We start from the raw sequence: 115343 nt of genomic DNA on the forward strand, positions 1-115343 counted from the left end.
TGCAAACCTGCGGTTGGTTGTTAACATTGCTAGAGCCTACACAGGGAAAGGACTGCCTCTGCAAGATTTGATCGAAGAAGGCAACTTGGGCCTATTGCGGGCCGTCGAGGGTTTCGACCCGACGATGAATACCCGCTTCAGTACGTACGCCAGTTACTGGATCAAGCAGTCAATTAAGCGAGCCTTGGTGAACTCCGCCAAGACGATTCGCATTCCGGCTTACATGGTCGAACTGCTGACAAAGTGGCGACGGGCGACGGCTCAATTGCAAGATAAGACCGGCCGGACCCCGACTCCCGAGGAAGTCGCCAAGGTGCTCGGTCTGCCGAAGAAGAAGCTGAAGATCGTCAAGAAAGCGATTCAGCTTTACAACTCCACACCTCAGTCGGATCATTCCGAAAGTGGGTGGTCGTTGGGTGAGATGTTGGCGGACGATCGGGCGAAGGGTCCGGAGTCGGAACTGATCGAAAGCGATAACATTAAACACGTCTTTCAGATGTTGGAAGACATGGACGAACGGGAAGCCACCATCTTGCGGATGCGGTTCGGACTTGACGATTCCGAACCACGAACGCTGAAAGAGATTGGCGAAACGTTGGGACTCACTCGTGAACGCGTTCGGCAAATCGAAAACGAAGCGCTCGGAAAACTCGCAAAAGGGTTGGACGGCGAGTAAGCGTTTTGGCTAGAATTGTTTACAGAACAAAGGGAACGTAGTGACAACTCGTTCCCGTGTTCTGTTTCTGGTCGTTTGACACAGTTCTCAAAAGGTAGGACGCGTGATCGAGAAACCTGCCGATACTTCGCAACCAGTTCACGAACTCATCCGGGACCGCTGGAGTCCGCGAGTGTTCTCAGACCGGAAGGTTGAAGTTGCTCAATTGGGCAGCTTGCTGGAAGCGGCTCGCTGGGCGGCTTCTTCATATAACGAACAACCTTGGCATTTCTTTGTCGCCACCAAAGATCAACCGGAGGAGTATCAAAAACTGCTCGAGTGTCTGGTCGAGTTCAACCAAGGTTGGGCCAAGACAGCCCCAGTGCTGATGCTCTCTGTGGCCTCGACGCGGTTCGCCCGCAATGGGAAGCCCAATCAACATGCCTGGCATGATGTCGGTTTGGCGACTGCGTCGTTGTGTCTTCAAGCTACTGCAATGGGGCTTTTCTGTCATGGAATGGCCGGGTTCAACGCTTCCCAAGCTCGCACTGTTTTGCAAATTCCGGAAGGTTACGAACCGGTCGCCGCTTGGGCGATTGGCTATCAAAGTGACGACCTGAGCGGGGTCTCCGAAGACGTGCAGAAACAGGAGCAACAGCCACGGGAGCGAAAACCGCTTGCGGAATGGGTGCACTCCGGTGCCTGGAAAACGACCCCAAAATTCCTCGAACAAACGGAGCAATAGCCAGATTTTCGCGTTGAGATGTCCGCGTTTATCATCGAATCACGATCTGTTTATTGAGTCTCCTCGAAATCGGTAACTGGAAACCTAACTAGCTTTTTTCGTCGAAACCGAAATGAAAGCCAATAGAAAACGTTCTGCCCGATGCCGCTGAGTACTCGCGAGTCGTTGCTACTCAAGTTAAAGCAAACGAGTGAACACACAAGCTGTAATCAGGATGCCTGGTTCGAATTTGTCGAACTGTATGGCCCTGTTGTTTACGGACGGTGTTTGCGTGCGGGCCTACAGTCGGCCGATGCCCAGAGTGTCACGCAGGATGTTTTTGTTCGGGTATATCGAGCGATCGGTCGGTTCGAATATGACCGCGCTCGGGGGCAGTTTCGTAGTTGGTTGTATCGAATTACTCGCAACGAAATCCGTCGGATGATCACGCGGGGGCAGAAGCGAGCCAATGCGGTCGGCGGGGGACTGGCCGATCATCTTCTCGACTTATCGAGCGAAAATGCCGGCAGCGAGTGGGACGACGAAATCAACCGGCGAATCTACGAGTTAGCTTCGGAGCGGATCAAAGAAGACTTTCCCGATGAGTTTGCCGTCTTTCAGAAAATCTGGGAAGATTCACGCCCGCCCGCGGACATCGCAATGGAATACGGTAAGACACGTGCCTGGGTCTATCAGGTGAAATATCGGGTCTTGAGACGGTTGGAAGCCGAAGTTCAACGGCTGTCTGAAGATCAATTTCCGTTTCCGAATACGCCGCCGAAGGACGAGTCGTGATGGATGCCTGTCTCACGAAAGACGAATGGAAGGAATTTTTAGAAAAGTCTCCGTTCGACTCGATCGATTCGCATCTCAGTAGTCATCTCGAAACTTGTCCGACTTGCAATCAGACTTTGGAACGTCTGTGTGAAAGCGACGATCTGCGGGTACTTTCTGAATGTCAGCAGAGTCCAGAAGTGAAGGCAAACGGTCGCGATTGGGAATTCGTACGCACCCGGTTAATCGAGGCCGGTAAGTTGCGAGAGGATGATTACGAATTCCAAGAACCCGAGTTTCTCGAAGAGCCTGTTCGCGAGTCGTTAGGCCGGTTTCGATTGATAAAAAAGCTTGGCGAAGGTGCACATGGCGTTGTGTATCTAGCCACGGACACAGTCATTGGGCGGACGGTGGCACTCAAATTGCCCCGACATCATGCGCTCACCAACGAGAATCGTCGAGACTCGTTTCTTGGAGAAGCCCAGGCCGCCGGGGCATTGCAGCATCCGAATATCGTCTCGGTATATGAAGCTGGCGAAATTGACGGCGTCTGCTTCATGGCGGCGGCGTACACGTCGGGGGTCACGCTGGAGGAGTGGTTTAACGACCAAAGCCACCCCGTGCCATTCGAGACCATCGCACGCATCATCGCGGTTTTGGCGGACGCGGTGCAGCATGCGCATCTCTCGAACATTATTCACCGTGATCTGAAACCAACCAATATCCTCATCGACTTCGACACACCCTCAGGCAATTTGCCGTTTCGACCGCAAATTACGGATTTCGGTTTGGCAAAGATCATCAACTTGGAGGAACAGCAACAGACAGCGACCGGCGTCATCAAGGGAACCGTGGCGTATATGTCTCCCGAACAGGTGCAACAGCAAGCTGTCGGTGCCCACACGGATTTGTTCGCGTTGGGTGTCATGCTCTATCAGATGCTCACCGGCCAGCTTCCGTTCCAAGGGGAAAACTTGTCGGACACGTTGCGAAAGATCGTCGACGAGTCACCCGTTTCTCCCCGCCGAATCGTTCCGTCGATTCCACGCGATTTGCAAGCCATCTGTCTGAAGTGTCTTGAGAAACGTCCGCAAGATCGGTACGCGAAAGCGTCGGAACTGCACGACGATCTGATTCGATTTTGTAACGGCGAAGCCATTGCTGCACGTCCGACGAGTTCGATCGTGCTCGCTTGGCGGTGGGCGAAACGACGTCCTTCCGCCGCTGCAATGTTGCTAACGATCGTACTCGCTTTGTGGTTCGGTGTACTCGGATTGGGTTTCCACGTTCGGCAATTAGGGAAAGTCAATGCGAGTCTGTTGACCGTGACGGAGGATTTGGAGAACGCACTCGATGATGCGTCGAAGGCTCAGGATCGTGCGGAGGAAAGCGAGAAGGCCGCTAAGGAGTTTGCCTTACAGGCTCGGCGAATGTCGTATGCATCGGACATGCAACTCGCGGCTCGTTCATGGCGAGACGGCGAGATTCGGCAAGCACGAACCCTCCTCGATCGGCATATCGGTTCCGAGAAACTCACCGATCTACGCGGGCTAGAATGGTACTATCTTGATCGTATGATTAGTGTTCCGTCACGGACCGCTATGACCTTGGATTCCGCAATCTACTGGATTGCCCAGTCGCCCACGAAGAATGAGATCGCCGTCTCGACGGCTGACGGATCAATTCGGTTTGTCAATTGCGAAACCATGGCCGTGGAGGGCGTGATTGATTCCGGTCAGGTGGAAGTCAACTGCGTGGTGTATTCGCCTGACGGGAAACAACTCGTTTCCGCGGGAGACGACGGAACGATCAAAGTCTTTGATCTCAGCACTCGGAAGCCGATTAAAGTCCTTGAAGCCCATGAAAGGCAAGTTTTCGGGCTGGCCTTCACTCCTGATGGAAAGTCCATGGTGAGTTGCGGGGCAGACTCGCAAGTCATTCGATGGAATACAGAGACATGGCAACAAGAGGCCACCTTTGAAAAACATGTGGGGCGGGTCGAAGCGATTGCGATTTCGCCGAATGGGAAATGGCTCGCCACCGCTGGTGCCGATCACTACGTCCGGCTTTGGGATCTCGAAACGAATCAGTACATGTTTCAAATCCGTCCCGGCCCTCCCGAACAAATTCTATCGGTTTCGTTCTCGCATGATAATCGCATGTTGGCCATTGGTTCGAGATCGGGACGGATCATCGTACGCGGTACGACGGATTGGGACTTACAGACAGTCCTCCTTACGCCGGATCCTGTGCAGCGCCTGGAATTCGCGCCGGATAGCTCTCACTTGATCTCTGCCGATCCGGTCGGTGTTGTGAGACTTTGGAAAATCAAACTCAATCCAGAGAGTGACGAATTTAAGCCGGCATCCCTCAAATCGTGGGCGGGTCATCGAGACCGTATTTTTGCTTCCTCGATTGAAAAAGGACAATCACGTCTTTGGACTGGAGGCGAAGACGGGGAGCTTAAGGTCTCCGAACTAGTGGCAGTGCAGTCCCATCGATTGATTTCCGCCGACGGGCGTGACATTAACCACATGCGGCCGATCGGCGCGAATCAGGGCATTGTGGCGTGCATCGACGGCGTATATCGGGTCAACCTGAATGAACCCGATGTGTGGGAGCCGATCGAGACCAAGAAAGGAGACTGGCTGCGTGTTGCCGTCTCACGAGACGGGAACCAGTTCGCCGCTAGTAGCGATCAGGGAGAATTGCGCGTGTGGAATACGGCTGACGAATCCGTACGCGTCATCCCATACAAAGAATGGAACTTTGGTTTCGTCCGCACGTTTTCACCCGATGGCCGATTTTTGGTTTACACAGAGTGTCCGGATTCCAAAAGTCCTGGTCGCCTTCATTTGTTAGACGTTTCATCAGGCGAGTCGTTGTGGAGTCATGAGGACTCCGGTCCTGGCAACGAGGCGTGTTTCACGCCGGATGGTCGGTTCCTTATCTATGCATCAGGGGCGCGTGTTTATGCGCGTGATCTCGTGGAGGGAGTCAATATCGGGTTCGATGACGTCCATAGCCAGGTCGTTCGTTGGCTTGACGTGACCCCTGACGGCCAGCACCTCGTCACGACCAGCGAGGACGGGACGATTGTGTTGTGGACGACCAGCGATTTTCGTCAGGTTCATACCTTCAATACCCATGCTCTCGCCATCCGCGGCGGTTTGTTCAGTCCGAACGGACGCACACTGGCGACCATCGATGCTAAAGGCGTCTTAAAAATGTTCCAAATCGAAGCGACTCAGGAATTGCTTGAGCTCGATTTGCGTAAAGACGACGTTGGCGGACTCGGTATCAGCGGCGACGGCGACGCTCTGGTTACCTTTTGTCGTGGACGCGACCGTATCTTTGTGCTACCCGTCCGGTGGCCCTGAATTCAACCACGAGCACCAAGATCGGTTCCTCATTCGCGGATCGGGGACACCTTCGGGATCGGTCTTGTTGGAAATCTCGGGCTGCGTTAGGATTCGCCGCCATTTCACGTCGCGTATCTCGCATTCGCCCATGAACTATCGCGTAAAATCGATTGGAAAGACTTGTGCCGGGACGGGCAAGCCACTGGCACCCGGGGCGGTATGCCATTCAATCTTAATCGATGAGAACGGCGAAACGGTTCGTCGCGACTATTCTGCCGATGGTTGGAATGGTCCGCCGGAAGACGCAATTGGGTATTGGCAATGCACGGTTCCCGTATCACAAGTGAAACGGAGGCCGTTGGATACAGAGTCGTTATTCGAGTTCTTCGAGACCTTGAGTGAAGACTGTAACCAGGCCCAGGAGAAGTTTCGGTATGTGGTTGCATTAATGCTGCTACAGAAGCGTCGACTGCGGTTGGAAGGCTCCACGGATGAAGATGGGCCCATCATGTTGGAATTGTATGGAAGTCAGGGCGAAGGGCCGTTTTTGATGAAGGATCTTCAATTACGACCCGAAGAAATTCAGGCGCTCGAAGATGAATTGACGACTCAGATCGAGGCGGAAGACGATTGATTGGCGTTTCGTGCCGATCGAGCGGTTCGCGAACGAATCCGAACATTGTTGACTCTGGAGAGGCACGGATGCACTCACCAATCATGACAGCCGAACACGGCGGCGTGAAAAGCCGTTCGGAAGAACGCGCAACTCGACGCGTTGCGATGGTGTGGTGCCTATGGATGTGCGTGTGCGTCTGTGGTTGCAACCGATTTCCCACCCGTCAACAGGTTCTTACACCGATCCAGCCCGATCTTTCGCAAGGCGACTTGATCGAACACCTGAATGCCAATATTCGCCAGCTCCATTCATGGAGTTGTCTAGATGCACAAGTCTCTACCAAAGCACCCATGTTGCCGGTGAAGTTGTCTCTCTCGGCCATCATCGCGGTCGAACGGACACGAAACTTCCGCATGCGGGCATCGGTTCTTGGCAGTGAAGAAGCCGATTTTGGATCGAACTCCGAACAGTTCTGGTTTTGGATTCGGCGTGGCGATCCGTACCTGTTCACAGCCCGACATGAACACCTGCCCGCGGTTTCCGAACGTCTACCAATTCCGTTTCAACCGGATTGGATTATGGAAGCTCTGGGGGTGAGGGAAATCGATCCTGCGAAGATCAAACTGCAGCAACCCGGGCCTTCGCCGAACATCGTGAATTTTGTCATGGAAGAGGCGTTGCCGTCGGGGCAAACGGTTCGTCGCGAATTGTTGGTCGATCGCAATTTGGGCATTATCCTCGGACACAGTTTGTATGACGGTGCCGCCCATTTGGTCGCGAAAGCGTCCCTCAGCGATCACCGTCGCGAACCCTCCGGCGTGATCATGCCACACCGTGTGGAACTCGAATTCCCGTTGACGAAGATGGAACTGACGATCGAACTGAACGAAATCAACGTCAACCCATCGCACTTGCCATCCTCGATGTGGGAATTGCCCAACATCCCGAATGTGCCCCAATACGATATGGGCGAACATTTGGCTCGCACGAATCCGCAGCGGATGGGAAGTGGTGTTCGGCAGATTCAAGGCGAGCAATACGCCGAAGCTCCGCCGTTTGCAGTTTCCGAGGCCCCGTTAGAGTGTCCCCCGTTTGCCGAAGCTCCGGGCATGTCATCACCAAGTGGTTCTGCCACTTCGGGTGAGCTTGGCTGGCAACCGTCAGGCAGGACGACACAAGCCCGACCATCGGTCGATAGCTTGCAACTACACGTTCCGGCACAGTGATCGTCATTTGCCGGACTGTAATCGACTCTATTGCGGTGCGACCTTCAATTCGTTCTTAATCGAACGAATCCCAGGTTCCAGTCGAGCCAATGCTGCGGCGAGTTTACGCGAGTTTTCGTCGGGGACGGTGCCCGTAAGGACGGCAGCATGACCTTCGCCGATTTCGATGGTCACGCCTTCTAAGCCAGGTCGTCGGGTTTGCAACTGACGATACTGTTGCGTGACTGCGGTGCGAATGACTGTCGGGGCGGGGGGATCGTAATCGAAGGCGATTTTCTGTCGCGGGCGAATAACTCGTTCATTTCCTGCACCAGCGTTGTTTCGTGGTGTGAACCGATTCGCATTGCCACCACCGGGAAAGCTGAAGACCGGCGTTTGCGCGTTCATGCTTTGCCCGGCCATTCGGTTTCCGACAAACCCACCGGTCGTATTGCCACCGCCAGTGAAGGTCGAACCCACATCGCTTCCGAACTGGCTCAGTCCGCCCTGTAACCCGATGTTGTTCACACCGGGCACATTTCCGTTCCCGGCCAACGAACCAGCTTGAAGTCCTGCCTGGCCCCCTGCACCACCCGCGCCGGCAGCACCACCCGCAGTCGTGCCACCGAAGCTCGATGTCGTTCCACCGAACCCGCTGGCACTTCCTGTGTTGGTCGTTCGAGTACTCGAAGACCCGAACAGCGACTGCGCGGAACATTCGCCTGAAACGAAACTAATTCCGAAACAGCTTGCAATTGCTACGGACAACAACCGACCGGCACGTCGCATCTGCATCCCTCCACGTGGATTATTCTACGGACACACCATTGTAACCACGATTGGTGTGCTTCGGAGGGGAAAATCTGCGGTGGCGGCAAGTTTCGCGGTGACTCGCTCCCGCTTGCGATTCGAATGCCGGTCTGGTGATTGACGGAAAACAAAAAAGGCTTCCGGGTTGGCCGGAAGCCTCATGAAGTTCCGATTTTGTCTCGTCAGACGGTCAGTTAAACAAATTCGCCGCCTGTCCGGAGCCTGTTTTGGTGGGAATCGGTCGGAAGTCTTGTTCGAAGCGGTGATGCAACGGTTCGGGTGTTGCGTTTTGATCGGTCGTGGCACCGGGAGCGGGGCCAAGACGGAACCGCTTCGATGACGGTGCTTCTGGTGACATCACTGTCTCCGGACGATCCGCAAACATGTTGGCTGCTGAGTTTTGTTGCGGAACTTGTCGACTCTCGACACGAGCCTTGCGAATCTCTTGGAGCTTCTCCTGAATGGCGGCCATCTCTTCGTCAGAGAAATGGTCGTCGCTCAAGTCGGCCGTCGTGAGTTGTTTCGCTTGGTGACTTGCTTGCTGAACAGCGGCTTCGTAGTCTTCGCGACTTGGATTGATCGGCACGGTCGATTTTTTCATCGTGAACGACTGAGGCGTAGCCTCGCGTTGAATTTCTTCCTTCGGCAACGGTCCCGGCAGCGTGACAGCGATGGACTCTGAAAACACTGGCGGTTTGTTCGGCTGCTGAATCCGTACTCGCAACGTGCAACGGGTCTGGTAGGGGTTGTCTTTCGTGTACGGAATGAAGACGTTGTAGCTCGCTCCGAGTGTGCCATCGGTGATGTGCGTGTTCCAGGCTTCGGGCGTGAAATCGAATTGGTGAATTGGCTTCTTGCGTTCTTCGACCGATCCCGTGTCATCGAAGACATAAATGCGGATGTCGCCCTCGACTTGGACCGGTTCGGCGGAGGTTCGGGTGAAGAACATCACCTGCCCGGCAAAGCCGCGTGTCGGCAAGCCATTGATACCGGTTCCCTCAGCTGGTTGCCAGACGGAAACGACTTCCACCGCCGGGTTTTCGGCCGTGGCTTTTGGAAATTCCCGAGGTCCGCCAAACCACTGGCGAATCGAACTTCCCCCGCCGCAACCGGAGACGCTCAGCAAGCCAACAACCATCAAACAGGCAAGCCGTGAACTCATGGCTTTTCTCGCTCGAAGTGGACTAAAGAAATCAGAGGGTACAAGATTCAAAGTTTGGGACGGCATGCCCAGGATTCGTTATGGGCATGCCATCATTCTTTCCGCGGGAAGCATCGTGATGAACGATTACTTGCCCCTCTTGACACTAAACCCGGCCGGTTCGACCTTCGACGTTTGCTGGTACCCTTCGGTCGGGACCCGCGTCGTCGGTACGCTGGCTTCTTCCGGATACATCGGCTCTGGAGCCGGGGCTCCGGGCAGAGCCGGCTGTGGAGGATTAATCGGCGTGACCGGCGTCACTCCTTCGGACATGCCTGGTCGGTAGTTACCGGATTCCGGTTCGTAGATGTCATTCAGATAGGTATCGACACCGGCTTCCGGAGCAGCGACTTCCCCGGGGATCGCATAGAGCGGTCCATGGACTTTCTCTGCTTCACTTTCGATGAAGTGCAATCGCTCGGATTCGACTTGTTTGATCAGCTCGCTGTCGGCATCGTTATGAATGACGCGTGGGGTGAGGAAGATCAACAGTTCTGTTCGGCGTGTGCGTGTTGAATCGTAGCGGAAGGCTTGGCCAAGAATTGGGATGTCACCCAACCATGGGACTTTCCGTTCGATCGTATCATCGTTCTTGGTAATCATCCCACCGAGCACCACCGTTTGGCCGTTCGGCACACCGACGGTTGCCCGTGCGGTTGTGATGTCGATGATCGGCGATTCAATCACAGCACCGGTTGTCGGGTCTGCGATCAACGGCACGCCCTGAGCGGTCAAGGTACTTTTGACAGCGGAGATATCCATCACGATGTTGCCTTCGACGTTGATTCGAGGCGTCACCGTCAGAATGATCCCGGTATCGACGAATTCAGTGGTCGGCACTGGTGTTCCCAAGGCCCCGAAGGTCGTGAACCCGTTGATCCGAGGCACTTGCTGACCGACTTGGATTTCCGCGATTTGGTTGTCGAGAGTCCGAATTTGCGGACGGCTAAGAATGTGAACTTGACGACGAGCCGCCAATGCTCGGATCAGCACGCTGACTTCCGACGAACTCGCCGAAAGGACTAGACCACCGAAACCGAGGTCTCCGTTGACGCGGCCCAGCGAGAAGTTCGACAAACCCTGTTCGCCGACGCTCGACGGATTGGTGAGGCCAGTTGCCCCGGTCATCGTGTCGAAGTTCCCGGCGACGTTATTGCCAAGTGCTTGGTTGTTATTGAAGTTGTAACCCGGAGAAATCGGCTGCGACAGAATTCGTTGGTTCGTGGTCTGCACACCGTTTGGTGAAGTCACAGTCTGACTAATGGTGCTAAGCTGATCCAACACAGCTGCTGACCGGCTAAACAACACGTCGTCTTGAAAACCCAGTTCCACGCCGAATTCGTCGGTGTTGTCCAATTGGACCTCGACCAACATGGCCTGAATCACAACCTGCGGCGGTGTTTGGTCCAACTCGGCAACGAGGCGTTGAATCTCTTCGAAGTATCGTGGAGTCGCCGAGATCAGCAGACTGTTGCTGATGGCTTCTGGAACCACGATGATTTCGCGTTCGAGCAATTCTGTGGTACTGATCAACTCAGGATCGATTTGCAACAAGTCCCGTTGACCTTGCAGGAACTGATTGATCGCGTTGGCGACATCAATCGCAGGTGCGTTCCGCAGTTTGACGACGATGGTTTCCCGTTGACGGACATCGGTTTCGTCAAGTCGCAGCAAAATCGCTTCCACGATCTGCAACGCATCAGCTCCACCGACGGCAATCACGCTGTTTGTTCGCGGATCGATCGAGAACCGTAGCGGCACCAAGCCACTACTGGCGTCTTCCGCACCGGCAACTTGAATACCGCCCTGATCGGCATCGTCGGAAGGCTCGAACAGCGTTTCCAACAACGTCGCCATGGTCGCGGCATCACTATTTGCGAGCGTGAACACCTTGATTTCCGCAACAGTCGGCGAAGGTTTATCCAGTGCGCCGATGAGTTCTTTCATCAGGATCATGGTTTGCTCTGGGGCCGACACCAACAGCGAGTTCGAACGCAAGTCCGCTGTCACCGTAATGCTGGCGAGGAGTCCGCTGCGTGTCGTTTTCATCTCGCCGTTGGAATCCGTCAAGAATTCCAGCACGACCGACTTCACGTCTCGAAGTTCTTGCGGCACATTCTGTTGACCGCCACCGATGTTTCCAGTTTGCCCGGTGTTAGCCAAGGCCGGATTCAAGACGCTGGAGATGGCCAAGTTAATGGTTTCCGCCAACTCATCCGCAATCGCATGTTTGAGCGGGAAGATTTGCATCTTGTTGATCGCCGCCGAAAAGTCACGGTCGATCTTGCGAATCACGAGAGCGATTTCTGCAAGGTCATTCGGGCGAGCTTGCACGATCACCGAGTTCGTCCGCACGTCCGGTAGCACCCGAATTCGCTGACTGAGTTGCGGTGTGGTCGCTTCCGCATTGTTGTTATTGCCACCTTGTGTGGCTTGCTGTTCATAGAAGGTCTGAAGTTGCGTTGCCACCTGAGCGGCAATCGCGTGTTCCAAGCGGAAGACTTCAATTTCGGTGTTTGGATCGACAGGTTTGTCGAGTTCGTCGGCCAGAGTCAGAATCGATTCCATGTCGACTTCCGGGGCGATAATCAAGACGGCATTCGGTCGCATGATTGGAATGAAACCGACGCGTTGTCGAACGTCACCCGTGCGATCACGCAAGGTGGCCAAGCGTTCGTAAACGGTGGACAACAATTGCGACAATGCCGTCGAGTTGACATGTTGCAGCAGAAGCAAACGGACATCCGGCGTGGTTCCGCGGCTACGGAGTTCGATGTCGCGGATGATCTTCATGACTGCATCGACGTCAGCCTGATTCCCACGGAGAATCATCACGCCCAGGTCAGGGACGGACTCAATCGTGACATCGCCACGTAACCGTCCGACCATATCGCTGATGTCTTCGGCATTCATTTGATCCGTCCGTACGATACCCTGAGCGGGAGGACGGTGAATTTCAGCAGGCGGATTTTCTCGTTGGCTTGGTTCGTTGCCCGGTTGTTGCCAAAGTGCAGCGACTTGGTCGACTTGCTGTGTCCGCGATTGGAGTTGGCTCATTCGCCCCAATTGCGGTGCCAATTGTCGACCGATGCGGCTGGCAGCCGGGTCCGCGACAATACGGAATGTCTTGCCGAATTCTGGATTATCCAGAACGTTCAACATGCGTTGCAGTGGTTCGATCGCGGTGTCGGCTGCCTTCACCACAAGTTCGTTGCGATCGACATCGATACCGACCGCGAATTGAAGTTGTTGATTCTCAGCGGACTCGAAGACTTCGAAGGACGGCAGTCCGTTCGGGCCGTTATCGCTGAGTTTCGCACGCGATTTCAACGCATCGTACAATGGCTTCGCAACGTCCCGAGCGGTATTCTGCACTCGGATTGTTTGCGTTCGGAATTGCCGAGGTAGCGGTTTCGGTTGCTCGACAACCGGGTTTTCGATCGGCGTGTCGACCGCCGATGCCGTTTGAATCCGTCGTGGCTCGGGAACTTTGGTTTCTTCCCGACGAGGACGGATCGTCGAGACGCTGCGTCCGCGATGTTTTGGGGGAACAATTTCGCGTGGCGGCACTTCCTTCGCCGTCAACGAGTCAGTCTTGACTCGTGGGCGGTAGCGAGTCCGAGCCGACTCATGATGGACGACCATCAAGAATTGGTCTTTTTGCAGAATACGGAAGTTCTGCTCTTGGAGTTCGACGTTCAGAATCTTAATGGCTTCATCACGCGTATACTTCTCGTGGTCTGTCCGCGTGAGTCGACCACGTGGCGTCTCGTGCATGACGAGCGTCGAGCCGGTTTGCTCGGCCAATTTGCCAAGAATGTGCGTCCAATCGGCATTGAAGAATCGCAGGGTGGCGTTCTTCTCATCCCATGATTGGGTTGCCGGTGTCTCCGCGGCGACCCGCGTGGCATTGACAGCGAGCATACTGGATGCGACCAAAACAATCGTCATCCACCGCATTGCGGAACTGCGATAGTGCGGCACGAGCCAGCCTCCTAGAGCATTTTCGTTCAACCGTTACGGGTTCTGTGCCGGCATGATGTCAATCGAGACCATCGTCCCGTAAAATAAGAGCACAGAAGTCCATAAACCGGACCTAATCTCATCTCTCGTATCGGTTGTTTTTCGATGTGAATTGAGGCAAAGTTTGCCGGTTATTCCGATCAAACGATCTGAACGCAGCAAAATCGAACTTTCTCGGTTTTTTTATCGTTTCGCCTCAAGTTTCCCGATCTTTAAAGGTTTGCCGTGCTCCGTCTGCCTGCGGATTTTCTCTACCTTGGCCATCTCCCCGAACTTCCGCCATTTGAGGATGTGAAGATTGGTTGCATCGGTGCGGGGTTTATCATGGCTGACTGTCACCTTGTCGCGTACCGACAACACGGGCTGCAACCTGTTGCGATCTGCTCGCGAAACGCCCACAAAGCCCAAGATGTTGCTGATCGACATGGGATTCCACTTGTCTATGACTCATACGAGCAGTTGCTCGATGACTCCGCGATCGAAGTGCTCGATATCGCGGTTCCACCGGACATCCAGCCAAAGATCATTCGGGCGGCGGCCAAACGTGGACGCCATCTCAAAGGAATCTTGGCACAGAAGCCGCTCGGGCGAAATTATGCAGAGGCGTCGGAATTGGTCACGCGTTGTGAGGACGCGGGCATTCGGTTGGCGGTCAATCAGAATATGCGGTTCGACCATTCTGTTCGTGCGATGAAACACCTGCTTGAACGCGGGGACATCGGGGAACCGGTTGTCGCAACTTTCGACATGCGTGCGATCCCCCACTGGATGCCCTGGCAAAAACGACAAGGCTGGGTGACGCTAAGAATTATGAGCATCCACCATCTCGATACGTTCCGGTATTGGTTCGGCGAGCCGGAACGTGTTTTTGCCAGCGTGCGACCGGACCCGCGTACCCAGCAGCGTTTCGAACATTCGGACGGAATCGCGATGTATATTTTGGAATATGCGAACGGACTCCGTGTTTCGAGTTGGGACAATGTCTGGTCCGGCCCCAACTTCGATTCTGCAACCGACGCCGACTTGAACGACATCGGCATTCACTGGCGAATCGATGGAACCGAAGGACTGGCCCGGGGCACGATCGGTTGGCCCGCCTACCCCGATCGACAACCTAGCACGCTCGATTTCGTCACGAACCGACAACCAGGCCAATGGTGGAAACCACGATGGAACGAAGTCTGGTTTCCGGATGCGTTCATCGGACCGATGGCGGACTTGCTCACTGCGATAGCCAGCGATCAAAAGCCAATGTTGAACGGTCGTGACAACCTCCGCACGATGGCCTTAGTCGATGCGTGTTACCGATCCGCCAATGAACATCGGGCGGTCGATCCGCGAGAGATTTCCGATGAGTAGTGCGGATGCGTTACAAACGACGGTGATCGAAATGCCGACTGAGGATTCGCACGCGGTAGACCTGAAACGCGACCATGCACCCCTGCAACAATGTCGCGAACACAAAGATCACCGTGTAGTGCAAATGGACCGGAGCGGCATCCGGGCGGACCATTAGCAAAGCGATGACGCCCAGCACAGCCATGATCGTCGTGAACAGGACCAAACGAACTCGAAAGAACAACCCCGAACACGTCACAAGCGCCGGATACGCGACTAACAACGGACCGTACGGTCCTTGCGTCGCCGAAAGAATCAACGTCAGTAACACCACCTCCGTGCCCGACCACAGAAAACGTGTGACGTCGGCAAGGTGATCCCGATGCATCATCTTCTGGAAAACAAGCGAGGACACTCCCCAGAATCCCAGCACGCCCATAATCCAGGCGTGTCGTGAGACGGGAATATCGTCGGCGAACCAATAATTGATCTGTAACACAATCAATGCCAACACGACGCCAACCCACCGAGCCGCCAACGCAGGTTCACGTCGGACCCAACGTTTCACACGTGATACGAAGCCCGAACTTTTCGAGTGTATCGGCTCGCGTCGCAAGTAGCGTTCAAGCTCCTCGGCCAACTGCCCAGCGGACTCGAACCGTGCTGTCGGGTCCTTTTCGAGACACCGGTGACAGATCACTTGAAGTTCGTCGGGCACATCTCGGCAAAGTTGACACAATAATGTCGGTTCGCCTTCGAGCACATCGACGAGTGTGTCCAAGACATTCTCTTGTTTGAATGGCGGGCGACCGCAGAGCAGTTCGTAAAGAATTGCACCGAGACTATAAACATCGCTTCGGGATGAAATTAGCGACATCCGACCGGCAGCTTGCTCGGGAGCCATGTAACTCGGCGTGCCAATAATCGTACCACTTTGAGTTTGGCCGCTATCACTGGAATCGGACAGCATCTTCGCCAGTCCGAAGTCGGTAACGAACGGCGTACCGTTTTGATCGAGAAGAATATTCGAGGGTTTCAGATCGCGATGGAGAATGTCGTTGTCGTGCAGAAATTGCACAGCCTTGGCAACGTCGGCGACAATGGCAGCGGCCTCGTCGAAGGGGAGCGGTTTGTCCTCGATCAGTTGCGTGAGGCTTCTCCCCTCGATGTAGTCCATTGCGAAAAACGGTTGGCCCGCGACTTCGCCGACTTCGTGAATTCCGACGATATTCGGATGCCGAAGTCGTCCCGCCGACCGCGCTTCGGCATAGAAACGTCGGATTTGGTCAGCCGATGCTAGATGGCTATGCAGAATCATTTTGATGGCGACGAACCGATCCAAATCACTCTGCCACGCCTTGTGGACAACACCCATCCCGCCACGTCCCAGTTCTTCGATCAGCCAATATCGGCCGAACTGTTGGGACTCGGGGAGGTCGTCTGGACGCTGCTCCGTCACATTCTGAAATTCCATCGAATCGCTGGAATTCCACAAAATTGTGGAAGCCGATGTCTCACCACTGGGCTCGGATCGGGGATGATCGTCCCCTGCGAAATTTTCCAACTGTTGCAAACAGTCGAAGAGTTCCCGCGCGTCCGGATGATCGGTGACGACCGCCTGCATACTGTCGCCGTCACGGGTATGCAAGGCGTTCACGTAAGCATCGAGCGCGTCAAACAGTTGCTTCTCGACAGCTTCGGATTCCAGTTCCGTAGGGGCGTCTTCATTCGGGTTGGGATTGGTCATTGTCTCGCAAGTGATCTCGGAGTTTCTGCACTGCTCGGGTCCACAACATCTGCGTGGCGGATCGGGATCGACCTAAGTGGTTGGCGATTTGATCGAACGGCAGACGTTGAAGATTCCGCAAGATGATGACTTCCCGATAATCGTTCGGCAACCGCGAGACGGCATCGGCTAATTGCAATTCCATTTCATTTCGGATTGCAGCCTGAGACGGGCTTCGATCCGAGACGGCAGGATCCGGTCCGGACTGATGAGAATTATTTGGCTGCCTACGGTTCCAACTCACCTCGCGATGCTGTTGGCGTTTTAGGGTGCCGCGATAGTGGCGAACAATGTCTTGCGTATTGTGCTTGAGAATCTGTTTCAGCCAAGCTAACCATTCGCCTTCCGATTGACCTTGGAATTGGTCGAAATCCCGATGGGCGTCCAGCATCGTCTGCTGCACAATATCTGAGGAGTCGACCCGTCTTTGTAGCCAACTCTCGACCTGAGCTTCCGCGATCACGCCGACATAACCCCGGCACCGCGCGAACAGTTGGTCACGTGCGTCGGCATCCCCGTTTCTGGCACGAACGATCAATTCCGCGAGCGATGAATCGGAGGCATTCGACATCGGAAGACCCGGTCTGTTGTTCCACCCAGCGACACAGTTCGGTCGCTTACCGATTTACTTCGCAGAGACACTCGTCGGCTGCGAGGCCAATTTTCCGGGAGACCGTTGCAGGAGGTCCGTCAATTGAAAGTAGTAATACGGTTGGTCAGCCGCCGGTTGGCGATCGGGGGCGGCATTGGCGACCCACAGTTTCGTCGACTTCGGTGCAAAAAGGACGTTGTGCAAGTTGGACTTCATCGCAACTCCGCGATCCATCAGGGACAACGCTTTGGGCACGTCGATCTGACCGTGCCCCGCTTGCGTGCGACGTACAAGTTCTTCGTACCGCTCACCGGCGGAGAGCAACGCACAATCTTTGACGGCAGTCGGCAGCAACTCGTGCGAAGTTCCCGGTTTGACAACTTCCAACACATCCCAAGACGCTTCCATTCCGACCGCTTCGTTCGACTTCCCGTCAGCGATGACATAGTAGTATTCGCAGGTCCGCTTGTTGTTGCGGAACACGTTGATGGCATCTTCTAGGGACCCTGCGTTTTCCAGAACTTCCCGCACAAGGAAGGACATCGGCACGCCCGCCCAACGCCCGAATCCGCCGCCACCCATTTCGCCGATCGAAACGTGCTTGGCGTTCATTCCGGTCACCGAACCGATGAAACCGGCGTACGACACGTTCACGAAGGGAATACCACCGTCTGGTTCCGCGACGATAAGCACCGCATGTTCCTGCAGCTTCCAATCGGTTGCATAGTCTAGAACACGACCGTGAAGGAGCGTGCCATCGGTCGTTGCCGAATTCATCAGGGCAAAACCGCTGCAGTGAAACAGCTCAGGAATGAAGTTGCCCAATTCGACCGACCCCAGGGGCATATCCGCGCCGTCTGCGAGTCCCTTGAGCTCTTCGAAGTATTTCTCTGGCACGTAAGAGCGTTGAATCTCAACGATAATGCGAATCATCATTGCCGGCGTAATTTTGACGCCCTTCCATTCGACGAGCGACGTTTTGCCTTTCTGATTGATCAGATAATCGAAGTTCGCCCGCACCGACTCTCGCAAGAGTGTGCCATGCTGAAACCCCATCTCGTACGGCGTCCCCTTGAGGTGTAGCACGCGATAGCCGTTGATCTCTTCCAGCCAGCCTTTGCCACATGTCGCGATTGTTTTGGACTCCGTACCGTCGATGACAGTCGGTTCTGCAAACGTACTCTCTGAGAACAGCAGCACCAACAATGCGGCAACGATAAACCGGGGCATCAGCGAACTCCTCCAAGGGGCGACAAATTCGAATGCCCCAATTATGCCAAAGTCCGCAAGTCGGAACCATCTTGAATCCAGAAATGTCTCGCGACGAGGTTGAATTCCCCACGCAGTTTCCACGAAAGTTTCAACAGTCAGACGACATTTGGGCGACGACCAAGCCTGTGTCATCCAGAATTCCTCAATTCTAAAACCTCAACTCCATTTTTCATGCGTATTACAACTTGGAATGTAAACGGTCTCCGGGCGGCCTTGCGGAAAGGTTTCGCGGAATACTTGTCTGTACTGCAGACCGACGTGCTGATGCTCCAAGAGATTCGTTGTCGACCGGAGCAACTTCCGAACGAATGGGCCGAGCCCGAAGGGTGGCATGTGCATTGGCATCCCGCGGAGCGAGGCGGTTATGCCGGCGTGGCGGTATGGTCGCGTGAACCGTTCGAAGTCATCGGCACTGGTCTCGACGACGAAGACCCTGAAGGCCGCGTACTACGAGTTCGCATCGCAGATACCGATTTTGTCAGTGTTTATTTGCCGTCCGGTTCGTCCGGTGAACATCGACAGGCGGCCAAAGAAGTGTGGATGGAACGCTTTGGCCCGTGGATGGCATCGCGTTATCAGGACGGTCGTTCCGTGATCGTCGGTGGCGATCTCAACATCGCGCACACGGAGCAGGATATCTTTTACGCGAAGGGCAATCAGAAGAACTCGGGCTTCTTGCCACACGAGCGGGCCTGGTTTGGCGAGTTGCTCGCAAGCGGTTGGCGAGATTTTGTTCGTGAGCACTTCGGAGACATCCAAGGCCCGTATTCGTGGTGGTCGAATCGTGGCCGAGCTCGTGAACTCGATCGGGGGTGGCGAATCGATTACCTTTTGGGAAATGCGGAAGCCGCGAGGAATTTCCGCTCCGCTGAAGTTCATCGCGAAGCCGGTCTGACGATTTCCGATCACGCCCCCGTAGTCATCGAGATCGATTGAACCTGGTGCATGACCAGGTCTCCATCTCCGTTTCAGAGGTCCTGTCCAGCTTGAGACTCTCGTGTTGAACGCTTAGGCTGGGAAATGCTCTGGTAATTCTCGACACATCCATGCTGGGACGAGTTCCAGCCGACGTTACTTTTCAGATTGTCAATTGGAATGGCTCACCAACCGTCATCGAACACAAACCGCCTGGCGAACGAAACCAGCCCGTATTTGCTTCAGCATGCGGACAATCCTGTCGACTGGTTTCCCTGGGGGCCGGAAGCACTCGAACTTGCCCGCGAGCAAAACAAACCGATTTTCCTTTCGATCGGTTACTCCGCGTGTCATTGGTGTCATGTCATGGCTCATGAGAGCTTCGAGAATGACGACATCGCGAAACTGATGAACGAGTACTTCGTCAATATCAAAGTCGATCGCGAAGAACGCCCCGACCTCGATCAGATTTACATGAACGCCGTTGTTGCGATGACCGGCAGCGGCGGATGGCCCATGAGTGTGTTTCTTACTCCCAGTGGCGAACCGTTCTACGGCGGCACTTATTGGCCACCGGCACCGAAATTCCAGCGTCCCGGTTTCCCGCAGATATTGAAGGCGGTCCATGAGGCCTGGACGACTCGTAACGAACACGTTCACGAACAAGCCGGCAAATTGACGGCTGCTGTCCGGGAAATGGATTCGTTTGATTCTTCCGCCAGTGAACTTAACGCAGAGTTGCTACCAACCGCAGAGAAAAAACTTCTGAGTTCAGTCGACCAACGTCACGGCGGGTTTGGGTCGGCACCGAAGTTTCCACATCCGTTTGATCTACGTGTGCTTCTTCGCTGCTACAAACGAAGCAACAACGCGGACACACTCGCCGCGGTTACACTGACGCTCGATAAAATGGCGGCAGGCGGAATTTACGATCATCTCGGCGGCGGATTCCACCGCTACTCCACCGATGCCATGTGGCTGGCCCCGCATTTCGAGAAGATGCTCTACGATAATGCCCTGCTCGTGCCGGCGTATCTCGAAGCCTATCAAACCACTGGAAACGATGAATACGCCCGCATTGCTCGGGAAACGCTGGATTACACCCTGCGTGAAATGACGGCCCCTGACGGCGGCTTTTACAGCACACAAGATGCAGACAGCGAAGGTGAAGAAGGCAAGTTCTTTGTCTGGACGCTCGATGAAATTCGCGAGCATCTCGGATCGGAACGTGCCGAGATCTTTGCAAAAGCCTACGACGTCACCGCGAACGGGAATTGGGAAGGAAAGACGATCCTCAATCGGACCACGCACGGCTTGGGCTTCTCGGATTCCGAAAACGACCTGCTAGCCGATTGCCGACAGATTCTTTACGACGTCCGCGAACAACGTATCAAACCGGGACGCGACGAGAAGATTCTCACATCGTGGAACGGTTTAATGATCGCAGCAATGGCGTTGGGAGCACGTGTGCTGGGCGATACTCGTTACGCGAACGCTGCAGAGAACAGTGCCGCATTCCTATTAGATTCTCTCTGTAACCACGATCACCACTTGCTCCATAGCTATAAAGACGGTCGAGCCCGGTTCAATGCGTATCTCGATGACTATGCCTGTTTGATTGACGGTCTTGTCGAACTGTACCAGACGACGTTCAATAATCGTTGGATCGAAGCAGCAGTCGCGTTGGCGGACCGCATGCTGGAGCAATTTGCCGATACCGAGCACGCCGGATTTTTCTATACGAGCGTTGATCACGAACAGTTGATTGTGCGGCAGAAAGACAGTCAAGACAATGCAACGCCATCCGGGAACGCAATGGCTGCGACCGCCTTACTGAAGTTGTCGCGACTCACCGGACGTTCCGAATGGGAAGACGTAGCGGTCCGCACTCTGGAAATGTTCGCGGGACAAATGATGTATGCGCCGTCGGCATCGGGACAGTCCATCATCGCCTTCGATTTCCTGACCGGTCCCACGCACGAATGCGTGCTGTTCGCTGATTCTACAGACATCTATCTTCGAGAACTCCACAAACGATTCGTTCCGAACAAAGTCGCGGTCGCCGCGAGTTCTGCGGATTCCCTGAGCACGGTTGTTGAACCATTGATCGACGGAAAAACGATCGTCGATGGCCAACCCACGCTCTATGTTTGCGAACTCGGAGTTTGCAGCCAACCCGTTGTCGGCGACGATGCCGTGCGGGATACTCTACAAACGCTCTAAACTGTAATAATCGAAAACGTCGCCTGCTAACATTGCCCAGACGAAGACCGCGAACGTTCCACCATGAACCACTTTTTCAATCCGGCGATGCTATTGGGATTGCTCGGCTTATCCTTGCCGATTCTCGTGCATCTCATCAGTAAACGCCGGTATGACATCGTGCAATGGGGGGCGATGCAGTTTCTCGAACTCGGTCGCAATCAGCGTCGAAAACTGCGTCTGGAACAGCTTCTGTTGATGCTGCTACGGATGGCGTTGATCGCGTTGATTGTCTTTGCGTTGGCTCGACCGTGGGTGAGCAGTCGTTGGTTTTCTTCGCTGGCGGAACGGAAATCACGAGACATTGTGCTGGTGATCGACAGCTCCTACAGCATGGGTTTTGAAGGGGGAGGACTCACGCCACATCAAGCGGCGATCCGTTGGGCGCACCGGTTCCTCGATGAACTTCGCGGTGGCGACACAATCACTTTGATCGATTGTCGTGATCAGGTACGCACAATCATTCCGACACCGACCCACGATATCGAACTCGTTCGCGAAGAACTCGACGCGATCCCCTCACCGTCGGGGTCTTCCGATTTATCAGCAGCCGTTGCGACTGCGGTCAACATGCTGAGCCAAGGCACAAACACTTCGCGAGAGGTGGTGGTTCTCACCGATGGTCAGGCACTTGGATGGCGGGCCCAAGAAAACTCGACATGGGCACGTGTGGACGATGCGGTCGCACAAGCGAAGTTTCCACCGCGAATTTGGGTGGCCGACGTCACCAAGATCGATGACGCCCATGCCGACCCGACCGCCATGTCCGAACGGGCCAACTACATGGTCGACCGCATTGAACTTTCCCGGGAATTGACAGTTCCCAGTTTTCCGATCCGTCTGCAAACGAAGATCAGCCGATACGGATCGGGAGCGGGGCAATCGGTGCGTCAAGTGGACTTGGAAGTCGACGGTCAACGCCTCGCCGACCAACGTCGTACGATCTCTTTAGCCCCTGGCGAGGAAGAGACGCTCGAGTTCGAATATCGGTTTCCGACCGTCGGTTCGCACCTTGTGAGTGTCATTGTCGAGAACGACGCGTTGCCCGGCGATAACCGAACGGATGCGGTTGTGGTCGTCGAGAAAGCGTTGCCGGTCTTGCTGATCGATGGCGATTCATCACTCGAACCGACTCAAAGTGAAACGTTCTTCCTTCGGGCAGCATTAACGCCATCCGTCGCGGAAACCCCGTTGATTCAGGCCACAACGATTCCCGTTTCCACATACATCGCACAACCTCCGAATCTCGAAGATTACCGTGCCGTTGTGCTTGCAGATGTCCGGCAACTACCAGCGAATGAATGGAAACGGCTCGAGAATTACGTGCAACGCGGTGGGGGAATGTTTGTCACCTTGGGAGACCAGGTCGATTCAGCCCACTATAACTCGAACGGCTTCGCAGGCGGGAACGGTTTGGTGCCTTATCGTTTGACGAACATTCAAACCGATGACGCCGGCGTGAACGTACTCAACGGGAGTTTGGACTCGACTTGGCTGACAATGCATCGTCAAGATAAAGGCGGAGAATTGCACACGGTGCGGTTTCAAAAATGGTGGGGCACAGAACTTCCGCCCCCTGCTCAACCGCTAAACGAAGACGAAATTGAAGCTCTTCCGACTGTGGCAGCTCAGATTGCATCCGGTGAACCTTGGCTGATCGAAAAACGCTTCGGCTCTGGACGCGTGGTAATGGCGACGTCCCCCTGCGACTTACGATCCGGCTGGAATACATTGGCCGCCAGGCGGGACGTTTTTGTGCCATTGATGCATGAATTGCTCTTTTATCTTGCGGGACAACGCTCCGGACGCAACACGGAATCCGGCTATCCAATCGGAATGCCGGTCGATTCCAATGTGGATTCTTCCCAGTACGTGTTCCGCGACCCTGCCGGTAACGATCGTCCACCGACGCCGATTGAAGATGAATACGGTCGGCTCTCGCTCCGTTTGAACGATACGGACTTGCCCGGCGTCTATCGCTTACTCGACAATCCGCAGGCGATTAGAAACCCGCCCGAGTACTTCGTCGTCAATTTCGACCGAAGCGAATCGGATTTGACGCCGCTCACCGAAGCGGATCGTCTATCGCTTGAACGGGATGGTCGGTTGAGTTTTCTGTCCGGACGTGATGAACTCATCGATCGACTTTACGATGACGCCCCGAATGTCGAGTTGTTTCGATTTCTGATGTTGGCATTCCTCGCGATTTTGGTCGGCGAGGTGTTTATGACCCGCCGCCTCGTCCAAGGCGGTCATGCCGAGTTAGATGAACATCTTGTCGCGGCAACCGTTACGCCCGAAAATTTCGCCAATCAAAACGGCTCTACGGAAGACGCCAGCCAGCAAAATTGGGATGCAACCCGAGACGAAGAAGACGAATTCACTCGAAATTGGTAAACTCGACGTAAGTTACCTCTGCTCGTTAGATCGAACAACACTCCTCTGACGCAATTGAAGTCGGAACATTTCGGAATTGATCGGATAGTGATTCGATATTCTTGGACGTTTCCGTTCCTGCAGATTATGATCTGTGGTGTCGTTTTGGAAGGGTTTGTTCAGGTGGTTTAGCTTGCTTCTTTTAGAAGGCGAATGAATGGCGGCTGTTCTCGTCGTTGACGACGATCGTACGATTCTCCATCAAATCCGCAAATCGTTGTCGGATTACGAAGTGCTTACGGCGAACAACGCGGCCACGGCTCTGTCGGTCATCCGCGACGAGCGGCCGGATTGCGTGCTGCTCGACATTATGTTGCCAGGGACTTCGGGACTCGAAATCTTCCGCGAGATTCATTCGATCGATAGCAAGCTCCCCGTGATCTTCATCACTGCCGGGAGTAGTAGTGAAACCGTCATCGAAGCCATGCAACTCGGTGCGTTCGATTACCTCGTCAAACCACTCGACTTGCCGAGTGTCACTCAGCTCGTCAAAAAAGCGTTGGACACGCGTCGACTGATGAATACGCCGGTCGCGATCGGCAAAGGCGAAGATTCAGCACACAACTCCGATTTGCTCGTCGGTCGCAGCGACAAAATGGTCGCCGTCTACGCTCAGATCGGGCGAGTCGCCGCTCAGAATGTTACGGTCCTCATTCGCGGCGAAAGTGGAACAGGGAAAGAGTTAGTCGCGCGAGCAATCTATCAGCACAGTCCGCGGGTCAATAAGAGCTTTATGGCCGTCAACTGTGCGGCCCTGCCCGATGCATTGCTGGAAAGCGAACTGTTCGGTCACGAAAAAGGCGCGTTCACTTCGGCTGATTCCCGACGAATCGGGAAGTTCGAACAATGCGACGGCGGAACGATTTTCCTCGACGAAGTCGGTGATATGGCACCGCTTGTTCAAAGCAAAGTTCTGCGGCTGCTCCAAGAGCAGAAATTCGAACGGGTCGGTGGCAATCAAACGCTGCAAACCGATGTTCGCATCATTGCCGCCACGAACCGAAACCTCGAGGAAATGGTCGAAGACGGCAGTTTCCGAGAAGACCTATTCTACCGTCTCAACGGATTTACGATCAACCTTCCTCCGCTCAGCGAACGTGGTGGCGATCTCGAAATCTTGATCAAGTATTTCCTCACGCGACTCAGTCCCGAATTGGGCAAAGACCTAATCGAAGGCATTTCACCTGAAGCGGGTGATCTGCTGAAAAAATACTCCTGGCCGGGTAACGTTCGAGAGTTGCAAAGCGTCATTCGTCAGTCATTGCTCAACGCAACGGGAACAGTCATCGTCCCGGACTTTCTGCCTGCGAAAGTCAGAAGTTCGCAAGATAAGCCCAGCTCGACTGCATCGGGCGAAAGCCCACAACCGATGGGTAGCCCGGAAAGCGACCTTGCCGGTTTTGTGCGTCAGCATCTCTCTCGTGATACGCAGAATCTGCACGAACAAACGATCGATTTCGTCGAGCGTTACCTATTGGGACGCGTGCTCGATTTCACGTCTGGGAACCAATCGCAGGCATCGCGAATCTTGGGAATCACGCGGGGAAGCTTGCGAAACAAAATTCGCTCTTTGGGGATTTCCATCGAACAAGTGATCAATGTCGATGACGATTTAGAGTAACGCACCGTTCCCCTGTATTGGCTGCTAGCGGTGCTCTTCACGAGTCGAATAATTCGGCTCGATTCTCCAATGCGAGTTCGGCTGCCTCGACCATTCGTCGACTGCGACGTTCCAGCTTAGGAACCAACGCGATCGCAGCGTCGATATGCCCGGTATGTGCGAGCTCTTGAATTCTGGCAGCTAATTCAGACACCGTTTGCGACGAATCGAAATTCGATAGCAAGCCCTTTAAGCTATGGGCATCGCGCTCTAGCGTTTCTAAATTGCGTTCCAAGGAACTTTGGCGAATTTGTTCGAGCAATGGTGGAATGTCTTCGATAAAGAATTCCAGCATGTCGGCCAGTAGAGACTTATCGCCACCTAGCCGGGTCAAGGCACCGTCGAGGTCAAGTAATTCGTCGGATGGTCTGGCGTCCCAGGAATAGGTGTCCATTCCGGTGCGTTCCTCAGTTTGATGGTCTCGAAAGCCGTGGCCCTCGATGAGTGTAATCAGCTTACGGGCGTCGACGGGTTTCGAAAGATATCCATCCATCCCAGCAGCCAAACATTTTTCTCGATCACCTCGCATCGCGTGAGCAGTCATGGCGATGATCGGAATGTTGCGGAGTTGCTCGTCCGACAATTCACGAATGCGGGCCGTTGCTTGCAGACCGTCCATGATTGGCATCTGGACATCCATTAGCACCAAGTCAAACCCCCGAGCATCCTCGGTGATGTGTTCTAGAGCACTGCGTCCATTTGTCGCCACCTTAACAGAATGCCCGCGCTTTTCCAAAAGCTTAACGACAACCTTCTGATTTGCGGGCGTATCCTCAGCTAGGAGAATTCGCAACTTTCGATGAGCAGGTTGCTGCAGCTCTTTCTGAAATTGCGGTGTTTTCCTTAATGGACTTTCCCCCAAAAATGACGCAATTGTGTCCCACAGGTCCGATTGGGTAACCGGCTTCTCCAAGAATGCATCGATTGAAAGGTCTTTAATGCGATCGCGGAATGTCTGCCGATCTGCTGACGACAGCATGAGCACTGTCGATTCCGCGAACTCAGGATGCTTCTGAATTCGCTCCGCCAGGGTGAAGCCGTCGACCTCTGGCATTAAAGCGTCAAGAATGACTAACGGAAATGGTTCGCCATTCTCCTGTTGGGTGTTGAGCAGTTTGAGTGCTTCTTTCCCACTGGAAACGGTGACCGGTTTCATCGACCAACCTTCCAACGTCCGTTCGAGCATCTTACGACTGGTCTGATTGTCATCGACAATCAGCACCGGCATGTTCTCGATGGAGGAAAGTTGGACGTCGTCGGGGCCACTCATATCGGCTAATTGTTGGGACACGCGAAACTTCGCATCGAACGTAAACGTGCTACCGCGACCCAAGTCACTTTTGAGAGTCAGTTTGCCGTCCATCAATTCGACAAGCTGCGTTACGATGGCTAATCCCAGACCGGTGCCGCCATAGGTTCTCGTCGACGAAGCATCGGCCTGGGTGAACGGCGCGAATATCTTTGCTTGATGTTCCGCCGCGATTCCGATCCCCGTATCCCGAACTTGGAACCGCAAACGAACCACATCATTACGCCGTTCCGCGAGCGATACACTCAATTCGACCTCGCCGGAATCCGTGAATTTCACTGCGTTCGATAGCAAATTGGAAATTGCCTGTCGCAATCGCAGCGAGTCTCCAACCAACGACAAAGGCACGCCGCGATCGATGTTACAGATTAATTCCAATCCCTTTTCGTAGGCCGGCAAGCTCACCGCCTTCATGGTAGTGTCAACGATATCTTGAAGCTCAAACGGAGCGTTCTCGATTTCAAAATTGCCGGAATCGAGTTTGGAGAAGTCTAAGACATCGTTGAGTAGATCCATCAGCACGCCAGCTGACGTCCGGATCGTTTGAAGATAATCGCGGAGTTCATCGGAAAGATCGAAATCCAACGACAGGTCGGCCATCCCGATGATGGCATTCATCGGAGTTCGCAACTCGTGACTGACGTTGGCCAAAAACTCGCCATGTGCGCGGCTGGCTCTTTCCGCCTCGTCTTTGGCGATCTTCAATTCCTGCTCGCGTTGTACCCGGCGGCTGATGTCGCGTTCGATCGTAGAAACCAGCACCATGTTCCCGTTGATATCGAGAATCGGCGACATGGTCAGACTGACGTGAATCCGTTGGCCATCCTTGCGAACACGGATCGTTTCCCGGTTGCGAACCAATTTTCCGCGGAGCAAAGTTTGACGAAACCTCGCGGCCTCTGCCAAACGGTCGGAGGGTACGACCAGTGAAATATGTTGGCCGACGGCTTCTTCGGACGTATAGCCGTAGATTTTTTCCGCACCGGCATTCCAGTCGACAATCCGATCATCAAATGTCTTCGCAATGATGGCATCGTCGGACGATTCGACTAGGGCTGCTAAACGTGCTTGCTGGGCATTGACGCGGCGTTGTTCGGTCACGTCGAAGAACACCAACAGCACCTTGTCGGGTTTGGTGTTCGGCTTCGCCACGAGCGGCTGAGAGTTAACGACGAAACTCCGCCGACTGCCACTGGCCAGACGCATCTCAAGTTCGCAATTTTGAGCAGGTCGTGACCGTTGGAATGTCTCGGCAATCAACTTCTGCAGCGGTTTGGAGTCCGCAGGAGAATTCGGGAGTGCCAGAATCGAACGTCCACGCGAGTCGTCCCAATCCCACTGAAACAGGTCGAGCAGAGTCGAATTACACCAAAGCAACCGTTGCCGGTCATCAATGATCAACAACGGTGTCTGGATGGTTTCTAAGATCTGCGGGGTGTGGTGTTGCCACCATTCCGCTGTCAGTGGATCCGGCATTGAATTCTCACATTGCTCATCTCATCCTCGCAAACTGCGGCGACGATGTCGTCAGGGCCTCCATCGTATCTCATGACGAGCCAATTGATCTACCGTACCTTACACGACAATTCTGTCTGGCACGTTGACACACGATTCAGGCACATCGGACGACCTCGCTGCAATCGTGTGCGACGTCCGTCAAGGTGGTGCGATCAGTCTTACGCCGGGCAAAGCCACGCAAAACTCACCCATCTTTAGGCACACAGCCCCGACATACACTACGCATGGGAGGAAAGCTGACGATCGACGCGGTACTCCTCGTAGGTAGACCCGGTTTCGGGCCGCGCGACTGGCCGATCACGATTTTGCTTCCGTTCGTGCTCGGACAGTTCCTTCGCCTCATCAATTTCGGCGCGATCGGCCTCCCGGTTGAGCTTAATGTACTGATAACCTGCAAAGGTCATGACAAGCCCAGTACAAACGATGGCAACTGCGACATACGCCCAACCGCTCATCAGTTCAGGGGCGAGCAAATACAGTAACCATGTCGCACTCCAAATGACGAGCGCCGCACCGATTGCGATGTAACGGATTGCGACTCCGTTATTTTCTTTTTCATGGTCGTGTTTAGCAAGTGATCGATTCATGGGAAATCTCACTGTTAAGAACTACGTTGGTTGATGAAGAATGGAATTGCAAATAGCGTTCCTTTTTCCGTATGCAACCGCGAATTCATGGCACCCTGAGACAGGGGGAGATTTAATGCGATATATAACGCATTATACATCATGGGTTTACGATCGGTTTTCATGAAAAAGCTCAACAGCAGGTGTCGAAGACGACGGAGGAATTGGTCCAAAACCGCATATCGAAAAAATCATGCCAGTTCACCGACCATGATGATTGATTCACAACCAATATTGACACGGAACAATGAATTGGCGGAGTACGATTCTCATCTCTCATTTTTCATCTTTAACCTTTTTTCGGAACGTATAAGTAGTAGGGGTTTGGCTTATTAGGCTACTCATCAGACAAATTCACGGTTCATTCTAAAATTGGTACGGACTTTGCAACTCCCGTTAACAATGTGAAATACGGCTGACCTGACAATGTCAATGGTTTGGCAGAGTCTTGGTTGATGCCATTCAACAGAATACGGAGTGCAACAATGAGTTTGGAAACGAAATCCGATTTGCGAGAAGAAACGATCAACGGCCTTCAGAAGCTAATTCGCTACAACATCGATTCCTATGATGGATTCCGCGAAGCCGCTGACGAAGTCGAAGATGCCCGGCTGAAAACGCTATTCCAAGCCATCGCTCAGGAACGATCTGAGATGGCCACCGAACTGCAAAACTACGTCGAGTGGAACGGCAAAGACGCGGAAGACGATGGCTCGGTCATGGCTGCAATGCACCGGATTTGGCTCGACGTTCGTGCCTTGTTCAGCGACGGCGATTCCTACTCAATTCTCGCAGAAGCCGAACGTGGTGAAGACGAGATTAAAGAGGCTTACGAAGAAGTGTTGAAAGACACCGCTGGTAGCGCGATGAACGATGTCATCCAAGCCCAGTACGTTCGCGTCAAGAAACAACACGACCAGATTCGCGACCTTCGCGATGCCTTCAAAGCTGCAAAATAAATCGCTTCCATTCGAAGTGAACAGTAACAGCCGCCGGGTTTGAATAACCGGTGGCTGTTTTTTTGTCTCACTTACGTGTTCCGGGAATCAGCTCGGATCGATCGGCGGCATACTGAATACTTTCGAACCCAGCGGCTCGGCATGCGTCATCGACACGCACCCAATCCCCGGCGACAACATCCCCATCGACATCGAGAATCACCGGGCTGTCAGCCGCGATTTCACCAAGACTCTTGAGCGCAGATTCAAGGTCGTCCAAACTCTGAAACTCGCGTTGATTCAACTCCACAAATGTCGCATTCCCCGTCGGACTCGGATACAGCTTGAGCCATAGTTCCGTGACCGTCGGATCCGGTTCGGTGGGTGGATTGAGATCGATCGTCTCCGTCGTACCTTGCGAAAGATCGATGCCCAATAGCGACTCGGGTTTGCTTCCCAGCGACGCGCAGACAAAGAAAATCAGCAGCAAAAAAACGACGTCGATCATCGGCGTCATGGCTTGGTCTGACCGAAGGCTGCGATCGCGACGAGAGTTAGGCACACGCATGGACGTCGGTTCCTCGTGCGAGATATTTCTACCTCACACACGCTATTTCAATGTGACTGCATACTTGAAGGTCACGCCAAACTTGGCACATGCAATCATGATTGGTTCGACAAACCGGAACGGAACTGTTTTGTCAACTCGCAAATGAACCTCCAACCGGTTGCCTTGCTCTCGTTTCGCGACCTGAACCAGATGGTCGAACTCGGCCGCATCGACCGTGCGACCACGCACTCGCCACTCACGATCCGCCGTGACCGTGACCACCATAGGCAAGGCCTGCGGATCGTCGATCTCTTCTTGAGTTGCTTCCGGCAGATCGACGGGGTCGGCGTTGTCACTACGGACGAAGTGGCTGGCAACCAGGAAGAAGATAATCAGCAGGAAGACAATATCGATCAACGGCGTCACGTTGAATCGTAAACTTGTTCGTGATTGGCGGGTTGGAATCCGCATTGTCGAACCACTTCGTCAAGGCAAATTGCAGAGTAGGAAACGATCGAGACCGTCGATTTATGGTGTTTCACTGCTGCGACGTCGTTGAGCATTGGCGCGACGACGTTGAATGAGTTGGCGTCGATAATCTGCAAAGACCTGTTCGGCAGTTAGCGAACTTTCCGCGACTAACTCGTCGATCCGGTTGCGGAAGAATGCGAACGCAGCGAACGCCGGCACAGCGACGCTCAGCCCAAGTAACGTGGTGACGAGTGCCTTATAAATCCCCGGTGCCAGCTCCGAAACTTGGGGGTTCGATTTGGCTTCGAATTCCAAGAACGCGTTGATCATGCCCCACACGGTTCCGAGAAGCCCGAGCATCGGGGCCAGTGTGCCGATGACGTTCAGATACTCGATCTTGCGGAACAACCGAGCCGACTGTTCCGTCGCAGAGTCTTCCATCGCTTTTTCGATCGACGAATAATCGATTTCCGCTTCGGAAACACCTGCCGCAATCACACTCCCCAGAAAACTCGGATGATCCAGACAAACCTGTTTGACTTCGTTGAATTGTCCCTGAAGAATCAGATTATGGGCGTTCTCCGCGAGTCCCTTTGGCATCAATGCCGTTCGTCGAATGCTTAGCAGGTGCTCGACGACCAACGCCACCGTCGCAACGCTCAGCCCAACAATGATCACACCAATCAGTCCGCCCGCTCGGAATAATTCGCGAAGATCGAGTTCTCCGTCAGTCGCAGGATTTTCGGGCGGTGCTGTCGCTCCTGCTTCCTGGGCCAATGCGACACCACCCAGCCAACACAAGGCTAACCCGCTCGCAATTAGCAGCCGTTTCCAAGGCAATCGACAGTCAACAATAGGTCGCATTCCATGCTCTTTCTGAAACCATCTTCGTGGGGACAAGACGGTATTCCACTCCAGCCAAGCTCGTCAATTCTCACGGACGCGTGTGATGAATTGTGCAAACGATAACTGTTGACGCATTGGAATCAAAGCCGAGTTTTCACAGCGTGGACTATACATCGGGTTTGACGAAACGGTAGCCGGTGCCTCGGACCGAAAGGATGTAACACGGTTCCGCAGGATTTGGTTCTAACATTTTTCGCAACCGTAGCACGAAATTGTCGATCGTTCGCGTTGCCAACTCTTCGGATTCGCCCCAAACATCTTTGAGAATTCGCGAGCGACTCAGGACGCGGCCCTCATGTTCGATGAAATAATTGAGTAACTCGGCTTCACGACCTGTGAGTTCATGCACCGTCTCCCCGACAGTCAATTCAAATCGGCCGAGATCGAAGCGGACATTGCCAAACTCGTAAATTTGGTCTTGGACTTGCTCCCCTTTCGCAGGACCTTCCGACGGTGCATGATGCGAGCGTTGATTGACCAGATTGCGAACACGACTGAGTAGTTCCCGCAGATCGAAGGGTTTTGTCAGGTATTGATTGGTTCCCGCATCGAAGGCGGCCGAGCGGTCTTCACTCAATGAGCGAGCACTCAGCACCAAGATCGGAAGGTCCGGTCGCAACGCGCGAATTCGACGACACGCTTCGTAGCCACTCATGCCGGGTAACATCAGGTCGAGCACAATGACATCGAAATCGGACGGCAGCTCTTGTTGTTCGAAGAGGTCGACCGCCGATCGTCCGTCCGCCACGTGGGTCACTTCGTAGCCTTCTTGCTCGAAGTTGAATTTTAGGCCGGTCGCCATTGCGTCTTCGTCTTCGACGATCAAAATTCTCATTCCACGGTCCTCCCGGGCAGATCGACTTCAAAGATTGTGCCAATCTGGTCTGGACCTTCGCGAACTTGAATGCGTCCTTTCAGAAATCCGACCAGGGTTTTGACAATGTATAGCCCTAGGCCGGTACCTTTTTGCTTGCGTTCCAATTCGTTGCCGGCGCGAAAAAAGATTTGAAAGATCTTCTTCCGCAACTTGGCCGGCACACCGGTTCCGTTGTCGATAATGCGGACAATCACACGGTCACGACCGCGTCCGACGGCTTCGACCACCACTTTCGGGGGAGTGCCGGCGTATTTGATCGCGTTGTCGAGCAGATTCGAGAAGATCGTTTCCAAAAGCAATCGCCGCCCATGAACAACGCACTGCTGCATGTTGTAGACCATCACATTTTCACTATCGATCTTATGACGCACACAGGCGGTCTCGGCAGTCTTCTTCAGAAGTTCCGGCACATCGATGTCTTCCGGTTCGGTCTCGCGTCCTAATTCATCCAAACGACCGACCTCGAGCAAATGGCTGATCAACTGATCCAGCCGTCGCAGTTCTCCTTCCATCACGTTGTAAAAGGAATTGCGTTGCGAGTCGTCGAGATTCCGGATCTGAAGCGTTTCGAGGTACAACCGCAACGATGCGATCGGCGTTTTCAATTCGTGGGTGACGCTATCGACAAAGTTGGACTGCTGCTGGCTGACGCGAACTTCTTTGATCGTCAGCACCATGTAGAACGTCAAACCGACCAAGACCACCGCGAATGCGACCGTGCCAATGGTTAAAACCGGCCATTCCTGAAAACTGGCCGCCAACACGATCCATCCGATCATCAGCGCAATGTTCAACATCATCAGCGAAATGCTGATTGTGATCGGCCAATGGAGTGTGCGGCGTTTTCGTCTCAACGGGGGCATTTGCGACAACCGGACGCAAACAATTCTAGAATCTTGGAAAAAATGAGATGGCCAGTCAGCCTCTGTCAGTTTAACAGGCCAAAATGAATGGAAAAACGATCGGCGAGCAAAAAATTGACGCTGCGTTTCATAGATCATCTGACATGGTCGTCTGAAAGTGGCCTCCTTCACTGATATCGATGCGCCTAACGATTGCCGGGAACTGGCGAGAACATGATGCCTGATGACAGCAAGTGTGCTAAACTTACTGGATCAGCACGCCCTTTGAGAAATAGGACGAGCGTTCGATGATTCATGTCCAAAACTTGACCAAACGGTTCAACGACCCGTCGGCGAAGGTGAATGCCGTCGACGGTGTCAGCTTCGACGTCCGTCCTGGCGAGATCTTCGGTTTGCTGGGACCGAACGGTGCCGGGAAAACCACCTGCTTACGGATTCTGAGTACCGTATTGCGACCGAGCGGCGGACTTGCGGAAGTCGCCGGTTACAATGTGGCGACGAACCCCGCAGACGTTCGCGCCAACATTGGGTTCCTTTCTGGGAACACGGGAATCTACGATCGCATGACAGCATTCGAAATGGTGGAGTACTTTGGCCGACTCTACGGCTTGGATGAAGAAACGCTGAAAGAACGCATTAACACCATCTTCGATACGCTACAGATTCACGATTTCTCCGACGTGCTTGGTTCCAAAATGTCGACCGGGATGAAACAAAAAGTCTCGATTGCCCGAACGATTATCCACGACCCACCCGTGCTCATTTTTGACGAGCCGACCTTGGGGTTAGATATTCTCGTGGCTCGGAACGTTTTGAACCAAATCGCAATGCTTCGTGAGCAAGGGAAATGCATCATCTTCTCCACGCATATCATGCGGGAAGTCGAGAAGCTCTGTGATCGAATCGCGATTATTCACCGGGGTCGCATTTTGGCGATGGGAACGAAAGAGGAACTCGAGGAACAACATCATGAGCAGGATGTCGAAGAGTTGTTTTTCGATCTCATCACCGAGCACGATCGCGCAAAGGCGTTGACCGAATAACCACACGCACACACTTGATGGATGCGACATTGGTAAGAAAAGGGTGGATCGACTGATGCGTTGGAAGAACATACGTTTGATCTTCACCCGCGAGGTCCGCGATCAATTGCGCGACCGGCGGACGTTGTTCATGGTTGCGGTGCTGCCGATCTTGCTGTACCCCGCGCTCGGGTTAGGCATGGTGCAAATGATGCTCCTGTTTAACGTCCAAGCACGCACGGTGGTCGTCCTCGGGGCTGACGATTTGCCGACTGCACCGCAGCTTCGTCTTATTCAGAAGGGCAATTTCAACGCCCGCTATTTCGAATCACCAAGCGAGGTGTCGACCCTCCAAGTGATCGCTGACGAGGAATCGACCAAGTCGTTGAAGCAAAAAGATCAGCTGAAACGCATTTTGGCGAATGAGGCCGACATCCGAGGACTCGTGAGTCAGATCCGCGAACTTGGCGAACTGAAAGATACCTGGCTGGAAGAGAATCCCGAGAGCGGCGACCATTTCCCGCAGCAGTCGCAGATTCAGAAACTCAAGAACGACTTGGCGGACCTGACCGTCGGGGCCGATGTCGTGCTGTTGATTCCGGAAGGGTTTGGCGACCGTATCCACGAGTTGAACCAGAAGATTGCCGCTCGGGAGTCGACCGAACTGGATTCCAACGACCGGCCTTATGTGATCAAGAACAGTGCCGACGAAAAGTCCATGGTGGCGGCTCGACGTGTCCGGGGGATTCTGGATCGTTGGGAGGAAGCCGTCCTCGAACAACGCTTGGTCGAAGCATCGTTGCCGAAGTCGCTGCCGCAACCCGTCAATCCGATTCAGGTCGATTTAGCTGAGGACAAACAACGGTCCGCGTTTGTCTGGAGTCAGTTTTTTCCTGCGATTCTCGTCATTATGGCGGTTACCGGAGCATTCTATCCGGCCGTTGACTTAGCCGCCGGTGAAAAAGAACGCGGCACAATGGAAACACTGCTCATCAGTCCCGCCGCACGCGGGGAGATTGTGATCGGTAAGTTTCTCACGGTGTTGCTCTTTAGCATGTCGACGGCCTTATTGAACCTGGCCAGTATGGGGTTCACGAGCCGTTATATGGCCTCGGTGGCTCAGAACGGTATGCTGGAGAAAGTCGGGAATTTGGCTCCCCCGTCCGCCGCGGCGATCGTGTGGATGATTGTTCTTTTGATTCCGTTGGCAAGCCTGTTTAGTGCACTCTGTCTATCGCTCGCGACCTTCGCCCGCAGTACAAAGGAAGGGCAATACTATCTAACGCCACTTTTGCTCGTGACGATGGGACTAACGGTCTTCTGCCTGTCTCCCGGAATCGAAATTTCGCCACTGCATGTGTTCTTGCCGATCGTGGGGGTCGCGTTGCTACTCAAAGAAGTGCTCGCTGACCCGACGAGCACACTGGCAATCACGTATGCACTGCCAGTGTTGTTAGGGAGCGTCGGTTATAGTTTGCTGGCGTTGTGGTGGGCCATCGAACAGTTTTCGAAAGAAACCGTCCTCTTCCGAGAAGCCGAGCGGTTCGATTTGCGTCTTTGGCTGCGTCACTTATTCCGGGATAAGGAAGCGACGCCATCGTTCGTGGAAGCGTTTTGCTGCTTTGGGCTAATCATGATGCTGCAGTTCTTCTCGATGCAGTTCATGCAGCAAGCCGCCCTGGCGAGTGCCCAAGACCCAACCGGAATCAGGGGGCTGCAGTTATTGCTGATTCAGCAAGTTGCCCTCGTTGCGACACCTGCCTTGCTCATGGGTGTCATGTTTACGACGGACTTCCGACGGACGTTTCGACTGCGGATGCCGTCCTGGTCGGTGCTGGGCGTTGCCGCGATTCTGCCCTTCTTCCTACATCCGCTCGTCAAAGAAATAATGACACTGCTCGATCCGTTTTTCCCGCCGCTTCCGCCGGGGGTAATTCGAGCAATGCAGACGATGTCGAGTGATCAACAACCTTTGTGGCTGTTACTGTTGGCATTCGCCGTTGCTCCCGCGATCTGTGAAGAAATTGCATTTCGCGGATTCATTCTGAGCGGTTTGAGCCGGTCACGCCGAGTCGGGTTGGCGATGGCATTATCCGCGATTGCCTTCGGCATGATGCACATGATTCCCCAGCAAGTCTTTTACGCCTCGCTGATGGGATTGGTCCTGGGGCTCATCGCTTTCCGTGGCGGGAGCCTGTTGCCGCCAATCGTTTTCCACTTTCTATTCAACGCACTAAATGTGGTCATTACTCGATACGCGACGTCAGAGCCGGTCGTCGCGACACTCGAGTCGCCGGTGATGAAGTGGTTTTTCCAGACTGGCGAAGACGGCATTACCTATCGTTGGCCATTGTTGATGCTCGCTGCTGTTGGAGCGACGATCGGGATCGGCTGGCTGATTTCGAAACGGTCGGATCCCCGTGCGATGCCGGTCGTGACCGACCCGTATGCTGCGGATTCCACGACGAAACCGATGGAACGATCGGCCCTTGGCGTCTCTTGAAGTCTGGAAGAAGAATTCGCGATGGACCGATTTCGTGTGCGGTTTCGCTGGGTATTCCCTCCCGGTCAGTCGCCGATCGAGGACGCGATCGTCACTTTCGAAGATGGACACGTTTCGGATGTGACCACGAGTCACACTGCCGACATCGATTGCAGCGTGAACGCTGCGTTGATTGCAGGCGTCGTGAATGCCCACACGCACCTGGAATTCAGCGATCTGGAAATTCCCTTAACTCCTGCTGAACCGTTCACCGGCTGGATTCGGGCACTTCTGCAACACCGTCGAACGCGGACGATGCCCACAGCGGAGATCATCGCTGCAGGGCTGAAGGAAGTTAGTAGAAGTGGTACCACGCTCGTCGGAGAGATCAACACGACGGGAGATCTCCCGGTTTATCGCGATGCACCTTCTCGTTCGGTCGTCTTTCGAGAGTTGCTCGGTTTGACTGCCAGTTCGATCGCGGATCAACTCGAAATCGCCCGTGCACATGTGGCCCATCCGACTGACAATTCGACTTGTATCAACGCACTGAGTCCGCATGCTCCGTACAGTGTCCATCCCGATTTGCTCCGCGATATCGTGCAAGTTGCAAGGGACGTATCCCGACCGGTGGCCATGCATGTGGCCGAAACGCTCGCGGAGCGAGAACTGCTGAGCGATGGAACCGGCGAATTTCGAGTGATGCTTGAAGAGTTCGGGCTGTTCTCGGCCGAATTGTTTGGCGGACGACGTCCACTCGATGAATTACGGCAGTTGTCCCACGCAGATCGCGGGTTGATCATCCATGGCAATTATCTCGACGCTGACGAAATCAATTTTTTGTCAGACTGCGAACACATGACGGTGGTGTACTGCCCGCGAACACATTCATTCTTTGGGCATGAATCACACCCTTGGCAAACTTTTATTGCGAATGGCGTGCGAGTAGCCTTGGGGACTGACAGCCGAGCATCCAATCCCGACTTGAATGTTTGGGAGGAAGCCAAGTTCCTCTATCGTCAACATCCCGAAGCATCACCTGCCAGCATTTTGGAGATGGTCACGGTCGCGGGGGAAGCGGGGTTGGTCGGCTCAAACCAGACGACACCAGAGATTACGAACCGACGGACGGACCAGTTGAGTCTCGTCCATTTGCCTGAGAGAGTTGGTCGTGATCCCTATGCGTCGCTTTTTCATTCGGAAGGCCGATGCGGTTCCTTAGACGAGGTCATGCAGTCAAGAACGCAAGATAGAACTTAATAGCTCGGTGGACCGGTCGGGACCGGAGTTTCCACCATCCGCCAGACGCCGTCGGCTTGTCGACGAGTACGGATTTGATAGGACGGGAGATAGAACTCGACGACTTGCCATTTCCCATCCACGCGAGTCGCTGTGTAGCGACAACGTCCTTCAAAGACCCCGACCGCCCGAAACGAGACCACGCCAGTCGCTTCATCCCCATCCGATCGGCACGTGCAATCCGTGATATAAGTCGGACGAATGACCGAAGCATACGACGGGGTTCCATCGCCGTACACGGCTTCGACGATGTCATCTTTTTTCGCGCCAAACGGACTTGTATAGCGAAATTCATCAAGGGCAGCGGGGTCCGACTGTGCAACCAAATTGGGATCGTAGGCAAGTAGCAATACGGTCAGATTTTGATTTTCGATATCCGAAAGCAAAGTCGGCGGCTGTTCGAGAACCTGCTGAAATTGTTCTCGTGGACATGACGCCGCCTGCGGAATGAGCCAGGAAGCTTCGGCAACGCTCAAGGTCGTGGACGTCGTCCATCCGGGATGTTTTGTTGCGACATCTTTTGCGACGGCAGTGGACGACGGTGCCGAATTCTTTGGCGAACCGGCGGCTTCAAATCGATCGCATCCGGTGAAGCCGAACGCAATTGTGATGATCCCAAGAGTCAACCGTTGCATGAATTGACAACCCGTAGTTGAATGCCGATCGGCATTGTGGCTGTAAAAGAGAAAATAGCCACATGAAAATGAAAACGACAGCCGTGCTGCGTACCAGACTGCGCATAGACCGCGCGTGATACGAATCATACGGGAGAGAGGAGACAAATGAAAAGTCGAAACTCAGAAATGTGGTTCGAATCAGTCGTTCAACCGGCGAGATGATGGTTCGGCAACCGCAGGTATTTGATCTGCCGGAGCGAATGCCTCTTCGTCGATCGGAAAAACTTGAATCTCCCATTCCGGGATATCAGAAGAAGGAGCAATCTGCGGACCGGTCAAGCGTGCAGGTACCGTTCGTCTCAACGTTTCTGCAGGAGCGGTTTTCTGTTCACCTGTCGCAGTGGGCTGCTCGTTTGTGTCAGAGGTTTGACGACCGGAATCTTTAAACGGCCACCACAGCCAAGTCGAGACGCTTGCGAGAACAAGCAGTGCAGCCACAACGTGCAGCATCGGCCGGCGTTTTCGTGGCGGCGATGTTTGGGCCGTAGGAGACTTGCTGACTTCGCTCTGACTTGAAATCTGGTAACGGAGACATGCTGGAGTTTCCTGTTCGTAGAACCTCGTCAGCAGATCGTCCAACTGATCATCATTCCAACCATGCGAATCTGAAGAGGACGTCATTCCGAATCCACCCCTGCTTGCTCCAATAGACGACGCAGTCGTTTTCGTGCTCGCGACAATCGCATGTCGACGGCTGAAGCGGACGTATTCAACTCATCTGCAATTTTTTGCGAAGACCATCCCATCGCATATCGGTAAACGAGCACTGTTCGATCTTCCGTCGACATCGTCTCTAAAGATTGCCTGACGATTGCGTGTTGTTCTTGACTAAGCAGGTTTTCACTGGCCGTTTGCGTGCCTGCTGGCGTTCCGTCTAAAAAATCGACCGATTTGGCAGCGATCTTTCGGTGACGAGCGAAATCACGTAACCAGTTTCGACCGACTCTCACCAACCAGGATTTCACATCTCGAATTGAGGACCGATCCTGCTGTTGCAATCGCGCAAAGACTTCCTGAACCGCGTCGTAGGCCAACTCCGACTCATTACAGTGCGCGTAGAAGATCGCCCAAAGTTCTTTCGACAAACTGAGATAGATGGATTCAACCGAAGCTGATCCGAAATCAGTGTGTTCGTGTGTCATGCCTGATCCGGTCGCCAGATCGGACTGAAACCGCCGACCGTCTACAACGCGGACCTAATCGTAAATCTCAACATCCGACCTTCAAGACGGTCGTATGCCGAGAACCTAACCACAAAACCGAGACGAAACTGCGAAATCAACCAAAACGTCCGGTAATGTAGTTCTCGGTCTCTTCACATTCAGGGTTGGTGAAGATTTTTTGCGTCGGGCCGAACTCGACAAGGACGCCTTCATACAGAAACGCGGTGTAGTCACTCGTACGAGCGGCCTGTTGCATGCTGTGGGTCACGATGACGATCGTGTATTCCTGGCGAAGCTCGGAGATCAGTTCTTCAATCGCGGCCGCGCTTTTAGGGTCCAACGAGGACGCTGGTTCGTCCATCAACAGAACTTCAGGACCAATCGCGATGGCACGAGCAATACATAATCGCTGTTGCTGTCCGCCCGACAATCCCAAGGCCGAGGTGTGTAGGCGATTCTTCACCTCTGTCCACAAAGCTGCCTTCTTGAGAGACCATTCCACAAGCTCATCCATTTCGGACTTGCTGACTTTCATGTGCAAACGCGGTCCGAAGGCGATGTTATCGTAAATCGTTTTCGGGAAAGGGTTCGGCTTCTGAAAGACCATGCCGACTCGACGACGCAAGTCCACCACATCCGTCCGCCGATCGAGCAAGTCTAACTCATGGAGTTTGAGGTGACCTTTTGCGTGGGCACCTTCGACGGTGTCGTTCATGCGATTGATCCACCGCAAGAACGTGCTCTTTCCACAGCCACTCGGCCCAATAAACGCCGTCACACGACGTTCCGGTATGCTCATATTGATGTTGTGGAGCACGTGGAAGTCACCGTACCACGCATTGAAGCGACGCACCTCGACAGCCTGTGCAGCTTCGATCTCGGCACTCCTGGGCGCTTGCAAGTTGGTCTGAAGCGCTTGGGACATATTGTGCAATCCGCTAGCCGATCGTGAGTCCGGATCGGAGCCATTGGACGGTTTGACGGATTCCCGGGTCGCGAGATTCGGGGCCGGTTCGTTCGGCTGCGGAGTCGTCATCGAAATCAACTCTTTCGGAGATCAAGACCGTTAAGACAAAGGCTTCTGCAATTTTTGACGCAGGATGACCGCTGCCGCATTGAACAGCAACAACACTCCCAACAGTACGATAATACCCGAAGCAGCGACATCATGAAATTCTTTTACGGCTTGTCCCGACCAGTAAAAGACTTGTAACGGGAGGACAGGCGTATCGCTCATCAAACTATGGGGCATTGAAGTCATGAAGGCGACGCCGGAAATGATCACGATCGGAGCTGCCTCGCCGATGGCCCGGCTCATGGCGATAATCGAGCCGGTCATGATACCTGGAATAGCCGCTGGCAAGGTGACATTTCGAACGGTCTGCCAGCGAGTCGCTCCCAAACCGAACGCTCCCTCACGTAGTGAGAATGGCACGGCTCTAAGTGCTTCCTGGGATGCAGTGATCAGAATGGGCAACACGACGAGCATCAACGTCAGGCCCATTGCCAACACACTGCGTCCGAAGGGTAACCGAAAGTGATACCACTCGGTGTCGGTTTGGAGGCCGCCTGTTTCGTTGACTCGTAGCGTGCGAACAGCCAGTTTCGGATCGTCCGGCCAGTCTGCGTCGCTGGAAATGACATTCAGTTTCACCGCCCGGCCGTTTCCGGTGTACGCTAACATCCCCGACTGCAATTCCGGTGGCGGTTGCTCAGAGTTCTCGACCGGAATTCGCACGATTTGGGGTTCATCCGACTCGAGATTCAAATACTGATAGAAATGAGTTGCTCCAAACTCGAAAGCCGGCTGCGACGGACTCCCAGCAAGACCGAATAGGTTTACGAAAACCGTTAGGCCCAGAATTCCGTAAACCACAGATGGAACACCAGCCAAGTTGGTGATATTCAATTGAATAAAGCCGCGAATTTTCTGGAAGAAATGTGATCGAGGTTGATACTCCTCAAGGAAGATCGCCGTCGCAACTCCCAATGGCAACGTGAAAATCGCACACACGCTGCACACCATCAGCGTGCCGACAAGACCGGTAGAAACGCCGGTTTTAGCGGGTTCGGTACTTGCGGGTCGCTGGAGGAAATCCAAGTTCAGGAAGTGAAGTCCCTGCGCGAAAATCGCCGCCAGTAGAATGAACAGAATCAGAACCGAACAGCCCGCGACAACCGTACAAAAATAGACAAACAGACGGTTTTTCCACTGTCTTGCTGTCGTCGAGCGGAGAGCGGACTGACGTTTTTCGGGATCGGAGAGAATCGCTGGGGTCATCGGTACTCCTCCCGGTAGCGTCGTCGGATCAATTGACCAATGACGGTCAGAGCAAATGTAATAATGAACAAAGTGCCGGCCACGGCGTACAGCGAGTAGTATGCAGCCCCTGTGTGAGTGATATCGCCTTTGGCAGCTCGCACCATGAAACCCGTCATGGTTTCGATTTGGTCTCGCGGATCGAGCGTGACTTGCGGTAGCTGGCCGGCGGCCAATGCGACAATCATCGTCTCGCCCATCGCCCGAGCGAATGCGAGTAACGTCGCTGAGATCAAACCGGAAAACGCAGCGGGAACAACCACGCGGACGGAGACATCCAGCTTGGTTCCCCCTAAACCGTAAGCACCTTCGCGGAGACTTCGGGGAACTGATTGCAAGGCGTCTTCGGTCAGCGAGGTGACGATCGGTAAACAAAGAATCCCGACTGCAATGCCTGCACTGGTCGCATTGAATCCGTTAAACGCCGGATCGATCTTTTGCAGAATCATCGGCGTGATAAATGTGAGAGCGAAGAATCCGTAGACCACCGTTGGAATGCCCGCAAGCACTTCCAATGTCGGTTTGAGCACGGCTCGCAATCCACGCGGTGCGTATTCACTGAGGTAGATCGCAGTGACCAAACCGAGTGGCAGAGCTACCACCATCGCGATAATCGTCACCAGCAACGAACCGCAGATGAGTGGCCAAATCCCGTAGTTATCGTCGCTGCCGATGAGAACCGGCCATTTTGACGTGAAGAGAAATTCGCTCAGAGTGACTTCCGGCATGCCGAAGAAGTGGACACTTTGGACGAATAGAATTCCGATGATGGCAACCGTAGTGAAAATCGAGAACCCAGCCGCTCCCACCAGTCCGGTCAAAATACCGGTCTCACGCCATTGGCGAAGTTGCCTTGCCTTGTTGATTGCCGGTTGGTTCGCTGCTTTTCGCAGCGGCACTTCGTAAGCCATAAGGCCAATCACAGGTTGATAACAAGTAAACCAGATAAAACACTTTTGAGAGTCGCATGCCCCATAGCACGCCACTCTCAAAAGTGGAACCGCAATATGCCAATCATTTAGTCCAGCTCGGAGACGAGGTTTTCATCCACGAAGAGGGTTTTCAAGGACCCTTTCCGTTTTTCGCCTTCCTCGGTCAGATAATGGGTTCCAGTTTTCTTGCCGTTTACGTTTTTCTTGGCGGCTTCGTAGAGGTCTTTCGGCAACGGAACGTAGTAGACGTCGGAAGCCATTTCGGCTGCGTGTTCGAGGTAGAATTTCACGAACAGTCCGACTTCTGGCCGGTCCAAAGCCTTCTTTTTGACATAGATAAACAGCGGACGGCTGAATGGTGCATAGGTGCCGTTTTCGATGGTCTCGGCTGATGGTTTCACAGCTTCGTCCGTCTCTGGGTTGACGACGGCCAATGCCTTGAGGTCGCCTTCGTTGTTGAAGTAGTAAGACGCGCCAAAGAATCCGATTGCAGCCTTGTTGCCTTTGACGCCGTTGACGATCACGTTGTCGTCGGCGTTCGGGGCGATGTCGCTCCGCATTTTGGCATCTTCGAGCACGACTTCGTTGAAGTAGTCGAATGTTCCGGACTCGGTGCCAGGAGCGAAGATTTTGATTTGTTCGGCTGGCCAGTTCGGGTCGACATCTTTCCAAGTCTTAGGGGCGGTGTCCGCACCGAAAATCGTTCTCAGTTGCTCAACGGTGATCTGGTCGACCCAATCGTTATCGTTATTGACGACGATCGTCAGACCATCGTAGGCGACGGGAATTTCGATGAATTCAATCTTGTTTTCTTGGCAGAGCTTGAATTCGGAAGGTTTGATTGGGCGGGAAGCGTCCGAGATATCGGTTTCGCCAGCGCCAAACCGTTTGAATCCGTCGCCCGTGCCGGTGATGCTCACCAAGACGTTGACATTATCGTATGCTTCCGCAAACTTCTCTTGCGCTTTGCTGCTGATCGGAGCGACGGTGCTGGAGCCGTCGATGGTGATCTCACCTTTCAGGTTCTCCTTGAGGCTGCCGTCTCCGCCATTTTCTCCTTCGGGAGTCGAGCTACCACTACAGCCAAAAGCGGGAAGAATCAGGGCGGCAGCAAGCAACGCGCTGGCCCAACGGGGAGTCATAGGGGATTTCATGGAACGTCTTTCGGGAGAATGTGGGTTGCCGACCGAATCCATCGGTGTGAAAGTTCATCGTGCGTCTCGTCCAGACGACCGACAGACTATCGGGTGACCGAGATTATTCAATAGCCCCAATGTTAAGATTTGATGAGCTTTCAAGTTTCAATGGCTTCGAGATTGCCTGCCGCATCGAACGCCAATGGTGTTGGTCCGTCAATGACTTCGAGATCGGTGCGACTTGAAAGCTCGTGAGAATATGCCTCGCTGACCCACACTTCGTCCAGATGTAGGGTGTCACGAATCCGTATAATCTGACTTTCGTGCGGTTCGACCAATCCAACGGTTTGTAACGCATGTTCAAGGGTTTCTCGTTCGGAATCCCACGCCAACGGTGTCATGGCTGCGGTCGGATGACCGCCGGTGATGGCGTTAATGCGAGTGATATTCCAATCCACCTGGTCCAATGCACGACGACTGGCAAATTCAGCGATTCCAATCCCTGTTCCATTGCCATGAGTGGCTTCCGTCAACGCACGTACGAAAATCCGTTTGATCTTGGTATTGTCACCATCCATTGCGACATGATCGTTGAACTTGCGTCCAACGATGTTCGTATCCATCCCCGTGCCCGAGATGTCTTTGCCGATTCGCTCGACAATTAGCAGATCGGCTTCTCGAAACGGCAGCTGAGGCAACCATTGCTGGGATAACTTCAGCAACTCCGGTTCGCGGGTTTGGAAATTCTGTGGAGCAACCGCTTCCAGTAAGCCTGTCTGATCGTAAGCATTCTCGACAATTGCCAGCCCACCGATCACACCACACTTCTGCAGCACGATTTCCGCGACAGACTGAATGATCTCCATAAAACTGTAGCTTTGAATAGCCCGGTGGTAAATCTTTGCACCCTCATGTTTGCCGAGGCCGATGAGCATCATTTTATGCAGGCCGGACTCGATCTCGCCGACAAACCCGGTGTGCGGTTTGATTCGTCCGCAGATGAAAACATGATCTGCCTGGTACGCATGCCGGTCAAAATGGACAGGAATGCCCTGCGGTGTTTGGTCGACAATCATAGTCTCCATGGACGCCCGAATATCCACGCCCAGGAATTCCTCTGTGATCCCATAACCGGAAAGAATCGACGTTTGCCCTTCCACCGTTCCACCGCCATGACTGCCCATGGCCGGTACAATAAAGGGTTCTGCTCCCAAACTTTGGAAGAAACGCACGATCGTTCGCAGAATCACATCGATATTTGCAATCCCACGGCTACCCGCCGGTATCGCCACACTCTCGCCAGGCGAAACGATTCGCTCGAGTCCGAGTGATTTCATCTGCCGAGTGGTTTCGGTTTCGACGTCGTCCACCCGAACGGCAGTGAATTTTTGGCGGACGTGGAACATAGAAGGAAGTAACATGAGTCACCGCGTGTGGGATTCCGTTCCCGTTAGTGTAGAACGGAACATAGGTAATCGCCACTCCGACCGACTTTCGCCGTAACGAACCGATCAACTGGAAAGATCGACGTCATGCCTCGACATAATCATACCCGTGATGATCCAACAGTGATTGTCCGTCCCGGATTCGAGATTCCGACAACGGAATTTGAACTGACTTTTGTGCGAAGTTCCGGACCGGGTGGTCAGAATGTCAACAAAGTCGCCACGAAGGTTCAACTTCGCTGGCCGGTCGGCGAATCGGAAAGCCTGCCGGAGCGTATTCGGGATCGGTTTGTGCAACAGTGGCGATCACGCATGACCAACGAAGGTGAGCTACTTATCACCAGCGAGCGGTATCGTGATCAAGCCCGGAATGTGGGTGATTGTTACGATAAACTCAGCGAGATGATCGACAGCGTGGTCGATCCGCCGAAACGACGTAAGCGAACACGACCCTCCCGAGCCTCGAAGGAACGTCGCATCAAAGCCAAAAAGCAGCGTTCTCAACGAAAGTCATTACGGAAGAAACCGAAACTCTCGGAGTAACAGATTTTCGATCCATGAGTTTCGACGAACGTCCCGTTCACGTGTCCTGAGAATTTGTAGGAACTCGGTGAGCTCATCTTGGCCATCAGTGAATAATTGACTGATCTTGCCCAAATCGCCCGATTCCCGCTATCTTCTGCCCCATGCGGAATACGGAGATTCTCACGCGGGGGTTTATGATGGCGATGTCACGGATGTTGCACCGGGTTGGATACCCATTGAGCATGCTGGCCGGTTTCGCGTTGGCGGTTTTGATTAGTAGCCGCCCGCATCCGACACAGCCCACGACTCATGAAGTCTATGCGACCGAACTGGCCGTTCCCGCAACGGACCCTGTGGAGATTGTCGCGGAAGATGCGTGTGAACTGGCACTGTTTGATGTCGAGGATGCGAGTTCTGCGAATGCCCAAGACGTCATCGTTGCGCAAGCTCCACCTCAGTTGTCTCCGTCAGCCATTCCACCCAACCACTTGGTTCCACCACCGACAGACGACCTGCAATTTATCGAAGACCCCTCCCCGGTTGACGATTTGATCCGACAAGAGATCGCCGATCCTACACCTGCAGAAATGGATGTCTGGCGTTCGGAATTGAAAGACCTTCCTATCGACGCGGCTCGTGAGATCCTGAAACTTCGACGGGCTATCGACTTCTCCCCTCCAAGTTCCCTCGGCGAATTCGACCTGCCGGACCCGGCGATTCTTCCGCCAGATCCGCTGTTCCTTCCCGAGCCGGCAAAGAGTTTGTCGCCGATGCCATCGTCGACTGTCAGCGAATCGACCCAGGTGATTGCAACCAGTCTCCGGGACCTGCGTTTGGCCCATCGGGTGTTGGCGAACAATCTCGTCAATTCGATGACGCCCGGCTTCAAACGGCTGGAACTTGTCTGGCAAGATACCGCTTACCAATCGCCCTCGGCAAAGGTTTATCTTGGATCCGGTGGTGCTCTCGCAGAAACGCGAGTCGACGTGTCACTGGGGCAACTCGAGAAGTCTGCTTCGATGTGGGACTTGGCAGTCGACGGGCCGGAGTGGTTTGAGTTGCGATCCGGTGACGACGTGAGTTTGACACGCAATGTGCGGATGACCCAAGAAGATGGCGTGTTGGGAATGCGAATCGGAAACACATTCTGGCAGTTCGAACCGCCCATTGTGATTCCGGCAGACTGTCACAAGTTGACAGTTCACACCGATGGCACCGTTGACGTTGCAGAAACGCCGCAAAGCGAAGCGTCGATCAGCTGCGGACGAATCCAACTGGTCAACGTCTCCGCAGAGTCGTTGACGCCGCTTGGTCAGTCGTTGTACGCGGCTAGCCAGAACACGGTGCCCCTTTCTGCGTCCAACACTCGCGGAGTTATTCGTCAGGGTTATCGAGAGCGGTCGAATGTCGACTTCGACCGGGAACTCGAAGAACTACAACGTCTGGAATCCTATATTCAGGAACTGCAACAACTCGTTGATGAGATGGGGGATTTTGGGGACTTGACCCAGAAGCCTGCTGTCTCGCCTCGACACGCCCCGCAGCCGGCAGCCCATGTGGAGTCGTTTCCACCGGCTGTCGCCGAATAAGCTAGTAAGCCGACTTTGCGGAACGGTGCTGGCGTTATACGTCTTCCTCGTTTACCACGCGCGGAGTGAGAATAATATCGAGGCCGATGAAAGTCGTGCCGATTTCCCACTCGTCGCGATTCCAATCAGTGATGACACGTTTCGCTTCCAGTCGGTCGAGCATCTGCTCGGTATACATCGGGACCTTGTCTTCAAACTCCTGCAAGAAGTTGAGCTTCCGACCCAGCAAGTTCAGGACGCCGCTAATCGCCCCGCCGCCATTTTCTTCAATCAGTTCTTTACCTTCCGGTGAACCGGCGTCTGGACCTTTGAACGTCAGGGAAAACGACCGGGCGGTCTTGCCGACATTTGCGAAAATTCCGTCGCCAAGTCCGATGTAGTCCACGTGCATGATCCGCACAGCACCGTCGTAGATCCGGGCACCCTTGTAGATCTCGTCGAGGTCCGTTTCGATGAAGTCCGACTTGAGTGCCAAATTGACGGCTTTATTAAGGTTCTGCATCGCTTTCTTTTCGCCCAAAACCGTGGGCGAAATGGAGAGTTCCAAGTCGGCAATGCCACCGGCTTTTCGAGCGGTTACTGTTCCGTCACTGCCGGCAGGTACGGAAATCGCGAAATCGACATCGTCTACGGACTCCGAACTATCTTGCGACTTTCGCTTGGGCATAGCTACTCCTTGAACTCCATAAGACGGTCATACGATCGCGGTGCTGTGGAAACAAAGTTTCATCGGATTGTACCACCCGACGAAAAATTCGCTATCATCGGCGTCGATAGGCAACTGTCCCGGAACGGGCCAATTCGCGAGTTAACAGGGAGCAGACATCATGACAGGTTCACAGTCTCGAATCGCCTGGACATGTTTGGCGGTTGCTTTGATTGGGCTGGTGTGGAGTAGTACCACACCGTTCGCCCAGCAATCGAACGCCACGAGACAGACCGCGGCTGGCGAAAAAGTTTCACCCCAGTCGCTGATCCCCGCCAGAGCGATTTTCTTCACCCAATGTGACGGGGCGGCAGCTCATCGCCAAGCGTATCAGCAAACCGCCGCGTACGAAGCCTTCGAAAAATCCGGATTGATGCCCACAATTCGCAAGGCATTTGTGGAAACGTTGAGCAAGATCGGACCTGCCGCTAATCCGATCTTGCGATCGTTACGTCATATTGAGCAGCACGGGTTATCGGTTGCTCTTTCGTTACCCGGACCGCCCGGTCCACCGATCCCCAATTTGACGGTAGTGCTTCACGAAGCCGCCGAGTTGGAACGTGTGATCGGACCGGCAATTCAGGCCCTCGCAGCAGAGGAAGGGATCGAATTCACCACGAAAGAGGTCTCCGGACAGGAAGTCACCTCGGGAATCATCCCGGTCCCCAACACTCCTGGGATTGAAGTGGGCTGGTGGACGAAGGGCTCCCACTTGGTGATCACAACGGGAATCAACGCCGTCGGACAAGTCGCAGCTGTCTCTTCTGGGGCGGCCGAGAACTTGGAGACACACCCGCTTTGGAAGAAGTACGGCCAACGTCCCGAGTCGTTCACGCGGACTAATTTGGCTTGGTTCGAATTCGACGAGGTCTTGCAATTGGTCTCGCGGATCGCGATTCCCGGTTCCGCTCCCGATGCCAATGGTCAACCACGTCGAGTGGGTGATTTGTTGTCGGTGTTAGGTTTTGACGGGCTCGGTGCCACCATCGTGCAATGCGGTATCGACGGCGAAGCGATCTGGTCCGACACATTTGTGGAATACACCGGCGAACCCCGCGGGCTGTTTGCGATGAACGCTCCCAGCGGCAAACTGACGCTGGCCGACCTTCCGAAGTTGCCGGCCAATGTCAGCCGATTTCAAGCGGCATCCGTCGATCTTTCTGCTATGTCAACTGCAACGGTCAAGTTGACTCGCGAACTGATCGAGTTCCTTCCCGACGAACCTCGACAACAAGTCGAGCAATTCCTGAATGAAGCGGTCGATGGTGTCGGCTTCGATTTGCAACGCGACTTCCTGGCTGGATTGGGCGACAAGAGTTGTTTCTATCTTGATGGCAATCAATCCACTTTCAGCCAAGCCTACGCGTCCGCCATTTCTGTGAAAGATCCTCAGAAAGCCCGCTCGGGACTGCGGAGCATGCTCCGTTCGCTAGTAACGAAAATTCCCAATGGAATCGTGCGACTCCATGAGTCAAACGTGCGTGGGCGTGAAATCGCGTCGTTATCAATGGGTTTGGTACCCGGACAGGATTCGCCGATCGTTTCGTTCTCAGTGAGCGATGATTGGCTGGTCGTGGGCAATATTCCTCAGACTGTCGAAGCGTTCTTCCTGCGACAAGAAGGGAAGCTGCCGCACTGGTCCGCTTCGGACCTACCCGAAGCGACGACGAAGAATCTCCCCAAAAATTTCCAAGGCATGTCGGGATTAGATATCCGACCGGCGTATGAAGTCGTCAGCGGTTTGTTGCCCCCAATTGCCGGTCTCGCAAAATTCGGACTGCGGGAGTCGGGACTCTTCGGAGATGACGTGGACGTTCCACTCGACATCGCCGATTTTCCCCCAGCGGAACTGGTGGTTCAGGCGTTGTTTCCGACGATGACAACGGTCGAGAAGGTTGATGGTGGCTATCATTATCTTTCACGCGGAGCTGCTGCGGACCCGTCGGGAGTGTTGATTGTGGGCGGCATTGGGGTGGGCGTCGCATTGTTATTGCCAGCGGTGCAGGCCGCGCGAACCGCCGCTCGTAGGACGCAGTCGCAAAACAACATGCGGAATATTTCCCTTGCCGTCATGAACTTTGCATCGAGCCATGCCGGTGAACTCCCAACCGGCACAATTCCCAATGACGATCTGAAACCGGAAAAACGCCTGAGTTGGCTTGTTCAAATCTTGGCGAACATCGAACAACAAGCCATCTTCCGAGAACTCAAACAGGCGGAAGCGTGGGACTCCGACGCCAATAAACCGTTTTCCGAAGTGCAGATTCCCACGTTTATCAATCCCGCTGCGGTGACCACTGAAACATTCGGTGCGACAAACTATGTGGGCATTGCCGGTTACGGCAAAGACTGCGAAACACTGCCGGCGAAGCATCCACGTGCCGGTGTATTCGGATACAACCGAAAAGTCTCGCTCGACGACATTTCAGCCGGTGATGGCACGGCCGCGACACTCATGATTACCGAAGCCGTCGAGCCTTACGGGTCATGGTTGGCCGGTGGATCGGCGACAGTCCGCGGCTTCAAACAGCAACCATATATCGACGGCCCAGACGGGATCGGTTCGCCGTTCCCAAGCATCATGAACGCTGGCTTTGTCGACGGGAGTGTGCGTGCCATTTCCAAAGACATCGACCCCACAGTGTTGGAAGCGATCAGCACTTACAACGGGGGCGAAGAATTTGATCTGAATCGGGTCCGATGAGTTCGAGCATGGAGGAAACACCGGACGACAACTCACCGCAACGGTCGGTCTGGCTTAAGTGGGGTTTAATCACTTACTGGATTGGTGTGTTCTTGCTGACACACCTTCCCTTTCCCGACACGGGTGCATCTTTCCCGCATGCGGACAAAGTCGTGCATATGGGAATTTACACCGGACTTGCGTTTTTGTTATCCGCTTTGATGACGATCGACAGTTGGCAAGCCAGCTGGAAGATCTTTCTGGTTTGTATCTGCTACGCGATGCTCGACGAGTTGCTGCAGATTCCAATCCCGACCCGCACTGGAGATTGGCGGGATTGGATCGCAGATGTGATCGGTACCACGGTTGGACTAGCCGCTTGGCTGGTCTTCAAGCGGCGTTGGCAGAACGATTCTCATTAGCGTTTGATGCCAACTCAAATCATCGCTTGACCGCGTTTCACAAGTTGAATGGGCACGCCCCAAGGATCGCGGAGCATCGAAACTTCATCGCCGCCGCCCACGTCTTGCGGGTCCCGGTAAACCGTGGCGCCGGCGTCCGCCAAGCGTTTGGTGTCGGCGGATACGTCGTTCGATACAAACGCCAGGTGAAACGCAAACGGATCGAGAGCCTGATAATCCGGCATGTCCGCGTCGGGGTTGCGGTAAATTTCGATCATGACCGTGCCACTGTCATCTGCCAAGAAATGACCATACGGCGGCTCGACTTGTTTACGCTTGACGGTCAACCCGAGGTGCGAAACGTACCAACGTCCCATTTCGTTCGGTTCGGGAACATTCAGTGCTAAGTGTTCAAGCTTCATTTTCGGATGTTCCGGTTAAGTCGTTTCGCTTTTGAGTTGCCACTGGGCACGATAAATCGGCAAACCCGCCTTGCGTTTCTTACGTTCGTAACTAGTGCGGTAATCCATGTCGTGTTCGGGTGTTTTCTCGACGGGAGTCGGAAGACTCTGGAACCGCGAATCGTGGTTGACGAGTGATGTAATTACGCCGAAGTACTCCTCGACATCGGTCCAAGAGTGCAGAAAACCCTCAGGTTTCAAGACCCGCACGGCGAGATCGAGAAATTTGTCGTTGAACACGCGTCGGGAGCGGTGCTTGCGTTTCCACCAAGGATCGGGGAAGTAGACGTGTACTGCATCGACCGACTGCGGACGCACGTACTTGCGGAACAACGTTTCCACATCTCCGCCGATAATACGCGCATTTGGTTGTTCGCGTTTCTTAAGGCGTTTCGCTCCGCGACGAGCCTCTCGGTAGTCGACTTCGACTCCCAGGTAATTGACGTCGGCATTGGCTTCACTCGCCGTCACCACGAACAAGCCCCGACCGCAGCCGACATCGATCTCCACGGGATGATCGTTGCCGAAGACCGTGGACCAATCAAGTGGGTACTCGTAATCGTAGAGTGTGTGAAACCAAGGACTGAGATCCTCGGTGGGGGGCTGTTGTTGAGCAATCGCAACACCTTCGTCAGACATATCTTGTTGAACCAGTTTCTTCATCATCCAATTATTTGATTTTCCAGAGGTGCTCGTCACTGCGGACGAACACTGCGTCCTGACTGATAGCGGGGGTGGCGAGGAAAGTCGCCTCGAATTTGCGTTCGGAAACAACTTCGCCACGTTTCTCACCCGGTTCCACGATCTGGGCATCCCCACGCTCTCCGAAGAAGTACAACTTTCCAGCGGCAGCGATCGGACTGGAACTGAATGGTCCTCGCAGGCGGAGTTGCCATTCGCGTTTGCCGGTTTCGATGTTTGCACACGTCAGAGCACCACTGCGGTTGACCGTATAAATACGTCCCTCATAGACCAATGGACTCGGTGTCGATGGTGACAACCCACCTTCTTGCCATGTGATCTCCGGTGCTGAACTCTCCGCGATCGGTTTCAACGCTGTGATCCCGTTGGAAGGGACGTAAATGATATTGGCCGCCACCACGGACGACGGAATTGTGGAGGCGCCGTCGCTGTAGTTCCACACAACTTCGCCGGTTTTCGGCTCCACAGCCGTCAGACCGTCCGAAGATTGCAACAACGCGAGTGGATGATCAGAGTCAGCCGCGTACACGCACGGTGAAGTCCAGTTGGCTTTCCGGGGGCGTTCGATTTTCCATCGTTCTTCGCCAGTCGTCGCGTTGATACCAACTGCAAACGCTTCCGCATCGCTTTCGACCTGACAGATGACAGTTTCGTCGATTACGATGGGCGACGAAGACATCCCGAGACTGTTGCTCGCGTTGGGATAATCGTACGTCAAACCGCGGTACCACATGAGATTGCCGTCCAGGTCCAACGCGATCAAATCGTTCGACGAAAAGAACGCGAACACGTGCTTGCCGTCGCTGCAAGGGGTCGGTGTGGCGTTGCACATTTTGTCGTGCGTGCCGGTTCGACCGGTTGCCCAGAACTTGCGTTCCCAAAGTTGGTCGCCGGACTCTTCATCGAAACACAAGACGTGTATCTTGTCTTGCTGCGGTCCGCTACTGGCGGTCACGAACACCTTGTTCCCGACGACAATCGGACCGGACAAACCCCGTCCTGGGAGATCAATTTGCCAAGCCGTGTCATCGAGTGAAGCCGGTGCGTTCGAATCTTCCGCGACACCATCGACCGCGTTGCCGCGGAATTGTCGCCAATCAGCATGGGCGACGGTTGCCACGGACAGGATCATCAATGTCAAGCAAATGCGGTTTCGCATGAGGTTGTTCCTTTGAGAGGGAATCTGCAATTGGGAGGACCAGGAAACACGCAAATTACTTCGGACTTGCTGAAGGGAGGATCGCACTGCCGGCACCGTCACTCACGCGGATTTGGAACTGGTAGTTTTGAGCCCAGTCTTGGGTTTGCTCGTTCTGGCAAACCTTGAGAAGAATCACATTCCGACCGGCTTTGAAATTGGCAGGGACTCGGTACTGATCCATTCGGGTGCTTCGATGGTATTCCTCGCGAGCGAAAAGTTCCTCTCCATTGACCCACAATTTCCAAGCGTTCGGCGTGCCCAAGCGGAGTTGCACGGTCTGTGGTGCGTCGCTAAAGAACTCCGTCGTCGCGTAAACACAGGACCCTTTCCAGTTCGTCAGGTCTTTGCGGATATCGACGATGCCATAGTCATTGTCGGTTGAGACGGGTTGCCATTTCACTGTTGGCTGATCGTATTCAAGGTCGTACTCGGTCGGATATTCCGCATCGACGTCTAATTCTTTCTCTGGTGGGTAGACCGTCGCAAAGCCATCTCCGCCCCGGTTTTCAAATGGGCCGACGATCTTCCATTCCGTCAAGAATCCGAAATGTTGCTGCAGGTCGACATCGACACCGAATTCTTTGAGTGGTCCGACAATTTCCTCCACTTGGTCCCGATCGACCGCACCCGAAAGGGCTTCCTGATAAACGGTCTTCGCTTTGTCTGCCGCTGCTTTCGGGTCGATCTTCTTGGCGTCGGCAATCCGAGCTGCCACGGAAATTCGCCGTAGCTCTGCACTCGGGTCTTGCAGGAATTCTGGTACCAACCGGTCGGCGGTTTCTTCGTCGGCGCGTTGTAGTAGGTCGTAGGCCAGGCTGCGAGCTTGTGGGTTGTTCGTCTTGTCTTCGACGAAGGCCACCAGTTTTTCCGTCGGCAATGGTTCGTCATTGATCACCGCCCGGTCGGCGATGGTTTCGACTGCACTGCGGAGATAATTTGTTGCCAACGGGTTGGCGTCTTCGAAGGCTGCCAAAATCTCTGGAATGACCGCCGGGGCTTGTCCGGCTAGTTCCCGAAGTGCCTCCGATGCGGCGACGTTACCCGTGCCTTGTTTTTGAACGCCACGAATTCGCTCGAGCAGTGTTGAGGTCTCCGCCGCCGAGGCGATAGCACTCACTGCCAGCACGAGAATTCCCGCCAAACTGAATCTTCGCATGGTGTTTCCATTCCTACCAGTATGTACGAGCATTCCGAGGAGGCTCCGAATCGATCTAGAGGCGTCACGCTTGAATCCGGCGTATTCTATCAACGCTTGCGTTCGGTTTGAACTCTACGCGCTTCGCTTGCGATCAGATTGCGTCTATGCGATGCTCGCAAGCCCTTCCGCATAGTCGGAGGCAATTCACACCGACACATCATTGACGAATCATCTTGGAGCGTTTCCCATGTCTATTCCTCCGCTCGTCATCCTGGCGATCGGCATTGCCGTCGTTTTAGGGATGATTATTTGGCTGCGGATCAATGCGTTTCTCGCCTTGTTGACTTCGGCGGTCGTGGTGAGTTTACTCGCCTGCGTCAACAAGCCGGAAGACTTCCCCGATTCCATCGACCGGATTGCCCGAGCCTTTGGAGGAGCAACCGCCGATATCGGAATTGTCATCGGGTTAGCTGCGGTGATCGGGCAGTGCATGATGGAAAGTGGAGCGGCTGACCGGATCGTACGGGCCTTCCTGCGTTTACTCGGTGAAAAGCGATCGCCGTGGGCATTGATGGGGAGTGGATATGTGCTCGCCGTGCCTGTGTTCTTCGATACGGTGTTCTATCTGCTCGTGCCGTTGGCTCGGTCATTCTACAAACGGACGGGCAAGAATTATCTTTTGTGTATATTGGCAATCGCTGCCGGCGGTGCGATCACACATACATTGGTTCCGCCAACTCCCGGACCGCTAGTAATGGCCAGTTCGTTGGGCGTCGATCTAGGGTTAATGATGGGGATCGGGGCGTTAGTGGCGTTGCCGGCAGCCGTGATGGGAATCGCATTTTCCCGCTGGTTAGACAAGCGAATGGAGATCCCGCTGCGGACACTCAGCGATGTCGAAGAGCAGGAACCGTTGTCCGATGAACAACTGCCGGGACTGTTCGTTTCTTTACTCCCTGTGTTGTTGCCAGTGGTGCTGATTGCTTGTAATACGATCGCGACCACAATGGCGAAACCGGCCCTGACGGCAGCGGAAGCCAACGGAACCGACCCGACGGGATTCTGGGTAGACGCAACGTTTTACACATCCGTCGTTGGAAATCCGAACTTTGCATTGATGATCTCGACGGCAATCGCGATGTTGCTCGTCTTGAAAACTCGTGGCCCAAGTCGGGAAGAGTTCGCGAAGATCGTGGAAGTTGCGTTGATGAGTGCCGGCGTGATCATCTTGATCACCGCTGCGGGAAAAGCGTTTGGGGAGATGCTGAAAGCAGCAGAAATCGGTCCCGCGATTCAGGGAATGTTTGGGGGTTCGGGATCAGGCGGCTATGGACTGTTATTTCTCGGGTTCGGATTGGCGGCCTTGTTGAAAGTCGCTCAGGGATCGAGCACGGCCGCGATGATTGTCGGTTCGAGTATGCTTGCTGCGATCGTTAGTGATGCGCAATTGCCGTTTAACACGGTTTATATTGCAACTTCGATTGGTGCGGGTTCGCTGATTGGCTCCTGGATGAACGACAGCGGATTCTGGATCTTTGCCAAAATGGGCGGGTTGACGGAAACGGAAGCCTTGAAAAGTTGGACGCCGTTATTGCTCGTCCTCGGCTTCACCAGTATGGCGATGACGCTACTGCTCGCTTCCGTCATTCCCCTGACCAACCTGTAATGGCACTACTCGACTAACGGGATTCTGAGGTCCTGCTTCTTGCCATTCCGGAGAACGGTAACAGGCAGGACGTCCCCGGGTTTCCGGTTGAGTTTCAGCCACACTTGAAACTCTAGCGTGGAAAGTTTGTTCGGCTCACCGTCGATCTCGGTAATGACGTCGCCAACTCGCAAGCCGGCGTCAAACGCTTTCTTACCACCACTCTCACCGCGATTGATCCAACGGGCTTCCAACGGTTTGGAATCTTCGGGCAACTTGAGTTGGCGTTTCTTGCCTTCGGTGACTTCAGGTAGCCAAACATTGAGTCGGGGTGGCAGCGAATACAACGAACCACGCCAGGAAATGTCGTTCTTTTTCCATCCGGCTTCGAGCGCAACAGTATGTTGACGACCGTTGTCCGTTTGAATCGTCACCTCGACGTCTTTATTCGGTTTGTTGTGTAGAACCCATTGCATATCGGCGATCGAGGTGATTGCTTGACCGTCCATGTGCGTGATGCTGGAACCGGCTTTCAATCCAGCATCAGCAGCGGGAGAATCGGGGCGTACTTTGGCAATTTTGCGACCGTCTTTCGGATCGATAACGATTCCCGCTTGATCCGGCAAAGGCCACCGCCACAACATTTCGTGCGAATAGTTGCCGGTGGAAATGGCGTGGAAATGTTCGGCGTCGTGGATGTTGTGGCAATGGATGCAATTGTTGCGAGCGGTCTCGCCACGATACCGATCTTTCCGCGGCAAACCGGGCATTTGCAAGGCGGTTTTGTACGGCTTTTTCTCACCGAGTTTGCCCGCAAGTTCGTCGCGGTTCGCCGGGTAGTTCTTGTGCAATTCCAGCACCCGTCGCATGGTGGTCTTCAGTCCCGCAAGTGAGTTGTACGCATCCGCACCGGCGGCACTCTGCGTTCCATAGCGAGCGTAAACCGTGCCATCCGCATTGATGAACATGGCCGCCCAGTTCAAATCGTAATCGAACTGAAACTGCGAAAGATCAACGCCTTTCATTTCGACCTGTCGCACGGGGATGAACTCTTTCCGTGCCAGTTCTTCGACTTGTTCATTGCCAGCGGCCACTTCTGCATCGAATGCTTTGCAGTCTTTACAGGGCACGCAGCGAAATGTGACGAACAGCGGCTTGTTCTCTCGTCGCGCGATTTCACGGGCTGTCTCGAGATCGTTGTAAACCCACCAGTCTTCACCGTCGGCATGGGTGTCTTGAATCGCATCTTTGAGGCGGGCAGGATTATCGGCCGCCAGTAACCAATCCGCACTGGAAAGTGCTGCCAAAAGAGCAAAGGTGAGTAGCAAGCGTTGCATGAGCGTCAACCTTGTATGAGTGTTTACAGGCATCGGAAGCCCAACCGAGGGCTTTTCCCCTGTCATTCAATGTTATACATTGCAGATTTCCGATTCAGAATTCAATCAGTTCGCGATCGAAAGGTCTCCGCATGATGCGTAGTTCACTGGGCACACTGATCGCAATCTCCCTCTACTGGCCCGGTTGGTTGTGTTCGGACGTTGTGTTCTCGGCCGAGTTTTCGTCGCAGCATTTGGCATTCTTCGAAAAGCAAATCCGTCCGTTATTGGCCGAGCACTGTTACGAATGTCATAGCCATCGTGCAAAACGTCTCGAAGGTGGTTTGTACCTCGATAGTCGCGATGGGGCATTGACGGGCGGCGACTCCGGTCCGTCGATCGAACTCGGTCAACCTGATGAAAGCCAACTGATTCAGGCTATCCGATATGAATCGTTCGAGATGCCGCCGCGTGGGAAGTTGAAGGCGTCGGAAATTGAGGCTCTTGCGAAGTGGGTGAAACTTGGCGCTCCCTGGCCGGATGAACCTGCCCCAACCGCGACGAAACAGGTGGAAAAATTTGATTGGAAAGCTCGCAAAGCCGCTCACTGGGCCTGGCAACCGATTCAGAAGCCCGTCGTCCCCGAGATCACACAACACAATTTGCCAGCCGGTTGGCCGCAGAACGAGATCGATCACTTCGTGCTGCAGAAACTTGCGAACCGTAAACTCAATCCGTCGCGAATGGCCGACCGCCGAACGCTGGCTCGGCGATTGTATTTTGATTTGATCGGGTTGCCACCGACGCCCAGGCAGTTGCAAGAGTTTCTCGATGACGAGTCGTCCAACTCTTATGAAAACTTGGTCGACGAATTGTTGGCTTCTCCGCACTTTGGCGAGAAGTGGGCACGGCATTGGATGGACCTTGTGCGGTACGCCGAGACACACGGCCACGAGTTCGATTACCCGATTCACAACGCCTGGAAGTATCGGGACTATCTCATTCGGGCGTTCAACGCAGATGTGCCTTACGATCAGTTTGTTCGTGAGCATATCGCAGGCGATTTGTTAGCCAAGCCGCGTCTGCATCCGACCGAGAAGTTCAACGAATCCGTGATTGGCACCGGCTTTTGGTTTCTACACGAAGCAACGCACGCGCCGACCGATGTACGCGGGGATGAAACGCTGCGGGTGGAAAATCAAATCGACGTGTTCTCGAAGACGTTCCTCGGTTTGACCGTCGCGTGTGCCCGCTGTCACGATCACAAGTTTGACCCGATCCCCACCACCGATTACTACGCCCTCGCCGGTTTTCTCCAGGGAACTCGCAAAGCGGACGCCGCGTTAGATCATCACGGCCAAACCGCAAACGTCGTTGAAAAACTCAAGCAGTTGGCGACTGCCGGCGAGAAGTGGTTGACCGAGAACGATCAGTGGTTAGGCGGTATCAACAAACCCGACGAAGTCGCTCGTTATCTCACCGCAGCCCGTGACGCCTGGAAACAGAGCGATGACAAATCCGGTGAAATGCCCGCCGACGCTGCGATCACAACAGCGGCGGATGATGCCAACGTTCCTGCGGAAACACTCAAAGCATGGCTCCGGTTTTTGAACCCGGAACTTGCAAAGGACATCGCGCACCCGTTCTCGGCATTGGCCAATATCGTCCGTAGCAACGATGAACAATTCAAACAGCACGCCGAAAGGTGGAAACGGAACTCCATCGAAATAACCGGTCGAAGACCGACAAGAGCGGATACGGACCTGGCTTCGGCATATTGGTTTTTACCCAATGGCTGGCTGAGTCGGCAGACTGCCTTTTGGGACTTGTCAGGAGATCGGCTCCGGTTTGTCGAGCCTTACGTGTACCACAGCGGATCGTTGAGCAACCGGCTTCGAAAGCAACTTCGCACACACACGTTTGAGCTGACGCACGACAAAGTCCAGGTTCGATTGAACGGTCGTCGAGTGACCGTGCGGCTGATCATTGATGGCTACCAAATGGAGCCGTTCAGCAGCCTGCTATTCGGTGGCACACGCGTTAGCAACATCGACACTAAGGGCAAGTGGCAGTGGATCACGCTAAACAGCAGCGCCTATCGTGGACACAAAGCCTATCTGGAAATTCTCGATGACGGTGATGGAGAATTCAGTGCGGGAAGTCAGGTCTGGCTTTCGAACGACGGCATGTTGGAGAACTACAACTCACATTTTGGCGGTGCCAGCTACCACTTGGGACCAACCAAGATGGCCGAAGAACTCGCAGAGAAATGGGCAAAAGGTGTCAATAACTGGCGAAGCACACCGCAACCTAGTGATCACGTCATTGTGCAAACCATCAACGAAATGATCGAAGCCGGGATTTTGAATGACTCGCCGCTGCCGCTGAAACCGTTTTGGGAGAACCGGCGAAAACTTGAATCTGCGCTACCCGCTCCCGATTTAGTCCTCGCTGCCGCCGATGGCACCGCGGAAGACGAACACGTTTTCATCCGAGGCAGCCACACGAACCTGGGCGACGTCGTCCCTCGTCGATTCTTGATCGCAATCGCCGGTGAGGATCAAAATGCAGTGCAAGGACATACGTTTCGTGGCCCTGATGGAAGTGGACGGCTCACGTTGATGAGACGTTTGCTGGACGAGTCGAACCCCTTCCCCGCACGAGTGCTCGTCAATCGGTTGTGGCATCATCTGTTCGGTCGTGGGATCGTAGCGACTGTAGACGACTTCGGTGTGATGGGCCAACCACCGTCGCATCCGGAGTTACTCGATTGGCTCGCGAATGACTTTCGTGAAAACGGTTCGTCGATCAAACATACCATTCGAAAAATCGTGCTGTCCGCCACGTATCGACAGGCAAGTCACCCGCAGTCGGGTGCGGATGCAGTCGATCCGGACAACCGATGGTTATCGCGGCAGAACATTCGGCGATTGCCGGCCGAGTCGATTCGGGATGCGATTCTCACCGTCTCCGGACAGCTTGATTCTAAGCAGTTTGGCCCGAGTGTGCCGGTGCATCTCACACCATTCATGCAAGGACGTGGTCGACCGGGAAAAAGCGGTCCGGTCAACGGTCACAATCGTCGCAGTATATATCTGGAAGTGCGACGAAACTTTCTGACGCCGATGCTCACGACTTATGATTTTCCGTCACCATTTAGCACTATGGGGCACCGCACGGTCTCGAACGTGCCGGCTCAAGCACTGATGCTGATGAACGACGAATTTGTGATCGAACAGTCGCGTCATTGGGCGAAACGATTGCTCAACGAGAACTCGACAAGGGAAGAACGCATTCAAGCGGCCTTCCAGGAAGCATTTTCTCGAGAGGCAACACCCACCGATCTGGCGAACATCTCGCAATTCTTGGAAGTCCAGGCGAAAACCCACGACCCGGACGCCGACAAGTTGCAAGTTTGGACAGACCTTTGCCATGTGCTGCTGAACATGAAGCGTTTTGTCTACATTCACTAATCGCGTGGCTCCGCCGCATCGAATTGGAACACTCGCCATGCATTGTCGAAATTTCATGTCGCAGCCGTTTTCACGTCGTGAGATGCTCTCACGCTGCGCGAATGGCTTCGGCACGGTCGCACTCGCCGGTCTATTGGCCGACGATGCCCAAGCCGACTCGCGTTTCCAACCGGTTTCGCCACTGGCGCCCAAGGAACCGCATTTCACCCCGAAAGCGAAGAGCGTCATTTATTTGTACATGGACGGCGGGCCGAGCCAGGTCGACACGTTCGATTACAAACCGGCGCTGGCGAAATACAACGGTCAAGACCCCCGGCAAGCCATTGGGAAACTGCAACCCACGCAGTTTGACAACATTGGCAAGATCCTGCAGTCGCCGTGGAAGTTTCGACAATACGGCGAAAGTGGGACTTGGGTCAGCGATTTGTTCCCGCACGTCGCCAAACATGTCGACAAGTTATGCGTTGTCAAAAGCATGGTGTCGAATTTCCCCGAACACACCTTTGCGAATTACTTCCTCCACACTGGTAGTGGACTCCAAGGTCGACCGAGCATGGGGGCGTGGGTTGGGTATGCCCTGGGGAGCGAAAACCAGAATCTCCCGGGCTTTGTTGTCCTCAATGGGGGACTCATTCCGCCCGGCGGCCTGGACAACTTCGGCAACGGATTTCTACCGGCGGCGTATCAGGGATCGGTGTTCAACTCAGGTTCATCGCCAATCCCCAACATCAGTCGTCGTGAGAAAACCGACATTCAGCAACGCAATAAGTTGAATTTGCTTCGTTCGCTCGATGAATCCAGCGTGCGGGAAATCGGCCGGACCAGTGAATTGGAATCGGCGATCGCGAATTACGAAACCGCGTATCGAATGCAGGCGGCTGTCCCGGAACTAACTGACCTCTCCGGTGAAACCAAGCAAACCCTACAAGATTACGGCTTCGAGGCCCCCAAGACTCAGACGCAAACGTTCGCCCGGCAGTGTTTGCTCGCTCGGCGGTTAGTCGAGCGCGGGGTGCGTTTTATCGAATTGACCTGTCCTGGTGGCAACGGCGATCGCTGGGATCAACACAATAACCTGCTCGATGGCCACACCAAAAACGCAGAAACCGTGGACCAACCCATCGCCGCCTTGCTGAACGACCTCGATGCTCGTGGATTGCTGGAATCCACTCTAGTGATTTGGTCAGGAGAATTCGGTCGAACACCATTCGCTCAGGGGAGTAACGGGCGTGACCACAATCCCTCGGCGTTCACGCTTTGGATGGCTGGCGGTGGCGTTCGTCCTGGTATCAGCTACGGGCAGTCTGACGAGTTCGGTTACAAGGTGATCGAAAACCGCATTGAAATCCATGATTTGCACGCCACGATGTTGCATCTGCTCGGCTTAGAACATACCAAAACCACCTTTCGATTTAGTTCACGCGATATGCGTTTGACCGACGTTCATGGTCATGTGCTACACGACTTGATCGCGTAAATCCGATCCGGGACGTGCAGAATCGGTAAAATCGGATGAGTTGTTCGGAATTCTCCGACGTTTGCCGATGTCATTGGCATGACGCTTCGAATTTCTCTTATTTGGCTTCTATTCGTGTGTGGTTGCAGTGAGGAATCACTGGATTACACCGAAGTCAAACGTATCGACGAGCCAGTCTCGGCCGAAGAGTTGAAGTCGATCCTGCGAATTGCTCGACAACTCCCGGAAGAACGCCTTCCCAAACTTCCGCCCATCTTTACGCCGCCCTCTGCCTGGCCTCCGGAACGAACGCTCTCCGTGAAGGAACTCGTCGCCGAAGACTTAGATACGATCCGCCGACGGAACGATGTGGAAAAAGTCGCGGAATCGCTGGGGAACAACCGACGACTTGATGAACTCCTGCGAAAAGAACGGATGACGCGAGAGCAATTCGTGGGACTGTATCTAACGATCGGGGTCGCGATCAGTCGCACGGCCATTGCCGAACCACCAGACTTCGACGAACTCTTACGGAAAGGCCGCACAGTTTTGCGGTCGTTGCAAAAGGATCAAACCTCGTTTGCGGCGTATTCCGAGGAGCAGCAATTCTTCGTTTTGCAGCAGGCCAAATGGTTGACTCGGATGGATCGGGCTGAAAAGTTGAGTCTGGTGCCCTTGGAGAACCTGCAACTAGTGGAAGACCACAGCGATTTACTCCTCAAAATCTTTCCGATGGAACTACAGCAAGATCCATTGCTTGCGGTCATCAATCCGAGCGCGGAACTTGGAACGCCATTCGAGGATACAGCCGAGTCGGGGTTTGACGAAAAGATTCGCTGGTCACGCGAGAATGCCATTCTAGGTTCGGACGCTCCACTAGTGAGGGAATGACGCCCCCCTTTGGGATGATCTGTCGTTCGACTGCGTGCTGAGTTGTAGTCTCACATCGCTCACGTCACCTGCCAAATTGACAGGACGAATTCGTCACATATCAGCGTAACCGACACGCTGTCAGCAACAGTCACGGCGACTGATGATTGTAACTCTTTGACACACAACATCTTGTGTCATTGGTCTGGTTTGGGCACGCTGTTCGCTGTGTCGGGGGCCGGGTGGCGTTGTAGCGTGAGTGCCGCCACTGTCACGATATCGTAGCTTAGAGAACGACAAGAAAAGGAGAGGTGTCGATGGCCAAGGCGTCATCCGCGACAAAAATCAAACTGGTGCCGCTTGGGGAGCGGGTTGTCGTCAAACGGGCTGCAGCGGAAGATACAACTGCAGGCGGAATTGTGCTGCCAGAATCTGCGAAGGATAAACCGCAACGCGGTGAAGTCGTCGCGGTTGGGGAAGGCTACACGAAAGGCGATGGCACAAAAGTCGCCTTGACCGTCAAGGAAGGCGACAAAGTCATCTTCAGCTCGTATGCAGGCGAAGAAATTGAAGTTGGCGATGAAACGCTGCTGCTGCTTCGCGAAGGCGACATCTTGTGCACCTTGTAAGTAGTGGCCGGTTCAAATCCCCTCGGACTTTCACTGACACTGTTTGCATCTTCTGACAACACATAACGGAAATGGACTACGAACAATGGCAAAAATGATTGCATTTGATCAAGAGGCGCAAGAATCGATGCGTCGCGGGATCAGCAAGTTGGCGAAAGCGGTTCGCGTGACGCTTGGTCCTCGTGGACGCAACGTGATCATCGAAAAAAGCTTCGGCAGCCCGACCGTCACGAAAGACGGCGTGACCGTCGCTCGCGAAATCGAACTCAGCGATAAGTTCGAAGACATGGGCGCTCGGATGGTCCGCGAAGTGGCCAGCAAAACCAGCGACGTTGCTGGCGACGGCACCACAACCGCGACAATCATGGCCGAAGCCATCTACAACGAAGGCTTGAAAGCCGTCGTTGCGGGCGTGAGCCCGATCGAAATGAAACGCGGCATGGACCAAGCCGTCGCCGACATCACCGCGAAACTTCAGAGCATGGCTATTGAGTGCCGTGACAAGAAGTCGATCGCTCAAGTCGGAACCGTGGCCGCTAACGGCGACACGGAAATCGGCAAGAAACTCGCCGACGCAATGGAGCAAGTCGGCAAAGACGGCGTGATCACCGTCGAAGAAGGCAAAGGCCTAGAGACCGACGTCGAACAAAAAGAAGGTATGCAGTTCGATCGCGGCTACCTGTCACCTTACTTCGTGACCGATTCCCAGTCGATGACCTGTGAACTCGAGGACTGTTTCGTTCTCGTTCACGAGAAAAAAATCAGCAACATCAAAGACTTGGTGCCCGTCCTTGAAAAGGTCGTGCAAGCCGGTCGTCCGTTGTTGATCATCGCTGAAGATGTTGAAGGCGAAGCCCTCGCAACGCTCGTTATCAACAAACTTCGCGGCACCTTCAAAATCGCCGCTGTCAAAGCTCCAGGTTACGGTGATCGTCGTAAAGCGATGCTGCAAGACATCGCCATCATGGTCGGTGGAACTGCCGTCTTCGAAGACCTGGGCATCAAACTCGAAAACCTCGAACTCGCGGAACTTGGTCGAGCGAAGAAAGTCGTTGTCGACAAAGACAATACGACGATCATCGAAGGTTCAGGCGAAACCGACGACATCCGGGCTCGGATCACTCAAATTCGTCGGGAATTGGAGAACTCCACCAGCGACTACGATCGTGAAAAGCTCGAAGAGCGAATCGCGAAACTCTCGGGTGGTGTGGCTCAAGTCAACGTCGGAGCCGCCACCGAAAGCGAAATGAAAGAGAAGAAGGCTCGCGTTGAAGACGCCCTGCACGCGACCCGTGCCGCTGTCGAAGAAGGCATTCTGCCCGGTGGTGGCGTGGCCTTGCTGCGAGCATCATCGAGCGTGAAGCCCCGTGGTCTTTCCCACGATGCAAAAACCGGCTACGACATCATTGTTCGTGCCTGCCGTGCTCCGATCACCCAAATCAGCAACAACGCCGGCAAAGACGGCAGCGTGATTTGTGAGAAGGTGCTCGAGAACGACGAAAACGCAAACTTCGGCTACAATGCTGCTGATGACAAATTCGAAGACATGGTGAAAGCCGGCGTCATCGATCCTGCGAAAGTCACCCGCACCGCATTGCAAAACGCAGCCAGCGTTTCCACCCTGTTGCTCACCAGCGATGCACTGATCGCTGAGAAAGCCAAAGACGACAAGGGCGGAGCTGAAGACGATAGCGACCTCTACTAAGTCATTCGACGAGATCAGTAACTGAAACTACGAACCGGTGTCACCTCGATGCCGGTTCGTTTTTCGTCAATGACAAAGAAAAAAGTGAAATTTCTTGAAATTTTTACGGAATGCTGACGATTCGTCTGAACATTCCTCGTGATTTTGCAATAATATACGGTATCTTGCAGTGGGTATTACCGACTCACAGGCACCAATCTTCACTTGGACAGGGTTGTATTTCTCAACCGATCCCGTCCAAACATCAACATCTACTTTTAAGGAGACCAACAATTCCGCAACAACAGCAGCGTGTGAACGAGCAAATCCGTTTGACTCCTGTCCGAGTCGTTGATCAAGACGGAAACATGCTCGGCGAGATGGCGACCAAGGACGCATTGACAATGGCCCGTGAAGTTGGGCTGGATCTCGTGGAAGTGGGGTCGAACGCCAGACCTCCTGTTTGCCGAATCATGGATTACGGCAAAGTTCAGTACGAGAAAAAGAAGAAAGCAAACACAAAGACACACCGCACGCAACTCAAACAGATCCGGTTGCGGCCGAAAATTGGCGATCACGATCTCGAAGTGAAAGTGAACCGAGCGAGAAAGTTCCTGGAAAAACACGATAAAGTGAAAATCAACGTGTTGTTCCGCGGACGTGAGAACGCCCACCGAGACTTAGGGCGGGAAATGCTCGACGAGATCATTAATACGCTCGAGGACATCGCTAGTGTCGAGAAACCCCCGGGCATGGAAGGACGCATGATGAGTGCCGTCCTCGCTCCCCGCTAATTCTCCGATCTGAGAATACGCTGCACATCAATGAAAAAGGCTCCACAGGGTGACTTGTGGGGCTTTTTTTGCGTGGTTAGCGATCGAACGCGTCCTAGATATAGTCGAACAGTTCAAGCCGGCCAATTTGAACCGTTTTTCGAAATTTCTCGACGGGAGAGAGATTATGGGAACAAATCCGGTTTGATTGACGGTCTAATGACAAAGAGACCGGCTAAACGGTTGTTCTCTCAAGAGTTCTCGATCTTTGATCTTAGCAGCATGCGGGGTAAATGGTGTTCGCTCGAACCATTCGCGCTGGATTGTGTTTCTACTTAGTGGTGCGTTTCGGGTGCGATCCGCTTTTTGCGCAGGGACAACGACTGACTGTATCCCCAGACGGTGTCGTCGTAACAAAGTCGGCGGAAGCTCCATCGCAACCAATGGCAAAGCCGATGCCAAGCGGGGGGCAAGAAACGCCGCCGAAGACCGATGAAAAGGCCCAGGGCGAGACGAAACCCGAGGATGCCAATCCGAAAATTATCCGACGCGACGAAGTTCCCGCACCGTCTGCCGACCCGAAGGAGTTAGACGTTCAGCCGAATAAAGATGGCATGGTTTCGTTTAACTTTCAGGGGCAACCCTGGCGGTCGGTCTTGTTGTGGGTTGCTCGGATTTCGAATTTGAGTCTCGATTGGCAGGAACTCCCCGGCGATCACTTGAATCTACGAACGCGACGCGAATACACGGTCGCCGAGGCCCGTGATCTGATTAATCGTCACCTGCTCGCTCGTGGGTTCACGCTCTTGCAGCAAGGCGAAGTTCTCTCGGTAGCCAACCTCAAAAAATTGGACCCTAGTTTGGTCCCATATGTTCCAGTTGCCGATTTGGAAGACCACCTGCCGCATGAATTCGTCAAAAGCACGTTTCCGTTAGAGTGGTTGACCGCGGAAGCTGCCGTGACGGAGTTCAAACCGCTGCTCAGTCCAAACGGGCAGCTGATCAAGTTGGCTGCAACGAATCGTGTTCTGGCGATCGATGCGGTCGTCAATCTTCGACAGATGGCTCAATTGCTCGAAGAGGAACAAGAAGGCCGTGGGCAACAACGGCAAGTGCGATCGTTTTCGTTGAAACACATGCGAGCCGATGTCGTCAAGACGCAGTTGGAGGGGTTTCTCGGACTTGAGGAGAAGAAAGCGTCTGGGCCGTTAACTCCGCAACAACAGCAACAGATGATGATGGCTCAGCAGCAGAGACAACAACAAGGTCAACCGCCACAAACGCAGAAGAAGCCTGATATCTCATTATTGGTCAATTCCCGCGAAAACGCCATCATCGTCTCGGCACCACCAGACAAAATGGCGGTCATCGCGGAAACAATTGACATGCTCGATGTCCCTTCTGCAAGCGAACAAAGTCTGCTGCGAAATATGAATCGCATGCAGGTCTATCGACTTGCTCAACTCGATCCCGAACCGCTAGTGAAGGTGTTGTCCGAACTTGGCGACTTGGACCCGCAAACCCGTTTAGAAATCGATACCGACAACCGCTCGATCTACGCATACGCCAGTCTCGCTGATCATGTCACCATTCGAAGTTTGATTGACAAACTCGATGGGACCGGCCGGCGGTTTGACGTCATTCGGCTGCGACGGTTGGAAGCCGACTATGTCGCCGGCACCATCCGGTTCATGATGGGCGGCAAAGGCGAAGAAGACGAGAACCAGAACAATCCATTTCGATTCTTCGGTTATTCCCGCTACGGGTCTGGTCAGCAGGATAAGAAGGACGACGGGGAGTTCCGGGTCGACGCCGACATTCGCAATAATCGACTGCTACTGTGGGCCAACGATGTCGAGATGGAGGAAGTTCGCAATCTTCTGATGAAACTCGGGGAGATTCCATCGAAGAACGGTGACCGTCGACCAGTTCGTGTGTTAGACGTTTCGCCCGAGGAATCCGAAGAGTTGTTTCGCCGATTGAAGAGCGTCTGGCCTTCGGTCCGAGAGAATCCGCTACAGTTCGACGAAGCTCCGAAAAAGGAGCAGACGCCCACCACGACGAATCCCACTGCTCCAACCACGCCCTCAGTCACCGCGCTACCGTCAGAACCCCAAACACAACCAATTGGGATTTCACAGACGCAGGAACATCGACGCAATCACGAACCCATCGCTCAACTTGATGGGCCGTTCGATCGCGGCAACCTTCCCGAGCGTTTTCAAGAGCCGAGCAATGACACGCCGGTTCGAATTTACCGGTCTCCTGATGGACGTCTCGTGATCGGTTCCCAAGACACGGGGGCGTTGGATGATCTCGAGGATTTAATCGCAGACCTCAAGCCCGAACGTCCGAGCTACCACGTTTTTCATTTGAAGCATCACAACACTTGGGCGTACGAGGTCGCGTTGAACCTGGAAGACTTCTTCGAAGTCGAGCAGGAATCGTCCTCAGGACTGAGTTACAGTCCGTACTTCGGCATGTATCCCAGCAGCAAGAAAAGTACACCGCCACCTTCGCTGTCGCAGCGACGTGAGTTGAAATTCATCCCGGATTCCGATTCCCATACGATTTTGGTGTTGGGAGCGGACCAGGAACAGCTGAAGACGATTCAAGAGTTGATCGACATTTATGACCAACCCGATTCGCAGGAATCGGCCTCGGTGCGACGCACAAAACTTTTCTATCTGAAATACGCAGAAGCCGAGACCGTCGCGACGGCTATCAAAGATGTGTACCGCGATTTGCTCAGTTCCAACGACCAAGCGTTTCAGAGTGGGAATCAAAACAAAGGCGAGCAACGACCGGCCGAACGCAGTTACACGTATATCTTCGGGGGTGAGAACGGGGAAGAGCAACCGGAACCGCCGATCAAATTCAAAGGGCTGCTTTCGATTGGTATCGATAAAAAATCGAACACGCTGGTGATCTCCGCCTCTGGCGGTCTACTCGATAGCATCGGGCAACTCGTGGAACAACTCGATCAGGCGGCGATGTCGAATGCGATTGTCCGTGTCGTCCCGCTTGATCCTACGGTGGACACGTCGCTGCTGCACAGTCACCTCGCGAAAATGTTGGAAAGCCGACGCAAGAATGACCCGGAAGCTGCACGTCCCGATCGACCTGATGGTGGGCAACCGGATGGCAATGCCAACCCGAACGGCAACAATCGACAGCCAAACCGCAGTTCTGCAGGACGCAATTGATTGAGCAGATGGCCGGTCTCGATCTGTTTCTCTGACGCGACAATTTCTCGCCAGTTTCACCAAGAGTTACAATCGCTTGACTCGATCGAGCGAAATGCCGTTGTCCCGAAGACTCCGCCGTCCTTCCCTCCGTGCGCGGCTATGCTTCATGCAATCCCACCACGATTGTCTTCTGTTTGAAGACACGACAGTGGGCTCGTGAAGCGCAAGTTGGAGGGTCTGCAGTGGTATCTCGGCGATGGGCAATCCTGTGTGTTGGTGTGTGTATCGGCGGAATTGGTTGCTTAGGGCTGAGTTTTCTGGGGCTCGGTCTCGGGGCACATGCGGAGGCGCAAAGTCACGGCTACGACCCCGTTGATCGGCAGTATCAAGAACTAGCCCACACGAGCGACCCGTTGATCATTGGTGGCCAGCGTCTTGCGAAAATCGCAAAGTTGGTCATGCCGAGCGTGGTACACATTCAAAGTGTGCGATCCGGTGAACGAGGCGGGCAGGTCGAAGAAACCGGTTCCGGTGTGATCATGTCGGACCCGAACGTCACCGGATTATTTGTCGTGACAAACCGTCATGTCGTCGCGGATGCAAAGCAGTCGAACATCTCGATTCATCTGCACGATGCGAGAGTCATCAGTCCGACACGTGTATGGACGGATGAAGCAACCGATGTCGCTGTGCTCCTGCTCGATGCCACCGATGTTCAAGCGGCCCGGTGGGGCGACAGTAACAGTCTTGAGATCGGTCATATGGTTTTAGCCGTTGGTAGCCCATTTGGTTTGAGTCAGTCGATCACGCTGGGAATCGTCAGTGCGAAGAGTCGTCGATCGTTGAAGCTCGGGGAAGGGAGTTCTGTTTTGAACCAGGATTTTCTCCAGACCGACGCCGCCATCAATCCAGGCAACAGCGGCGGACCGTTGATTGACTTGAACGGGAACGTAATCGCGATCAATACCGCCATCGCATCGAGCAGCGGGGGCAATGATGGAATCGGTTTCAGTATTCCGATCAATCTCGTACGAAAAGTCACCGATCAACTGTTGCAGTACGGTCGTGTCCGGCGAGCATATTTGGGCGTCAAACTTGATCCCAATTTTGATTCCTCAACCGCTCGCCGACTGAAACTCGGTCGCATTCGAGGCGCCCGAGTTCTCGAAGTTTACCCGAATACTCCCGCATCTCAGGCTCAATTGCGGTTCGACGATGTCATTTTGAAAGTCGGAGGGACGCTCGTCCAAGACGAGAACCACCTGATCAATCTTGTCAGTCTCACACCAATCGGTCACCGCTTGCAGATGGAGATTGTTCGCAATGGGCAGAACCAGACTATCGAAGTGTTGCTAGCAGATCGGGATGAACTTTCTCAACGATCGACGCAACCCGCATCGAATCGCAAGACTGGGCAAACGCGTCCGCAGGTACGACCACAAAGCCTGAGACTGTATCGACTCGGACCCGAGTTGAGTCACCAAATCGGCTTCGGGGAGACCGCACGCGGATTGATCGTGATGCAGATTGACGATGCACATCCCTTGGCTGAGAGTCTCCGGCTGTACGACGTCATTGTGGAAGCGGCCCGGCAACCTGTGACCAGTTTGAGCGACTGGGAGCAGATTATCGCTACCAACAATGAGTCGTCATTGTTGTTAAGAGTTCGGCGGGTGAACGGGGCGCATGTCGAAGAACGACTTGTCCTCTGGGAAGCTGGTACCGCAGAGTCCGACTGTACTCCGGCAACGGTTGATCTGTGATAACTGCGAAGGCATCAACGAAAAAACGGCGGCTGAAGGATATCGAAAAATCCCTCAGCCGCCGTTGTGGTTATTGCGAGTTGCTTAGAACTCTTGAGGTACGCCGAGGAGCAGTTCTTCCTCTTCCTCTTGGATGATGATCCGCGGAGTGACCATCATCATCAGGCTTTCGGTCTCACGACCGACACCCGTGTTTTTGAACAGACGACTAATGTAGGGCAGCTTGTTCAAGATCGGCACACCAGCCATGTTACGGCCTTCCCGCAACCGTTTGACACCACCCAGGAGAACGGTACCGCCGTCGGGCACGCTGACGGTTGTGGTCACGTTGACGGTTTCGACAACCGGTTGTTGAATCGTCAACGTTCCGGTTCCGCCGCCGCCTTGGCCGAGGTTACCACCTTGGCCGACTTGACCGCCTTGGCCGCCGATTTGACCACCTTGACCGCCGATTTGACCGCCTTGACCACCAATTTGGCCGCCACCCACGCCGCCGCCGACACCGGCGATCCCGCCGATTCCACCAGCACCGAATTGGGCACCCAGTTGCGATGGCAGGCCCATCAGCAGGTTAGTTCCGGACATAGGACCACCACCGATCCCACCAATCCCGAGTTGACCACCACCGATCTGGCCGCCGCCGCCGAAGCCGCCGCCACCAAGACCACCGCCACCAAGGCCGCCTCCGCCGACACCACCGCCACCGAAGCCACCGGCCGCACCAGCTTGACCGCCACCTTGGCCGATCCCCAATTGACCGCCACCGGCAGTTCCGACGTTAGCAGCACCGTTGCCCGCAGCCCCACCGGCACCACCGGCGAAGGAGAAGGTAAACACGTCTGTCAGGTTCGAGAACACGGGGTTCACAGTCAGTCGCACGAATCGTCGGTCGGCCGAGACCACCGCCGAAACCTGCAAGGTCGTTCCTTCTCGCACCACAGTAATTTGCGGTGTGAACCCGACGGAGAAGAACCCGACGGTCGGAATCAAGCTGGTCACGAATGGACGGTCCACAGAGCTACTGACAGTCGCCGATTGGCCGTTGAACAGCGTGACTTTCGGAGCGAACATGATGTTCGTTCGCTCGTCGACTTGAGCAGCTCGGATGAAGAAGAACGCTTCGATATCGGTGAGGATTGCGAAACCAACTTCGATCCCCGCTTGCGGGTTGAAGTTCCCGAAGTCCGGGGCACCCAGGTCGAACGAACCTTGTTGGAACCCGATGTCGAGGTCCGGCGTGAAACCGCCTTGGCCATCGATACCGGCAACAGTTCCGTTCTTCGGCCAGTCATCCAGAGCAGGCACCGCAACGTTAGTTGGGGTGTCGAACCGTGTCCCCTGCAAGGTATTCGCCAAGTTACCGGCAGCTGCGTTGTTCCCGGCGTTGCCTTGTTGGTTCTGGTTCTGGTTTTGTCCTTGGTTCGTTCCCGTGCCGCCGGCTCGTGTACCGAAAGCTGGTAGGCCAACGGTGTCACCTTCGACGTTGTCTTGGACGTTGAAGTCGAAGTCGACCCCGATTTGCTCCGCGAATCGGTCAGCCACAGTGATGAAGCGAACTTCCACGGTGACTTGCAAGTCTTGGAGACGACGCAACTGTTCGAGCAAATCCCGAATTTCTTCATGAACCGCTTGAGTCTGCCGAACGACGAGGCTCAACGTGGTTTCGAACGAGCGGATGTTTCCGCCCCCAGCAGCTTCTTGCCAAGAACCTGGTTCGATGGTGGAGATGATCAGGTCGGTCAGCGTGTCGAAGTCGAACGCGGATGCACCGCCTGCCATCTGACCCGCACCATTTGGGTTGGCCCAGGGGTTAAAGCTGGCCCCGCCGACTTGGTCGCCGACTTGGAACTGCCCACCACCAACTGGTTGCAAAGCACCCGCCGGAGGAATGTTGTAGTTTCCAGCACCGTAGAAGTTCGGTCCCATCCCAGCGACACCGGAAATTCCTGCCAAAGGACCCGACGGAGCGGAGTTCGGAATCGGTACGACCAAGTCTGCCACTGGGTAAGTGCGGACTTCCAGTTTCCCTTGAGCCCGAATTTCACTGGTGATTTTGAGGACTTCGTCTTCGATCAGGTAAGCCAAGTGACGGCCACCGAGCATCAAGTTCAACGCACTTCGCAGCATAATGCCGTCGACGTGAATCGTGACCGGCGTATCGGCCATCACACCTTCTTCTTCCAGACCCAATTCGTCAACAACGATGTTGACGCCGGTTGTCGTCGCGATATGAGCCAAGACTTCCTGAATTGGGACGTTATCGAAGTGCAATGAGATCGGTCGTTGCAGGCTGCGTTCGATCTGCTTTTCTTGTTCGGTCTTGATGCGGTTGTCCGCACTGCCGTACTTGCTGCGACGCTTCGAAAGTTCTTCCCAGTTCTTCGGGAAGGCAATCGAGTCACCGGCAACCGGGTTGACCATCGAACGTTCGACGTCATTGAGAGTCGTCCAATAAGACTCGTCCATGTCGTCACGCAGTTCTTTGTTCGCAGCATCGCGACGAGCAATCTTGGCTTTGAAAGCCATCGTGACCGTAACCGGGTTTTCCGGATCGAGCACCTGAGCTTGTTTGGCGAGCACTTCGGCTTCGGCAAAGCGTCGTTGCTTGAAGAGTTCGTTGTACTCTTCCACAAGAGCGGCAAGTTCTTGCTCGACGCGGATCTTGTGTCCCATTTCGGTACGGATTTTTTCCTGCACCTGACGGTTTTGTTCTTCCAAAGCCAGAATTGGAGCCCGTTGTTTTTGGTACTCTTCAATGTCGGCTCGGCTTTGACGAAGTTGACGCAACAACGGTTTCACCTGTTCGGGTGAAAGTTCGGTGCTGGCACAACTTGCGGTGGCCCGGTCGATAACTTCGAGGGCTTTGGTCGAATCTTTCTCACGAAGTCGGTCGGCTTTGAAGACCGCATTCATGACTTCCGATCGCAACTTGTCGTAGCGAATCGTCATTTCTTGTTGAGCGGCGTCCAATTGCGTGGTCGCACCCAAGCCAGGTCCAATCGGCTTACCTTCGCCGAGTTCCGCACTCACCTGACGAATGCCGCCATCGGCATCTGCTGGTTGAGTCTTCGCGTGAGACCGCAATGCTTGAAGCATGTCCTGCAGTGTTTGCGACCGCCAGGGGTCCATTTGCTGACCGGTGCGATAGCAACTCAGGAAGGCATCGTAAGCTTGAGCGGTGTCGCCGTCGTTGAAGTGTTTCATTCCACGATCGAACAATACAACCGCCGACACACCCGAAGGCTGAACCACCGCTTCGACAACTTGGGCGTCGATCGATTCATCAGGAGTGACTGGTGCCGACTTCGGCTTGTTAGCAAATGGATTAGCCGGGGCTTCGGCAGTTTCAATCGGTTGCGGCTTTGGCCCGGTCGATGGCTTCGATTCGAACGGATCATTGCCGGCGAACGGATTGTCAGCAACTTTGTTTGAAGTTGGTTCCGTCGTAGGCGTTGTCGATGCTTGCAGGAACTTCCGATTTTCAACGTACCGAGCAACGGTGTCCGGTGTTTCGTCGAATGGATCGTAGGTCACGTCGAGCTGACGAGCTTCGGCAATCTTGGCGTCGGCTGTCGCGAAGTCGCCGGTTTGAGCGGCTTTGCGAGCATCGCCGAGCAACTCACGAACTCGCGTCCGATTGGCTTCCGCTTTCGGATCGACGGTGGGAGTCGTCGGTTTCGATGCCAAGTTGTTGGCTTCGAGAAGTTTGATTTGAGCGAGAATCTCGAAGGGCTGAACGTCGAACCGATCGTAAGCGACATCCAATCGCTCAGCTTGTTGAGCTTTCTCACGGGCAGCTTCGAAACGACCAGCAACGATGTCCTGCTGAGCCGATTTCAACAATTCCGCCGCTTGTTGCTTCTTCGCAGCAACTTGTGGGTCGCGTTGAATCGTCGCCGGAGCAGCGGCTTCCTCGGTCGCGGGAGTTTCCGTTGCAAACGGATTCGCGGACTTCTCAGGCTTTGTTTGATCCGCCAGAATCGCTGTTGTGGCAGACTCTTGACCGATCAGTTTCAGAAGTTGCTCAGGAGATTCCTCGAACAGAGTGTAAGAGGCGTTCAACTGTTTGGCCTCGATTGCGTAAGCACGGGCTTGGCCCATGTCACCCATGTCGTAGGCTTTCCGAGCCGACTTCATCAACGCCAACGCTCGCTCTTTCGGAGTGGCATTTGGTTTGGCTTCTAATGTCTGAAACTCGGCAACGGGCTCTGCAGCAGTTGAAGCTGACTCAAGGGTTTGAGCAGTCATCCGAGAGAACGGATCGCTGTTTTCTTTGGTCACCGGGCGTGCGGCCGGTCGACGTTGAGGAACCGGCAGACCACGCAGTTGAGCGATGAACTCTTCGGGAGTTGCTTCGTTCGCGGCGAAGTCAATTTGATGCCGACGCGACAAAGTGGCCGCCGAATTGGCAAACCGCAATGCCGTGCTTTTGCGTCCTTGACGGGCAGCCAATTCCGCGCGGCTCATCAAAGCTTGGACTTGTTGAACAACCTGGGGATCAACCGCAGATCCACCTTGGCTCAGTTTCGCTTGAGCTTGGCTCAATTGATTCTGTAGGTCTTGTTGCTCGAAACGATTCAGTTCGCCGCGTGCACCTTTGGCGGCTTCAAGCAATCGTACTGCATCGGCATACCGACCAGCATTGAATTGTTGAGTGCCCGCGGACAGCAGTTCCCTAGCTGTCGGCCCGGCGGTCGATCCTTGTGACGTCGCCTGAGGAAATGCTTCCTCGCGGGCGGATGCCAGTTTCGTCGGTCGGTCGGTATTGGCCAACCAGACGGCCACTCCGACAGCCGCACTACATGTTAACAGTCCGATGAGCTTGCCCAACGCTAGGTTCCTCCTGAAGCCTTGATTCGCAGATGTCGACTCGACTTCCTTGCCGCGTCGGCTAGGACTGATGCACGCCCGAGCGTGTCGTTCCCAGCAACCGTTTTCGATAGCTCTTCAATACGTCACAAAAATTTGGATCGGTCAATCTTCGTAATTGTGTTTGAGCCGACCTGTTCGAGGGCGCGTGATGTCCGCCCAGACGAGTTGCGGATAGATAGGTGATGCTACGAAACAGGTCAAGACCGTTTCTGGCAAATCTTGGCAGTTTCCGGGTGAGCACTCATAACTCGAACTTCCGCCAATCGTTCTGCTCGATCATTTCCTGCACGACGCGACGCAATCGCTGGTCTTCAGGAATGTCGGCTGGAGATTCAAAAATATGAATCTGCTGACGACTGCCGGTCTCCCGCGGTAGGTTTTCGGCCCAATGGAGTTCCTTGGAACATTGCAACTCATCGGCAATCGGCGAGAGACGTTCGATCAGCGAGCGTGTGGTGTCCTCGACGGACCGTTGGCGGTAACTGTCGCTATCGACGAGTTTCGCTTCACTGCCATAACGAGTCGCACGCCATTTGTTCTGTTGCACCATCATCGGATGGTACTCGGCGAAATACGTTCCCTCGTCGATTTGCCGATCGATGGCGGTCACCAAGCACTGCACCAGCGCAGTCAACGCAAGCACTTGCTTCAAGTTCGCTGGTACATCGCAGACACGGATTTCCACGGTGCCGAAGTTATGATGCGGACGGATATCCCACCAGATTTCGCGGATGGTGTTGATGAAGCCGGTGTCCATCAGGTGGTTGATAAGCCAAACATACTCGCTCCAGTTCCGCATCTGATGGGGCAGCCCTGCGGTCGGCAAGTCTTCCATGATTTTCGATCGACTCGACGCCAAGCCCGTGTGTCGTCCGTTCCAAAATGGCGAGTTCGACGACAATGCCAACAGCAACGGCAAATGCCGGAGCATGCGATCGCAGATCATGACGGCCTTGTCACCGGAGTCGACCCCGATGTGCACATGCAAACCAAACGTGACCAAACGTCGCGCGACGTCCTGCATCAAGTCGACGAGCAGAAAATACCGGTCGTTGACGGTAATCTCTTGGTCTTCCCAACGCGAAAATGGGTGGGTGGCGGCCCAGAGAAGTTTCAGCCCCTCAGAATCGGTAACCCGCTCTAATGCATCGAGAGTACGACTCAGGTCCTGCCCAACATCATGCACCGTATCGCAAACGCCGGTGTTGATCTCTAAGTAGCTTTGCATCAACTCCGGTTTGACACAGCGATGAAGATCCTCAGGCAGTTTTGCAAGGACCGCTTCGATCGCTGGGCGTAACGCAAACGAGTTTTCATCGACCAGTTGGAGTTCGATTTCAACACCGATCGACGGCCGATCGTTACGAGTAAACCTGAGAACGGACATGGAGAACTCCACTGCTTCCGCGAAGATGAATCGACCGTTGTCGTCCGACTCACGATCTTACCATGCCCGGCGGGAAAAAATTACCTCGTGGCGACTGTATGGGCTAAATGGATGGCCGCCCGCATTAGCAATCGTGAACCCAATTGCAGTGTGTGTTCGTCGATATCGAAATGCGGAGAGTGCAGGTACGGGTTCTCTCGATCGGCGAAGCCACACCCGAGTCGCAACATAGCTCCGGGAGCGTAAGCCAGGTATTCCGAGAAGTCCTCGCCGCCCATACTCGGAAGCGTAATGCTTTCGAGATGCTCGACGCCCAACACCTCTCGCGATGCACGTTCCAAAGCCGCAGCGCATTGCGTGTCATTGACGACGGCCGGAACCGGATTGATAAACCGACGCCGAATTTGCACACCGGTGGAAATCTCGATTGCGGAACAGAGACGATCCATTTCCGTCTTGATCGTTTCACGGATGTCTTGGTTCGTTGTGCGAAGTGTACCGGCGATCTCGACGCGATCGGGAATCACATTGGAAGCACTCCCGCCGGTGATACGACTGACCGTGAGCACCGACGGAAGCCGTGCGTCAACGCGGCGGGGCACGATTTCATAGAACGAACCTACCAACCGAACCGCCGCAGCAACCGGGTCGATGGCTTGGTGGGGACGTGCCGCATGTCCGCCGCGACCCTCGACACAGATTTCGAACTCATCACAGTTGGCCGTTAGCACTCCATAACGGATGCCGACACGTCCGCATTGGCGTTCCGGGTCGACATGAACACCGAGAATCGCGTTGACCCCGTCCATTGCACCGGCGTCGATCATCCACTTCGCGCCGCCGTCGGATTCTTCAGATGGCTGAAAAATCAACCGAATACGCATCGCGTGCTCCGGTTCGACATCACGCAATTTCGAGGCGTTCAAACCTGCCGCCAACACGATCGCCGTATGAGCATCGTGACCGCAGGCGTGCGTGATTCCCTGGTTCTGCGAACGGTACTCGACGGCTTTCATATCCGTCAGTCGCAAGGCATCGATATCACACCGCAAAGCAATACACGGGCTTCTCGGCCCAGGGGACCCCAGTTCCAAGTCGGTGAAAACGCCCGTCTTCACATCTTTGTTGCTACGACAGATGCGTGGCTGTAAACCGGCCTTGCGGATGTGCTCCGCAATGAACTCGGTTGTGGCGACTTCTTGCCCGCTCGGTTCCGGGTTGCGATGCAAATGCCGACGAATTTCGATCTGATTTTGCGCAAACCCGTCGAGTAACTGATCGTATTGATCAAGCCAATTGATCGAGGCCTCATGACTTGAATGCGGATTTCCAATGTCCATTTGAAATGGATACTTTCCGTGTAGGTCAGGCCGTGCCTGACGATAATTCGAAAGTTAATCGTGTCAGGCATAACCTGACGGACTCGCGACGTTCTTAACTCTCTAGATCGCTCCAGTCGACGAGTTCGATTTCCGGCTTCACGATTTCCGCAAAACCGTTGCGTTGGCTCGTGCGAACCCCACGTCCTCCGCGACTGGTCAATTGATACTTCATTTGGCCGAACGTCAATGGCGTGCCGTTGGTGTTAATGACTTTCAAGCTGTCGCTCGGTCGCCCGATGAGAAGTGCACCGAGCACCTTGTCGGTCTTTTCGAGTTTGATGCCGATGACGCCCTTCCCGGGACCGGCGAGAACGGGAATCTCGTCCACACCGAAGTGCAGAATTCTTGAAGAAGCCGAGGCGATGAAGATCGATTCCTGATGACGGACCAACTCCACATGCGCGACCCGGTCGCCTGAGCGGAGTCGGCAATACTTACGACCGTTTTTGGTTGACGGTTCCCGAAAACCACTCAGCGAGAGCCGCATGACTTGGCCCTTTTCGGTGACGATCAAAAAATACGGTGGCGGCGATTGCTCGTCGACTTCGGTATCGTCTTCCGGGGTGAAGCGAGAATCGGTGCTAATCGCTGCCACCAATTCCACGCCGTCACCCAGGCGAACGTGTTTCGAGAGCGGTTCCCCATACCCCGATGAAACCGGGATCTGATCGATTCGCAACGTATACGCGACTCCGTCATTCGAAAACACCACGACCGTATCGACCGTGCTGCCTGGGCAGACGGCAAGAACTTCATCACCATCTCGAACCCGTGTGCTTTTGACACTGCTCAACCGCCCGACCCGTTTGATCCAACCTTCGCGGGTCAGCACGACATTCGTATTTTCCTTGAGAATGTACGCTTCAGGATCGTACTCGGCGATGTCTTCGACAGACCCGATCGTCGTGCGACGCTCGTCGCCGTATTTCTCACGGATCTCCTCGAGTTCATTCTCGACGACCTTCCACAACTTCTTTTCGCTGGCGAGGATTTTGCGAATTTCGTCGGCAGCGGCCTGTTTCTCGCGGAGTTCCTCGATGATGGTATCGATCTCGAGTTGGCTGATTTTGTACAGCATCATTTCGAGAATGGCGTTGGTCTGAATTTCATCCAGCGGAAATTCGGCCATCAACTTCTCGGCAGCGTCGCGTTTGCCTTGCGAGTTGCGAATGATGCGTAGTGCCCGGTCTAGCCCCTCGAAAATCAGCGCAAAACCTTCGAGGATGTGAATCCGGCGTTCGAGTTGATCGAGTTCGTACTGGAAGCGTTTGCGGACGGTTTCGAGGCGGAAGTCGAGGAAATGTTGCAGCATCTCCTTCAAACCCATCCGTCGAGGCACCCCCACGCCGGTCTCATCAGGTGCCAACGCCGTCAGATTGTAGGCGAAGTTTTGTTCGAGTGGCGTGTGTTTGTACAAGTACTCCATGACCGATTCCGGATTGCTGCCGGTCTTGAGTTCCAGCACGATCCGCAAACCGTTTTCTTCGTTGGTCTCGTCGGTAATGCTGACCAACTGCGGAAGCTTCCGACCCTCACAAATTCCCCCGAGCGATTCCATCAGCGGGTTCGTCGACACCCCGTATGGCACGGAGTAAATGACCAACCGGTTTTTGGAGGGTTTGCCTTCGGAGTCGTCGAATTTCCATTCCCCGCGGACTTTGATCGAACCACGACCAGTTTCGTAACACTCCCGGATGGTTTGTCGATCGGTTACTACACGACCGCCGAGTGGGAAGTCCGGTCCTTTCACGGTTCGGAGTAATTGAGCTGTCGACGTATCCGGTTTCTGAATCAGCGTGATGGAGGCTTTGACGATCTCCGTCAAATTGTGTGGGGGGATGTTCGTCGCCATCCCGACCGCGATACCGGCGATTCCGTTGATCAGCAAGTGCGGCAATCGCGCTGGCAGGACGACTGGTTCTTCGTACGAACCTTCGTAGTTCGGGCGGGTGGCGACGGTCTCGTAACGAAGCTCGCTCATCAATTCCGTGGCGATGGCCGTCAACCGAACTTCCGTATATCGTGCGGCGGCATGAGCCAATCCCAAAACGGACCCGAAATTCCCCTGCCCATCGACAAGCGGATAACGCAGCGTGAAGTCCTGTGCGAGTCGCACAAGTGCCTCGTAAACCGCCCCGTCGCCGTGAGGGTGGAAGTTCCCGGTGGTATCGCCGCAAACTTTCATGCTCTTACGGCGTTTTGCGTCCGGCGTGAGACGCAGACCATCGTACATCACGTACAAGATCCGTCGTTGCACGGGTTTAAGTCCGTCTCGCACGTCCGGCAGGGCACGAGAGGTAATGACGGACATCGCGTAGTTCAAATACCGTCGTCGGGTTTCCTGAGACAACGAAACGTATTCGATGCGGCCGTTATCGCCGTTTGCGTCGGCGGCACCGTTGCCGTTGGTTGCGTCCTGTTTTTTCGCCAACAGAGTCTCCTTGAATCCGTTCGGTCCGTTTGTTGGTTAGGTTTGCCGGTTGCGACGATTTTACCATTTGGGTTGATCATCGGCATCGATCTTATTGTGCGGGGGAACCATTGTAATTGACGGAGCGTTTCGCTTACAGCCTGTGACGGTTGTATCGCATACACGCCCCACACATAGGCGAGTCGCTGGGGAACGGCGGACGGAAGCGTTCCGGTTTGATTTCCAGGGGTTCGGAAAGCCGATGGACCTTACAGACTTTCGGGCAGCTGGCGGAGATTTCTCCGATCCTCGCGATGCCCGTTCGATTCACGGAGGAATCCATCATGCGACGCCTGAATATGTTTCGCCGAACGCACTGTGCAAGTGTCGTTCTGCTGCTGCTTGCCGGAATGCCGATGGTGGCATCGGCGCAGAAATCGCCCGGTCAAGTGAATCCGCCGCAATCGGCTCAGCCGACGAACTCTCAGCAGATCGTTCCGCCAAGCCCGATCGCCGGCCCCGGTCGGATGCCACCGACTCACTTGCAACAGCCTGGCTACCCGTATCTGAATGCTCCGATGTATCCGTCGCCGGTTCCTTACGTGCCGCCGGAAATTGGCAGCACGACCATCACGAACCAAGCATTGGCTCCGCACGAGTTCTTGTACCCGCACGCCTACAAAGCCTTGTACCCGCCTTACTATCACTACGTGAAAGGCAAGTGGGTGATGACGGCACAAGGGGTGCGTTACAAAGAAGACTGGTACTTGCAAGGGACGGAAGTCGACGTCAAGTACCGTGCCCATGCCAACCCGTTCACCGGCTTTCACATCCCGTTTTCCGGCGTCAGTCATAAGCACGGTCTTGGTGCTTTCGGTTGGAGCACCGGTGGGTTGTTCCGCGACTACTAGGAGCGAGAACACCAAGTTGAGGTGACACCGAATTGCAACAAACCAAATAGCTTCCCACATCGCGGCTGAGGATGAGCCGCGTTTGTTTCACGATTTCGAGGAACTCTGTCATGTCACGGATGTCATGGAAAACGCGGCTGGCGACGACGGCGGTTCTCTGCTGTCTCGCGATGACCGCCCAATCGCTGCGGGCGAACGACGCCCCCACGGAGTCGGTGGGCCATGCGTCCGTTTACACCGCTCCCGTTCCAGAAGCCGACCCCGGTGCCGGCTTGTTCGAACCAGTCACGCAACTTGCGGGCGACTCTTGTGCGCCATGTGCCGGGAACCAATGCGGCCCGTACCCGCAAGCATTTCATCCGCCGGTGTACTATCCGGGTTTGACGGACTACGCTCCGACATGCTTCGGTGCCCGTGACTGGTTCAAAGAGACGTTTAGTTGTTTGCAACATCGAGCCAATCAGCGACGACTCATTCACGAATACAACGAACGGATCGAGACTGCCCAATGGCCAACTTGCTGCCCGCCATGGGCTTGCTGGGGACATTACTGCGATGAGTGCCCGAATGTCGGGTGCAAAAATCGGTGTTGTCTCTATGAACTTCTCGATAGCGAAGAGTGCCATTCCGGCTGCGGTTCACATGGCACGGGCAATTGCTCAAGCACGCATTGTATTCCCGGTGAAAGCGGCGCCAGCATTGAGAGCGACAACGTCATCACGCTCGCGAGCTACGAACCAAGCGTTCTTGAAGCAGACTACACGGAAATTGCCGAGCCGAATTTCATCACACTTGTTGGTCATGAAATGGCAATCGATGAGGAAGAAGGCGTCTACCGTCTTGGACCGGCTCCGGGTGTCATGCCCACAAACTGCACGGTGGCGACTTCCACCGCAGCTCCATGTGTTCCCGGTCACGACACCGTCTGTAACTCAACCGGATGCACATCCGAAGGTTGCACGACTCCAGGCTGTAACGGCGGTTGCCGAGGTGGTGCCAACCACGCTTGTCATGGCGGTTCAAACAGTTCCTCGACCTGCTGGTCGTTCGGTGGAGACGGTCCGAAAACCGGTTGGTCGATGCCGTTCTGCAACTCTGGCGATGGAAGTTTCTCAGGCCTGTTCTGCAAACGCGATCACGGCACTTACGTCGACGAATACGGTGTCGAGCATCAGTGTCGATGTACTTGCTTCGGCTACCTGCATGACCTGATTCCAAGTTGTGAACTCTTGCCACGACACGCATGTAGCTGGGGTTTCCATTGCTTGGAACGGGCAGAATGCAAATGTAAGCATGTGGGGCAAGAGAAGTGTCCGCTTCACAGCCCGTATCTCCGCTTTGGCAAGTACAATGTGGCTTACGAAGCGAACCCTTGGCACTTCGACGCGCGAGACGGTCGCGTGTATGCCGCACAAGGGTTGGGAATGCCCGCTGCGATGCCTTTGGCTCCCAATGTTCAGAAAACGTTTAACTTTGGCTGGGGAACTCCGGTTAGTCGGTTAACTCCCATCTGGCGGAACCCACAACAATATGGGCCCTGATCAGAACGGTTCCCCGTAATGTGATTGGTCCGACGACTGGCAAATTCGAACGAGTAAGACTTGGCGATTCTTCCCCAAACTCACTTGTGCAGTTTTATTCTCACCGTGGCGGATTCTGTTTCGTGGTGGTGCAGGAACGACAACATTTCTACATCATCACGAATCCAGAAGACCGAATTGCGGTCTAGCACACAGGAAGGTGCGATGTCCCGAAAATCCTTTCACACCATGAAACTGGTCGTCGCCGTTTGCGTCTGGGGAGGACTGCCCTTGTCGATGGCGTCGGCCCAGCAAATCGGCCAGGTTCCCAACGAACCAATCACCGAGGCACAACCATTGCCCAATTACGGCGGTCCGAGTTCCATTCCCGCTCCAGAAGTTCTTCCCCAGGAAGTGCTCTCCGAAGGAGGGTCTTCCGAGGAGTCAATGGTTGACGCAACTGGCTACGCCATGCCGCAGCAGTCGGCCTATACGCAGGGTGTCGCAGGTCCCATGAACGCGAATGGCATGCGATTGCCTGGCAAACTGGTTGTTCCACCATACTACAACTGGCATCGCGTTGTTCGTCGACCGATCTGGCGAACACCCGTCGTTTACAACCGCTACTGGCCAAACCACTATTACACCGGTGGACAAGCCTGGTCGGGTGTTGGAGCGGCTCAACCGTTGCCAGTCGTCACACACCCCACCGATACGACTCAGATGGGGGTTTACTACCAACAGGTGCCAATGTGGCAACCGAACCCACGGATGGTTCCCCCAACCCCATGGCCTTGGGACTGGCACTATACTGTCCCTGCCCAAGCGGTCTATGGACGCGGTGAGTGGAACACGGCAGAACGTGCCGGCTACGGAACTGGCTACCAGTTCGTCGGCGAAGAAGGCACAGAGTTTGATTCTTACGAAGAAGAGTGAGCAGCCGAAACTGACGATGTCATATCGGCAACCAAATACCCTCGGCGGAATTTTCCGTCGAGGGTATTTGTCATTCCTGAGAGTCTAAATCTTTTTGAGACGAGCACCGACTTCCTGACTCATTTCCTGCATACGTTCGTAAAGTCTGTCGACGACATCTTGATTATCCGCAGCCCGATTGATGCGTTCATAGGGATCGGTCCGCATGTGAAACAGCTCTGGCTGACCGGTGACGGTTCGGAGTTTCCAGTCACCAACGCGAACCGCTTCTAACCCATTGCGGAAATAGAAATAATCTTTCCGTGGCGATTCCTCGGTCTCCCCTTTCAAAAACGCGGTGAGGTCGTGCCCGTCCACGGGATTGGGTGACTCTTTGGCGTTTGCGACGGACAAAATCGTTCGATAGATGTCGGGCATCCCGACTAACTCCGCCGACACGCGACCCGCTTGAATTTTTCCCGGCCAACGAATCAGCGCTGGCACACGTGGGCCTCCTTCGTACGTCTCCCCCTTGGAACCCCGAAGCGGACCAACGGACCCGGCATGCCAAAGTTCGTTGCCGGCCTGCTGCATACGAGGCGGCATATTGATCCAAGGGCCATTGTCCGAGGCGAAGAATACAAAGGTATTCTCAGCGAACCCTTTCTCTTTCAATGTCTTCAAGATCTGCCCGACACTCCAGTCGACTTCTTCGATCACATCACCATATAAACCGAACTGCGATTTTCCACGAAACTCTTGCGAGACATGCAACGGCAAGTGCGGCATCGCATAGGCAACATAGAGCAAGAACGGCTTTTCAGCAGATTGTTTCTCGATGAGCGACTGAGCCTCCGCCGTATATCGCTGGGTCAGTGGATCTTGATCGAACGGATGTTCAACCATTTCGTCTCCTCGGTACAAGCCCAATGGCTCATCGGTTTGGACCCAAGGTTTGATGTAATCATTCGAGTAAGGCAACCCGAACCAAGTCTCAAAGCCTTGGTGCACCGGCAGAAATTTCTTCTGCTTATATCCTAGGTGCCATTTGCCGACCATGTGTGTCGAGTAACCGGCATCGAGGAGTGCTTCGGCGAGCGTCCATTCCGAATCGGGCAAGCCCCCACGTCCATCGGAACCCGTCCCGCCATTGAACTTGACACGAGGCATATACCGCCCGGTAATCAATTGCGTGCGAGATGGTACACACCAAGAACCGGTCACGAATGACGTCAGTCGCAGACCATCCTTGGCGAGTCCGTCGATGTTTGGCGTGCGAATCTGCGGGTGCCCGTAACATGCCGGATCGCCGTAACCCATGTCATCCGCAAATAAGATGACAACGTTCGGCCGTTCCGCCGCATGCAGATTTGGAGCTACGAAGGCCGTTCCAACAACCGCGAGCAGAATGCAGTGCTTCATTCGATTTCTTTCCGTGTATCGTGCGTTCACCGACCAGCCAAAGGTCGTTTGTCGGCCAACCGTTTCGCCAGTTCCCGTGTAACATCCGGCAGTTTCGCTGCGATGTTCTGTGTCTCACCCGGATCGTTCCGATGGTCATATAACTCATAGAAGCCATCTCGATGCGCGATCAATCGGTACGAGTCTGTTCGAATCGTCGCGACATTCCGCATATACGAAATGGCTTCGTCGCCGGATCGATCGGGGGCCGTAAGTTCCGGAACTAGACTCCGGCCATCCAAACCTTCTGGCTTGGCAAGTCCTGTAAGATCACAGACGGTTGGGAAAATGTCGATCGTCTCCACAACCGCGTTTGTCTGAGCCCCTGGATTCGAAATCCCGTCATAGGCAACAATCAGTGGGGAGCGGAGCGATTCTTCAAACAACGTGTGCTTTCCCCAAACAGCATGCTCTCCCAAATGCCAACCATGATCTCCCCATAGAATGACGACCGTATTCTTTTGCAATTTCAGTTCGTTCAGACGATCAAGAATTCGCCCGACAAGCGAATCGGCATAGGTCACGCATGCCGCATAGTGCTTGCGGACTTCGATCGCAAATTTGTCGTCAACGTTTGGGTTCCGACCCCAACGGTTGTATTTCATGAACTCGCCGGAGCCATGCCAGGTGGTCTTTCCACGTGGTTTCGAAGTATGTAGGACCGAGGGCAAAGTGGCATCACGATAGGGTTCCATATAGTTCGCTGGTGAACCAAAAGGAAGATGCGGGCGAATAATACCTACCGCGAGAAAGAATGGCGTTTCGTTCGACTGGCTAGCCAACTCTTCGAGTTGCCGGATTGCTTCTGCAGTTGTCAGCCCGTCCGGGTAAATACTGTCGTCACCTTCCGCCGACTGAAACAGGTCCATCTCTTTCGCATTTTTGCGAATCTCTCCATGAGCCAATCCGTGCATGGCACCGCGTGGATGCTGCCAATCACCGCAAGGCATCAAATGACGATCCCACGAACGCGGCATTTCCGGCTGCGCGTCATCATCCCAATTACCCCCACCCCGACCACCCGGGTGATGGGATACCTTTCCGACCGATACCGTTCGATAACCATGTTGCTTGAACCACGCGGGAAAACTCGGAGTCAGCGAACTCGCATTTGCACGCAACTGCGAAGCACGTTTGAACAACGCATCGTTGCCATAGGGACCATAGTTGCCCGTTAGCAATGTGAATCGTGATGCTCCACAAGTTGGCGCTTGCACATAGTGTCTCAGGAAGACACGACCTTGCTTTGCTAGTCTGTCTATCCGTGGGGTCTCGATATAGTCGACACCATAACAACCAAGTTCCGGCCGCAAGTCGTCAATACACAGCAACAACACATTCGGACGGTCAGCCGCTTGCAGACCGCCCGACAAACAGATCAGAGTTATCACTAGGGCGGAAATCAATCGTGCTGGCAACGACATCGTCAGACTCCGGTAGGTAACAACAGATCCCAAACAGCAGCGAGAAAATTGTCTAGCAATAGCCGACCGCATTCACTGTAGCCATCGGGCTAGGAATGCTAGACACAATCCAGCTTGAACTAGTTGAAGTCAAGCCCGGAGAGTGGAATTAGTCCACCATCGCTAGTTTGCACAAAGAGCTCATCGCCAATTTTGATCGGCCCAGAGTCTAAGGAATTCTGGAGTGCAATCGATTTTTGAACTTTGCCAGTGGCGATTTCGATAGCTAATAGCGTTCCGTCACGACGCGTGACTAGTAATCGACTTCCATCCAAGAACGGCGCCCCCGCAAGCCGAACATCATTGTTCGCTTCATCAGCGTTTGCCGTCCAGGCAATCCGAGGTTGCTCGGTGAGAGATATCGCCTGTAGCGTTCGGGAATCCGTCTCGACAAAAACCCATCCCTTGGCCGACCATAACTCATTCGTGACAGACCCCGAGAGATCAAGTTCCGCGACTGGTTGCAGAGTCTGGGCGTCCATGATCTGCAACTGCCCATCGACAGTCGCAAGTGCAAGGAAACCGTCTTGAAGGACGAACGGCATTGCAACCGGCGAGTTAAGTTGAACCGTACGAATTCCATAAAGGTGTGGTGACGGCTGTTTTCTCAGTTGGACTTGAGTCAACTGTGCATTCGAATCGAGCGCGATGACGATATCCGACCCGATGCTGGCTGCATCGATCCAGGCTGCCGGGCTTGCGTCTTTCACGTCTTCGTCAACATCTGTCTCAATTTTCGGTTTATAGTCATCGACCGCCGGACTCGTCTTTTGAAGATTGACGTATTGTAGCCGTCCATTAGGCATCGCCAGGACAAAACCATCTCCCATTGGAATAGGAGCCAGATCGGGCGATTCATTGAGACGCAAGGTCTGCGAAATCTGACCACCCAGATCGAGCACCCAGCATGTAGGCGTCTCACCCCTCGCGACGACAGCAATGTTTTGTGCCGAGACTGCTGTTGCCATTAGTGGCGAATTCAACTCCTTGGGGAGTGGCAAAGTGATCGTGGAGCTAGTATCGAACTTGGTAGTGCTATCGACCTGTAACTCCGTTCTCTGCACCCGATAGAACTGGCCATCTTCGTTAAGAAACCCAGCAGCCACGTCATCACTCAGATAGGCAAGAATCCGCGAACCCGTTGTTGTGCCCCAGTTGCTAGCTAAGGAATCTATTTGAAAAGGTGACAACAAAACTGATTGATTAAACAAACGATGACGTCCCAAAAATAGTACGTCGCCACTCCGTTGTAAGGGTTGAGCCACGACGCTGTCGGTCGCCACATTCGCAACCACTGACAAGGCACCACTTGAAAGATCGAGACGATACATCCCGTTCCCCGCGTACCACAACTGATCGCTAGACGTGGCAGTTAGATATGCCGAGTGGGTCCGGTTGCCGACTATGTTTTGCTGAGCGATTCGACTGAGGGGCGGTTGATCGGGGTCATCTGTCACCGCGTAGGCCGTGACACGGTTCTGTCCCGATGCCACAAACAACAGGTTGCCTCGAAGAAGTGGTGGACTGTTGACGTGTCCTTGAATCGTTTCTATGGCGACTTGAGGGATCTCCTGTTGAGGGTTGCTCAAGTCGTATAGTCGTAGTTGACATCGACGATTCGGTTGGTTCTCTGCGAGCAGCAACAATGATCCGAGCGGCATCGCGGGGACATCGACCGAATGCGTCGTCCGTCCGACCGGAGGCGAATCGAGCGATCCGGCTGCATGTCCGGTATTTGCTATCGCGACGACTTCGAATTCCTGCAGCGTCACCGTGTATGCGATCGCCCGTTCTCCGACTACGACGAGTGCTGCACTTTCGCGAGGATGAATCGGTGGACCGATTAAACTTTGCGAAAACTGAATCATGCCCAGAATACGACCGGATTCGAGATCGAGTTTGTATAACCGGCCAGTATCGGTGGGCAAGAAGATGTGCCCTGCTTCGACGAGCGGTTCGCTGATCGAGTACTCAGAGAATGGCAATCGCCACTGAAGTTTCCCCGTCCGACTTTCAAGGAGTAACAGTTCGCCACGACGTTGATCATGCACCAACAAGCCGGGAACGGCAGTCGGTACGGTTTGGGGAAAGAAGCCGGTCCGTTCGCCGATCGTGCGTCTCCACAGCGGTTGCCCGGTGACTGAATCGAGACCGAACAGCACGCCGCGGCCGATCGCAAAAACCGTTTGCCCATCACTTTTCTCACCGGCCCGTGTTCGGGTTTGTTCGGTGAATGCGTACACTCCCGGACTCTCTAACAGTGGATCGTTGGCGTCCGGCGTTATCTCCGGAATGTCCTGTGCGATGAGTGCTCGCTCGGCTTTGAGAGCTTTATCGAGAAGTTGACTTAGCCGAGAGTCGTTTTGCAATTTGGGGAACTGCAGGAGCAGATTTCGTCGCTCCGCCAACGCCCGCATCGTGCGAGGCGGATCTGCCCCCAAAGCCGTTTCGATCGCCAAAACGGCTTTATCGTAGGCGTCCTGTTGGTCTGCGACATCGACGGCCTGTATCCAGCGTTTTTCTAGGCGATCGGCTAACTGATCGGGTTGGTCATCAGCGGGGCTGAAGTGCTGGGCCAGTTTGAATGCTTCGCGGGATACTTCGATGAGTTCTCGTCGTTTCTGTGCAACCGCATCGTTGGCAGCACCTTCCGCAATTTCACTCGACCATTTCTTAAGGTCGAGTTTTTGTTCGTCGTAGTTCTCGAATTCTCGAAACTCTCGGCGGAACTCCACAATCGCTTCGATACCGGCTTGCCAATCCGGTGCACCACCGGAGATTTGCCGAAGAATATTGGCCCGACCAATGCCGATTCGGGCGTCTGCCACACGTTGGTCAGTCGGGTTCTCGATGAGGAACGTGTCAAATAACTCCACCGCCTGCATAAACCGACCTTCCTGCAGGGCTTGGTCGGCGGCGAGGTACTGGCGTTCCGATTTATTTCGGTTCGTGAGAAACCACAAAGTCACCGCAATGAGAGTGCAAACGACCGCTCCGCCGAGCAGGCCAAGCACAATCGGTGAACGAATCACGTCGTGATCGCCCGGTCGCGTGCGTCCACTGCCGAACCGCTCACGGATTCGATCGGCAATCGGATCCTGCTTGACCTCTTCTTCGTCGGGCTCTGCGGTGTCTGGCGATTTGGCCTCTTTCCTCGGTGGTTGCTTTGCAGGACGTCGACCGGTTGGCTCCGAAGACTCCTCATCGTCTTCGAACACAATTTCGTCGTCCGATGCTTCGTCCCGGGTATTCAACGGTTCTGCGGAGAGAATGTCTTCATCATCGAGCAGATCGTCGTATCGACTCCGCGGTTCCTCGGGTTCCGCCTCGACGAACTCGTCCTCCTCCACAGACAAATCTTCATCATAGAGCGACGAAAACTCCTCGTTGCCAGCGTGATCGGCCGCGGGCAAATCCGTTGCAGGAAGTTCCCACGACGACTCACCACTGAGATCTTCCCAGTCATCGTCGTCCGGCGGTCTACGTTCTGGCGGAGGTGGTGGAACATCGCGAGGCATGAATTTGTCTTCTCTCAGGACCAGTCGTTTTCAGGTTTCGTCGACCAAAAGTGTCAGTCGGTCGCTGCGACCGTTGCCAGACGGATTTTTTGCATTCCGGCACCAGTTCCTGCGTCGAACACTTTGACGAAGGTTTCATGGCGGGATGCAGGATCAGTTTGAATGATGAGTTCGTTCTTATCTTCGGATCGCAATTTGTCGGCAAGCAAAAACTCAAGTTCCGACGGATCGGGAATCGCTTCATCGTCGACGAAAATCACATCGTCTGCATCAATTCGAACCATCACAGATGTGCGTTCCAGGTCTTCCAGATTCTGAATGGTTTGCTGCGCTCCCTGCTTTTCCGGATCGGGAGCCGGCGTTTCGATGGTTTTCGTCATGCTGAACGAAGCGGTAATCATAAAGAAGATCAGCAGCAGAAACGTGACATCCACCATCGGCGTGAGGTCCATATCGTCGGCCTCGACACGACTGCCACGCACGTTGAATTCGTAATCGTCGTCGTCTCTTTGAACTGTTTTTGGCCTGGGATTCGCGGTCTGGGGGGCTGGCTTCTCAGACTTGGTTTTCGATTGAGGTTGCGGTTTCGGAGGGAGCGGAATACTCACGTCTTGAGCGCACCGCGGGCATTCCGTCGTTTTCCCGGCGGACTTGTTTGCGACAGTCAATTTTTGGCCGCAAAAACGGCAACGAAAGATAATCGGCATCGATTTATTGACGACTTCCCAGAACGATCGATCGTGTGACCGCGGCTGCTATTTTTTGTCTTTGACTTGAACGTGTAAATGGATACCCGGCACCTCGCTGGCGGCTCGATAAACCCGCATTGTGAAACCGTTGGTGATATCCCGGTCGGCTTTGATAATCACATCGGATTTGCCTTCCGCCAAACCGCGTTCGACATCGCCCGTGATTTCCTCAATGGTACCCGGTGTGCCATCGCTCAGAATAATCGATGGCTCATCGCCGGACGTCTCCGGTTTGTTGACGCTAATGACGATCGCCTCCAACGACTCTACACCCACGCCGTGTTCAGCGGGTGGCGGGTCGTTCTGCGAATCTTGCTGCATCGTTGATGTGACCATGAAGAAAATCAGCAACAGAAACACGACATCGATCATCGGTGTGATGTCGAGTTCGCCGTCGTAGGTACTGCGTTTCTTCACCAACGGAGCATCGTCGTCCAGGTCTTCGTCGATGGTGGGTTCAGGTGCCATCGAATCACGCTTGGGATGAAGGGCGTTTGGATTGCGTTTCTTCGAGATCGTTGAAGAACCGCGTGAGATCGGCTTGCACGCTGTCTTGCAGTTTGCCCATGCGAATGTGAATGACGTTGCCTCCCATCACTAAAGGAATAGCAATCGAAAGCCCCATCGCGGTCGTTGCGAGTGCAAAACTAATGTCCTGAGCAAGAGCTTCCGGTCGAATGCCGGAACTCTGAGCGGCGGCAATTTTTCCGAACGCATTGATCATCCCGACCACGGTTCCAAGCAACCCGAGCATCGGAGCTGTCTTGGCGAACGTGGCAATCCAGCTCATTCCGTATTCGAGCGATGCGAGGATGTCGACTTCCAATCGTTCCGCAAGCAACCGTTTGAGCTTTCCCAGCGGGCGATTGAGATTTTGCATCGAAATCAAGATCAACTGTGGAACCGCCTTGCTCCAATATGGTGCGGTGTCACATTGCTCGGCGATGCGTTCGTAATCCTTGCGTTCGAGATTTTCACGAACTTCGTCCAAAAACTGATCGGCCTGAGTGGCTGAGGAAAATCGCTTTTGGCCGATGCGGAAATACAATAAGACCAGCCAAAACAATCCGAACAGCGCTGTTAGCCCCATCGCGACGTAGATCGCGAAACCGGCGATTTCTAAAACTTGTTCCATCTTGGTTGTGGTTTCCTCACGATGCGATCGATCACGTTGTGAAACTTAGAAGGTTGTTTGCCGAGAAACGGCGAAGGTGAAGCCATTGCCAACAGGTTGAACGACGAAATACGTTCGACGAATCTCGCTGGCTTTTCGTCCGCGATAAGCTTCTTCGCGTTGAGCCAACATGGCTTCGGCTTGTGGTGGATAAAAGTGAAAAATGGTTCCGCGACGTGCGTCGATACCAGCTTTCTGAAACAGTTCCAAATCGGCAGATTTCCGATCTCCGCCCTGCCATGTCATGTAGAGTCGGTTCTCGCCTTTCCCGCTCGTAACGCGACGCTGCTTGGGAGGATCGGAACTTAAATCACTGAGATAAATCAATTCACCTTGGGGCGTGAGTAGCCCAAGTTCGATTCCGAAATGATCGAGCTGTTTCGCGTAAACGTCGAGCGTTGCCCCGTCTGCAAAACGGACATACCAACGTTGTTCGCGGGGTAATCCTTTCTCTCCGGGTCCCGAACCTAACGCCCGGCGTCCGGTTCCCGAGGAACTACCGACACGACCAGTGCTCTCTGTGTTGGTCTGAATTTGTTGCGGTGCTAACTCGGCGGCTTCGTCAGCGACATCAAGCACGGTTTCCAGGGTTTCTTCAACTTGCAGATCGTCGGCGGTTTCCTGGTTGAGCGACGCATCGGGGATCTCCTCTTCGGGAGACTCCACTTCCAACATTTCATCCGGGAAACCGTCATCGGAACCACCGGGCAGTTCGACGATTTCCAGTTCCACATGATCGTCGGCATCTGTCGAAACGGGAGCGACGTATTGCGCTCCCAACCAGATAATGGCAATTCCTAGAAACAGAACCGCAGCCAACATGAATGCGCGTGCGACATCAAACCGTGTAATGGTAAGTACGGGAGGACGTCTGCGTGTTCGAGGTGTTCGTCGACCGGTCGATCGACTTTTGAGACCAGATGCCGGCATTCGCAATTCTGTCGATGGATGATGTACGGAACCGCAATCAACATAGGCAGCATAAAAGAACTGGGTGAGAAATGCGACCGAATCGCGACGTGATTCGCAAGACTTTCGCGCTCGAACCCTTTAACTGACTCTACGTACATATTCAACGAAGCGTCTTCGACCCGCGACGAGAGTCAAAGAAAGACGGCGAAGTCCACGGTTCGCGAACTTCACCGCTTCGTTACATCGGGTTCTCATGTTCGTCGCAAGTCAACCAATGCAGGCGGTCTCGCGACGACACGGAGCGGAACCCACTCAACCAGTGCGAATGGCGGTGTTAGTATTCCCCAACAACTTCCCCGTCGTCCCGCATTCCGAGGCGACGGTAGGTATCGTAGTTGATGGAATCGCTGATAAAGCTCACCGAACCGTCGACTTGCAGGAACTGTGAACCACCGGAATGGAAGCTGCCATAATTGACGACGTGGGGTGTGTTATTAGCCGTGTGATGCATCGCAGGCATGCTCATCATGGCTGGTTGTCCAACGTGTCCCAACACAAGTTGACCGGGTCCTTCGGTCATGCTCATCAACGTCATGCCGGAGTCGACCGAGTACCCTTCCAATGCGGCGTACCAAGTCGAACGACCTTGTTCGAAGTCGCGTTCACCGACAAGAAAGGTGCTCGATGTGCCATCGATGATGTCCCGCATTCGAGTGGCACTATTCCGGCTGAACACGCCGTTTCGACCATCGGGATTCATCGTGACACTACCGTAGCCGTACATCCCGACATAGTTCGACGTGGCCAATTCGTAATCTGTCCCGCTAATGCTTACGGTGAATGTGTCCGGGCCGGTATCGGATGGGCAACGGAACACACTCAGGAAATGAGCCGCGAACGCCGTGTTGACCGGATCTTTCGCGTCGAGTCCGAAATTGAAACTCTCGTGCAAATTGTCTTGTTCAAGACTAGGCAGCACGAGTGTGCTCCAGGCGAAACCAGGAGCTGAGTTTGCTGGTGCGGAAGTGTCGGCGGTGATGTAGCCGGACGGAAACGAGCCTAGGGTATCGTGATAGTTGTGCAACGCGATGCCAAGCTGTTTCAAGTTGTTCTTACATTGTGTACGGCGGGCCGCTTCCCGGGCTTGTTGAACAGCAGGTAGAAGCAGAGCAATCAAAATCGCAATAATCGCGATCACAACGAGCAATTCGATCAACGTGAAGCCGTACCGACGGCGCAGAAAGTTCATGATTTTCTCCAGACATAAGAGACGATCGGACCGAGCCAACCTCAGATCCGTAACGGGACCGACCCCGTTTACGGAAACGGGCGGTCAAACGAGATTTCGATCAATCTGGAGAATCAGTTTCGGCGGCGGGATTTCAGGGCGAGTGCTGATATCGGGAAGTTGTTGATAAGTCGCGAGATCGAACGGTGCGTTTTCGAGGTTTAGACGCAATATCGATGCAATGGAAATGGTTTTGATCGTCGTCGAATCCGCGAACCGAACTGTCGGCGATTGGGTGCACGGGCAATCGAATTGTGGATGTACGATTGCGTTTGGCTCGGCTTCGTCAGGCTTGCTTGGCGTTGCGATTGCACGTGCCGTACAACAACACTTGCCGTTCGACCGGGCGGAATCCGAACAGCCGCAGTTATTGCAGCAAGCTGCCTTCTTCTGTGTGACGACCGGCAGAGTCGCACTTTTTGCATCGTTCGCAACCGGCATTGAAAGATACGACAATGCCGGCAAACTGATCTCTGCCAAGAAGGCGAGTAACACACCCATCACCGCGCAGAACCAGACACGCTCGATCCGTTCAGATCGAAAAGGCGACCGCAGCGGGTGCCGAACTGGTGGGCGGGATGACATGGCGGGTCGTCGAGCGGGAACAACGTCTTGGTGTATCAAGATTCTGAGGTCTTACGTGCTCGTCCGCAAGTCTTGCCTCGATAACGCAGTCTCCCCAAGTGTCATCAATGGATGCTTAGATCAACCGAGCAAATGCGTGCGTAAAAGGTTCAACGCCGTTTTCGCTGCGCGACTGGTGGCAATTCCGGGATCTCCAATCAGATGATGTTCGATTGCCTGGCAACCACTGGAACTCGCAAGTGCGATCCAAACGTTGCCTTCCGATGTCTCGTTTCCACGTCCGGTCAATGAAAGTGCAAAATCGGATTGAAACCGCTCTCGACAACCGATTGCCATCGCTATCGCAGTGTCTTTGCTCACCGGTCCTGCGGTTTGTAGAGTTTCAGGAGAGACGCCGAGTAACGTGGTTTTCGCCGACTCGGTGGGTACCACCACTCCCCCCAAATACGCCGATTCGAAACCGGGAATCGCGGTGAGCCAGTGAGCCATCAATCCGCCGTTTCCAGCCTCGGCAGTGGCGAGAGTTTGACTTCGCTGCTGAAGCATTCGCAGGAGGACATGTTGGAGTTCGTCGTCTTCTTCACCAAAGATCAACGATCCCAATCGCTGCTCGACATCGGCTCGGACGGTGGTGATTTTTGCATGGCACTCGGCTTCCGTCTGGCCTTCAGCCACAATCCGTAACGTGATCGTCGCCTCGTGCGCGGTAATACCGACTTCCGGGTCTGCTCCGCGTGCGGTTAGCGTTCCGAGCAATTCCTCGACTCGCGACTCACCGGCCCCGAATGCATTGATTCGCGTGTGACGAATCACGCGACCCGATTGAGGCAACCGGGGGCGAACTTGAAGTTCGAACATCGGTTTCATTTCGCTCGGCACGCCCGGAAGAGCCGCAACAAACGCATGCTGCTGCGAATCTGATCGTAGCACCTTCATCCAAATCCCAGGTGCAGTACCTCGGGGGTTGTCGAGCGGTTCGCTTCCCACCGGAAAATAGGCCTGAATCGTGTTCCGTTCGGGCATTTCCCGTTTTCGCGACGTAAAGAGATGGCGGATATACTCAAGGGATGGTTCATGCACGACCAACTCGACATCGACCAGATCCGCTAACGCCTGCCGGGTAAGATCGTCTTGCGTGGGACCGAGTCCACCGGTGATGATGACCAGATCCGATCGCTCCACCGCCGTGCGAAAAACTCGCACCATAGCCGGCAGATCGTCGGCCATGGTCTGATGATAACGCACGACAATGCCCATCTGACCCAGAGCTTGGCTGAGCCATTGGCTGTTCGTGTCTAGCTTGGCTCCGGTAGTGAGTTCGGTCCCAATCGCAACAATTTCGGCAAACATCGACGTGGCTGTTCCTCTAAAACGATCCAACGATGACACATCCAACACGGGATTCTAGCCACCGAGGGGACGCAGGAGAACTCCGACAATGTAAGCCAATAGGGCGGCTCCACCTCCCATCCCGAGCACCTGTAAGCCAGATCGCCACCAGGGATAACCGACCTGCCGGGACTTCATTACGCCGACTGCGAAGAAGGCGACGGCCGTCAACACACAGGCACTTCCGATAATCACGCTCCGGCCATCTCCATCGGCATCGAACATTACAAATGGCAGCACTGGAATCAAACCGACAAGAATGAAGGAAGCGAAGGTCGCACTTGCAGCTTTCCAAGGGTTTGTCGGTTCGATCGACAACCCCCATTCCTCCCGCAGCATCGTATCGACCCAGAGTGAACGGTCGGCAATGATCACCTGCACAACTTGTTCGAGCAATTCTCCCTCAAATCCCTTTTGACGATAGATCTCGCGGATTTCTTCAGCTTCGCCTTCGGGGATCTTCTCGATATGGGTATTCTCGATTTCTCGGATGCGATCGAGTCGGTCCGATTCGACTTTTGTTCCCAGATAATTGCTCACTGCCATGCTGAACCCGTCGGCGATCAGATTGGCCAGTCCAAAAATGATGATCAACCGACTCGACAGTTCCGCCCCAATCGCCCCGGCAACGATGGCGAATGTCGTAACCAAACCGTCGATGGCCCCGTAGACCACATCGCGCAAATAACTCTGCGGCGGTTGCGCCGACAACCGCTCCGCGACCGCTTTCGGCGTGTGCGAGCGTCGTAAAGCGGTGAGGTCGAGAGTATCTTGAGTTTCGCTCATCAGGGTTTTTCGTTCGTCCGGACGACTTCATGTTCGTGCAAATAGGATTCGCCAACTGCGTAGTTGTTGAACTGAATCGTGTAGTGATTCTCGAACCACTCCCGAATGTGAGCGACCGAATCGGGATCGAAATTGGGGGAGACATGGAGCAGTTTGCCGTCGTTGGAAGACCGCACTTCGCCGTCATCCACAACGACCTCGCCGGCTTTGATCACATACCGTGGCAGTTCGAACATGCGTTCGTGATCGGCTTGCGGTGCATAGACGGTGACGTCCGCATCCGCCCCGACTCCCAAATGGCCTTTGCGTTCCAATCCTAACATTCGTGCCGGAGCTGCCCGGGTGATGATGGCGATCTCATAAAGCGAATATTCGCGATCCAAATCACCGAGTGTGCATCGTTCTCGAACGGCAGCGGGCACACGATTCAAGATTTCCTCTCGTCGTGTGCGGTCCATCAAAAGTGCAATAATCTGCGGATACGCTCGGAAAGAACTACCGTTCGGGTGATCGGTGCTCATTGCGATTCGCCAAGGATCTTCCGCAAGCAAATACCACTCCAGACCAATCGCCCATTGCAACGCATGCACGAGACTTTTGTTCTTGTAAGTGATGGGCACAATACCGCAACCGGTTTCCATCTCGGTGTCGCCGCTGTACCATTTGCGACCCATCACCTTATGCAGGTAATAGCCAAGCGGACCGTCGCCGGTCATTGAGACCGTTTCTCCGAACATCACCTGACCGACGTCGACGGTAATGTTATCGTGCGTGTTGAAGTACTCGACCAACTTGGGCACTTCCGAACAGAACGTGCCCTGCTCGTCGGGGTCGCCACCATAGCTGTGGAACTGAATATGCGTGATGTGCCCGCGATGCCCTTCCAACGCCTGCATCGTCTCTAGAGTCGTCCGCCAGTTCCCTGGCATCCCGAGATTGTTGCAGTGAATATGCACCGGATGGGGAATCAATAATTCGTTTGCAGCCTGTGCGATTCCACGAATAATCTGTCGAGGCGTGACATTGAAATGGTCAACCGATTCGTCTAACCCATGCAGGTTTCCGCCGCGACTTTTCCAGACCTCCACGCCACCGGGATTGACAATCTTACAGGCAAACCCTTTTGCGGCCCCGACCAGCCAACCTACGTAATTACGAACGCGATCGGTTTCGCCATTGGCCAATTCTTGCATGAGGTAATGGTTGTTCCCCATCAAGACATAGAAGCCTTTGTCGATAATCGGCGTATCTTCCAATTCTTCGTGAGCGTGACGTGCCGCCAGCGGTGGAACCGCAGCGTCAAACGCTGTTGTGTATCCCAATCCGGCGTAGAGGTAACCGGTGGCGAAGGTGCTTGGAACACTGCCGCCAGTCCCGGATCGCGTTGTGGCCGTGCGTCGCACGGGTTCGGAGACACGTTTCTCGTCGGGAATGAGTTTGCGAGCCGTGTTGACCTTCGGACCAGCGATATGACAGTGCATATCCACACCACCGGGCATCACGACGTATCCCGTCAAGTCGAGCGTCCGGTCGGGCTTCTTCAAAGGGTCAGACGGTGCCTCGATAATTCGTCCATCCTCGACCCAGATATCTCGAACTTCGCCGTCGATGTTGTTCGCAGGATCGTAGAGGGTTCCGCCTGTCAAACAGAGTGTGGCCATGAGCGTTTACGTCTTATTTTTCTGTCCGAAACTGCGGTGATCAGCTTCAGAGTTTGAGAACTTCGGGTTGGCCGAAATAGTGTAACGCACACCCCACCGAACCGACAGCGCACGCGATTTCACTTTCCCAATCACGCGGAAAAGTCGGATAGTCGCCATCAGGGTTTTCTGCTAAACTTCCGCCGAGGAAAACACGGATGTTGACTGAATTCCCCCATAGCAACCAAAATATTTCACAGCCTCCGAAGCGACTCGGCTGGCATGCGCTGGCGTTCGGCGGTCTTGCGGTTGCGGTGTTGGCCTCTTTCTTCTTGGGATTCTCGCCGGTTCGGTTTTCTCACGTCGAGACTGGCCAACTCATCGCGGCTCCGCACGTCGAGAATGTCGGGAAGCGTCTCGAAGCGACACATCGTCAGCTGGCGGAATCACGTCCGTCTCTGAACCCCGATCCGGAACAAAGCCCGGTTCTGCTGGCTCCGCAGGAACAGGCAACACCGATTTCTTCCGAGAAATTACCCGTGGCCACTTCACCGGTTCGTTCTGTAGAGACTGCATCGTTCGAGCATCTGGCAGGCGAGCAACGGAATGTTGTGCAAGCTTCCTTCGCGACACCGCAGGTTGCGGTTCGCACCGAGAGCCCCCGAACAATCGCCCACGAGAGCCAGCTTCCCGCACCAAAGCGACCGGCGGAGATCTCACGCGAACTGTTCAAAAGTGATTCGGCGAGGGCAACGGTTGTGGTGTTCCTGTCCGCGGAGTGTCCGGCAAGCATAGGGTCGGTTCCGCAGCTTGCTCGTTTACACGCGGCTTGGGAAGATCTGGGGGTTCATTTCGTCGGCGTACTGGCTGATCCTGATTCCTCGAAAGAATGGGCCACCTGGTTCCAACGTGTGAATCGATTACGGTTCGGAATTCTTGCGGATCAGACCGGCAGGATTCGCCAAACGTTCCAGCCGACACATACACCGGAAGTATTCGTACTGAACGCACAACGCGAACTCGTCTATCGGGGTCGTATCGACGATCGGTTCGCAGAGTCCCGCCGTTTTCAGGTTCCACAGACCTATCTCGACGATGCAATTGCAGCAGTCGTCTACAGCGAACGTGTGCCCGTTGCCCGCACGCGAGCCATCGGTTCCCCCATCGAGACATCGATGCCGCCCAACTCTGCGACACAGTTCGCCGAACGCCCAAACCATTCCCCGGCGACCGAAAATTCACACCCTCGTGATCCCGGCGTGTGGCACCGCTCCAACTGACCATAGATAGCCGCAATACTCCCTCAAAGCCGCTTGGAGTTGCAAACCCGCCGTTAGCACGGTGTGATGGTTGTGCACGGTCGAACGTGGTTGTTCTCGATTCGAACATCACCTTCGACAGATTCTGCGAACATCGGGTTCACTCCGAGTCTTGAAGGGGTTTCAAATGGACTATCGACTGTCGACCCTGGTCTTGTTGTTTCTTCCGTCTGTGCTGCTCTCGGAGGAGCTCCAGATTCCTCGGCAATGGGAGTATTCCGCCCCACTAATTCAGCCCGAAGATCGCGATCAAAATCGCAGCTATGCGCAAAAAGATCCGACGGTCGTGTTTCACGACGAGCGATGGCATGTCTTCATGACCATCAAACTACCTAGCCGCTCCGTCATCGAGCATTGCTCTTTTGAAAATTGGCAACAGGCGAACTCGGCCGAACGGACAATTCTGAGCGTGAGCGATTCCGACTACTATTGTGCTCCGCAAGTCTTTTGGTTTGAGCCGCATCAACTCTGGTATTTGATTTACCAAGTCGGCATGCCGAATACCAAGAAAATGTGGGTTGCCTATTCGACGACCAAGACGATCGATGATCCGACATCTTGGACAAAGGCAAAGCCAATCCTCGATGGTGGTGCCGACGATCCGCGAACTGTGGGCGGACTCGACTATTGGATTATCTGTGATGACCAGCGTGCCTATCTATTCTTTACCAGCCTCAATGGAAAAATGTGGAGACTTTCGGCTGACATCAAAGAGTTCCCCTATGGTTTTGCGAATTGTAAACTCGCATTGCAGGCGGATATCTTTGAAGCAAGCCATACCTATCGTCTCAAAGATCGAAATCAATACTTCACGATCATCGAGGAAAACGGGCAACGATATATGAAAGCCTATGTTGCCGACCGTCTAGACGGAGATTGGCATCCGATCGCTGATACCTTCAAACATCCCTTTGCCAGTGCAGCTAACACAAAACCTCAGAAAGGGGTTAATGCCTGGACCGACAATATTAGTCACGGCGAACTAATTCGCGATAGTAACGATCAGACTTTGACAGTCGATCCAGACAACTTGCAATTGATGTTTCAAGGACTATTGCAGAAAGAAAAGCACGGTCGCAATTACGGGCAATATCCCTGGCGAATCGGCCTTCTGAAACCAGCCAAGTAAAAGGGATTTCGGGCATAGGAATTCTCCGCTTGCCTGCCAGTGACTTGAGCACGTTTGCAATTTCATTCAAGAAACAGTGTGATACACGTCGCTTAGTCAGTTCTATGAGATCGGCCGACTGATATTCAGTGATCATAAAGGATTCGATAACGATGATAACAAGACGCTCACTATTGAGAACCCTAGTAGTACTGGTCAGCTTGACACTAAGTAGTACAGTCGACGCCGGACCGAAGCCAAACTTTATTGTGATTAACATTGACGATCTTGGCTATGGAGACATCGGTCCGTATGGAAACAAGGTCAATCGCACACCAAACCTCGATCGCATGGCGAAAGAAGGTCGCAAGCTTGCTAGTCATTATGCAGCGCCCGTGTGCTCGCCATCACGCGCATCTCTGATGACGGGATGTTATCCCAAGCGTGCACTCAGTATTCCGCACGTTTTGTTTCCAGGCAATGATGTCGGACTGCACCCGAATGAAATTACCGTCGCCGAGCTACTGAAGAAACAGGGATATGCAACAGGAATCGTCGGGAAATGGCATCTCGGTGATCAGCCTGAGTTTTTACCGACTCGACAAGGTTTTGATTCGTACTACGGGCTTCCCTATTCCAACGATATGGGCCCTGCTGCCGATGGCGTTAAAAGCAACCTAGGAGCTCCATTCCCTAAGAGGCGAAATGGTAAAGGTCAGCCGCCGCTACCATTATTGCGAAATGAAACTGTGTTACAGCGTGTGCTACCCAAAGATCAGCAAGCGATTGTCGAGAACTATACAACTGAAGCAATTCAATTTATCCGCGAGCATCAAACGGAACCCTTCTTTCTCTATCTCCCTCATTCCGCTGTGCACTTTCCGCTATATCCCAGCGAACGATTCCGAGGCAAAAGTGATCACGGCTTATTTGGGGACTGGGTCGAGGAAGTCGATTGGAGTGTGGGCGAAGTTCTCGATGCAGTTCGCGAGTTAAAGTTGCAAGATAACACGCTAGTCATTTTCACTTCGGACAATGGCGGTCAACCTCGACACGGCGCAATTAACACACCGTTGCGAGGCGGTAAAGGCAGCACCTGGGAAGGCGGAATCCGCGTACCGACGATTGCATGGTGGCCTGGCAAAGTTCCTGCAAACACCGAAACTTTTGCCATCACAAGCATGATGGATATTCTCCCGACTTTCACCATCCTAGCGGGTGGAGAAATCCCAAGTGATCGCAAAATCGATGGCCACGATATTCGACCGATTCTCTTCGACGAGCCAGATGCGAAGTCTCCTTATGATCAGTTTCTGTACTATCGAGGTCTTAACCTTCAAGCCGTTCGCAGCGGTGCGTGGAAACTCATTCTGAAATCGGGGGAACTCTACAACCTCGATCAGGATATCAGCGAGTCAAAGAACGTTGCGAAAGCCCATCCAGATGTCGTCCACCGATTGCAGAAGATCGCTGCAGATACGAAAGACGACCTCGCAACCGAGGGGCTCGGCCCTGGCTGTCGTCCATTAGGACGCGTGAAAAATGCACAGCCATTGATCGACCACGATGGCAATGTACGTCCGGGGTTCGAGCTTAAGAACTAGTGGCCGACGAAGACCGCAACTAGCCAACGCATCAACGGAGACTTGTGTTTCTCGGTCTCGCAAGGCATGATGGTTTTCGATCTCCCGATTCATCTTGTCGTAAGGAAATCCGACAATGAACGATTCACCTCGCCGCACGTTTCTCAAGCAAGCCGGCTTGGCAGCCGCCGTTTGGACCGGAGTTTCAAGTCCTGCAGGTGCGGCAGAGTCGGATCGTTTGCGGATTGGTGTCATTGGCCCTGGTGGCATGGGGACATACCACCTGCGATTGCTAACGTCAAACCCGGAAGTTGAGATCGCTTGGGTCTGCGATGTCGACGAGCGGCGTCTCGCGAAAGCCGCCGAGCATGTCGAGTCGGTCACGGAGAAACGGCCGCAAACCTCGACAGACATGCGGAAGGTCTTCGATGATCCAACCATAGACGCGGTTTTCATTGCCACACCGGACCATTGGCACGCACCGGCTGCAATTCTCGCATTGGATGCCGGCAAGCATGTTTATGTCGAGAAGCCGTGCTGTCATAACATCCGCGAAGGACGCTTGATGATCGAGGCAGTCAAGCGGAGCGGCAAGTGTCTACAGGTAGGTACGCAAAGTCGCAGTACAGAGACCGTTCGCAAGGGTGTCGAGAAAGTCCTGAACGGGGAGATTGGCGAAGTTCTGGTGACGAAAGCTTGGAATAGCCAACGTCGTGCAAACATTGGTCATCGCGAAGCAACTGATCCGCCAGGTTATCTCGATTTCGATAATTGGACCGGCCCGGCACCCAAGCTACCTTATCAGACCAATTTGCTGCCGGGAGTATGGCGGTGGTGGCATAATTTCGGCTGTGGTGACATGGGAAACGACGGAGTGCACGATATCGACGTTGCCCTTTGGGGGTTCGGCGTGGAAGAACACCCGTCACGAGTTGCTTGTTTCGGCGGGAAGTATCATTTTGACGACGATCAACAATTTCCCGATACCCAGTACGCAGTTTTCGAATATCCGGAAACGGGGCGACCGGTCGGGCGTCAGAAACAGTTCATCTTTGAGCAACGCATCTGGTCTCCTTACCCGCAGGAAAGTTATGAGAATGGGTGTGCGTGGTATGGTACCAAAGGCATGCTTGTGATGGGCCACACCCAGGGATGGCGATTGTACGGCGAGCGTGGAAAATTGCTGGATCAACAAACCGGCGGCGTGGACTTAACTTCGCATCATCAAAACTTCTTCGACTGCGTGCGGGGGAAGAAGTCAAAGCTCAACGCAAGTATCGAAGTCGGTCACCGGGCAGCGACATTGGTCCATCTGGCGAACATCGCCTGCCGCGTGGGTTCGGTACTGGAATTCGATCCCGAGGCCGAAGAAATTGTGAATCATGCGAAAGCAAATGAACTTGTCGGTCGCAAGTATCGAGACCATTGGGGAACGCCGAAACATGGTTAGGTGACGCAAGGGAACGCTGCGTCTACGTGGCGACTGGCTCACTGAGGAGCGAGAGTGCTCCGAGGCCGTAGAAGGTGTATTCGACGTCGGCTTGCTCGTCCCAACTGGCTCCCCGGAATCCCCCGGTGGGAAACTCAAGCCACTCCGTGAAGAATTGGCGAGCCTGTCCACGATCGATCAGCCGTTCCCGTCCAATTTCGCTCAGCGTCAATAGCCCCGTGAATGTGGAAAGACCATCCGCGAACGGGATACGCGTATTGGCCTGGAAACCGCCTTCATCGCTCCGCACATCTCGGAGATACGCTGTCACATCGTCGCCGATTTCCCGGTCGAGATAATTCAGGATACTCAGCGTCGCAACCGCTGCAGCCGTCGGATTGGTGCCGCTACGTTTCATCGGTGCGATTTCGACGAACCCACCGTCGTCGCGTTGCCGATCAAATAGAAACTGCGCTAACGCATTCGGACGTGGCAACGGCTGCCCAATCAATTCGTAAGCCAATACGACCAGAAACGACTGGTAGGTGCTACCGGCGGCCCCTTCAGCGCTTTTCGAATATCCACCATCATTGGTCCGCACACTTTCTAACCGCGCGGCAATCTGTTGCGGCCAGTCAGCGTCGTCGTTCACGAAGACATCCGGACCACCGGCCAATTGCACGACGACTGCCGAACTCAGCCAACTCAGAAGGTCGACGATACTCAGAGTTCGCCAATCATGGGATTGCAGGAAACGACCAATCGTTTCGGCTTCATCCGCCCCGATTCCCCCAAGCATCGACAAACATCGGACGGCGAAACTCGTGTAGTAGATGTCCGACTCTCCCTCGCGTCCCCGAAATCCGCCATCTGGCATCTGGTGAGCCAATACAAACCTTCGGTGCCGATCCCTCCGGTCCGGCTCCCAATCGACAACTCCTTCAGAAAGGCGGTTGGCCAAGCGAAGTAAATACGGTTCTGATGGCGTCATAAGTTCAATAACGTTTCAGCGTTCGAAAAAAAAACACGCGAATGATGGCCTGTGGAAAATTCGACACCCCCAATGCTCCGCACACACCCTCGTCCTTGCCAATAGGGAAGGGAGTCGGTAAGCGTGTCACGGCCCATCGGTCGATTGCGAACGATTCACCCGTCATGAATCGTCGTCATGCACGATACGTCACGCGGCGTCAATGCTGAATGTCAGTCGGCGGGATATGCGTGTCGATGTGGAAACAACGAATCTTTTCGATGGTAACAGAGGGTAAGTGTCGACGAAAGCTCTGGCTGTCGGCGAGTGACTCGCCTTTACGCGGCCACCTTCTACAATGGAGCGACCTTGTAACTGTCACAACTTTGGGAATCGCAGATCGCCGATGTTGAAATTCGCCTACCGGAACCTCCGCAACCGCATGCTGCGGACGATGCTGTCGCTACTTGGATTGACAGTGGCAATCGCTGGGATGATCGGCCTTTTCTCCGTTGCCGAAGGATTGGACGAAACCGTTTCGACCACATTCGGACGTGTTCCCGGTTTAGCTGCCATGCAGCCCGGTGCTCCAATGCCGTTGTTCTCGACGCTTCCAGCAGCGTGGGGCGAGGAAATCGCCGCCGTCGATGAAGTCCACACGGTCGTCGCTGAGATTTGGCAACGTGTCAATGTGATCAATCAAAAAATGATCTTCAGCCCACCCAGACTTCTCTACGGCAGCGATCTCGAAAAACGATTGTTGCTGGAGTCCGATCTGTATCGGGAGTCCATCAAATCCGGACGATTTTTATCCCTTGAAGATCGTGGCACCCGCAACTGTCTCATCAGCGAACCAATTGCCGAAGAGTTTGAAGTCGAAGTCGGCGATTCGTTAACAGTGAACAGCCAACAAGTGGAAATCGTCGGCATCTATAAATGCGATTCCCTGCTGCTCGATATCGCGATTTTGATGGACATTGACACCGTCCGAAAAATGACGCGTTTCGATCCCGGAACGGTATCAAGCTATTACATCGAACAAACCGAATCGGCAAACAAAGACGCTGTGGTTGACAAGATTCGCGAGGTATTTCGCAACCGTGAGTTGCCACCTTGGACCCCATCCGCATTACAAAGCATGGCGGGTTCGGGTACGGACGGTTGGATCGACGCCTTCACCCAGAAACTCAACTTGATATTGAAGTGGTTTGCAAGCCGTCAGGTTGCGAGAGTTGAAGCTGTCGAAACACAAGATCCTGCAACCCCCACGGAAGCAGCGACCGATCCTAGTTCCATGACATCGCCCAATAGCACGGGGGACACCGACTTTGTTGTCCGCCCTGATATGCCTATCGAAGTTCGAACTGCTGAGAGTTGGGCGAAGCGGTTCGACCGACTAGCAGACGACCTGAACGTCTTTCTTGGTTTGCTCACTGCGATCGGGCTGTTTATCGCCGTGCTGAGTATCATCAATACGATGGTCATGAGCGTCAGCGAGCGGATCATTGAATTCGGAATTCTGAAAGCCAATGGGTGGTCGAAACAAGATGTGCTGAAGTTGATTACTTGCGAAAGCGGACTAATTGGTTTCGGTGGCGGCTTGTTAGGCTGCATCGTCGGCTGGGTTGGCGTGCAAGTGGTAAACTGGCAATGGCCCACACGAGTCGAATTATATGCTAGCCCAGGGCTACTGATATTCGGCGTCCTGTTTGCAACTACACTCGGAGTGCTCGGGGGTCTATACCCCGCGTTTTGGGCCATGCGAATGATGCCCATGGATGCAATTCGCCGCGGCTAGTCACGTGCGGCAGTTTCAGTCAAAACTACGCCATAACTCCGTCCCGCTCAGGTTGAAAAATGAGTTCTGTGACTTTGAGTTGGAGCAACCCATGCGGGATGTTCCAACGTATCATGTCACCCACTTGAGTACCGATGATTGCAGTTCCGATCGGGGCGAACACCGAAAGCTTGCCTTCAGCAATATTTGCTTCATCCGGATAAACGAGCGTGTAAGTTTCCTCCTCTTGATCCAACAGATCGTATAGACGAACCGTCGAGTTCATCGTTACAACATTCGGTGGAATGTCTGCTGCGGACACAATCTCAGCAAGACTTATCTCGCGACGCAGTTCCTGAAGATATGGTTTGTCGCTAAACGCAGATGCAAATTTACTAGTCAACAAATTTGCCAAACGCTCATGGTCATCATAACTAACGATGATCTGACGTTTGCTCTCCATGATGAAGACTCCTTCCGACTCGACGGTAAGCTCAAGTTGTCAGTTTTAGAACAGTCTAGTTGTATCAGAACTCGATACACACTTTCGTGTGTACGGTTCTTGGAAACGTCACAATCAATGCTTAGGGCCGCATTATCGAAACCTCGCGTCAGCGGATCAAGAAGAACTCAGGGTCGAAGTGCGTAATTGTGTAAAACAAGAGCAATGCTAGGATCGGAATAATTAAGATCCAAGCTGCAGCTTGCCCGACGAACTTCCACTCTTCATCGTTCGTAGTAGACGGAAGCAAAGATTGCTTTATCGGTTTCCGTCGCAAACGTCGATCGATCTTGGGATAAGACGCTTGGAAATGTTTTAGTTTCGAATGGAAAGGGTTCTTCAATAGGTTTGCTGACATGATGTCACCTCATGATCGGGTTGCATACATGTCTCTAATGCAAAAGTCGGACCAATGAAGTTCCGATGGCAAAAATATCGTCTCCAGCCATCACCATTTTCGATTAAAGTTGGAACGCCACTTCGCGGAGCGTTGGTCTGTAAGTCCTATAACAGGCAACAGGATGTATCGCATCGATTAAAGGGATTGGGCAGCGAGCCCCCTCCTTCGAAGCAAATAAAGCCACATGCGAGAAATTTCGATTCGTTTGATTAAGCGACGGTGAATCTATCCACTCACAGCGTCATGCGACACTTGGAGTTGACACGTACGCCGTCGCACTATGAATGTCGGGACAGATTGGTCTCCGAACTCGTGCATCGCATGCATGAAACTGCATAAGAGGCTGGGCGGGTACTGAGAGCCGACTTGCAAGGGGCTCTACCTCCCAGGGTTGATACCGGCAACGGGTCAAGCGTGCTACTCGATTAGCGACGGAATTCAGCGGCGTCGAGGCCGTGTCGAGCGAGCAGCTTGTGCATTCCCTGTCTCGAAAGGCCTGCTTGTTGAGCCGCCTGTGAGACATTCCCGCCATGCTTTTCAAGCAATGCTGTTAAGTAGCTTTGATCGGCGTTGTCGAGAGCCTCTTCTCGCGAGATCTCCGCTAAGACAGAAACCGGCCGGGCCATTGATGCCTTTGGTTCCCGCATCGGTCTTGGTAGATCAGACAATTGAACGGTTTCCGTGCGAGAAAGTGCAACCGCCCGTTCGATGACGTTTCGCAGTTCGCGAATGTTGCCCGGCCATTCATACTGGCGAAAACAATCAACGACCTCATCCGAGAACTGAGTTACCCGATTCTGACCCTGTTGCAACTTCGCTAAAAACGCGTGAGACAACAGAATGACATCGTCTTCACGGTCTCGAAGTGGCGGCAACTCGATGTGTATCACGCCGAGTCGATAGAAGAGATCCTGACGGAACCGCCCGGCATCGACTTCCTTCTCCAGATCCCGGTTCGTCGCGCAAATGTATCGGGTGTCGACGCGATGCGTTTCACTCTTTCCGACAGGTGTGAAGGCATGCTCTTGGACCGCACGGAGTAACTTCGCCTGTGACGCGAGTGGAAGTTCACCGAGCTCGTCAAAGAATGCAGTGCCGAGATGACTACGCGTCAACAATCCCTCTTGATCCTTAACTGCTCCCGTAAACGAACCTTTGACGTGGCCGAACACAACGGACTCGAATAACGACTCTGGTATTGCAGTGCAGTCGATGACTTGGAAGTTATGGTCACTGCGTCGACTATGATCATGAATCGCCTTGGCAATCACTTCTTTACCAGTGCCGCTCTCGCCACTAACCAAAATATTTGTGTCGGTCTGAGCAACTCGGTCAACGATTTCCAGTACGTCCATTATTGGCCGACTGCGACCGATGATCTCGGGAAACTTTGCTAGCAATGCATCATCGTCAGGCCGGATCGCAGCCGGTTTCGGAACGGTTGCAGGAGCATGTGCCATGACACGCTGTACGCTAGCCAAGAGAGCTTCATACTTGACCGGCTTAAGCAAATAGTCGGCAATACCCAGTCGAACGCTCTCAATCGCCGTTGGCAAGGACGGTACACCGGTAATCACGATTAAAGGAATATGAGGCCAATGCGAGCGTCCTTGACGTAACAATTCAAGCTTCAAGTTGCCGGGCATGTTAAGGTCAGACAGGATAAGATCGAACTGTTCATTTTGCAGTTTCTCCAATGCAGATTCGCCATCGGAGACGCATTCGCATTCGTACCCGGCTTGTTCTAGTAGTTGACCAGTCGTCCTCAGGTATAAAGGCTCGTCGTCGGCAATGAGAATTCGTTGTTTGGTTTGTGACTTAGTCATCACTTGCAATCCGCCGAGGTATCGTAATCGTCACACAGGCACCGTTCTCGGGTTTGTTGTTTCGTATGGTGATCGTTCCGCCCATCGCTTCTGTTAAGCTACGAGATACTGAGAGCCCTAAGCCCATCCCCTCGCGTGTTCCAATCTTAGTACTAAAAAATGGATCAAAGAGTCTGGCTGCGACCTGCTCGGAGACACCGTCGCCTTGGTCGATAACCGCCAACTCAGCCTTCGACCGCGTTGTGGAAATCAAGATCTGGACAACACTTTTGGGTGGCGTTGCTTGAATTGCGTTGCGAACTACATTGAGAAGAATCTGTTTCAATTCGCCTTCTCGAAGGACGACTTCAGTCTCCTTGAGTTCTTTATTAGTGACGCAATCTCTTTTCGTGATTGTTAGTTGAATGTCTGATTTGCTGGCAAGAGGCTGCGCGAGTACAATGACATCGTTGACGACGCGACACAGATCGAATTGTATTGGCGGCTGCTGACTCGGGCGATAGAGCTGATACATCTGATGCGTGATTGCACTAATGCGTTCGATCTCGCCATCAATCAATTCTAGCAACTCATAGTTTTGATCGTCGGGAGTGAGATTACTTTTGAAGAGGGCAAAAGCATTGCGAATACCGGCTAAGGGGTTATTGACTTCATGAGCTATTCCAGCCGCCATCTGCCCGAGCGCAACCAGCTTTTCCATCTTTAGACGTTGTTCTTCAAGCTGCGCGATCTTGGCAGTTCTCTCCTGCACAAGCTGTTCCAAGTGCTGATTGTGAAGTCGTAATTCTTCCCGCAAGTGATGACGTTCCGTGACATCACGAATGCTCGCACGAAAACCAAGATGCCGATGCGCGTCGTCATAGATCGGCTGCCAAGAAACGGCACCCCAACGCTTTGATCCATTCCGATGGATGAGCTGAAACTCGATATCGTTCCCACTACCGCCGGCTTTTGCATCGGACAAGACCTTGGAAATCTTGTCGCGGTCGGTATCAGCGACCAGGGGGAGCGGATAGTCCGTCATTGCAAGACAATCATTCGGAGAAAACCCCGACAAACGTTCAATCGCTGCATTCATCCATAGAACTTGTCCATCTGGCGCATGCCAGCTTTCAGAGTCATAGGTATAATCCGCAATTGCACGAAACACATCGGTGTTGATGTGTCCGCTATCTTCATCTTCGCGTAGCAATTCACTTGTCATAGACTTCATTGTAACGAGTGCTGTGATGTCAGCGAACAAAAACCCTCGGCAAGCGAATCTGTCTGGGATACCGCTTGATAGGCGTTCACACGAGCTAGCAGATGAAAGTACCATCCGTTCAGGCCAAGTGCTGGGTGAAAAAGACGCCAGGCTGCTACGGTTGTATTGCGCCAAGATAACTTAGCACGCATTTCGAGTTCTTGAGTCGTAGAGACGCAAAGTTCGTGCCGGGTGATGAGACTGCACTCAACCTGCGTGAAACGCGAAGATTTGTTCGTTAGACGAGCGTCGACAGCCAAACGTGTGTCAACTTGAGTTGACACAGGCAACTGAAAGCGACATTGCGAGAGCGAAACACTTTATTCCGCTAAGGCCGGGACACTCTTTAACATAATTAAGCTGCGCCGAGCGTTCGCTGTCGAGTTTTGGAATACGATTTCGTTGCCGTGTTCCCAGTCATTCGTGGGAACAGACTCGTCACACGGCCACGCGAGCCCGTTCAATGGCAGATTAAACACGATGCGATGTGATGTGTTCGATGGTCGTTTGCGAATGTCTCACGGAACGGTCAATCTTTCCATAATCCTGGCTTGGTTTCCGTCAGGATTTCGAGAATCGCTTGTCGATCCGTTGGTGAGAGATGAGCGAAATCCTCGCTTTGATTTTTTCCGGTAAGGATGTCACGGAGTGTAGTGGTGACATACCGGTGGACTTCCTTGGGCAGTGCATCGAAGGCGGGAGAATAAATCAGATAGCTGCATGGATACTTGAAAAGACGGGTACTAAGGTCGAGCTTGCGGAGCGATCTTCCGTGACTATCACGTGGACCTCGCGACTCAAAGTCCCGTGCGAACGTCGTCGACCCTTGGACCGGTGCGGTCAACTGAAATTCTTCCGCGAACAATAAGTATCGTAGCAGTTTGTCCCCGGCAGCTTTGATTCTCCGCCCCGTTGAGTCACTCCGGTAATCGCCTGGTCGATTCAAGGCTGCATTCATGATCCCATCATGGTGGACGGCGCGACGATTCTCATAGCTCGCAGCCGTGATCAAATTCTGCATTTGTGTTTGATGTTCTAAAACCATCAAAGCTACGATATCACTATGGCTAGTCAGATAAGGTTCGACATCGAATCGACTGCTTAGGTCAGTGACATTCGCACCGAATTCTCGGTCAATATCTTCTGGATGAAGCCGGCTCTTAGAAATGACATTACCCATATGTCGCATCTTGCCATGTGTACCGGTCACGTACCATCCGCCCCACCGTTGTTCAAACGGACTGGAATGATCAATTGTAAACGTGCCCGATCCATAATGCGGTTGACCGCCGGCATTGACGAATACCGATCGCACCAATCCTCCTGGAACTTTTTGAGTCCGTGCCGACGAATGGCAGATCATGCATTGCCCTTGGTCACGAACGATTCTTGGTCGCTTGCTTGGCTGCTGATTGAGAGTGTAAAAGACCTGCCCAAGTTGTGGGTCGGTTGTCATAATCTCAAGGACGTCGCCTCCTTGGACCCAACCAACATAGGATTCGTCGTTAAAATACAGAGCACGCGGACGCCGAGGCGAGATCTTGTGGAGCTGAAAACTAGTCTGCGAGTGAACTAGTACCTGCGATGAATGTTGAATGTCCAACTCCGCGAGGATTGACTTCAAGTAACCATGCTGATCGTCGTAAGTTAGCGTGAGATCACCACTATCGAGCTTCGATTGCAGTCGGACAACAGCGTCTTGCGGCGTCGACTGACTATAGTTGATTGGCTCTAGATCGAAGTCAAGTTGAGCGGATACGGTCGTTGTCCAAATACCGATTCCCCACAGAAATCCAAGCCATTGGAGTGGGGGTATTGTAGTGTATTCTCGCTGAAAACGTGGCATCAGCTAACCTCTTGATTTGCAGAAATGGCGACATCACAATCGGGGCAAGCCTTGGCTAAAAACCCATAGCCTGTCGCTTCTCACGAATGTACTGAATGTGATGCGGTATGTGATTGGTGATGTTCTGGAGCAAGGTTTTTAAGGACATTTTGCCATCTTCAGAGTGTGTCCCAATCCGTTGAAAATCCGCAGCTGAAAGTGTACCGAGTATCGTTGCAACCTGTTGACGAACGGCTTCGATAAGCTTCAACTCGTCGCTGACCTGACGATAAGAATAAGCCAGATGAGTTGCGAACACATCCGGATCACCACCGAAGAACGTTGGGTTCTCCTCGGCAATTACGCGTTTGATTCGATCAGCATAGATCGGTTCAAAGTCAGCGATGTGACAGATCACTTGACGAGTCGACCAGCGACCCGGAATCGGAGTCAGATCGAGTTGTCGATCGGTCAAACCGTCGACCGCTTCGCGAAGCAAACTCGGTCCTGCAATATATTGATCAATGAGTTCGGGAATCGACATGACGTAGATTTACGGAGTCCGAATTTTCAGAGGCATTTTTATGACGAGACCTGCAGTGCGATCAGCATTGCTACTGCGAGCCGGTAG

General features: G+C 54.0%; 85 protein-coding genes and 1 pseudogene (2 of these 86 only partly in view). 36 read left to right on the top strand and 50 right to left on the bottom strand.

Annotated features, from left to right (window positions below; all coding sequences use genetic code 11):
- The 6 genes from AC5DDB_RS15530 to AC5DDB_RS15555 form a co-directional block, all read left to right on the top strand.
- On the top strand, nucleotides 1–676 hold the 3' portion of the coding sequence (locus tag AC5DDB_RS15530; protein ID WP_491740651.1) for a sigma-70 family RNA polymerase sigma factor. 164 nt of this gene lie to the left of the window's left edge; only the last 676 of its 840 coding nucleotides appear in the window; the start codon falls outside the window, past its left edge; the stop codon is at nucleotides 674–676.
- 106 nt (nucleotides 677–782) lie between these two features.
- A complete protein-coding gene (locus AC5DDB_RS15535; RefSeq protein WP_491740736.1) occupies nucleotides 783–1400 on the top strand; it encodes a nitroreductase family protein in 618 nt (205 codons plus the stop codon).
- A gap of 141 nt (nucleotides 1401–1541) precedes the next feature.
- The gene (locus tag AC5DDB_RS15540; RefSeq protein ID WP_491740652.1) at nucleotides 1542–2174 is read left to right on the top strand and encodes an RNA polymerase sigma factor; all 633 of its coding nucleotides are present in this window, start codon (nucleotides 1542–1544) and stop codon (nucleotides 2172–2174) included.
- Nucleotides 2174–5533: a protein kinase domain-containing protein gene (locus AC5DDB_RS15545; RefSeq protein WP_491740653.1), complete on the top strand. Its 3360-nt coding sequence runs from the start codon at nucleotides 2174–2176 to the stop codon at nucleotides 5531–5533. Before AC5DDB_RS15540 ends, AC5DDB_RS15545 begins: the two co-directional genes overlap by 1 nt.
- A gap of 130 nt (nucleotides 5534–5663) precedes the next feature.
- Entirely contained in the window at nucleotides 5664–6149 is a 486-nt protein-coding gene (locus tag AC5DDB_RS15550; protein WP_491740654.1) for a hypothetical protein, read from the top strand.
- Nucleotides 6150–6217: 68 nt separating this feature from the next.
- Nucleotides 6218–7357 (top strand): hypothetical protein, encoded by a 1140-nt coding sequence (locus tag AC5DDB_RS15555; RefSeq protein WP_491740655.1) that lies wholly within the window; start codon nucleotides 6218–6220, stop codon nucleotides 7355–7357.
- 27 nt (nucleotides 7358–7384) lie between these two features.
- On the opposite strand, the gene AC5DDB_RS15560 is transcribed toward AC5DDB_RS15555, so the two are convergent.
- The 3 genes from AC5DDB_RS15560 to AC5DDB_RS15570 all read right to left on the bottom strand — a co-directional run bounded on the left by AC5DDB_RS15560 (nucleotide 7385) and on the right by AC5DDB_RS15570 (nucleotide 13331).
- The gene (locus tag AC5DDB_RS15560; RefSeq protein ID WP_491740656.1) at nucleotides 7385–8125 is read right to left on the bottom strand and encodes a BON domain-containing protein; all 741 of its coding nucleotides are present in this window, start codon (nucleotides 8123–8125) and stop codon (nucleotides 7385–7387) included.
- A 211-nt stretch (nucleotides 8126–8336) separates the two neighbouring features.
- A complete protein-coding gene (locus tag AC5DDB_RS15565; protein WP_491740657.1) occupies nucleotides 8337–9308 on the bottom strand; it encodes a hypothetical protein in 972 nt (323 codons plus the stop codon).
- A gap of 126 nt (nucleotides 9309–9434) precedes the next feature.
- Nucleotides 9435–13331: a secretin N-terminal domain-containing protein gene (locus AC5DDB_RS15570; RefSeq protein WP_491740658.1), complete on the bottom strand. Its 3897-nt coding sequence runs from the start codon at nucleotides 13329–13331 to the stop codon at nucleotides 9435–9437.
- 264 nt (nucleotides 13332–13595) lie between these two features.
- Here AC5DDB_RS15570 and AC5DDB_RS15575 point away from each other — a divergent pair, with 264 nt between their 5' ends.
- Entirely contained in the window at nucleotides 13596–14729 is a 1134-nt protein-coding gene (locus AC5DDB_RS15575) for a Gfo/Idh/MocA family protein (RefSeq protein ID WP_491740659.1), read from the top strand.
- A gap of 10 nt (nucleotides 14730–14739) precedes the next feature.
- Here the strand turns inward: AC5DDB_RS15575 and AC5DDB_RS15580 are convergent, their stop codons facing one another.
- Genes AC5DDB_RS15580 through AC5DDB_RS15590 form a run of 3 tightly spaced genes read right to left on the bottom strand, consistent with a single transcriptional unit; the run spans nucleotide 14740 to nucleotide 18316 of the window.
- Nucleotides 14740–16455, bottom strand: a complete 1716-nt coding sequence (locus AC5DDB_RS15580; RefSeq protein ID WP_491740660.1) for a serine/threonine-protein kinase — start codon at nucleotides 16453–16455, stop codon at nucleotides 14740–14742.
- Nucleotides 16433–17065, bottom strand: coding sequence for a sigma-70 family RNA polymerase sigma factor (locus AC5DDB_RS15585; protein WP_491740661.1), 633 nt, complete (start codon nucleotides 17063–17065; stop codon nucleotides 16433–16435). Before AC5DDB_RS15585 ends, AC5DDB_RS15580 begins: the two co-directional genes overlap by 23 nt.
- Nucleotides 17066–17119: 54 nt before the next feature.
- On the bottom strand, nucleotides 17120–18316 hold the full coding sequence (locus AC5DDB_RS15590) for a C45 family autoproteolytic acyltransferase/hydrolase (RefSeq protein ID WP_491740662.1): 1197 nt from the start codon (nucleotides 18314–18316) through the stop codon (nucleotides 17120–17122).
- A 213-nt stretch (nucleotides 18317–18529) separates the two neighbouring features.
- Here AC5DDB_RS15590 and AC5DDB_RS15595 point away from each other — a divergent pair, with 213 nt between their 5' ends.
- The 4 genes from AC5DDB_RS15595 (at nucleotide 18530) to AC5DDB_RS15610 (ending at nucleotide 25592) form a co-directional block, all read left to right on the top strand.
- The gene (locus AC5DDB_RS15595; RefSeq protein ID WP_491740663.1) at nucleotides 18530–19294 is read left to right on the top strand and encodes an exodeoxyribonuclease III; all 765 of its coding nucleotides are present in this window, start codon (nucleotides 18530–18532) and stop codon (nucleotides 19292–19294) included.
- Nucleotides 19295–19453: 159 nt separating this feature from the next.
- The gene (locus AC5DDB_RS15600) at nucleotides 19454–21496 is read left to right on the top strand and encodes a thioredoxin domain-containing protein (RefSeq protein WP_491740664.1); all 2043 of its coding nucleotides are present in this window, start codon (nucleotides 19454–19456) and stop codon (nucleotides 21494–21496) included.
- 63 nt (nucleotides 21497–21559) lie between these two features.
- The gene (locus AC5DDB_RS15605; protein WP_491740665.1) at nucleotides 21560–23932 is read left to right on the top strand and encodes a BatA domain-containing protein; all 2373 of its coding nucleotides are present in this window, start codon (nucleotides 21560–21562) and stop codon (nucleotides 23930–23932) included.
- A 196-nt stretch (nucleotides 23933–24128) separates the two neighbouring features.
- Nucleotides 24129–25592: a sigma-54-dependent transcriptional regulator gene (locus tag AC5DDB_RS15610; RefSeq protein ID WP_491740666.1), complete on the top strand. Its 1464-nt coding sequence runs from the start codon at nucleotides 24129–24131 to the stop codon at nucleotides 25590–25592.
- Between the two features lie 37 nt (nucleotides 25593–25629).
- Here AC5DDB_RS15610 and AC5DDB_RS15615 read toward each other — a convergent pair whose 3' ends face one another.
- Nucleotides 25630–28416 carry a response regulator gene (locus tag AC5DDB_RS15615; protein ID WP_491740667.1) on the bottom strand — a complete coding sequence of 929 codons (2787 nt, stop codon included), beginning with the start codon at nucleotides 28414–28416 and terminating at the stop codon, nucleotides 25630–25632.
- Nucleotides 28417–28676: 260 nt separating this feature from the next.
- The gene (locus AC5DDB_RS15620; protein ID WP_491740668.1) at nucleotides 28677–29045 is read right to left on the bottom strand and encodes a hypothetical protein; all 369 of its coding nucleotides are present in this window, start codon (nucleotides 29043–29045) and stop codon (nucleotides 28677–28679) included.
- A gap of 524 nt (nucleotides 29046–29569) precedes the next feature.
- Between AC5DDB_RS15620 and AC5DDB_RS15625 the strand changes: the two genes are divergently transcribed.
- A complete protein-coding gene (locus AC5DDB_RS15625) occupies nucleotides 29570–30043 on the top strand; it encodes a PA2169 family four-helix-bundle protein (RefSeq protein WP_491740669.1) in 474 nt (157 codons plus the stop codon).
- A gap of 67 nt (nucleotides 30044–30110) precedes the next feature.
- Here the strand turns inward: AC5DDB_RS15625 and AC5DDB_RS15630 are convergent, their stop codons facing one another.
- The 5 genes from AC5DDB_RS15630 to AC5DDB_RS15650 all read right to left on the bottom strand — a co-directional run bounded on the left by AC5DDB_RS15630 (nucleotide 30111) and on the right by AC5DDB_RS15650 (nucleotide 33689).
- Nucleotides 30111–30590 (bottom strand): ExbD/TolR family protein, encoded by a 480-nt coding sequence (locus AC5DDB_RS15630; protein ID WP_491740670.1) that lies wholly within the window; start codon nucleotides 30588–30590, stop codon nucleotides 30111–30113.
- Nucleotides 30591–30632: 42 nt separating this feature from the next.
- On the bottom strand, nucleotides 30633–31043 hold the full coding sequence (locus AC5DDB_RS15635; RefSeq protein WP_491740671.1) for an ExbD/TolR family protein: 411 nt from the start codon (nucleotides 31041–31043) through the stop codon (nucleotides 30633–30635).
- A 57-nt stretch (nucleotides 31044–31100) separates the two neighbouring features.
- Nucleotides 31101–31907, bottom strand: a complete 807-nt coding sequence (locus AC5DDB_RS15640) for a MotA/TolQ/ExbB proton channel family protein (RefSeq protein ID WP_491740672.1) — start codon at nucleotides 31905–31907, stop codon at nucleotides 31101–31103.
- 148 nt (nucleotides 31908–32055) lie between these two features.
- The gene (locus tag AC5DDB_RS15645; protein ID WP_491740673.1) at nucleotides 32056–32784 is read right to left on the bottom strand and encodes a response regulator transcription factor; all 729 of its coding nucleotides are present in this window, start codon (nucleotides 32782–32784) and stop codon (nucleotides 32056–32058) included.
- The gene (locus tag AC5DDB_RS15650; protein ID WP_491740674.1) at nucleotides 32781–33689 is read right to left on the bottom strand and encodes a sensor histidine kinase; all 909 of its coding nucleotides are present in this window, start codon (nucleotides 33687–33689) and stop codon (nucleotides 32781–32783) included. The genes AC5DDB_RS15645 and AC5DDB_RS15650 overlap by 4 nt, the downstream gene beginning before the upstream one ends.
- A 287-nt stretch (nucleotides 33690–33976) precedes the next feature.
- On the opposite strand from AC5DDB_RS15650, the gene AC5DDB_RS15655 reads away from it, so the two are divergent.
- From AC5DDB_RS15655 to AC5DDB_RS15665, 3 genes are read left to right on the top strand one after another with little or no spacing between them, the layout of a single operon-like run.
- Nucleotides 33977–34732 (top strand): ATP-binding cassette domain-containing protein, encoded by a 756-nt coding sequence (locus tag AC5DDB_RS15655; protein ID WP_491740675.1) that lies wholly within the window; start codon nucleotides 33977–33979, stop codon nucleotides 34730–34732.
- Nucleotides 34733–34787: 55 nt separating this feature from the next.
- The gene (locus tag AC5DDB_RS15660; RefSeq protein WP_491740676.1) at nucleotides 34788–37214 is read left to right on the top strand and encodes an ABC transporter permease subunit/CPBP intramembrane protease; all 2427 of its coding nucleotides are present in this window, start codon (nucleotides 34788–34790) and stop codon (nucleotides 37212–37214) included.
- A gap of 21 nt (nucleotides 37215–37235) precedes the next feature.
- Nucleotides 37236–38453, top strand: a complete 1218-nt coding sequence (locus AC5DDB_RS15665) for an amidohydrolase family protein (protein WP_491740677.1) — start codon at nucleotides 37236–37238, stop codon at nucleotides 38451–38453.
- Here AC5DDB_RS15665 and AC5DDB_RS15670 read toward each other — a convergent pair.
- From AC5DDB_RS15670 to AC5DDB_RS15705, 8 genes are all read right to left on the bottom strand, one after another.
- On the bottom strand, nucleotides 38450–39127 hold the full coding sequence (locus tag AC5DDB_RS15670; protein WP_491740678.1) for a hypothetical protein: 678 nt from the start codon (nucleotides 39125–39127) through the stop codon (nucleotides 38450–38452). The two genes, AC5DDB_RS15665 and AC5DDB_RS15670, sit on opposite strands and share 4 nt — an antisense overlap.
- Before the next feature lie 424 nt (nucleotides 39128–39551).
- The gene (locus tag AC5DDB_RS15675; RefSeq protein WP_491740679.1) at nucleotides 39552–39704 is read right to left on the bottom strand and encodes a hypothetical protein; all 153 of its coding nucleotides are present in this window, start codon (nucleotides 39702–39704) and stop codon (nucleotides 39552–39554) included.
- Nucleotides 39705–39786: 82 nt separating this feature from the next.
- Nucleotides 39787–40311, bottom strand: a complete 525-nt coding sequence (locus tag AC5DDB_RS15680) for an RNA polymerase sigma factor (RefSeq protein WP_491740680.1) — start codon at nucleotides 40309–40311, stop codon at nucleotides 39787–39789.
- 136 nt (nucleotides 40312–40447) lie between these two features.
- Nucleotides 40448–41257 (bottom strand): phosphate ABC transporter ATP-binding protein PstB, encoded by an 810-nt coding sequence (pstB, locus tag AC5DDB_RS15685; RefSeq protein WP_491740737.1) that lies wholly within the window; start codon nucleotides 41255–41257, stop codon nucleotides 40448–40450.
- Nucleotides 41258–41398: 141 nt separating this feature from the next.
- Nucleotides 41399–42613, bottom strand: coding sequence for a PstA family ABC transporter permease (locus AC5DDB_RS15690; RefSeq protein ID WP_491740681.1), 1215 nt, complete (start codon nucleotides 42611–42613; stop codon nucleotides 41399–41401).
- Entirely contained in the window at nucleotides 42610–43563 is a 954-nt protein-coding gene (gene pstC, locus AC5DDB_RS15695) for a phosphate ABC transporter permease subunit PstC (protein ID WP_491740682.1), read from the bottom strand. The genes AC5DDB_RS15690 and pstC overlap by 4 nt, the downstream gene beginning before the upstream one ends.
- Before the next feature lie 107 nt (nucleotides 43564–43670).
- Nucleotides 43671–44738, bottom strand: coding sequence for a PstS family phosphate ABC transporter substrate-binding protein (locus AC5DDB_RS15700; protein ID WP_491740683.1), 1068 nt, complete (start codon nucleotides 44736–44738; stop codon nucleotides 43671–43673).
- A gap of 140 nt (nucleotides 44739–44878) precedes the next feature.
- On the bottom strand, nucleotides 44879–46141 hold the full coding sequence (locus AC5DDB_RS15705) for a nickel pincer cofactor-dependent isomerase, group 22 (RefSeq protein WP_491740684.1): 1263 nt from the start codon (nucleotides 46139–46141) through the stop codon (nucleotides 44879–44881).
- A 111-nt stretch (nucleotides 46142–46252) separates the two neighbouring features.
- Here AC5DDB_RS15705 and arfB point away from each other — a divergent pair, with 111 nt between their 5' ends.
- Both arfB and AC5DDB_RS15715 read left to right on the top strand, forming a co-directional pair.
- Nucleotides 46253–46708 (top strand): alternative ribosome rescue aminoacyl-tRNA hydrolase ArfB, encoded by a 456-nt coding sequence (gene arfB / locus AC5DDB_RS15710; protein WP_491740685.1) that lies wholly within the window; start codon nucleotides 46253–46255, stop codon nucleotides 46706–46708.
- Between the two features lie 194 nt (nucleotides 46709–46902).
- Nucleotides 46903–48279 carry a hypothetical protein gene (locus AC5DDB_RS15715; RefSeq protein WP_491740686.1) on the top strand — a complete coding sequence of 459 codons (1377 nt, stop codon included), beginning with the start codon at nucleotides 46903–46905 and terminating at the stop codon, nucleotides 48277–48279.
- A gap of 34 nt (nucleotides 48280–48313) precedes the next feature.
- Here AC5DDB_RS15715 and AC5DDB_RS15720 read toward each other — a convergent pair whose 3' ends face one another.
- The gene (locus tag AC5DDB_RS15720) at nucleotides 48314–48946 is read right to left on the bottom strand and encodes a hypothetical protein (RefSeq protein ID WP_491740687.1); all 633 of its coding nucleotides are present in this window, start codon (nucleotides 48944–48946) and stop codon (nucleotides 48314–48316) included.
- A gap of 160 nt (nucleotides 48947–49106) precedes the next feature.
- Here AC5DDB_RS15720 and AC5DDB_RS15725 point away from each other — a divergent pair, with 160 nt between their 5' ends.
- Both AC5DDB_RS15725 and AC5DDB_RS15730 read left to right on the top strand, forming a co-directional pair.
- A complete protein-coding gene (locus tag AC5DDB_RS15725) occupies nucleotides 49107–51689 on the top strand; it encodes a DUF1559 family PulG-like putative transporter (protein WP_491740688.1) in 2583 nt (860 codons plus the stop codon).
- Nucleotides 51686–52090 (top strand): VanZ family protein, encoded by a 405-nt coding sequence (locus tag AC5DDB_RS15730; protein WP_491740689.1) that lies wholly within the window; start codon nucleotides 51686–51688, stop codon nucleotides 52088–52090. The genes AC5DDB_RS15725 and AC5DDB_RS15730 overlap by 4 nt, the downstream gene beginning before the upstream one ends.
- A gap of 14 nt (nucleotides 52091–52104) precedes the next feature.
- Here AC5DDB_RS15730 and AC5DDB_RS15735 read toward each other — a convergent pair whose 3' ends face one another.
- Genes AC5DDB_RS15735 through AC5DDB_RS15750 form a run of 4 tightly spaced genes read right to left on the bottom strand, consistent with a single transcriptional unit; the run spans nucleotide 52105 to nucleotide 55589 of the window.
- Nucleotides 52105–52491, bottom strand: coding sequence for a VOC family protein (locus AC5DDB_RS15735; protein WP_491740690.1), 387 nt, complete (start codon nucleotides 52489–52491; stop codon nucleotides 52105–52107).
- A gap of 15 nt (nucleotides 52492–52506) precedes the next feature.
- Nucleotides 52507–53196 carry a tRNA (guanosine(46)-N7)-methyltransferase TrmB gene (trmB, locus tag AC5DDB_RS15740; RefSeq protein WP_491740691.1) on the bottom strand — a complete coding sequence of 230 codons (690 nt, stop codon included), beginning with the start codon at nucleotides 53194–53196 and terminating at the stop codon, nucleotides 52507–52509.
- Between the two features lie 4 nt (nucleotides 53197–53200).
- Nucleotides 53201–54391: an outer membrane protein assembly factor BamB family protein gene (locus tag AC5DDB_RS15745; RefSeq protein ID WP_491740692.1), complete on the bottom strand. Its 1191-nt coding sequence runs from the start codon at nucleotides 54389–54391 to the stop codon at nucleotides 53201–53203.
- 55 nt (nucleotides 54392–54446) lie between these two features.
- Complete coding sequence (locus AC5DDB_RS15750; RefSeq protein ID WP_491740693.1) at nucleotides 54447–55589, bottom strand: hypothetical protein; 1143 nt, start codon at nucleotides 55587–55589, stop codon at nucleotides 54447–54449.
- A gap of 229 nt (nucleotides 55590–55818) precedes the next feature.
- Here AC5DDB_RS15750 and AC5DDB_RS15755 point away from each other — a divergent pair, with 229 nt between their 5' ends.
- On the top strand, nucleotides 55819–57237 hold the full coding sequence (locus tag AC5DDB_RS15755) for a GntP family permease (protein ID WP_491740694.1): 1419 nt from the start codon (nucleotides 55819–55821) through the stop codon (nucleotides 57235–57237).
- A gap of 5 nt (nucleotides 57238–57242) precedes the next feature.
- Here AC5DDB_RS15755 and AC5DDB_RS15760 read toward each other — a convergent pair whose 3' ends face one another.
- The gene (locus tag AC5DDB_RS15760; protein WP_491740695.1) at nucleotides 57243–58553 is read right to left on the bottom strand and encodes a Trx7/PDZ domain-containing (seleno)protein; all 1311 of its coding nucleotides are present in this window, start codon (nucleotides 58551–58553) and stop codon (nucleotides 57243–57245) included.
- A 131-nt stretch (nucleotides 58554–58684) separates the two neighbouring features.
- Here AC5DDB_RS15760 and AC5DDB_RS15765 point away from each other — a divergent pair, with 131 nt between their 5' ends.
- The 8 genes from AC5DDB_RS15765 (at nucleotide 58685) to AC5DDB_RS15800 (ending at nucleotide 72368) form a co-directional block, all read left to right on the top strand.
- On the top strand, nucleotides 58685–62005 hold the full coding sequence (locus AC5DDB_RS15765; protein WP_491740696.1) for a PSD1 and planctomycete cytochrome C domain-containing protein: 3321 nt from the start codon (nucleotides 58685–58687) through the stop codon (nucleotides 62003–62005).
- Nucleotides 62006–62060: 55 nt separating this feature from the next.
- Nucleotides 62061–63482, top strand: coding sequence for a DUF1501 domain-containing protein (locus AC5DDB_RS15770; protein ID WP_491740697.1), 1422 nt, complete (start codon nucleotides 62061–62063; stop codon nucleotides 63480–63482).
- 78 nt (nucleotides 63483–63560) lie between these two features.
- On the top strand, nucleotides 63561–64352 hold the full coding sequence (locus tag AC5DDB_RS15775; RefSeq protein ID WP_491740698.1) for a hypothetical protein: 792 nt from the start codon (nucleotides 63561–63563) through the stop codon (nucleotides 64350–64352).
- 296 nt (nucleotides 64353–64648) lie between these two features.
- Nucleotides 64649–64960, top strand: a complete 312-nt coding sequence (locus tag AC5DDB_RS15780; protein ID WP_491740699.1) for a co-chaperone GroES — start codon at nucleotides 64649–64651, stop codon at nucleotides 64958–64960.
- A gap of 85 nt (nucleotides 64961–65045) precedes the next feature.
- Complete coding sequence (gene groL, locus AC5DDB_RS15785; RefSeq protein WP_491740700.1) at nucleotides 65046–66665, top strand: chaperonin GroEL; 1620 nt, start codon at nucleotides 65046–65048, stop codon at nucleotides 66663–66665.
- Nucleotides 66666–66937: 272 nt separating this feature from the next.
- Complete coding sequence (gene infC, locus AC5DDB_RS15790; protein WP_491740738.1) at nucleotides 66938–67438, top strand: translation initiation factor IF-3; 501 nt, start codon at nucleotides 66938–66940, stop codon at nucleotides 67436–67438.
- A gap of 272 nt (nucleotides 67439–67710) precedes the next feature.
- Nucleotides 67711–70623, top strand: coding sequence for a secretin N-terminal domain-containing protein (locus AC5DDB_RS15795; RefSeq protein WP_491740701.1), 2913 nt, complete (start codon nucleotides 67711–67713; stop codon nucleotides 70621–70623).
- Between the two features lie 224 nt (nucleotides 70624–70847).
- Nucleotides 70848–72368, top strand: a complete 1521-nt coding sequence (locus AC5DDB_RS15800; RefSeq protein WP_491740702.1) for a trypsin-like peptidase domain-containing protein — start codon at nucleotides 70848–70850, stop codon at nucleotides 72366–72368.
- 84 nt (nucleotides 72369–72452) lie between these two features.
- On the opposite strand, the pseudogene AC5DDB_RS15805 reads toward AC5DDB_RS15800, so the two are convergent.
- From AC5DDB_RS15805 to AC5DDB_RS15820, 4 genes and pseudogenes are all read right to left on the bottom strand, one after another.
- Nucleotides 72453–72728, bottom strand: a pseudogene (locus AC5DDB_RS15805) (secretin GspD/PilQ domain-containing protein); the annotation flags it as partial.
- Between the two features lie 4753 nt (nucleotides 72729–77481).
- Nucleotides 77482–78627, bottom strand: a complete 1146-nt coding sequence (locus tag AC5DDB_RS15810; RefSeq protein WP_491740703.1) for a carboxylate-amine ligase — start codon at nucleotides 78625–78627, stop codon at nucleotides 77482–77484.
- Nucleotides 78628–78707: 80 nt separating this feature from the next.
- The gene (locus tag AC5DDB_RS15815) at nucleotides 78708–79967 is read right to left on the bottom strand and encodes an amidohydrolase (protein WP_491740704.1); all 1260 of its coding nucleotides are present in this window, start codon (nucleotides 79965–79967) and stop codon (nucleotides 78708–78710) included.
- Nucleotides 79968–80061: 94 nt separating this feature from the next.
- Nucleotides 80062–82440, bottom strand: a complete 2379-nt coding sequence (locus tag AC5DDB_RS15820; protein WP_491740705.1) for a DNA gyrase/topoisomerase IV subunit A — start codon at nucleotides 82438–82440, stop codon at nucleotides 80062–80064.
- 323 nt (nucleotides 82441–82763) lie between these two features.
- On the opposite strand from AC5DDB_RS15820, the gene AC5DDB_RS15825 reads away from it, so the two are divergent.
- The 3 genes from AC5DDB_RS15825 (at nucleotide 82764) to AC5DDB_RS15835 (ending at nucleotide 85786) form a co-directional block, all read left to right on the top strand.
- A complete protein-coding gene (locus AC5DDB_RS15825; RefSeq protein ID WP_491740706.1) occupies nucleotides 82764–83330 on the top strand; it encodes a hypothetical protein in 567 nt (188 codons plus the stop codon).
- Between the two features lie 110 nt (nucleotides 83331–83440).
- Nucleotides 83441–84871, top strand: a complete 1431-nt coding sequence (locus AC5DDB_RS15830; protein ID WP_491740707.1) for a hypothetical protein — start codon at nucleotides 83441–83443, stop codon at nucleotides 84869–84871.
- Nucleotides 84872–85075: 204 nt separating this feature from the next.
- A complete protein-coding gene (locus AC5DDB_RS15835) occupies nucleotides 85076–85786 on the top strand; it encodes a hypothetical protein (RefSeq protein ID WP_491740708.1) in 711 nt (236 codons plus the stop codon).
- A gap of 84 nt (nucleotides 85787–85870) precedes the next feature.
- Here the strand turns inward: AC5DDB_RS15835 and AC5DDB_RS15840 are convergent, their stop codons facing one another.
- The 12 genes from AC5DDB_RS15840 to AC5DDB_RS15895 all read right to left on the bottom strand — a co-directional run bounded on the left by AC5DDB_RS15840 (nucleotide 85871) and on the right by AC5DDB_RS15895 (nucleotide 100751).
- Complete coding sequence (locus AC5DDB_RS15840) at nucleotides 85871–87187, bottom strand: sulfatase family protein (protein ID WP_491740709.1); 1317 nt, start codon at nucleotides 87185–87187, stop codon at nucleotides 85871–85873.
- 26 nt (nucleotides 87188–87213) lie between these two features.
- Complete coding sequence (locus AC5DDB_RS15845; RefSeq protein WP_491740710.1) at nucleotides 87214–88650, bottom strand: sulfatase; 1437 nt, start codon at nucleotides 88648–88650, stop codon at nucleotides 87214–87216.
- Nucleotides 88651–88769: 119 nt separating this feature from the next.
- Nucleotides 88770–92207, bottom strand: coding sequence for an outer membrane protein assembly factor BamB family protein (locus AC5DDB_RS15850; RefSeq protein ID WP_491740711.1), 3438 nt, complete (start codon nucleotides 92205–92207; stop codon nucleotides 88770–88772).
- 53 nt (nucleotides 92208–92260) lie between these two features.
- A complete protein-coding gene (locus AC5DDB_RS15855; RefSeq protein ID WP_491740712.1) occupies nucleotides 92261–92815 on the bottom strand; it encodes an ExbD/TolR family protein in 555 nt (184 codons plus the stop codon).
- 147 nt (nucleotides 92816–92962) lie between these two features.
- Complete coding sequence (locus AC5DDB_RS15860; RefSeq protein ID WP_491740713.1) at nucleotides 92963–93424, bottom strand: ExbD/TolR family protein; 462 nt, start codon at nucleotides 93422–93424, stop codon at nucleotides 92963–92965.
- A 4-nt stretch (nucleotides 93425–93428) separates the two neighbouring features.
- Nucleotides 93429–94091, bottom strand: coding sequence for a MotA/TolQ/ExbB proton channel family protein (locus tag AC5DDB_RS15865; RefSeq protein WP_491740714.1), 663 nt, complete (start codon nucleotides 94089–94091; stop codon nucleotides 93429–93431).
- 45 nt (nucleotides 94092–94136) lie between these two features.
- A complete protein-coding gene (locus AC5DDB_RS15870; protein ID WP_491740715.1) occupies nucleotides 94137–95060 on the bottom strand; it encodes a hypothetical protein in 924 nt (307 codons plus the stop codon).
- Nucleotides 95061–95376: 316 nt separating this feature from the next.
- Nucleotides 95377–96291, bottom strand: a complete 915-nt coding sequence (locus AC5DDB_RS15875; RefSeq protein WP_491740716.1) for a DUF1559 domain-containing protein — start codon at nucleotides 96289–96291, stop codon at nucleotides 95377–95379.
- 84 nt (nucleotides 96292–96375) lie between these two features.
- The gene (locus tag AC5DDB_RS15880) at nucleotides 96376–96915 is read right to left on the bottom strand and encodes a hypothetical protein (protein ID WP_491740717.1); all 540 of its coding nucleotides are present in this window, start codon (nucleotides 96913–96915) and stop codon (nucleotides 96376–96378) included.
- A 120-nt stretch (nucleotides 96916–97035) separates the two neighbouring features.
- Nucleotides 97036–98265, bottom strand: coding sequence for a CinA family nicotinamide mononucleotide deamidase-related protein (locus tag AC5DDB_RS15885; protein WP_491740718.1), 1230 nt, complete (start codon nucleotides 98263–98265; stop codon nucleotides 97036–97038).
- A gap of 54 nt (nucleotides 98266–98319) precedes the next feature.
- Nucleotides 98320–99090, bottom strand: coding sequence for a VIT1/CCC1 transporter family protein (locus AC5DDB_RS15890; protein WP_491740719.1), 771 nt, complete (start codon nucleotides 99088–99090; stop codon nucleotides 98320–98322).
- Nucleotides 99090–100751, bottom strand: a complete 1662-nt coding sequence (locus tag AC5DDB_RS15895) for a formylmethanofuran dehydrogenase subunit A (protein ID WP_491740720.1) — start codon at nucleotides 100749–100751, stop codon at nucleotides 99090–99092. The genes AC5DDB_RS15890 and AC5DDB_RS15895 overlap by 1 nt, the downstream gene beginning before the upstream one ends.
- 197 nt (nucleotides 100752–100948) lie before the next feature.
- On the opposite strand from AC5DDB_RS15895, the gene AC5DDB_RS15900 reads away from it, so the two are divergent.
- The 4 genes from AC5DDB_RS15900 to AC5DDB_RS15915 all read left to right on the top strand — a co-directional run bounded on the left by AC5DDB_RS15900 (nucleotide 100949) and on the right by AC5DDB_RS15915 (nucleotide 106190).
- Nucleotides 100949–102010, top strand: a complete 1062-nt coding sequence (locus AC5DDB_RS15900; RefSeq protein ID WP_491740721.1) for a redoxin domain-containing protein — start codon at nucleotides 100949–100951, stop codon at nucleotides 102008–102010.
- Between the two features lie 166 nt (nucleotides 102011–102176).
- Nucleotides 102177–103178 carry a non-reducing end alpha-L-arabinofuranosidase family hydrolase gene (locus tag AC5DDB_RS15905; protein ID WP_491740722.1) on the top strand — a complete coding sequence of 334 codons (1002 nt, stop codon included), beginning with the start codon at nucleotides 102177–102179 and terminating at the stop codon, nucleotides 103176–103178.
- Nucleotides 103179–103426: 248 nt separating this feature from the next.
- Nucleotides 103427–104761, top strand: a complete 1335-nt coding sequence (locus AC5DDB_RS15910; protein ID WP_491740723.1) for a sulfatase family protein — start codon at nucleotides 103427–103429, stop codon at nucleotides 104759–104761.
- 115 nt (nucleotides 104762–104876) lie between these two features.
- Complete coding sequence (locus tag AC5DDB_RS15915) at nucleotides 104877–106190, top strand: Gfo/Idh/MocA family protein (RefSeq protein WP_491740724.1); 1314 nt, start codon at nucleotides 104877–104879, stop codon at nucleotides 106188–106190.
- Between the two features lie 22 nt (nucleotides 106191–106212).
- Here the strand turns inward: AC5DDB_RS15915 and AC5DDB_RS15920 are convergent, their stop codons facing one another.
- Nucleotides 106213–107160: a prenyltransferase/squalene oxidase repeat-containing protein gene (locus tag AC5DDB_RS15920; RefSeq protein WP_491740725.1), complete on the bottom strand. Its 948-nt coding sequence runs from the start codon at nucleotides 107158–107160 to the stop codon at nucleotides 106213–106215.
- Nucleotides 107161–107545: 385 nt separating this feature from the next.
- Between AC5DDB_RS15920 and AC5DDB_RS15925 the strand changes: the two genes are divergently transcribed.
- Nucleotides 107546–108937: an ABC transporter permease gene (locus AC5DDB_RS15925; RefSeq protein ID WP_491740726.1), complete on the top strand. Its 1392-nt coding sequence runs from the start codon at nucleotides 107546–107548 to the stop codon at nucleotides 108935–108937.
- A 25-nt stretch (nucleotides 108938–108962) separates the two neighbouring features.
- On the opposite strand, the gene rnk is transcribed toward AC5DDB_RS15925, so the two are convergent.
- The 6 genes from rnk to AC5DDB_RS15955 all read right to left on the bottom strand — a co-directional run.
- A complete protein-coding gene (gene rnk, locus AC5DDB_RS15930) occupies nucleotides 108963–109379 on the bottom strand; it encodes a nucleoside diphosphate kinase regulator (RefSeq protein ID WP_491740727.1) in 417 nt (138 codons plus the stop codon).
- Between the two features lie 864 nt (nucleotides 109380–110243).
- A complete protein-coding gene (locus AC5DDB_RS15935) occupies nucleotides 110244–111644 on the bottom strand; it encodes a sigma-54-dependent transcriptional regulator (protein ID WP_491740728.1) in 1401 nt (466 codons plus the stop codon).
- Nucleotides 111637–112848: a sensor histidine kinase gene (locus AC5DDB_RS15940; protein WP_491740729.1), complete on the bottom strand. Its 1212-nt coding sequence runs from the start codon at nucleotides 112846–112848 to the stop codon at nucleotides 111637–111639. The genes AC5DDB_RS15935 and AC5DDB_RS15940 overlap by 8 nt, the downstream gene beginning before the upstream one ends.
- 568 nt (nucleotides 112849–113416) lie before the next feature.
- Nucleotides 113417–114733: a hypothetical protein gene (locus tag AC5DDB_RS15945; RefSeq protein WP_491740730.1), complete on the bottom strand. Its 1317-nt coding sequence runs from the start codon at nucleotides 114731–114733 to the stop codon at nucleotides 113417–113419.
- Between the two features lie 55 nt (nucleotides 114734–114788).
- The gene (locus AC5DDB_RS15950; RefSeq protein WP_491740731.1) at nucleotides 114789–115256 is read right to left on the bottom strand and encodes a DinB family protein; all 468 of its coding nucleotides are present in this window, start codon (nucleotides 115254–115256) and stop codon (nucleotides 114789–114791) included.
- Between the two features lie 9 nt (nucleotides 115257–115265).
- Nucleotides 115266–115343: the 3' portion of a c-type heme family protein gene (locus AC5DDB_RS15955; RefSeq protein ID WP_491740732.1), read on the bottom strand. 561 nt of this gene lie beyond the right edge of the window; 78 of the gene's 639 nt are visible here — the last part of the coding sequence; its start codon lies off the right edge, out of view — the gene reads right to left on this strand; it ends in the stop codon at nucleotides 115266–115268.

The sequence above is a fragment of the Thalassoroseus sp. genome, from assembly GCF_984380535.1.

What these genes read in the sequence shown, in the direction of transcription:
- AC5DDB_RS15840 (WP_491740709.1), bottom strand. Translation starts at nt 87,187, where the DNA reads ATGAAGCACTGCATTCTGCTCGCGGTTGTTGGAACGGCCTTCGTAGCT.
- AC5DDB_RS15900 (WP_491740721.1), top strand. Translation starts at nt 100,949, where the DNA reads ATGTTGACTGAATTCCCCCATAGCAACCAAAATATTTCACAGCCTCCG.
- AC5DDB_RS15640 (WP_491740672.1), bottom strand. Translation starts at nt 31,907, where the DNA reads ATGCGACCTATTGTTGACTGTCGATTGCCTTGGAAACGGCTGCTAATT.
- AC5DDB_RS15885 (WP_491740718.1), bottom strand. Translation starts at nt 98,265, where the DNA reads ATGTTTGCCGAAATTGTTGCGATTGGGACCGAACTCACTACCGGAGCC.
- pstB (WP_491740737.1), bottom strand. Translation starts at nt 41,257, where the DNA reads ATGTCCCAAGCGCTTCAGACCAACTTGCAAGCGCCCAGGAGTGCCGAG.
- AC5DDB_RS15665 (WP_491740677.1), top strand. Translation starts at nt 37,236, where the DNA reads ATGGACCGATTTCGTGTGCGGTTTCGCTGGGTATTCCCTCCCGGTCAG.
- AC5DDB_RS15770 (WP_491740697.1), top strand. Translation starts at nt 62,061, where the DNA reads ATGTCGCAGCCGTTTTCACGTCGTGAGATGCTCTCACGCTGCGCGAAT.
- AC5DDB_RS15660 (WP_491740676.1), top strand. Translation starts at nt 34,788, where the DNA reads ATGCGTTGGAAGAACATACGTTTGATCTTCACCCGCGAGGTCCGCGAT.
- AC5DDB_RS15540 (WP_491740652.1), top strand. Translation starts at nt 1,542, where the DNA reads ATGCCGCTGAGTACTCGCGAGTCGTTGCTACTCAAGTTAAAGCAAACG.
- AC5DDB_RS15830 (WP_491740707.1), top strand. Translation starts at nt 83,441, where the DNA reads ATGTCACGGATGTCATGGAAAACGCGGCTGGCGACGACGGCGGTTCTC.
- AC5DDB_RS15850 (WP_491740711.1), bottom strand. Translation starts at nt 92,207, where the DNA reads ATGCCTCGCGATGTTCCACCACCTCCGCCAGAACGTAGACCGCCGGAC.
- AC5DDB_RS15925 (WP_491740726.1), top strand. Translation starts at nt 107,546, where the DNA reads ATGTTGAAATTCGCCTACCGGAACCTCCGCAACCGCATGCTGCGGACG.
- arfB (WP_491740685.1), top strand. Translation starts at nt 46,253, where the DNA reads ATGCCTCGACATAATCATACCCGTGATGATCCAACAGTGATTGTCCGT.
- AC5DDB_RS15870 (WP_491740715.1), bottom strand. Translation starts at nt 95,060, where the DNA reads ATGCCGGCATCTGGTCTCAAAAGTCGATCGACCGGTCGACGAACACCT.
- AC5DDB_RS15905 (WP_491740722.1), top strand. Translation starts at nt 102,177, where the DNA reads ATGGACTATCGACTGTCGACCCTGGTCTTGTTGTTTCTTCCGTCTGTG.
- AC5DDB_RS15760 (WP_491740695.1), bottom strand. Translation starts at nt 58,553, where the DNA reads ATGCAACGCTTGCTACTCACCTTTGCTCTTTTGGCAGCACTTTCCAGT.
- AC5DDB_RS15795 (WP_491740701.1), top strand. Translation starts at nt 67,711, where the DNA reads ATGGTGTTCGCTCGAACCATTCGCGCTGGATTGTGTTTCTACTTAGTG.
- AC5DDB_RS15915 (WP_491740724.1), top strand. Translation starts at nt 104,877, where the DNA reads ATGAACGATTCACCTCGCCGCACGTTTCTCAAGCAAGCCGGCTTGGCA.
- AC5DDB_RS15650 (WP_491740674.1), bottom strand. Translation starts at nt 33,689, where the DNA reads ATGCCCCCGTTGAGACGAAAACGCCGCACACTCCATTGGCCGATCACA.
- AC5DDB_RS15700 (WP_491740683.1), bottom strand. Translation starts at nt 44,738, where the DNA reads ATGAAATCCCCTATGACTCCCCGTTGGGCCAGCGCGTTGCTTGCTGCC.
- AC5DDB_RS15780 (WP_491740699.1), top strand. Translation starts at nt 64,649, where the DNA reads ATGGCCAAGGCGTCATCCGCGACAAAAATCAAACTGGTGCCGCTTGGG.
- AC5DDB_RS15835 (WP_491740708.1), top strand. Translation starts at nt 85,076, where the DNA reads ATGTCCCGAAAATCCTTTCACACCATGAAACTGGTCGTCGCCGTTTGC.
- AC5DDB_RS15880 (WP_491740717.1), bottom strand. Translation starts at nt 96,915, where the DNA reads ATGTCATCCCGCCCACCAGTTCGGCACCCGCTGCGGTCGCCTTTTCGA.
- AC5DDB_RS15550 (WP_491740654.1), top strand. Translation starts at nt 5,664, where the DNA reads ATGAACTATCGCGTAAAATCGATTGGAAAGACTTGTGCCGGGACGGGC.
- AC5DDB_RS15775 (WP_491740698.1), top strand. Translation starts at nt 63,561, where the DNA reads ATGACGCTTCGAATTTCTCTTATTTGGCTTCTATTCGTGTGTGGTTGC.
- AC5DDB_RS15945 (WP_491740730.1), bottom strand. Translation starts at nt 114,733, where the DNA reads ATGCCACGTTTTCAGCGAGAATACACTACAATACCCCCACTCCAATGG.
- AC5DDB_RS15595 (WP_491740663.1), top strand. Translation starts at nt 18,530, where the DNA reads ATGCGTATTACAACTTGGAATGTAAACGGTCTCCGGGCGGCCTTGCGG.
- AC5DDB_RS15580 (WP_491740660.1), bottom strand. Translation starts at nt 16,455, where the DNA reads ATGACCAATCCCAACCCGAATGAAGACGCCCCTACGGAACTGGAATCC.
- AC5DDB_RS15555 (WP_491740655.1), top strand. Translation starts at nt 6,218, where the DNA reads ATGCACTCACCAATCATGACAGCCGAACACGGCGGCGTGAAAAGCCGT.
- AC5DDB_RS15645 (WP_491740673.1), bottom strand. Translation starts at nt 32,784, where the DNA reads ATGAGAATTTTGATCGTCGAAGACGAAGACGCAATGGCGACCGGCCTA.
- trmB (WP_491740691.1), bottom strand. Translation starts at nt 53,196, where the DNA reads ATGATGAAGAAACTGGTTCAACAAGATATGTCTGACGAAGGTGTTGCG.
- AC5DDB_RS15585 (WP_491740661.1), bottom strand. Translation starts at nt 17,065, where the DNA reads ATGTCGAATGCCTCCGATTCATCGCTCGCGGAATTGATCGTTCGTGCC.
- AC5DDB_RS15920 (WP_491740725.1), bottom strand. Translation starts at nt 107,160, where the DNA reads ATGACGCCATCAGAACCGTATTTACTTCGCTTGGCCAACCGCCTTTCT.
- AC5DDB_RS15630 (WP_491740670.1), bottom strand. Translation starts at nt 30,590, where the DNA reads ATGCGTGTGCCTAACTCTCGTCGCGATCGCAGCCTTCGGTCAGACCAA.
- AC5DDB_RS15625 (WP_491740669.1), top strand. Translation starts at nt 29,570, where the DNA reads ATGAGTTTGGAAACGAAATCCGATTTGCGAGAAGAAACGATCAACGGC.
- AC5DDB_RS15735 (WP_491740690.1), bottom strand. Translation starts at nt 52,491, where the DNA reads ATGAAGCTTGAACACTTAGCACTGAATGTTCCCGAACCGAACGAAATG.
- AC5DDB_RS15860 (WP_491740713.1), bottom strand. Translation starts at nt 93,424, where the DNA reads ATGGCACCTGAACCCACCATCGACGAAGACCTGGACGACGATGCTCCG.
- pstC (WP_491740682.1), bottom strand. Translation starts at nt 43,563, where the DNA reads ATGGCTTACGAAGTGCCGCTGCGAAAAGCAGCGAACCAACCGGCAATC.
- AC5DDB_RS15845 (WP_491740710.1), bottom strand. Translation starts at nt 88,650, where the DNA reads ATGTCGTTGCCAGCACGATTGATTTCCGCCCTAGTGATAACTCTGATC.
- AC5DDB_RS15605 (WP_491740665.1), top strand. Translation starts at nt 21,560, where the DNA reads ATGAACCACTTTTTCAATCCGGCGATGCTATTGGGATTGCTCGGCTTA.
- AC5DDB_RS15690 (WP_491740681.1), bottom strand. Translation starts at nt 42,613, where the DNA reads ATGACCCCAGCGATTCTCTCCGATCCCGAAAAACGTCAGTCCGCTCTC.
- AC5DDB_RS15715 (WP_491740686.1), top strand. Translation starts at nt 46,903, where the DNA reads ATGTTGCACCGGGTTGGATACCCATTGAGCATGCTGGCCGGTTTCGCG.
- AC5DDB_RS15895 (WP_491740720.1), bottom strand. Translation starts at nt 100,751, where the DNA reads ATGGCCACACTCTGTTTGACAGGCGGAACCCTCTACGATCCTGCGAAC.
- AC5DDB_RS15940 (WP_491740729.1), bottom strand. Translation starts at nt 112,848, where the DNA reads ATGACAAGTGAATTGCTACGCGAAGATGAAGATAGCGGACACATCAAC.
- groL (WP_491740700.1), top strand. Translation starts at nt 65,046, where the DNA reads ATGGCAAAAATGATTGCATTTGATCAAGAGGCGCAAGAATCGATGCGT.
- AC5DDB_RS15745 (WP_491740692.1), bottom strand. Translation starts at nt 54,391, where the DNA reads ATGCGAAACCGCATTTGCTTGACATTGATGATCCTGTCCGTGGCAACC.
- AC5DDB_RS15635 (WP_491740671.1), bottom strand. Translation starts at nt 31,043, where the DNA reads ATGCGGATTCCAACCCGCCAATCACGAACAAGTTTACGATTCAACGTG.
- AC5DDB_RS15675 (WP_491740679.1), bottom strand. Translation starts at nt 39,704, where the DNA reads ATGTCTCCGTTACCAGATTTCAAGTCAGAGCGAAGTCAGCAAGTCTCC.
- AC5DDB_RS15950 (WP_491740731.1), bottom strand. Translation starts at nt 115,256, where the DNA reads ATGTCGATTCCCGAACTCATTGATCAATATATTGCAGGACCGAGTTTG.
- AC5DDB_RS15825 (WP_491740706.1), top strand. Translation starts at nt 82,764, where the DNA reads ATGCGACGCCTGAATATGTTTCGCCGAACGCACTGTGCAAGTGTCGTT.
- AC5DDB_RS15750 (WP_491740693.1), bottom strand. Translation starts at nt 55,589, where the DNA reads ATGCGAAGATTCAGTTTGGCGGGAATTCTCGTGCTGGCAGTGAGTGCT.
- AC5DDB_RS15610 (WP_491740666.1), top strand. Translation starts at nt 24,129, where the DNA reads ATGGCGGCTGTTCTCGTCGTTGACGACGATCGTACGATTCTCCATCAA.
- AC5DDB_RS15810 (WP_491740703.1), bottom strand. Translation starts at nt 78,627, where the DNA reads ATGTCCGTTCTCAGGTTTACTCGTAACGATCGGCCGTCGATCGGTGTT.
- AC5DDB_RS15765 (WP_491740696.1), top strand. Translation starts at nt 58,685, where the DNA reads ATGATGCGTAGTTCACTGGGCACACTGATCGCAATCTCCCTCTACTGG.
- AC5DDB_RS15865 (WP_491740714.1), bottom strand. Translation starts at nt 94,091, where the DNA reads ATGGAACAAGTTTTAGAAATCGCCGGTTTCGCGATCTACGTCGCGATG.
- AC5DDB_RS15890 (WP_491740719.1), bottom strand. Translation starts at nt 99,090, where the DNA reads ATGAGCGAAACTCAAGATACTCTCGACCTCACCGCTTTACGACGCTCG.
- AC5DDB_RS15590 (WP_491740662.1), bottom strand. Translation starts at nt 18,316, where the DNA reads ATGCCCCGGTTTATCGTTGCCGCATTGTTGGTGCTGCTGTTCTCAGAG.
- AC5DDB_RS15875 (WP_491740716.1), bottom strand. Translation starts at nt 96,291, where the DNA reads ATGAACTTTCTGCGCCGTCGGTACGGCTTCACGTTGATCGAATTGCTC.
- AC5DDB_RS15655 (WP_491740675.1), top strand. Translation starts at nt 33,977, where the DNA reads ATGATTCATGTCCAAAACTTGACCAAACGGTTCAACGACCCGTCGGCG.
- AC5DDB_RS15755 (WP_491740694.1), top strand. Translation starts at nt 55,819, where the DNA reads ATGTCTATTCCTCCGCTCGTCATCCTGGCGATCGGCATTGCCGTCGTT.
- AC5DDB_RS15730 (WP_491740689.1), top strand. Translation starts at nt 51,686, where the DNA reads ATGAGTTCGAGCATGGAGGAAACACCGGACGACAACTCACCGCAACGG.
- AC5DDB_RS15935 (WP_491740728.1), bottom strand. Translation starts at nt 111,644, where the DNA reads ATGACTAAGTCACAAACCAAACAACGAATTCTCATTGCCGACGACGAG.
- AC5DDB_RS15620 (WP_491740668.1), bottom strand. Translation starts at nt 29,045, where the DNA reads ATGAATCGATCACTTGCTAAACACGACCATGAAAAAGAAAATAACGGA.
- AC5DDB_RS15680 (WP_491740680.1), bottom strand. Translation starts at nt 40,311, where the DNA reads ATGACACACGAACACACTGATTTCGGATCAGCTTCGGTTGAATCCATC.
- AC5DDB_RS15705 (WP_491740684.1), bottom strand. Translation starts at nt 46,141, where the DNA reads ATGTTACTTCCTTCTATGTTCCACGTCCGCCAAAAATTCACTGCCGTT.
- rnk (WP_491740727.1), bottom strand. Translation starts at nt 109,379, where the DNA reads ATGGAGAGCAAACGTCAGATCATCGTTAGTTATGATGACCATGAGCGT.
- AC5DDB_RS15545 (WP_491740653.1), top strand. Translation starts at nt 2,174, where the DNA reads ATGGATGCCTGTCTCACGAAAGACGAATGGAAGGAATTTTTAGAAAAG.
- AC5DDB_RS15565 (WP_491740657.1), bottom strand. Translation starts at nt 9,308, where the DNA reads ATGAGTTCACGGCTTGCCTGTTTGATGGTTGTTGGCTTGCTGAGCGTC.
- AC5DDB_RS15725 (WP_491740688.1), top strand. Translation starts at nt 49,107, where the DNA reads ATGACAGGTTCACAGTCTCGAATCGCCTGGACATGTTTGGCGGTTGCT.
- AC5DDB_RS15560 (WP_491740656.1), bottom strand. Translation starts at nt 8,125, where the DNA reads ATGCGACGTGCCGGTCGGTTGTTGTCCGTAGCAATTGCAAGCTGTTTC.
- AC5DDB_RS15670 (WP_491740678.1), bottom strand. Translation starts at nt 39,127, where the DNA reads ATGCAACGGTTGACTCTTGGGATCATCACAATTGCGTTCGGCTTCACC.
- AC5DDB_RS15600 (WP_491740664.1), top strand. Translation starts at nt 19,454, where the DNA reads ATGGCTCACCAACCGTCATCGAACACAAACCGCCTGGCGAACGAAACC.
- AC5DDB_RS15720 (WP_491740687.1), bottom strand. Translation starts at nt 48,946, where the DNA reads ATGCCCAAGCGAAAGTCGCAAGATAGTTCGGAGTCCGTAGACGATGTC.
- AC5DDB_RS15815 (WP_491740704.1), bottom strand. Translation starts at nt 79,967, where the DNA reads ATGGACATTGGAAATCCGCATTCAAGTCATGAGGCCTCGATCAATTGG.
- AC5DDB_RS15615 (WP_491740667.1), bottom strand. Translation starts at nt 28,416, where the DNA reads ATGCCGGATCCACTGACAGCGGAATGGTGGCAACACCACACCCCGCAG.